Origin of the sequence: Vibrio sp. 10N.222.49.C12, assembly GCF_041475025.1 — a bacterium.
GTDB lineage: Bacteria > Pseudomonadota > Gammaproteobacteria > Enterobacterales > Vibrionaceae > Vibrio > Vibrio crassostreae_C.
In genome coordinates this window covers 1-81,097 of the sequence record NZ_JBFRVF010000042.1, presented here as the reverse complement: position 1 = coordinate 81,097, position 81,097 = coordinate 1, and the positions used below count along the sequence as shown (strand labels likewise).

76 protein-coding genes are annotated in these 81,097 nt (G+C 43.7%); 39 read left to right on the top strand and 37 right to left on the bottom strand.

The features are described from left to right. Positions 1–204: 204 nt before the first annotated feature. From AB4583_RS14060 to AB4583_RS14030, 7 genes are all read right to left on the bottom strand, one after another. Entirely contained in the window at positions 205–1,437 is a 1,233-nt protein-coding gene (locus AB4583_RS14060; RefSeq protein WP_372117847.1) for a glycine betaine/L-proline ABC transporter ATP-binding protein, read from the bottom strand. Further along, positions 1,430–2,329 (bottom strand): ABC transporter permease, encoded by a 900-nt coding sequence (locus tag AB4583_RS14055; RefSeq protein ID WP_372117845.1) that lies wholly within the window; start codon positions 2,327–2,329, stop codon positions 1,430–1,432. The genes AB4583_RS14060 and AB4583_RS14055 overlap by 8 nt, the downstream gene beginning before the upstream one ends. A 147-nt stretch (positions 2,330–2,476) precedes the next feature. Beyond that, on the bottom strand, positions 2,477–3,469 hold the full coding sequence (locus AB4583_RS14050; RefSeq protein ID WP_372051333.1) for an ABC transporter substrate-binding protein: 993 nt from the start codon (positions 3,467–3,469) through the stop codon (positions 2,477–2,479). A 544-nt stretch (positions 3,470–4,013) separates the two neighbouring features. Beyond that, positions 4,014–4,703 (bottom strand): chromosome partitioning protein ParA, encoded by a 690-nt coding sequence (locus AB4583_RS14045; RefSeq protein WP_372117842.1) that lies wholly within the window; start codon positions 4,701–4,703, stop codon positions 4,014–4,016. Continuing rightward, a complete protein-coding gene (locus AB4583_RS14040) occupies positions 4,703–6,802 on the bottom strand; it encodes an SLBB domain-containing protein (protein ID WP_017067079.1) in 2,100 nt (699 codons plus the stop codon). Before AB4583_RS14040 ends, AB4583_RS14045 begins: the two co-directional genes overlap by 1 nt. Beyond that, the gene (locus AB4583_RS14035) at positions 6,799–7,635 is read right to left on the bottom strand and encodes an OmpA family protein (protein ID WP_372117838.1); all 837 of its coding nucleotides are present in this window, start codon (positions 7,633–7,635) and stop codon (positions 6,799–6,801) included. The genes AB4583_RS14040 and AB4583_RS14035 overlap by 4 nt, the downstream gene beginning before the upstream one ends. A 62-nt stretch (positions 7,636–7,697) precedes the next feature. Further along, on the bottom strand, positions 7,698–8,027 hold the full coding sequence (locus AB4583_RS14030; protein ID WP_017059596.1) for an STAS domain-containing protein: 330 nt from the start codon (positions 8,025–8,027) through the stop codon (positions 7,698–7,700). A 311-nt stretch (positions 8,028–8,338) separates the two neighbouring features. Here AB4583_RS14030 and AB4583_RS14025 point away from each other — a divergent pair, with 311 nt between their 5' ends. After that, on the top strand, positions 8,339–9,181 hold the full coding sequence (locus tag AB4583_RS14025; RefSeq protein ID WP_372117850.1) for a DNA ligase: 843 nt from the start codon (positions 8,339–8,341) through the stop codon (positions 9,179–9,181). Positions 9,182–9,282: 101 nt separating this feature from the next. Here AB4583_RS14025 and AB4583_RS14020 read toward each other — a convergent pair whose 3' ends face one another. After that, the gene (locus AB4583_RS14020) at positions 9,283–10,653 is read right to left on the bottom strand and encodes an MATE family efflux transporter (protein ID WP_372117835.1); all 1,371 of its coding nucleotides are present in this window, start codon (positions 10,651–10,653) and stop codon (positions 9,283–9,285) included. Positions 10,654–10,814: 161 nt separating this feature from the next. Here AB4583_RS14020 and AB4583_RS14015 point away from each other — a divergent pair, with 161 nt between their 5' ends. Further along, positions 10,815–11,423 carry a riboflavin synthase subunit alpha gene (locus tag AB4583_RS14015; RefSeq protein WP_372117832.1) on the top strand — a complete coding sequence of 203 codons (609 nt, stop codon included), beginning with the start codon at positions 10,815–10,817 and terminating at the stop codon, positions 11,421–11,423. Positions 11,424–11,531: 108 nt separating this feature from the next. On the opposite strand, the gene AB4583_RS14010 is transcribed toward AB4583_RS14015, so the two are convergent. Next, positions 11,532–11,735, bottom strand: coding sequence for a CPXCG motif-containing cysteine-rich protein (locus tag AB4583_RS14010; RefSeq protein ID WP_004733789.1), 204 nt, complete (start codon positions 11,733–11,735; stop codon positions 11,532–11,534). Between the two features lie 63 nt (positions 11,736–11,798). Continuing rightward, a complete protein-coding gene (locus tag AB4583_RS14005) occupies positions 11,799–12,665 on the bottom strand; it encodes a fructosamine kinase family protein (protein ID WP_372117829.1) in 867 nt (288 codons plus the stop codon). Positions 12,666–13,250: 585 nt separating this feature from the next. Between AB4583_RS14005 and AB4583_RS14000 the strand changes: the two genes are divergently transcribed. Continuing rightward, positions 13,251–13,595, top strand: coding sequence for a DUF3802 family protein (locus AB4583_RS14000; protein ID WP_010440912.1), 345 nt, complete (start codon positions 13,251–13,253; stop codon positions 13,593–13,595). 107 nt (positions 13,596–13,702) lie between these two features. Here AB4583_RS14000 and AB4583_RS13995 read toward each other — a convergent pair whose 3' ends face one another. Next, the gene (locus AB4583_RS13995) at positions 13,703–14,188 is read right to left on the bottom strand and encodes a C40 family peptidase (protein ID WP_017083653.1); all 486 of its coding nucleotides are present in this window, start codon (positions 14,186–14,188) and stop codon (positions 13,703–13,705) included. Between the two features lie 104 nt (positions 14,189–14,292). Here AB4583_RS13995 and AB4583_RS13990 point away from each other — a divergent pair, with 104 nt between their 5' ends. Beyond that, positions 14,293–16,338: a methyl-accepting chemotaxis protein gene (locus AB4583_RS13990; protein WP_372117826.1), complete on the top strand. Its 2,046-nt coding sequence runs from the start codon at positions 14,293–14,295 to the stop codon at positions 16,336–16,338. A 115-nt stretch (positions 16,339–16,453) separates the two neighbouring features. On the opposite strand, the gene AB4583_RS13985 is transcribed toward AB4583_RS13990, so the two are convergent. Next, positions 16,454–17,263 (bottom strand): sterol desaturase family protein, encoded by an 810-nt coding sequence (locus AB4583_RS13985; protein ID WP_372051340.1) that lies wholly within the window; start codon positions 17,261–17,263, stop codon positions 16,454–16,456. Between the two features lie 68 nt (positions 17,264–17,331). On the opposite strand from AB4583_RS13985, the gene AB4583_RS13980 reads away from it, so the two are divergent. Together AB4583_RS13980 and nagK are read left to right on the top strand one after the other, a co-directional pair. Beyond that, positions 17,332–18,078 (top strand): tRNA-uridine aminocarboxypropyltransferase, encoded by a 747-nt coding sequence (locus tag AB4583_RS13980; RefSeq protein WP_372117823.1) that lies wholly within the window; start codon positions 17,332–17,334, stop codon positions 18,076–18,078. A 163-nt stretch (positions 18,079–18,241) separates the two neighbouring features. After that, a complete protein-coding gene (gene nagK / locus AB4583_RS13975; RefSeq protein WP_372117820.1) occupies positions 18,242–19,150 on the top strand; it encodes an N-acetylglucosamine kinase in 909 nt (302 codons plus the stop codon). 186 nt (positions 19,151–19,336) lie between these two features. Here nagK and AB4583_RS13970 read toward each other — a convergent pair whose 3' ends face one another. From AB4583_RS13970 to AB4583_RS13945, 6 genes are all read right to left on the bottom strand, one after another. Then, on the bottom strand, positions 19,337–19,603 hold the full coding sequence (locus AB4583_RS13970; protein ID WP_017063882.1) for a DUF2960 family protein: 267 nt from the start codon (positions 19,601–19,603) through the stop codon (positions 19,337–19,339). A gap of 299 nt (positions 19,604–19,902) precedes the next feature. Continuing rightward, positions 19,903–21,720 (bottom strand): bifunctional molybdopterin-guanine dinucleotide biosynthesis adaptor protein MobB/molybdopterin molybdotransferase MoeA, encoded by a 1,818-nt coding sequence (locus tag AB4583_RS13965; protein ID WP_372117816.1) that lies wholly within the window; start codon positions 21,718–21,720, stop codon positions 19,903–19,905. After that, complete coding sequence (mobA, locus tag AB4583_RS13960; RefSeq protein WP_004733776.1) at positions 21,720–22,304, bottom strand: molybdenum cofactor guanylyltransferase MobA; 585 nt, start codon at positions 22,302–22,304, stop codon at positions 21,720–21,722. Before mobA ends, AB4583_RS13965 begins: the two co-directional genes overlap by 1 nt. Then, the gene (locus AB4583_RS13955) at positions 22,282–23,001 is read right to left on the bottom strand and encodes an energy-coupling factor ABC transporter ATP-binding protein (RefSeq protein ID WP_017071479.1); all 720 of its coding nucleotides are present in this window, start codon (positions 22,999–23,001) and stop codon (positions 22,282–22,284) included. Before AB4583_RS13955 ends, mobA begins: the two co-directional genes overlap by 23 nt. A gap of 10 nt (positions 23,002–23,011) precedes the next feature. After that, complete coding sequence (locus AB4583_RS13950) at positions 23,012–23,710, bottom strand: ABC transporter permease (protein WP_017059610.1); 699 nt, start codon at positions 23,708–23,710, stop codon at positions 23,012–23,014. A 210-nt stretch (positions 23,711–23,920) separates the two neighbouring features. Continuing rightward, positions 23,921–24,727, bottom strand: coding sequence for a substrate-binding domain-containing protein (locus AB4583_RS13945; protein WP_017068185.1), 807 nt, complete (start codon positions 24,725–24,727; stop codon positions 23,921–23,923). Between the two features lie 302 nt (positions 24,728–25,029). Here AB4583_RS13945 and AB4583_RS13940 point away from each other — a divergent pair, with 302 nt between their 5' ends. Together AB4583_RS13940 and AB4583_RS13935 are read left to right on the top strand one after the other, a co-directional pair. Continuing rightward, positions 25,030–26,493: a sigma-54 dependent transcriptional regulator gene (locus AB4583_RS13940; protein WP_029235435.1), complete on the top strand. Its 1,464-nt coding sequence runs from the start codon at positions 25,030–25,032 to the stop codon at positions 26,491–26,493. Further along, on the top strand, positions 26,483–28,510 hold the full coding sequence (locus tag AB4583_RS13935) for a cache domain-containing protein (RefSeq protein WP_017059613.1): 2,028 nt from the start codon (positions 26,483–26,485) through the stop codon (positions 28,508–28,510). The genes AB4583_RS13940 and AB4583_RS13935 overlap by 11 nt, the downstream gene beginning before the upstream one ends. A 368-nt stretch (positions 28,511–28,878) precedes the next feature. On the opposite strand, the gene AB4583_RS13930 is transcribed toward AB4583_RS13935, so the two are convergent. Beyond that, positions 28,879–29,766, bottom strand: coding sequence for a mechanosensitive ion channel family protein (locus AB4583_RS13930; RefSeq protein WP_017059614.1), 888 nt, complete (start codon positions 29,764–29,766; stop codon positions 28,879–28,881). A gap of 1 nt (position 29,767) precedes the next feature. Next, positions 29,768–32,113 (bottom strand): ATP-binding protein, encoded by a 2,346-nt coding sequence (locus AB4583_RS13925; protein ID WP_017068188.1) that lies wholly within the window; start codon positions 32,111–32,113, stop codon positions 29,768–29,770. Between the two features lie 728 nt (positions 32,114–32,841). On the opposite strand from AB4583_RS13925, the gene AB4583_RS13920 reads away from it, so the two are divergent. Continuing rightward, positions 32,842–34,425, top strand: coding sequence for an ABC-F family ATPase (locus tag AB4583_RS13920; protein WP_009846736.1), 1,584 nt, complete (start codon positions 32,842–32,844; stop codon positions 34,423–34,425). Between the two features lie 222 nt (positions 34,426–34,647). Here AB4583_RS13920 and AB4583_RS13915 read toward each other — a convergent pair whose 3' ends face one another. After that, the gene (locus tag AB4583_RS13915) at positions 34,648–35,469 is read right to left on the bottom strand and encodes a formate dehydrogenase accessory sulfurtransferase FdhD (RefSeq protein WP_017068189.1); all 822 of its coding nucleotides are present in this window, start codon (positions 35,467–35,469) and stop codon (positions 34,648–34,650) included. 397 nt (positions 35,470–35,866) lie between these two features. Here AB4583_RS13915 and AB4583_RS13910 point away from each other — a divergent pair, with 397 nt between their 5' ends. The 11 genes from AB4583_RS13910 to cobB all read left to right on the top strand — a co-directional run bounded on the left by AB4583_RS13910 (position 35,867) and on the right by cobB (position 47,455). Next, entirely contained in the window at positions 35,867–36,328 is a 462-nt protein-coding gene (locus AB4583_RS13910) for a DUF3305 domain-containing protein (RefSeq protein ID WP_061034050.1), read from the top strand. Continuing rightward, the gene (locus AB4583_RS13905) at positions 36,318–37,001 is read left to right on the top strand and encodes a DUF3306 domain-containing protein (protein WP_372117810.1); all 684 of its coding nucleotides are present in this window, start codon (positions 36,318–36,320) and stop codon (positions 36,999–37,001) included. Before AB4583_RS13910 ends, AB4583_RS13905 begins: the two co-directional genes overlap by 11 nt. A gap of 299 nt (positions 37,002–37,300) precedes the next feature. Next, positions 37,301–38,968, top strand: coding sequence for a 4Fe-4S dicluster domain-containing protein (locus tag AB4583_RS13900; protein ID WP_372117808.1), 1,668 nt, complete (start codon positions 37,301–37,303; stop codon positions 38,966–38,968). A 9-nt stretch (positions 38,969–38,977) separates the two neighbouring features. After that, entirely contained in the window at positions 38,978–39,616 is a 639-nt protein-coding gene (locus tag AB4583_RS13895; protein WP_017059621.1) for a molecular chaperone, read from the top strand. Between the two features lie 78 nt (positions 39,617–39,694). Beyond that, complete coding sequence (locus AB4583_RS13890; protein ID WP_008217926.1) at positions 39,695–39,895, top strand: twin-arginine translocation signal domain-containing protein; 201 nt, start codon at positions 39,695–39,697, stop codon at positions 39,893–39,895. A 10-nt stretch (positions 39,896–39,905) separates the two neighbouring features. Next, a complete protein-coding gene (locus AB4583_RS13885) occupies positions 39,906–42,761 on the top strand; it encodes a formate dehydrogenase subunit alpha (protein ID WP_372117805.1) in 2,856 nt (951 codons plus the stop codon). Between the two features lie 11 nt (positions 42,762–42,772). Next, complete coding sequence (fdh3B, locus tag AB4583_RS13880; protein WP_004733723.1) at positions 42,773–43,381, top strand: formate dehydrogenase FDH3 subunit beta; 609 nt, start codon at positions 42,773–42,775, stop codon at positions 43,379–43,381. Positions 43,382–43,394: 13 nt separating this feature from the next. Further along, positions 43,395–44,468 carry a formate dehydrogenase subunit gamma gene (locus tag AB4583_RS13875; protein ID WP_017070544.1) on the top strand — a complete coding sequence of 358 codons (1,074 nt, stop codon included), beginning with the start codon at positions 43,395–43,397 and terminating at the stop codon, positions 44,466–44,468. Continuing rightward, on the top strand, positions 44,452–44,868 hold the full coding sequence (locus AB4583_RS13870; RefSeq protein WP_017059624.1) for a hypothetical protein: 417 nt from the start codon (positions 44,452–44,454) through the stop codon (positions 44,866–44,868). Before AB4583_RS13875 ends, AB4583_RS13870 begins: the two co-directional genes overlap by 17 nt. Positions 44,869–45,243: 375 nt before the next feature. Continuing rightward, positions 45,244–46,464, top strand: a complete 1,221-nt coding sequence (locus tag AB4583_RS13865; RefSeq protein ID WP_017059625.1) for an ammonium transporter — start codon at positions 45,244–45,246, stop codon at positions 46,462–46,464. Between the two features lie 256 nt (positions 46,465–46,720). Then, a complete protein-coding gene (gene cobB, locus AB4583_RS13860) occupies positions 46,721–47,455 on the top strand; it encodes a Sir2 family NAD+-dependent deacetylase (RefSeq protein ID WP_017063867.1) in 735 nt (244 codons plus the stop codon). A gap of 94 nt (positions 47,456–47,549) precedes the next feature. Here the strand turns inward: cobB and AB4583_RS13855 are convergent, their stop codons facing one another. The 5 genes from AB4583_RS13855 to potA all read right to left on the bottom strand — a co-directional run bounded on the left by AB4583_RS13855 (position 47,550) and on the right by potA (position 52,708). Next, positions 47,550–48,587, bottom strand: coding sequence for an extracellular solute-binding protein (locus AB4583_RS13855; protein ID WP_017059627.1), 1,038 nt, complete (start codon positions 48,585–48,587; stop codon positions 47,550–47,552). A gap of 210 nt (positions 48,588–48,797) precedes the next feature. After that, entirely contained in the window at positions 48,798–49,832 is a 1,035-nt protein-coding gene (locus tag AB4583_RS13850) for an extracellular solute-binding protein (RefSeq protein ID WP_017059628.1), read from the bottom strand. Positions 49,833–49,981: 149 nt separating this feature from the next. Continuing rightward, complete coding sequence (gene potC, locus AB4583_RS13845; protein WP_004733706.1) at positions 49,982–50,752, bottom strand: spermidine/putrescine ABC transporter permease PotC; 771 nt, start codon at positions 50,750–50,752, stop codon at positions 49,982–49,984. Next, positions 50,752–51,609, bottom strand: a complete 858-nt coding sequence (gene potB / locus AB4583_RS13840; RefSeq protein WP_372117800.1) for a spermidine/putrescine ABC transporter permease PotB — start codon at positions 51,607–51,609, stop codon at positions 50,752–50,754. The genes potC and potB overlap by 1 nt, the downstream gene beginning before the upstream one ends. Continuing rightward, positions 51,593–52,708, bottom strand: coding sequence for a spermidine/putrescine ABC transporter ATP-binding protein PotA (potA, locus tag AB4583_RS13835; protein WP_017070545.1), 1,116 nt, complete (start codon positions 52,706–52,708; stop codon positions 51,593–51,595). The genes potB and potA overlap by 17 nt, the downstream gene beginning before the upstream one ends. Positions 52,709–53,037: 329 nt before the next feature. Between potA and AB4583_RS13830 the strand changes: the two genes are divergently transcribed. The 4 genes from AB4583_RS13830 to ttcA all read left to right on the top strand — a co-directional run bounded on the left by AB4583_RS13830 (position 53,038) and on the right by ttcA (position 56,683). Continuing rightward, positions 53,038–53,853 (top strand): membrane protein, encoded by an 816-nt coding sequence (locus AB4583_RS13830; RefSeq protein WP_017068198.1) that lies wholly within the window; start codon positions 53,038–53,040, stop codon positions 53,851–53,853. Beyond that, positions 53,846–54,697, top strand: a complete 852-nt coding sequence (locus tag AB4583_RS13825; RefSeq protein ID WP_372117796.1) for a glucosaminidase domain-containing protein — start codon at positions 53,846–53,848, stop codon at positions 54,695–54,697. The genes AB4583_RS13830 and AB4583_RS13825 overlap by 8 nt, the downstream gene beginning before the upstream one ends. A 122-nt stretch (positions 54,698–54,819) precedes the next feature. Next, the gene (locus AB4583_RS13820) at positions 54,820–55,470 is read left to right on the top strand and encodes a DUF2987 domain-containing protein (protein ID WP_017063862.1); all 651 of its coding nucleotides are present in this window, start codon (positions 54,820–54,822) and stop codon (positions 55,468–55,470) included. A gap of 319 nt (positions 55,471–55,789) precedes the next feature. Next, a complete protein-coding gene (gene ttcA / locus AB4583_RS13815; RefSeq protein WP_017059635.1) occupies positions 55,790–56,683 on the top strand; it encodes a tRNA 2-thiocytidine(32) synthetase TtcA in 894 nt (297 codons plus the stop codon). Between the two features lie 122 nt (positions 56,684–56,805). Here ttcA and uspE read toward each other — a convergent pair whose 3' ends face one another. The 10 genes from uspE to ccoN all read right to left on the bottom strand — a co-directional run bounded on the left by uspE (position 56,806) and on the right by ccoN (position 65,810). Further along, a complete protein-coding gene (gene uspE, locus AB4583_RS13810) occupies positions 56,806–57,756 on the bottom strand; it encodes a universal stress protein UspE (protein WP_017070547.1) in 951 nt (316 codons plus the stop codon). 132 nt (positions 57,757–57,888) lie between these two features. Then, positions 57,889–58,635, bottom strand: coding sequence for an FNR family transcription factor (locus AB4583_RS13805; protein WP_017059637.1), 747 nt, complete (start codon positions 58,633–58,635; stop codon positions 57,889–57,891). An 86-nt stretch (positions 58,636–58,721) separates the two neighbouring features. Then, positions 58,722–59,396 (bottom strand): sulfite exporter TauE/SafE family protein, encoded by a 675-nt coding sequence (locus AB4583_RS13800; protein ID WP_017059638.1) that lies wholly within the window; start codon positions 59,394–59,396, stop codon positions 58,722–58,724. Further along, on the bottom strand, positions 59,386–59,622 hold the full coding sequence (ccoS, locus tag AB4583_RS13795; RefSeq protein WP_017059639.1) for a cbb3-type cytochrome oxidase assembly protein CcoS: 237 nt from the start codon (positions 59,620–59,622) through the stop codon (positions 59,386–59,388). Before ccoS ends, AB4583_RS13800 begins: the two co-directional genes overlap by 11 nt. Then, the gene (locus AB4583_RS13790) at positions 59,622–61,994 is read right to left on the bottom strand and encodes a heavy metal translocating P-type ATPase metal-binding domain-containing protein (RefSeq protein ID WP_029235846.1); all 2,373 of its coding nucleotides are present in this window, start codon (positions 61,992–61,994) and stop codon (positions 59,622–59,624) included. The genes ccoS and AB4583_RS13790 overlap by 1 nt, the downstream gene beginning before the upstream one ends. A 5-nt stretch (positions 61,995–61,999) precedes the next feature. After that, positions 62,000–62,479 (bottom strand): FixH family protein, encoded by a 480-nt coding sequence (locus AB4583_RS13785; RefSeq protein WP_017059641.1) that lies wholly within the window; start codon positions 62,477–62,479, stop codon positions 62,000–62,002. Positions 62,480–62,587: 108 nt separating this feature from the next. Further along, complete coding sequence (ccoP, locus tag AB4583_RS13780) at positions 62,588–63,562, bottom strand: cytochrome-c oxidase, cbb3-type subunit III (protein WP_017063857.1); 975 nt, start codon at positions 63,560–63,562, stop codon at positions 62,588–62,590. Continuing rightward, positions 63,562–63,735: a CcoQ/FixQ family Cbb3-type cytochrome c oxidase assembly chaperone gene (locus AB4583_RS13775; protein ID WP_004733679.1), complete on the bottom strand. Its 174-nt coding sequence runs from the start codon at positions 63,733–63,735 to the stop codon at positions 63,562–63,564. The genes ccoP and AB4583_RS13775 overlap by 1 nt, the downstream gene beginning before the upstream one ends. Positions 63,736–63,744: 9 nt before the next feature. After that, entirely contained in the window at positions 63,745–64,365 is a 621-nt protein-coding gene (gene ccoO, locus AB4583_RS13770; protein ID WP_017059643.1) for a cytochrome-c oxidase, cbb3-type subunit II, read from the bottom strand. An 11-nt stretch (positions 64,366–64,376) separates the two neighbouring features. Beyond that, a complete protein-coding gene (ccoN, locus tag AB4583_RS13765) occupies positions 64,377–65,810 on the bottom strand; it encodes a cytochrome-c oxidase, cbb3-type subunit I (RefSeq protein ID WP_009846707.1) in 1,434 nt (477 codons plus the stop codon). A gap of 252 nt (positions 65,811–66,062) precedes the next feature. Here ccoN and AB4583_RS13760 point away from each other — a divergent pair, with 252 nt between their 5' ends. The 3 genes from AB4583_RS13760 (at position 66,063) to AB4583_RS13750 (ending at position 69,448) form a co-directional block, all read left to right on the top strand. Next, positions 66,063–66,428, top strand: a complete 366-nt coding sequence (locus tag AB4583_RS13760) for a hypothetical protein (protein WP_017059645.1) — start codon at positions 66,063–66,065, stop codon at positions 66,426–66,428. Between the two features lie 114 nt (positions 66,429–66,542). Continuing rightward, on the top strand, positions 66,543–67,727 hold the full coding sequence (locus tag AB4583_RS13755; RefSeq protein WP_372117792.1) for an FIST signal transduction protein: 1,185 nt from the start codon (positions 66,543–66,545) through the stop codon (positions 67,725–67,727). Continuing rightward, positions 67,727–69,448 (top strand): ATP-binding protein, encoded by a 1,722-nt coding sequence (locus AB4583_RS13750; protein WP_372117789.1) that lies wholly within the window; start codon positions 67,727–67,729, stop codon positions 69,446–69,448. The genes AB4583_RS13755 and AB4583_RS13750 overlap by 1 nt, the downstream gene beginning before the upstream one ends. 150 nt (positions 69,449–69,598) lie before the next feature. Here AB4583_RS13750 and AB4583_RS13745 read toward each other — a convergent pair whose 3' ends face one another. Then, complete coding sequence (locus AB4583_RS13745) at positions 69,599–69,967, bottom strand: DUF3693 domain-containing protein (protein ID WP_123283303.1); 369 nt, start codon at positions 69,965–69,967, stop codon at positions 69,599–69,601. A gap of 212 nt (positions 69,968–70,179) precedes the next feature. Here AB4583_RS13745 and AB4583_RS13740 point away from each other — a divergent pair, with 212 nt between their 5' ends. The 12 genes from AB4583_RS13740 (at position 70,180) to AB4583_RS13685 (ending at position 80,994) form a co-directional block, all read left to right on the top strand. Beyond that, positions 70,180–70,476, top strand: a complete 297-nt coding sequence (locus AB4583_RS13740) for a hypothetical protein (protein ID WP_372117786.1) — start codon at positions 70,180–70,182, stop codon at positions 70,474–70,476. A 2-nt stretch (positions 70,477–70,478) separates the two neighbouring features. After that, the gene (locus AB4583_RS13735) at positions 70,479–72,497 is read left to right on the top strand and encodes a replication endonuclease (protein WP_372117783.1); all 2,019 of its coding nucleotides are present in this window, start codon (positions 70,479–70,481) and stop codon (positions 72,495–72,497) included. Between the two features lie 75 nt (positions 72,498–72,572). Then, positions 72,573–72,884 carry a chemotaxis protein gene (locus AB4583_RS13730; RefSeq protein ID WP_372117781.1) on the top strand — a complete coding sequence of 104 codons (312 nt, stop codon included), beginning with the start codon at positions 72,573–72,575 and terminating at the stop codon, positions 72,882–72,884. 271 nt (positions 72,885–73,155) lie between these two features. Next, the gene (locus AB4583_RS13725; RefSeq protein ID WP_146450209.1) at positions 73,156–73,392 is read left to right on the top strand and encodes a major coat protein; all 237 of its coding nucleotides are present in this window, start codon (positions 73,156–73,158) and stop codon (positions 73,390–73,392) included. Positions 73,393–73,461: 69 nt separating this feature from the next. Beyond that, entirely contained in the window at positions 73,462–74,979 is a 1,518-nt protein-coding gene (locus AB4583_RS13720; RefSeq protein ID WP_372117778.1) for a hypothetical protein, read from the top strand. Then, positions 74,980–75,345, top strand: a complete 366-nt coding sequence (locus AB4583_RS13715) for a DUF5455 family protein (protein WP_146450206.1) — start codon at positions 74,980–74,982, stop codon at positions 75,343–75,345. It begins immediately after the preceding gene. After that, entirely contained in the window at positions 75,345–76,418 is a 1,074-nt protein-coding gene (locus AB4583_RS13710) for a zonular occludens toxin domain-containing protein (protein ID WP_372117775.1), read from the top strand. Before AB4583_RS13715 ends, AB4583_RS13710 begins: the two co-directional genes overlap by 1 nt. Continuing rightward, positions 76,418–77,614: a secretin N-terminal domain-containing protein gene (locus AB4583_RS13705; RefSeq protein ID WP_372117773.1), complete on the top strand. Its 1,197-nt coding sequence runs from the start codon at positions 76,418–76,420 to the stop codon at positions 77,612–77,614. The genes AB4583_RS13710 and AB4583_RS13705 overlap by 1 nt, the downstream gene beginning before the upstream one ends. A 188-nt stretch (positions 77,615–77,802) precedes the next feature. Next, positions 77,803–78,444: a DUF2726 domain-containing protein gene (locus tag AB4583_RS13700; RefSeq protein WP_372117770.1), complete on the top strand. Its 642-nt coding sequence runs from the start codon at positions 77,803–77,805 to the stop codon at positions 78,442–78,444. Positions 78,445–78,584: 140 nt separating this feature from the next. Beyond that, complete coding sequence (locus tag AB4583_RS13695) at positions 78,585–79,298, top strand: site-specific DNA-methyltransferase (protein WP_102423184.1); 714 nt, start codon at positions 78,585–78,587, stop codon at positions 79,296–79,298. A gap of 81 nt (positions 79,299–79,379) precedes the next feature. Continuing rightward, a complete protein-coding gene (locus AB4583_RS13690; RefSeq protein WP_372117767.1) occupies positions 79,380–79,727 on the top strand; it encodes a hypothetical protein in 348 nt (115 codons plus the stop codon). 4 nt (positions 79,728–79,731) lie between these two features. After that, positions 79,732–80,994: a DUF6575 domain-containing protein gene (locus AB4583_RS13685; RefSeq protein ID WP_372117764.1), complete on the top strand. Its 1,263-nt coding sequence runs from the start codon at positions 79,732–79,734 to the stop codon at positions 80,992–80,994. Positions 80,995–81,097: the final 103 nt, after the last annotated feature.

Here is an 81,097-nt window from a genome sequence, read left to right as displayed (position 1 = left end):
GTGTTCATGGCACGCTTACCCTATAAAGCCTAAGGTGCGGGTAGATCTCAGAAGAAAACGAGCCCGATACAAATAAAAAAGACCACTGCAGTGAATTAACAACAGTGGTCTTAGAGCGGGGTAAGCAGTTTGGGCTAATCTAAATAGCGATAACGCAAATAGCGATAATTTAAACAGCCGAGCTTTAAATCACGAAAAGTAGGACTACGAAGCTTTATCAATCTTTGGCTTTGGGTCGGCTTCTACTTCTTCCTCGCTACTTTCTGAGAAGATATCAGCAACAGCGCTTCTCTCGAGTTCACCTATTAGATTACCGTCTTCATCAACAACTGGAAGAGAGTAGTCACAAGACATAGTGTCCGGTAGCACTTCTTCAATCACCGCATCTGGTAAGATGGCAGGGACTTCTTCGTATATCTCATCACTAAAATCATGCACCGATGAATCTTCAACGGCGTCTTGTAGGCTCTCTTGTGTGACTAGGCCTTGATAGCCGTCATCCGTTACGTGATAAGCGTAATCGTTTTTCAGCATCTTCATCTGTGCCAGAGCACCTTCAATCGTTTCTGATGTGATTCGATACAGAGGAGGCTGCATAACGGTTTCAACGATCAGTGCACGAGCACGGTTTACGTCTTTCACGAACGCTTCCACGTAATCATCGGCTGGATTTAGCAGAATCTCATGTGGTGTGCCTTGTTGTACTAACTCGCCGTCTTTCAAAATTGCGATTCTATCGCCTAGGCGGAGTGCTTCGTCCAGATCATGAGTGATGAAAACAATCGTCTTATGAAGCTTCTCTTGAAGTTCGATAAGCTGATCTTGCATTTCACTTCGAATCAAAGGGTCGAGTGCCGAAAAGGCTTCATCCATTAACAAGATTTCAGCGTTAGTACACAGAGCGCGCGAAAGCCCAACACGTTGTTGCTGACCACCTGAAAGTTGCGCTGGGTATTGCTTGCCGTAACCTTTTAAGCCCACCGTTTCTAACCATTCGTTGGCTTTCGCTAAACGGTCTTCTTTTTTGATGCCTTGTACTTCCAACCCGTACGCAACGTTTTCAACCACAGTGCGATGAGGCATTAAGCCAAAGCGTTGGAATACCATCGACATTTTATGACGACGGAACTCTTCTAGCTGTTTAGTGTTGAGGCTCATCACATCAATGCCTTCAACCATGATTTTACCTTGAGTCGGGTCAATCAAACGGTTGAAGTGGCGAATCAGCGTCGATTTACCCGAGCCAGAAAGCCCCATGATAACGAAGATTTCACCACGGTTAATCTCAAGGTTGATCTCTTTCAAACCAACGGTATGACCCGTATCCGCAAGAATCTGATCTTTGTGTTCGCCGTTTTGAACTCGGTTCATAACAGACATTGGTTTCGGTCCAAACACCTTGTACAGACCACTAATTTCAATCAATGGTTTAGTCATGCTTGAATCCTCCTAAATGCGCATTAGTTCTTCTTGCGTACGCTTGTGAAGCGCGGTCAAAAAGGATTGCGAGGGCAACGATGGCGAAACCATTCATCAAGCCTAATGTGAAGTACTGGTTAGTAATCGATTTGAGAACCGGTTGTCCTAGGCCTTTCACACCAATCATGGATGCGATAACAACCATAGACAGTGCCATCATGATGGTTTGGTTAATACCCGCCATGATCGTTGGCATTGCTAGAGGAAGTTGAACACCCCATAAGCGTTGCTTTTTGCTCGCACCGAAAGCGGTAGCGGCTTCAAGGACTTCTTTATCAACTAAGCGTATGCCTAGGTTAGTTAGACGAATTACAGGTGGAATCGCGTAGATAACCACGGCGATTAGCCCTGGAATCTTACCGATGCCCAGTAGCATTACCACTGGAATCAAATAAACGAACGCAGGCATGGTTTGCATGATATCGAGCATCGGCGTAACAATTGACTGAGCTCGATTTGAACGAGCCATCGCAATACCAATCGGAATGCCCAAGAATATTGAAACCAAGGTACATACAGTGATGATACTGAGCGTCCGCATGGTGTCTTCCCACATTCCAAAGTAACCAATGAGAAGTAGAGAAGCAACACAGCCTAGAGCCAGTTTCCAAGAACGGCTTGCTGCGTAGACAAGGCTGGTAAACACAGCTAGGACTATAATCCAAGGTGTTGAGATAAGGAGTTTTTCAAACCAAACGAGGAATGAAAGAAGAGGGTCAAAGAGAGATTCAATCATTTCGCCGTATTCACGGGAAAATTCACGGTATGCGCCATCTAGCGTCTTTTTTATGGTTCGTAAATCACCGCGTTCCATCTCTGGAAAGCTTGATAACCAATTGCTGTCAGCCATTTTATATCCTTATAGTTCGGAGCCACTTGTCCATGCGATAAGAAAATCGCTAATGAAAAGGGCTCCGAATCATGAATAACATCAAGTATAGCGACGTTATTTCTGTTTTATTGTTGAAGCGTAATTACTTGTTATTAAATCAAGCTCTTACAGCTCTGCTTCAACTTTCTTAGCCACTTCTTCAGAAACCCATGGGTGCCATACTTCTGGGAATTCACTTAAGAAATGCAGACTCGCTTCTTCGCCATCAGCTTGGTTGTCTTCCATCCAAGCAAGTAGCGAGTTCATTTTGTCGTTTGTGAAACCACGTTTAGTAAAGTAGTCGTACGCTTCAGGAGCACGTGACGCAAAACTTTCAGTGGTAATCGTGTGGACAGGTGAAGGCGGGTACATGGTTGCTTTTGGCGATTCACAATCTTCTTTGGTGGTACAGTTAAGGAACTCTTCCTCATTAACGCCACTGCCAAAGTCGACTTTAACCATGTCGTATTTACCTAGAACAGCGGTCGGTGCCCAGTAGTAACCAAACCAAGCTTCTTCACGTTCATAAGCTTTTGCGATAGAGCCAGATAAGCCGGCACTCGAGCCTGGATCAACAATCGTGAAACCGCTGTTTTCTAGCTCAAGAGCATTAAACAAGTTTCCGGCGCTGATCTGACAGTTCCAGCCTGCAGGGCAGCTGTAGAATGCAGATGTATCTGGGTCTTCAGGGTGTTTAAATAAGCTTGCGTTTTTGCGTACGCCTTCGATGGTTGCCATTTCAGGGTACTGTTTTACTAGGTAAGCTGGAACCCAAAAGCCTTCTTCGCCGCCGTTCACAAGTGCTTTACCTGCGTAGCGAAGACGTTTTTCTTCAACACCTTTATCTAATGCGTCTTTTAAACTGTTGCTCCAAAGTTCAGGTGCAACATCAGGCTGGCCTTTTTCGATCATAGACGTGCCTGTTGGCATAGTGTCGCCAGGGATAAGTTCAGCATCACACCCATAACCATGTTCAAGGATGAATTGGTCGATATTGGCGATCAGTGTTGCAGAGTTCCAGTTCATATCTGCGATTGTTACGCTGCCACATTCTCCAGCGTTAGCATTACCGCTGGCTGCTGCTGCTAACAAAAATACGGAGCTTAACTTGTATTTCATATTGAGTTTCCTTTCTCTTTAATAATACAACTAAGGTAACCAAGGTAAATTGATTATCTAAATTGCTCGATGGTGATCCTTTCCGTGTATTTGAACCATTTGAGCAGAAGGAGGGATGGGTGAAGTTTGAATAGATAAACGTGCAAAGTCAGTGAAGTGTGATTTGCCAATTCATCCACTGTGTTTCAACAGCCATCGGATAACTTTGTCAAACTATTACAAATTCGTCAAAAACCACCTCTATTTATAATCTTAGGGAATAATCGTACGAATTCCATCTTTGATGCAATTTACATGGCACTTTAACCGTCTGTGTCACATTAAGGTGTGGGGCTGTTTATTTTTGAAGGGATTTAAAGGTGGTAAGACCATGAATGACGTGTGTGAAATGCGTTGAATGGTTTTTAAAATCTTATTTTTAATAACAATTTCGCCAAAAACACCCAATTTGGTTTTGAATCATTCAGAGCAGTTGGAGCTTGAAGTCTAATACGATTGGCGGCTGTCATGGTTTTAATGACAGCCAGAAAGTAGCAAAAGAAAGTTACATAGGAAGGTTCAAAAACTCATTTTGATACAGCTTGTTTGCCAAGCTATCGCGAAGCTTAACGGGGATAAATTTCATTCGATTGATTTGTCTGACCAACTCTTGTGCAAAGCTAGGCTTTTGTTTCATGTTCATCACGCAGCCCATTAGATTGATACTTTGTGCATCAAGCAGCTTTTTCGCTTGTTCTAGGTGGTGACTCGACGTTTCTCCATAGGCGACAACAATTAGTGTAGTGCCACAAGCGCTCGCGACAGACTGCGCCGGAATATTGCCTTTGTTTATGTTGAGAAGCGGTGAGGTATCAATGATGACTCTGTCGTATTTCTCTAACCATTTGTTGACCACTTTTTGTAACGTTGTCGGATCTTTATAAGCCAATTGCGTTGAAGCAACTTGTGGAGCAGGGACACCGATAAACGTACGCTGAGATTCAACATGTTCTATCAGTTGACCTTGCTGATTATCTTCTAGCATATTCAAATCTTTGAAAGCAGGGTTGAATAAGTTGAGATCAACATAAAGCGTTGAATGACCCGCAAGAAGAAAACGCTCGGCTAATGCGGTTGCAATAGATGTTACGCCGTCACCTGAATGGCAGGCGGTGACGCATATTGATTTTTGGCCGTTAAGTTCAGAAGCTAAATACAGTTGCTCGACTTCGGCATGGGTCGCTGAAATAGTCATTATAAAGCTCCTATTAATACGATGGTCGTGGTGATACGCAGTATGTCATCAAGTCCGACTCGTGCTTTCTCAATAAAACTTTCGCGACGGTCTGGAATGTAAATCGTGTCACCGGCGCGCAGCACCGGCAGGTTGTAAATGTTCGCCGTTTTGCTGAATTCAACAAGGTCAAAAGTACGAGCCTGACCTTGGCAACAAGACATATTGACGATGGTAATTTTCTCTACGTAAGCATTGTCGGTAGGGCCTGCAGCTTCTGCCAGAATATCTAGAATGGTCATGTTGTCGTTGAACACATAACGCCCCGGATTGTTAATCGCACCAAGCACACGAACGGTTTCTTCTTTCGGTGTATCTAACCAGTTTTTGCCTTTCTCTGGGATGTAAATCGTGTCGCCAGTGGTTACGTTTGGCAGTAACGATTCGTCACCGGTTTCGAAGTACAGTGATAAGTTAAGTTTGCTTACTTGCGAATAGGTTTTGTCACGATGCGTTACTCGAACATTGTGGATGTCGGCATCCTTTGTTGGGCCATCAGCCGCAGACAAGATATCAAGGAAGTGCATGTCTTTGGTGAAGCGGTAACGACCAGGCGCATTCACTTGTCCAAAGATGTAGATCGAAGCATCAGAGCTTTGACGAACCCATTGTGATTTATTGTCTGAAGGATCTTGTGGCAAGTCGTGAACGCGCACGATAGAACCCGCTCGAATTTGTGGCATTTGATCACGTGGCGCACCATTTCGAATAAAATCATCAAGGTTAAACACGACTAGCTTTCTACCCGTAACAACCTCGATTTTCGATGTGTCAGCGCGTAGCGTAGGGCCGCCGACGTGTGCCAATAGCCCCATGAAGTTCATTTCATCTGACCATTCAATACGACCAGGTCGATTGACCTCACCAATCACGTTAACTGCTCGGTCTGGCGTGATTTTCAACCAAGACTTCTCGTTCATGTCGGTTTTCTCGGGAACGAAAATCGCGTCACCCGCTTTGATGCTAGGAGGGTTGGAGTTAGGCAAGCCTTCAGTGTAAGCCGCTAAATCGAATTTAAGCACTCTACCATCTGCTTTGATGACACGGATTTGTCGTGACTCTGCAAATCGAGTTGGGCCGCCCGCATTAGCCAAGATATCCATAAAGGTCGCGTCTCTTTTGCCTTCAAAAGCACCAGGGGCTGCGACTTCGCCCATTACGTAAACCATGTTGGCGCCGGATTTGATCTCTTCTTCTTGCTTGGGAACGAAAATGGTCGCACCCGGGCGTAAAATTGGAAGCAGACTTTCGTCACCAGAATCTAAGTAACGTTTTAGGTTGAATAGCGTTGGGGTGTTGTTCGAAATCACTCGGATTTGCTCAACACTGGCATAACGAGTTACGCCGCCCGAACGCATAAGTACGTCGACAAGGTCGGTGTTCTCTTTGTAAGTGAACGAACCCGGCGCGTTCACCTCACCAAACACTTTGATGGAGTTACGAGAATCAGCACTGTCACCTGAGTTAGCAAGCTTTGCTGCGTCAAACTCTTGCTCGATGTTACCGACTAATGGAGAAGCTGGAACGAATAGTGAATCCAGTGATTGAAGAGTAGGTAATGCTGACTCGTCTCCTGAATCAAGGAATCGTTTGTAGTTAAACTCTTTCTTATCTGCGCCTCGCTTAAGAATCAGCTTATCCAGTTGCGCGCCCGGGCGTAAACCACCCGCAGCGTAAAGTGCCATTTGGATGCTAGAACCTAATGAGAGCGTGTATTCGCCAGGCTGTTCTACATAACCTTGCACGTAGATGATGATTTGCTGCTCTTTTACATACACTGAAGCGTTCGAAAGATCTTTGTAAGCGGTTGCCAGCGACTCTAGAACGACTTTGTTAAGCTGTTCGCTGTCGTAACCCGCAACAAACACAGCGCCTACTTCTGGAAGAGTAATACGGCCACGCTTATCCACTTGGAACCCCGTGTTTAAGGTACTTTCACCGGGTACGTTAACTTGGATTAGATCACCGACTTGAACCGCGTCTGAAAACTCATCGTTAGCATTGACGACATTCGCAAAGCATAACGATAGGGTGATGATAAAAGCGATCAAGGATTTCATAATCCACCTCCCATTTTCTCGGCATTCTTAGGCGAGACAATTTCAATACTTACTCGGCGGTTCGTTAAACGCGTGCCGTCGGATTCACCTTCAAAAAGAGGGACGGTTTCGCCAACAGATACGGCTTTGATTCGTTGAGCGCCTAGTCCAAAAATAGTCAGGTAGCGTTCGACTTGTTTCGCTCGTCCAAGTGCTAACTTGTCGTTGTATTCTTCGGCACCCGTTGCATCAGCATGGCCGGTAACAACAAGGTCTAGGGATTTGTGTTCTTTAAGTAAAGTGGTCGCCTCGGCCAGTCTTCCCATATACTTAGGATTTACTTCAGTCGAGTTTTCCGCAAATTGGTTGTCAACATTAAGTAGGTCATACAACTGTTCAATAACCGACAGTTGCATTCTAAATTGATTTTCATTTTGTGGTGGCTCACAGCGGGCTTGTGAAGTTACGTAATCCAGTTGGACCTCAAGTTCATTTAGGCGTTTTCTTTGGATTACTAAGTCGTTGGCTGCATCCAGTAGTAGACCACCTTGAAGTTCGCGAGCAATACGATTTTGCTTTTCGATTGCTTGAACAACAGCAGCGGGGAAACACCAACGAGCACCTTCTTGAATCAAAGCATCAAGGTGCAATTTAGCGAGCTGCCAATCAAAGCGTAATCCATGTTCCGGACCAAGAGGCTCGTCTGGCATGACAGGAGAGAAGTCTGAGTTTTGATAGTTAATAGAATCGTAACTTTCAGCCAAACCCCCTGTGCCTTGTTCAGGATAGCTAGTGCAGCCACCCAGAACGAGAGCGGACAGAGAAAGGGCTATGTAGTTTTTCAGTATTTTCATGCCAACGTCCTATGTTTCTAATTTTTCTTATTATTTTTTGTTACTTCTAGCTTAGTGGGTCTTCATGAATTTGCAGGATTTTTTGAATTTACTGGGATAGCGTGGCCAATACGTAGTAGGTTCATAATTTCAAGAGGCTGACCAGTCACATTTTCAAGTCGCATGTTGCGTTCGCGCTCAGTCAGACGTTTGAACATATAAACAATCGCGCCAACACCAGATGAATCTAAAAACTCCACCTGGCTAAAATCAACTTCGATTTCAGGGTGACCATCGTTAGAAATCACATCATCGATGTCGGTTTGTGCATCACGACTGCCTGCTGCATCCAGATCACCGAAAATAGAAAGTGTCAGTGTCGTTGTGTTTAAATCAGTCTTACGTAGTTCCATAGCGATATCTCCTTTTAAGTATGTATGGACAACTGCACTGAATGTGCCAACTTTTATATTGTTATTTTTCAATAATTTATGTTTAGTACGAATTCCTATCTCAAATTGAGAAAAGACGTTTCTCAATATGAGAACTAAAAACGGCGGAATATATGAGAGTTATAGATCATTAATTTAATGAATAAATGAAAAGGTTAGATAAGGTTGATGAGTGGATCGCATCTTCTAGCAAAGGTTGTCTACCTACGTGTCAGAACGCTTAGGATTAAAGGCGTTTGTTGACTACTACAGATATCAATACGGAGCAGATGATGAGATTAACTAAATTGGCGATAGCAACTCTATGGGCGTGTTCGCTTTCTTCTCATTCATCCTATTTACCTCCCGACCATTTGGTACTGGCCAATACATACCAACAAGGCATTGATGTTTCTGAATACTGGAAGAGTGAAAAGCTTGATGGGATTCGGGCTCTTTGGGACGGACAACATCTTTATACACGCAATGGTAATCGCATTTACTCACCCAAGTGGTTTACTGAAAACTTGCCTAAGGTCCATCTCGAAGGAGAGTTGTGGGCAGGAAGGGGCAAGTTCCACCTTGTTCAATCTACCGTTCTCGATCATACGCCGAGTGACACAGCATGGCGCCAAATCGATTTCATGCTGTTTGATATGCCAGGCGCTGCGGGAGATTATCAAAAGCGCTATTACAACATTTTGCATTGGGTAAGCGTGATTGGAGAATCTCATGTCAGCTACATAGAACATGTACCAATTCACAGTGAAGAGGCTTTGTTTCATCAACTTGATAATGTCGATGAGCGTAATGGCGAAGGTTTGATGCTTAGAAAAATCACCAGTCGTTATCAAGCAGGCCGAAGTAATGATTTGTTAAAACTGAAAAGGCATCATGATGCCGAAGCCACAGTTATTGGCTACAAGGGTGGGACAGGGAAGTATAAAGGGATGATGGGTTCAATCTTGGTTCACACAGAAGAGGGTGTGGAATTTTATATAGGCAGCGGGTTCAGTGACCAAATGAGACTCGCACCGCCAGAGATCGGCAGCCGTATTACCTTTCGTTACAATGGTTTTACTGAAAACGGAAAACCCAAGTTTGCGCGCTTTGTTCGAGAGAAGAGTGAATATTAAGGCAGATACGATCTACCTGACCATTAAACGAAAAAGAGCCCTGAAAATCAGAGCTCTTTTTTTTATTCGAAATCAGATAGACCGACTTAGCGAGTACGAATCTAGCGAGAACTAAATTCTAACTGAACGTCATCGTCCTGCTTGTGCATCCAGTGTAGACGCATACCCAGCATAATCGCGGCTGACGTTAGACCGACGATGAAACCAATCCAGAAGCCGTGCGCACCCATAGGGTCAACAATCCAATCTTTCATACCCAAGATGTAACCGATAGGAAGACCAAGCAACCAGTAAGCCACAAAGGTGATGTTGAAGATTGAACGCATGTCTTTGTAGCCACGCAGAGCACCCGCAGCGATAACTTGGATGGCGTCAGTACATTGATAAACCGCCGCGAACAACAGCAACTGCATTGCAACCATAATTACTGCCGTGTTCTCTGTGTAAAGTAATGCAACCTGTTCTCTGAACAGGACAGTTAACGCCGCTGTCATAAGGGCTGTCACTAAACCAACAATGATACCCACGTGTGTCGCGATCTTCGCACCTTCGGTGTTGTTTTCGCCCAACTTATGGCCAACACGAATACTCACGGCTGCACCGATACTCATTGGAATCATGAAGACCAGCGAAGAGAAGTTGATCGCGACTTGGTGCGCGGCAACAATCAATGAACCCAATGGTGCAACTAACAGAGAAACCACCGCAAACAGAGTTACCTCGAAGAAGATAGCGGCCGCCACAGGGAAACCAAGTCTAAATAGACGAATTTGAGCTTTAAGTTGCGGTTTATGGAACGTACCGAAGATGTTGATTTTCGCCAAACGCTTTGATGTTAAAACGTAAGCGAACAGCAGTGCAAACATCGCCCAATATACGATAGCCGTTGCAACGCCACAGCCAACACCACCCAGAGCAGGAGCACCAAGTTTTCCGTATACGAACATCCAGTTCAGCGGGATGTTTAATAGCAAGCCAATAAAACCAATCACCATCGCAGGCTTGGTTAAAGACATACCATCGGTAAAGCTTCGCAATGTTTGGAACAACAAAAACGCAGGTACAGCAAACATCACCGCATTCATATAGCCGATGGTCTTTTCCGCCATGAGTTGTTCAATGTCCATCCACTCCAATATCAATTGTGTTTGAAAAAGCACACCAATGATTGGAAGGGAGATGACGAGCGCTAAAAATGCGCCTTGTTGAATTTCGAATGGAATTTTTACTTGTCGACCAGAACCATTCAGTTGTGCAACGACAGGAACCAACGCCATCAATAGACCAACACCAAATAGGATTGATGGTAGCCAGATACTTGCTGCAATCGAAACCGCCGCCATATCGATAGCACTTACGCCACCGGCCATTACGGTATCAACAAAACCCATTCCAGTTTGTGCAACGGATGCGATCAATACTGGGGTCGCAAGTTTGATTAGATTCGAGGATTCTTCTTTGTAACGATGCACAAACAACTCCAAATAAGAGGGAAAATTAGAATAATAGTGTAGGAAAGGACATTCTGAAGGAATCAGAGACAATGATCTTAAGCTTCCACTGGACGAATCATAAAGAAATGTCACAATAACTGCTATGAAAAACTGTTATTAGAATGCTAAATAGGAATCTTATGTTTACAGGTATCGTTCAAGGCATGGCAACACTGGTTGCTATCAACAAAAAAGAGTCGTTTCAAACTCATACCATTGAGCTAAGCGATGAAATGGTTGAAGGATTAGCCATTGGTGCTTCAGTAGCTCATAACGGTTGTTGCTTAACGGTAACGGAAATTTCAGGTAACCAGATTGCTTTTGATTTAATGCAAGCGACATTGCGATTGACGAACTTAGGCCAACTGAATGTTGGTGACAAAGTGAATGTTGAGCGTGCAGCAAAGTTTGGTGACGAAATTGGCGGGCATAGCATGTCTGGCCACATTACTCTGATGGCTAACCTAGTCGATGTGATTAAAACAGAAAACAACCGTACACTTTGGTTCGAACTACCAGAAGAATCGATGAAGTACGTATTGAGTAAGGGTTACATTGGTGTTGATGGTTGTTCATTGACGATTGGTGAAGTGGAAGAGAACCGTTTCTCTGTTCACCTGATCCCAGAAACTCTGAATCGTACTCTGTTTGGCGGCCGTGAAGTAGGCGACCAATTGAACATTGAGTTCGATCCACAAACGCAGGCAATTGTTGATACTGTCGAGCGTGTATTAGCGAACCAGAAATAGCCACTAAGCGCATTGAATCGGTGGCAATAAAATCACACCGATGACCAAATTAAAAAAGAGCACGTGAGGTGCTCTTTTTTGATCATGGTTTAAACGAGAAACTGATTGTCAGAATACTTGTTCATCATCGGCATCAATCGAAAGGTTGATTCTGTCTCTTACTTCGTCAACCTGCATATCCAAATGAATGGCATTGCAACATGCTGGGCAATCGTCATAAAAATCTTGGCTCCCATTAGAAGCATCAAGCGTTATGCTGATGGCATGCCCACAGTGGGGGCAGGAGACATGTTTCTCTGTGTATTTATGCATGGCAAATTCTCCTCACTGTAACTGATACCAATCGTATTCGGTTATAAACAGCTGTAATTGGTATTAAACGGCCTGTATCTTCTGAATGCATGCTTCAGTGTGTGCTAAATATTCGCCGCCAAATTGATTGCAGTGGTTAAGAAGATGGTACAAGTTGTAAATGTCTTTCCGATCAGTATAGCCAACGTCGAGTGGATTGACGCTCTGGTAACCTTCATAAAACTCTTTAGGGAAACCTTCAAACAATTCAGTTAACGCCAAATCACACTCATGGTCCCCCCAGTAACAAGCAGGGTCGTAGCAAATTGGGCCAAACGCAGAGTTAGCAACATTGCCATTCCAAAGATCCCCATGAAGCAAAGAAGGGCGAGGGTTGTGGCCAGCAAGACGCATATTCACCACATCAACGATGTCATCGATATCACCAAACTCGATGCCTTTCTCTTTGAGCAGTTGCAGTTGGAAACCAATGCGTTGCTCAGAGAAAAAGCGACCCCATTTCTTATGCCAAGGGTTGGGTTGAAGTGTGCTGCCGATAAAGTTGTCTTGGTCGCAACCAAACTCTTTTTGCTCGCCCCATTGATGAAGCCGCGCAAGCTGAACGCCGAAATCGAAGCTATTGTTGCCCGTCTCGAGCGGTTTGGTCGGCAAGTAATTCAGAATAATGAACGAGCACTCTTTGGTTTTGCCAATAAGCACCAACTCAGGAACGTAAACAGTGGAGGTTTCTCTTAACAAGCGTAAGTTCTCAGCTTCAATTTCAAACTTAGGTAAAAATTCTCGCTGATTCACTTTCACAAAGTAACGCTCATTACCATCGCTGATCATATAGCAATCGTTAATGTCGCCACCAGAAACCTTGGTACGTTCAGTAATCTGAAAGTTAAATAGAAGAGTATCTGAAAGTTGTTGAGAAATGGCCTGCCACATAGGAAATCCTCAAAGACTGAAAGTTAAAAAGATTGAAGGTTAGAAATACTGTTTGTTTAATAGCAATAGTTTAGGATAAATCTGAACAATTTATAGACGCACTCGTCAATGTTCTTAGCTCTTCTTCATCTTACGTAGAATCAATTGGCCGAATTGTGAACTCGAACTGATTCAAGCTCTTTGAAATACAAACATAAATTGAAAACCTGACGTGATGAAATAGTTTGGAACTGGTCTCACAATCGAAACGGTTTTGAACGCCACAAACTGGAAAAGAGGTTTGAGCTTGTTATTGTCTAGCGACTAAATCAAATGAGCTTTTAGAGTAAGTTGAAAGGGCTATTGTTAACTGGCGCAATACTTTGCTTCAAAGTTTGTCTTACACTTCTTTAGCGTGAATTTACTTATGTCTTAAGTAGGCAGGTATACCACATAAAGCTATATCGATTTAATTTTAAGCTGAAATACTAACTAGGATCATTTAAATGTGGTTTTGGGCAATAAAGTGATGACAAATAGCTTCATTTACATAGTATTAGGCAAGTACGTATTAATCTGCTCTAGAGCTTAAAACGGAGAATTATTGTGGTTGTAGAAACCGATGGCTATTTGGCTTTAATCGAGCACCTATCATTCAACCTTGATGTGTTTACCAATAGTAATGGTGATACTGGAAACGAAAGTGTCGAAGACATTGTTACCGACATGATTTCAACAAACATCATGGCTATTTTCGAGCAAAACCCAGAGTTGCATTCGAGCGTTCGTTTTCAACTTTTGAAAGAAGCAGATGCCGTAGTAGCGGATCTTGGTGAAGTATTAGCGGGTGTGTGGGCTAAGAAAGCGACTAACGAACAAATTGTATTCCTCGATGAGTACATCGCGTTAGTGAAGAACCTGTTTGATACTGCTGTTGCTAAATACGATTAACGGTTTGTTTGCTCATTTATCGTCGTAATTAATCAGCATAATAACAACGGGCGTTTAAGTCGTATCTTTCTAGAGTTACCTCGCTCAGCGGTTTATCTTACGAACCGCTATAAACGCCTAAAGTGCCAAAACTTAGAAGCCCAATAAGGGTTATCCAACCTCGATATGATGACACCTTTCGATGTCGAAGCATGTAGGAATTGATTATTTCCTAAATACACACCTACGTGTCTTACCGTCATCGATGTTTTGAAAAATACCAAATCACCGCTTGTTGCTTGCCCATACGCTATTTCTTTTCCCTTTTTGCTCTGATCTTTTGTGGTTCTCGGTAGGGCTTGTTGTGTCGCATTTTGCACGGCAATTTGAACAAAAGCGGAGCAATCTACGCCTCGAAATGATGTCCCACCGAAATGGTATGGCACACCTTTCCACTGTTCATACACACTCATATAAGCGTTTGTAGTCAATTGTTCTGACTTTGATAAGGGTTTCTGTGCGGTTTGACTAAGCTGAGAAGGCGATGGTGACGAGCTACAAGCAGCCAATGTTGCTAAAGTTATTGTAACTACAGCCATTTTTCTGAATTTCATATGTAACTCTTCTGACAAAAAACTGAAATAAAAACGTCATCAAGGACTTCTAGTATACGAACTAACTTAAGGATATCTCTTTTCGTAGTCAAACTGGATTTCACATGCCCGACACAAATTTATCAATAAAACCCTCACGTTATACATTCTCGCTCATTCAAACCGTCACTGCTGTATTTATTTCCATTCTTTTACTCGTTAGTTTTTTATCAATGGTTAGCATTCGGGGAGTTGAACGAGTCGGAGGACATTTTGACGCACTTTCAGAACAAGCTTTACCCCTTGCGTTACACAATGCCGAATTAACGCAAAGCGTATTAGAGCAAGTAAAACTTCTCACCTATAGCACCCAGTCAACCGACTTAGATGCGCTGAATTCGACAAGGGTTTCAATTGACCAACTCGCAACAGAGAGTAATACCACGCTTGAGGAACTCCTTTTTATCTCCCAATCTTTTCCTGATGCGATCTCTTTAGAGCAGCAACAAAACCTTATTGATGATATGGCGCAACTGCAAACCATGACTAATACGGTATTGCTGGCACAGATTGAGATTCAAAGTAAGCAAAACCTAATCGACAGTAAAATGGGCGAGTTTCGTTATGGTGTTGGCTCGATCGGACCTGAAATGAACCGAATCAGCTCATTCTTGGTTGAAGACAACCCAGAAGCGAGCGATGCAGCGAACCGATTTACATCCAGTGCGTCTGCTATGGCGAACACCTTCTTGATGTTGATGATGCAATCTGACATTGATAAAGCACAAGACGAATACCGTCAATTGAGAAACCGAATCGCAGGCCTTAACTTGGCTTACAGCGATTTTGCCGATTGGCATCCAGACATCGTTGAGTTCGCGAGCTTGACGGCGCCTTACGAGATGGTGAAAGAAGGCTTTACCGAAGAAGGCGTGATCAAACAGATCCTCTTGAAACTCGAACTGGTTCAGCAGCAAGAGCAAAACTTAACGCAAGTCATTAACTTAGCGAACACCGTCATTAGCACATTGAATCAGCTGTCTTCCACCGCTTCCCACCTGATTGATGAAAGTGAACTGGTTGTAAATCAAACCATTACCAATATTGATCGTGTGTTGTTTATCAGCGGGCTAGTGATTGCCGTAATCATTGTGATTTCATGGTTCGTGTTACGCCGTTGGATGAATAAAGGGCTTAAAAACATAACTCAACAGTTGAGTTCACTGGCAGATCATGACTTCTCTAAACAGAGTGAATTACTGGGGCCGCTAGAGCTGCAAGTTATTACTTCAAAACTCAATACGGTCGTTGATTCAACCGCAGATTCGGTTCGTTTAGTAACGCGCAACTGTGAGACGCTTTATCAAACGGCAGAAGTAAGCCACGACGCTGCAGAGCAAACCAATTCGAGCTTGAACGAGCAGAACGAATCACTTCAGAATATGATCACCACCATTACGGAGCTGGAAGCATCGATTGGTGAGATTGCTCGTATCTCTAACGCATCGAACGACGATGCTCAAATAGCAGAAGATGAGTCAGTGAATGGCAGCCAAGTTGTTGGCCTTAACCAACAACGATTACAAGCGCTTGAGCACTCTCTTAGCATGAGTGAAGAGTCGATGGCTGACTTGGATGGTCGAGTGAAACAGATTCGTGAAATGGTCGACATGATCAGTGGTATCGCTGAAAACACCAACTTATTGGCACTGAACGCTGCGATAGAAGCGGCGCGAGCAGGTGAACAAGGTCGAGGTTTTGCGGTAGTTGCAGACGAAGTGCGTAAATTGGCGAGCGGCACATCCCAGCAAACCACCAATATTCGTAGCATGATGAACGAACTAGTAGCGGCAGCAGATCGCTCACGTGCTTCTGTAACGGAATCGAGAAGCGAGATGGCCAATGCACTGCAAACCAGTGGTGATGTAAGACAAGCCTTCGAGAAAATAGAATTTGCAGTAAGCCAGATCAAAGGGCGTGTTGAGCAAATCATGGTGGCTACCGAACAACAAGCACGTGCGACTGTCGATGTAACGCATTCTATCACTCGCGTGTCTGAGCAGGGCGAAAATACTAAGCTGCAACTTGAATCTATGATCGAGAGTTCAGAGCAAGTCGGAGAGATAGCAGGGCACCAACAAGCCATGCTTCATAAGTACGTATTGAAGTAAGTGTGTCAACGTCGTCCGGAAGTGGGAATTGCCGCTGAAAGGTGAGAAGCTACGCATATAAAAATGGTGCAATCTCTTATGAGTTTGCGCCATTTTTTATTATTTTCTTGAGGCGTTAGGTCTTGTCTTTCGAATGAGGGAAGGAAGCGAATGGTTGGCGTAACATCAAGTCGAGCCTTTGTTCTTTTCCGTCTCGTATTTCTGGTACACCGATGCTTACCTTATCGTGACCAAGCTTGGGTTGAGCACGATACGTTTTAAACCAGATATCCCAAACTGATAAGAAGAACCCAAAGTTAGAGTGGGTCTCTTTGACGATCACTGAATGGTGCACTCGATGCATATCTGGCGTGACAATCACTTTACGAAGCTGCTTGTCGAACCATAAAGGTAAACGACCGTTGCTGTGATTGAACATAGCACTCACATTAAGCACAACCTCGAATATCACAACCGCTAGTGCGGGCACACCCAATACGAAAATCAACGCGACTTTAATTAACATAGATAAAATCATCTCGATGGGGTGGAAGCGGGTACCAGTTGTGACATCGATATCTAAATCGGCATGATGGACGCGATGAAGTTTCCACAGGACAGGGATACGGTGGAAGACTAAATGTTGAGTGTAAATGGCAAGATCTAATAACACGACACAAAGGAACACGGTGATTTCAAAGGGTAGGCGAATGTTATTGAACAGACCCCATTGATTTTGTTCCGCAATCAGTGCCGCTTGAAATGCCGCAACAGGTATTAATGTCGCCAATAAAACACTGTTAAGCGCCATTAATGAGAAGTTATTTCCCCAACGAAACCATTTATTTTGAGTCAACGTTTTTCTTGGCGTACGATATTCCCACAACGCACACAAAACAAAAGCGCTAATAAAGAAAACAAGGCGAAGCAGTGATGGGTCTTGCATGGGAATTCCTTCTATCATTCTAGGGACACTGTAAGTACAATCGTGCCACTTTTCTAGATTTATCGTTATTGTCCATGAGAATCCACGCTTTTCACCGTTTATATCAACACCGTTTGTCTCTTTCTACCAAGCCGTTTAACGCGCGCGGGTGTAAAGTGGTTCGATGTCAGTTCTGTAAAATCAAACAAGACAGCTGTATCTGTGAACATCAACCAGACGTAAATACGAACGTCGCGACCATGTTGATCTTATCGGACAACGAAATACTCAAACCAAGTAATACCGGCCGTTTAATCCTTGATACCGTTAAAGACAGCTATGCCTACCTTTGGCACCGCACTGAACCGAATCAAGAGATGCTTGATGTGCTGAAAGACGATAAATATCAGCCAGTCGTGGTCTTTCCTGAAGATTATACCGATGACAAATCGCGCGTGGTTGCTGACCTTGGTGAGATGCGAGATTCGAACAAGACGTTGTTGCTGATCTTTATTGATGGTAGTTGGCGTGAAGCACGACGTATTTTCCGTCGTTCAGAGTATCTGCAAGACTTACCGGTGTTGTCGATCGAACCAGAATCGGTTTCGCAATACATGATGCGTAAGTCAGACAACGAACAACATCTCTCGACTGCAGAAGTAGCGAGCTTGGTTTTGAAACAGGCTGGTGAAGAGCAGGGCGCAAAGACTTTACAGCTGTGGTTTGAGACATTTCGTGAAAGCTACATGCTAAGTAAGACGCGTTATAAGTCCGATCCAACCAAACCAAGCCTGAACGCTTTCATAGAGCACACTAAAAATGAGACGTCACTCTAACCTTTAACCGCTTTGTGCTGACTTGTTGTTCAAACAGATTCGAACACGAGATAAGTTTGTTATCCATCACGGTTTGTAGGGGGAGTGTTATGGATAATGCGTCCTAGATGTTTAATTTGAAAAATTTATTTGCCCGAATTTAGGGAAAAATTGGAGAGATTTCATGTATTACGGCTTCGATGTTGGCGGCACAAAAATTGAATTTGGTGCGTTCAATGAAAAACTTGAGCGAGTAGCAACAGAACGCGTACCAACGCCTACTGAAGATTATCAACTGCTACTTGATACGATTGCCGGTTTGGTGAAGAAGTACGACAGTGAATTTTCTTGCGAAGGTAAAATTGGTCTTGGTCTTCCTGGTATGGAAGATGCTGACGACGGCACAATGCTGGTTGTTAACGTGCCAGCTTCAACGGGGAAACCACTACGTAAAGACCTAGAAGCACTTATTGGTCGTAGTGTGAAAATTGAAAATGATGCGAATTGCTTTGCGCTTTCAGAAGCGTGGGATGACGAGCTTAAAGACGAACCATCAGTAGCAGGCCTAATTCTAGGTACTGGTTTTGGTGGCGGGTTAGTTTACGAAGGCAAAGTGTTCTCTGGTCGTAACCACGTTGCTGGTGAACTGGGCCATATGCGTCTTCCTATTGATGCTTGGTTCCACCTTGGCGACAACGCACCGTTACTCGGTTGTGGTTGTGGCAAGAAAGGTTGTCTAGACAGCTACCTATCAGGTCGTGGCTTTGAATTGATTTACGAGCACTACTTCGGCGAGAAGAAGAAAGCAATCGAGATCATTCAAGCGTACAACGAAGGTGAAGCAAAAGCGGCTGAGCACGTTGATCGTTTCATGGAGCTATTGGCTATCTGTTTCGCGAACCTGTTTACCGGTTTTGATCCACACGTAGTTGCATTGGGTGGCGGTCTTTCAAACTTCGAACTTATCTACGAAGAGATGCCAAAGCGTATCCCTAAATACCTACTGTCTGTAGCGAAATGTCCAAAGATCATCAAAGCGAAGCATGGTGATTCAGGCGGCGTTCGTGGTGCTGCATTCCTTAACATTAAGTAATCGTGACTTAAGTTAAGCTAGCTAAGGTTAGATAGTTAAAAAGTACAAATAAAAATGCCGCAATCTCGAAAGAGGTTGCGGCATTTTTTATTGTTCGGTGCTTTCGTTTCTTTAGCTGTTAGCTGTTAGCTGTTAACTACAAACGAAAAGCTAGAAACGACATATCAAGAAAAGAGCCAAGAGGGCTTACTTCTTCTTTTTACCAACACCAAGATTGTCTTTTTGCTTCAACGTAAGCTTAGTAAAGCCAAGCTTGCGGAAGTAGTTGTCTTGGTAGTTGCGAACCGCTTTAGTATCAGAAATCAACTCAAGCTGTTGCTCAGTTTTTAGATACTCAGAGATATCGATGCCTTCAGCTGCAGCAACAGCTTCTTGGATCGTGCGGTGTTCTTGTTTTGAAAACAGTAACTCTTTGTCTTCGTCTTTGTAAGTGTACAGAATGGTACGAGCCATGGTGCTCTCCAATAGAATTATTACTTTGCGCGCACTCTACATAAAAAGCGTACGTGGCTCAAGGTAATGGTAAGAAATCTTAAGATTATCGTTCTAAACGTTTAGCGTAATTTAAGCTATTTGTCTTTTAGGAAACGAACAGGTTGTTTTTCTCGAAACGAAAAGAACAAAAAGCCCCTTAACATCGAAAGCTCGATAGAAGGGGCTTCGTCTATGTCTTGGCGAAGATCTTCCAAATCACTTAAAAGCTTCTAAATCAATTAAAAAGCTGCCAAGTCAATTTAAGTGTTTGCTTTGAGTTAAACACGACCTTGCAGAGGAATGATCGTCACTGTCTCGCCAACTTTCACAGTATCAACTGCTGGAGAGATTTCGATTAAGCAGTTCGCTTCACTCATTGAACGCAGAATACCTGAACCTTGCTTGCCCGTTGTTTTCACTTCAAGCACGCCAGATTCATTCATCGAGAACACACCACGGCTAAATTCAGTACGGCCTTGGCGTGAGCGCAGTTGTTCAGTTGCTACAGCATTTGCTTTTACTGGTGTCCAGTTCGTTTGACCTTGAAGCTTGCGGATCGCAGGCTCAACAAAGTTAATGAACGACACCATCACAGCAACAGGGTTACCCGGTAAACCAAAGAACGGCTTGTTCTCAATCTTACCGTAAGCCAATGGGCGACCTGGACGCATGTTGATACGCCAGAAGTTGATTTCACCCAGTTTATCTAACGCAAGCTTGATGTAATCCGCATCACCAACAGACACACCACCAGAAGTCAAAACCATATCGGTTTCAAGCGACGCAGAATGCAGCACATCCATCATCTTCTGCTCATCATCTTCAATGATGCCGTAATCGACGATGTCACAGCCGAGCTTTTGAAGCATGCCGATAATAGTAAAACGATTTGAGTCATAGATAGAGTTTGGTTTTTGCTCGTGACCCGGCGCTTGAACTTCATCACCCGTAGAGAACACACCCACTTTCACTTTACGCAGAACAGGGCAGGTACCAAAACCTAACGACGCCATCATGCCCATTTCTGGCGCTTCAATGCGTGTGCCACGTGTAAAGACAGGTTGGCCGATTTCTAAATCTTCACCTGCCATACGGACATTTTGTCCAACCGAGATTTTAGCATCAGGGAAGCTAACTTTATCGCCATCTTGGACGGCTTGTTCACGCATCACGACAACATCAACGCCTTCTGGCATTGGTGCGCCGGTCATGATTTTAACGGCTTCACCTTGTTGCACGATTTGCTCGTAGCTGTGACCCGCCATGACTTCAGCAATGATGTTGTAACTGTCCAATTCTAGATCTTCACTACGAATTGCATAACCGTCCATTGCAGAGTTGGTATTCTGAGGAACGTTGATTGGCGAAATCACATCTTCAGCCAGCACGCGGCCGTAGCCTTGCAGTAATTCAACACTCTCTGTGAGATCGAGTGCGTCAATGCTATCAACAATCTTTTGTTGGCCTTGAGTAACGGTTAAACCTGCAGGAGAGAACGAATCACAACAAACAGCTGGCGCTGCGTCTTTTGAAGATGAGCATGACACGGCTCTGCCTGTTGTAGAGACAAGGTCAAAGGACTGCGCGTAATCGATGATGAAATCACGAATCGCTTCTAAGTCGCTGATCGCCATTTGTGGCAGCTCTGATTCAACTTGGCTGTCTGCCGCGATAGCAATAATGTTGTTATCGTTTGGATATAACCAAGGTTTGCCCACTTCATCTCGGTGCAGTTCAATTTTAGGGAAGGCGATGTTCTTACAGCCTTCAACCAAAATCAGATCAAGCGTGTTGGTATCAAATCGAGTCAGCAGGTAATAAAAATCTGCTTCGGCTTCTGGTGTTTCTGTCATCATCACGTGACGATTACGAGAAGCAATCAACATTTGGTTCGCGCCCGCTTTACGTAAGCGGTAACTGTCTTTACCCGGCTTATCGACATCAAAATCGTGGTGAGCATGTTTTAACACGCCAACTTTTAAACCCGCATCAGTCAACAGAGGAAGCAGCGCTTCAAGTACGGTCGTTTTGCCTGTACCGCTATAAGCAGCAAAGCCCAATAAAGGAAGGTTAGGGCGTTGTTTAGAATCTTTCATTATTGAAGCGTTCCGAATTGGGTGAGTTCTTCTGGCGTGTTGAGATTAACAAAGCAGTTAGGAGAATCGCTGAAATCAACGTATTCGGTAACACACTCTTTGTATAGCAAGATGATTTTACGATCACCACGTTCCAAAAACGCTTCTAACTTTGGTAGAACACGTTTGTGGAATAGGGTGAATACAGGTTGCTTAAATTCGCCATCATGCGCGACAAGAATGTCGCTGTCTTCTTTAACTGCAGAACAAAAACGCTCAACAAGGTCGTCACTGATTTGTGGGCTGTCGCAAGGGACAAAGCCTACCCAGTCTGTACTCGCGTTTTTAAGGCCAGCATGAATGCCGCCCAATGGACCTGGATAGTCAGGGAAGGAATCGGAAACAACCGGAGCAAATGCTTGGTAACTGTCTAAGTTACGGTTGGCATTGATAGTGATGCTGACATCTTGCTGTGACAGCTTGTTTATAACGTATTGAATAAGCGGAGAACCGTTGAGCTCAACAAGTCCTTTATCTTTTCCGCCCATGCGGCTGGCCTGTCCGCCAGCCAAAATAACCCAACTAGTTTGCGTTGGAAGCAGCATAAATATTCTCTTGTGCTTTATCTTTCTGAATAACTTGCAGAAGCGGCGATTCGGTCAAAGTATTGTCTTTGATCCACCATTGCTTCTTACATAAGTCGGTTAACGCGTTAGTTTGGTGACTAGTGATGACTAAACTCGCGCCTCTTTGAAGAAGATCTTCGGCCATTATCACCAATCTTTCAATAGATTCTTTGTCTAAAGAGGCACTTGGTTCATCCATAAGCAAGATTGACGGCTTAAGAATCCAGGCTCGTGCCATTGCAACGCGTTGACGCTCACCACCAGACAACACAGAAATGTGTTCATCTGCCAAGGTTTCTAAACCTACCATTCTCAATGCATTAATTATTTGAGCTCGCTTATCTTTTTGGCTCTCTTTGTTAAAGCGAATGCCATAAGCGACATTTTGGTACACCGAACCATCAAAAAGATAGGGGGTTTGATGCAGGTAGATAATGTCTTTGAACTTGAGCCTAGGGAATAAGATCTGCTGCCAGCTTTGTGTCGGAGGCTGAATGCGGCCAGAGCTGGGCTGAATCAATCCAGACAATATTTTAAGTAGGGTCGTTTTACCCACACCATTATCTCCTTTGAGATAAATGGCATCGTTGGGGCCGATCGACAATTCGGGAATATGGAACAAAACACGCTCTTTGTAGCGCATTGAAATTTGCTGCGTTGTTATTTTTATACTCATGACAGCGTTCCTAAGTTCTTAAATAGCCTTTTCCTCTCACACTGGAAAGGAAAAAGTTAAGGGCTAATGCCAATGCTAATAACACCATACCGAGGGCGACGCCTTGAGCGAATGCGCCTTTGTGGCTTTCCATAGCGATAGCTGTTGGGATGTTTCTTGTCATCCCCATAATGTTGCCACCGACCATCATTGAACAACCAACCTCAGTGACGATACGAGAGAAGGCAGCGATAGTTGCAGCTAAAAGAGGGAAGCGCGTTTCCCAAATTAACGTACACGCCACACGAGTCGTTGATACGCCAAGCGTGCGCGCCGTTTCAACCGCTCGGCGGTCACTGGCCTGCAGAGCGCCGTGCATCATCGCGACTAGGATTGGGAAACAGATCAGCATCTGACCGAGAATCATCGCCTTTTGGGTGAACAGTAATTCCCAATCACCTAACGGGCCAGAGCGAGAGAGCATCATGTACATCAACAAACCGATAACCACGGTTGGGATAGCTTGCAGGGTGTTGATCACCGATAATAATGCCCACTTCCCGGGGAACTCGGTATAAGCCAATAAGAAAGCCATGATAATTGCAGGAATAATCACTAATGAGATGGCGGACAAAGATACGCTGAAAGATACCGCGACGATTTTCCACAATTCGTGGTCAAAACTCACTAGTAGGTTCATTGCATCAATCGTTGTTTGCCATAGGGTCATGAAGTATCTCGTGTGAATCGATAATAGGTCTTTATCGGTAATGACTGATGTTAATCATAGCTGACACAATATTATTGAGCCTATATTGGCCAGCTATTGTTTCTTTAAATGCTTCAGTTAACTGGTTAGTTAAGCGTAGTGCTAATTGGAATTAGTACTTACAACAAACCATTCTCAGCTTGTTATAAACGAATCTACGCTGACGAAAAACTACTCTGCGCTCGCTACAAACAGCTGTTTGCCATGCAGTTTAAAGTCGTTAATCAGTTTCTGACCTTTAGGGTTCACCAACCAATCACTGAATACTTTCGCTGCTTGGTAGTTAATGCTTGGGTAGCGCTCTGGGTTAACAAGGATTACTTGGTAAGGGTTGAATAGGTTCTTGTCACCTTGGAAAAGGATTTTAAGATCCAGTTTGTTTTGGTAAGCCAACCATGTGCCACGGTCTGTCATGGTGTAGCCTTGCATTTCAGACGCCATGTTCAGAGTAGGGCCCATGCCTTGACCAACACTGCGGTAGCCACCAAAGTTTGGTTCCATTTTGGTCTGTGCCCAAATGCCCATCTCTTTCTTGTGCGTGCCTGAATCGTCACCACGAGACACAAACGTCGCGTTGTTGGTTGCGATTGCTTTGAATACATCAGCTACAGCTTTTTGAGATTCAATTTTTGCTGGGTCACTTTGAGGGCCCACAATCACAAAGTCGTTGTACATCAGCTTACGAGGTAAAACGCCGTAGCCTTTTTCTACGAAATTCGCTTCAGCTTTTGGTGCGTGAGTCATTACCAAATCAACATCACCATTTTCGCCCATGCGAAGTGATTTACCGGTACCCGCAGCTAGAACATCAACCTTGATACCAGAATCTTTTTCGAACTCAGGCAATAAGTAGTCCAGTAGACCAGAGTGATAAGTACTTGTGGTTGTCGCCAACTTAATATGAGTGGTGTCTTCCGCGCTGCTAGCCGTGTAACTGACGATAGATAGAGCTGCAATAGTTAGGGGAATTGCTTTCATTATTATTATGTCCATTCTGTTATAAATGAATGACATGCCTTCAATTTTAAAGGGCTCAAAGAGGGCATGTGCATAAGACGCTAATTGTTGTAATTAGAAATCTACACCTTATAAGCAATCTTAATGCCAACAAATACTGCATCAAATTTCATTAAATTGCTGTTATTTCGGACAAAACTGAGTCTTTTACCCCGTTAAAATGAATCAAAACATGAGCTAGGACAAAATGTCGCACATTGTCCCTGTTGGAGAAAAGGTTAATTGGTACACTCTGTCCCAACTTTTCTCACCGGCTAATCATTATGTCTTTACCTAGTTCATCTGCATCCAATCTCAACCCGAACACATTGACTCAGTATCAGGCCTTTTCCGTTTTGGTCGTCGATGATGAATTGGGTATGCAGGCTATCTTAAAGAAAGCACTAGGTAAGTTCTTTGGCAAGGTGTCGAGCGCAGGGTCGGTTGAAGAGGCTGAAACGCTGCGTTCAAGCGAACATTTTGATCTGATTGTCCTTGATATCAACCTACCAGGCCGCTCTGGCATTGAGTGGGAAGAGGCGTTTAACGACAACGACAAACGTGCCGATGTGATTTTCATGACGGGTTATGCCGATCTAGAGATGACCATATCCGCGCTTAAGCTTGGTGCTTCAGATTTTATTCTTAAGCCGTTCAACCTCGAACAGATGATACAAGCGGTTCTGCGTTGTATGGATAAGCGACTTGATCAAAGAATGCAGTACGCGTTGAAGCGTGATGTTAGCCGTCATATCAAGACCGAATTGATCGGCAATTCAGACAAAACTAAACAGCTTAAATTGCTGATCAGTCAATTTGCACCGTCAAGAGCATCCGTTCTTATAGAAGGTGAGTCAGGTACGGGCAAAGAGCTGGTTGCTCGTGGTGTACATGAAGCCAGTAAACGCACAGGTCCATTTGTGCCAATCAACTGTGGTGCGATTGCTCCAGAGCTTCTAGAAAGTGAACTGTTTGGACATACATCAGGCGCATTTACTGGTGCGAAGAAAAACCGTGAAGGTCTTTTCCGAGTCGCAAGTGGTGGCACCTTGTTCCTTGATGAAATTGGTGAAATGCCACTGCCAATGCAAGCTGCATTGTTACGCGTGTTAGAGCAAAGAACCATTCGTCCAGTCGGTAGCGAGAAGGAAATTTCCGTTGACGTACGAGTGGTGGCGGCGACCAACCGAAACCTTCAAGAAGAGGTCGATAAAGGGCACTTCCGCCGCGATCTGTTCTACCGACTCAATGTACTTAAGATTGATGTGGTGCCATTGAGAGAGCGCCCGTCAGACCTGATTGAACTTGTTCCATACTTTACTCGTCTTTTATCGAGCGAGCTTGGCATGCCAGTTCCAAATTGGGCACATGAAGATATCTTGGCGTTGAACGAATACGAATGGCCGGGAAATATTCGTGAACTTAAAAACTTAGTCGAACGATGCATTCTTTTAGACAAGCCACCAGCACACTATTGGCGCGAGATTAATGGTGATCCTGTTCCTGCTAGCATTTCAGTGACGGTGTCACATGGTGCGGAAATGCCAAACTTGAATAATGCAGACGCTGCCGAGGGTTATCCAAACACTTGGACACTCAAAGAAGTGGAAAAATCTCATATAGAACAGCTGGTTAGTTTTCATGATGGCAATAAATCGGCAGCTGCAAGAGATCTTGGCGTCGCACGTAAAACGCTAGAGCGTAAGTACAAAGATTGGAACACAGAAGGCTCTGAATATGCCGATTAGACGTCGTTGGTGGTCAAAGTGGGCGTTCCGATTCAAAACCATGGTTCGCTACCGATTATTATTCCTAACATCAGCTCCGATCATTCTGACCTTGTGCGCGCTTGTGGCTATCACACTGTATTGGTCAATACATTACACGTGGCAGGGCGCTCTGATTGATGTTGATGAACGCTTGGATGTTGCCGATAACAGTATTCACCTGATCCAAAATCAGCAAGCATACAACGTTCGTGCGTTTGCCGAGTCTTATAACTTTCGAACCAAACTTGCGAGTGATCTTTCACACGAAGAGCTAACGCGCTGGGTGTCTGAGAACAAATCTCGTTATGAGCTCGATTTTCTGCGCTGGCGCAGTGTCGAGAGCATGGAAAAGAAACTCGAATATCTAAACTTAACTCACAAGCCTTCATTTTTCAGTGTCTTAAGCCGTAATGAACTCAATTATCTCGATCGTGACCTCGCTAAAAAAGCGGAAGTTCCGATGCTCAACGGGCAAGAGGTCGAGACTCGCGGATTGGTAAGCCGAACCGTTGTATCCATCAAAGATGAACATGATCATGTGATTGGTTTTCTGGATGGTGGGATCTTACTGAATAACAGTACTCAACTTGTTGACCAAATCAGTAACCTTATCTATCCACAACGAGAAGGTTTTAATCGTCATATAGGAACGGTCACGGTTTTCCTTGATGATCTTCGTGTTAGCACCAACGTGCCTTTGAGCAGTGAAGACAGTGTAGGGCGCGCCATTGGTACACGTGTTTCTCACGAGGTTCACTCGAAAGTCTTGAATGAAGGTAAAGAGTGGCTAGATCGAGCGTATGTTTACGATGCTTGGTACATCACAGCTTACCAACCAATCCATGACCAGTTTAATAATGTGATTGGTATGCTTTACACCGGTTATTTGATTTGGCCGCTGATAGAAACGTACTTGACCAACCTTGGCGAAATTAGCATTACCATTGTGTTGCTTCTGTTGGCATCCGGTTTGATCGTTCACCGTGGCGCACGTGATCTTTTCAACCCAATCGAACGCATTCATAAGGTCGTCAAGCTAGTCCAGATGGGGCAAGACAAGCGAATTGGTACGCTAGGTTTGGATGATCAACACGAACTGACACTGCTCGCTAAACAATTCGACAAGATGTTGGATCTACTGCACGAGCGCAATCAAGAGATTCAACAAGCGGCGTCTGAACTTGAGTGCAAAGTGCATTCTCGTACCGCGAGTTTGAAAGAGAAAACTGAAGAACTCGAACTGCACATCAAGCTTCTCAATCAAGCCAGAGATAAGCTGGTGGTCAATGAAAAACTGGCCGCGTTAGGTGAATTAACGGCAGGTATTGCTCATGAGATCAATAACCCAACCGCCGTGATTCTTGGCAACGTTGAACTGATGAAGTTTGAACTGGGCGATGAAGTGAGCCGTGTAGATGAGGAAGTCCACGCGATCATGGAGCAGATTGACCGAATTCGAAATATCACACGAAGCCTGCTTCAATACAGCCGTCACGGCGGCGTACAAGACGAAATTACGTGGCAACATATCAACCCAATAGTGGATGAAAGTATTACGCTCGTAAAAACAGGCGCGAAGAAGAAAGGCATTGTGTACGTATCACAGCTGAACGCTAAAACTTCAGTCGAAGTGAACCGAAACCAATTACTGCAGATTCTGGTTAACCTACAAATGAACGCGATTCATGCAATGGACGGTCAGGGCACGTTAACCATTTCGAGTGAAGACTGGGTTGAAAATGGTGTGTCTCATGGCGCTATCGTTCATGTTCAAGATGAAGGCTGTGGTATTAAGGAAGAACAACTGAAACGTATCTTCTCGCCTTTCTATACCACCAAACGAGATGGCACGGGCTTAGGGTTGTCAGTATCTCAGAGTATCTTGAGCCAAACTGGCGGCGAGATCCGAGTTGAATCTGAGGTAGGTAAGGGAAGTTGCTTTAGTATCTATCTTCAACAGAAAGCGACACCTCAATTGCTTGTATCAAACCTATAAGTTCTAAGAACTCATTCACTGATATTATCATCTGATAATATTTCTAACGCGCTTGGGCTATTACACGAACGTTTTAGCCCAAGCACGAAAATTCTGCACTACTAATCTATCGCAAACCAAATCTCAACTCGCTGCAAATGAGGTACTCCAAGCCTCACAATCGCTCGCAGAAGACAGTCAGAAAATGGCGAACACTACAGAACACCTTACTGAGCAATTGAAATACTTTAAGGTTTAGCATCAATAGGACTATTAGCTTAAAGATAAAAAGCTCATAAAAAACACCTCCGCACTTGCGATAAGTTCGGAGGTGTTTTTATTTATGGCTAGTCATTTGCTATAAGCAACAAATGTCTAAAGCATCAAGCCTAATGCGCCGCTACTGAAATTTTCGGTGGGTTGATGTTGTGCTTCTTAAACTCTTTCATCACACGCAAAGTAATGTCGGTTTCAAACAGCTTCTCATACGCAGTATCCACAACGTAAGCCTTACAAGTTAGCTGTATTGCTAGGTAGTTATCGGTAATCGTCTGTTTAACCAAAACCGTTACAGGTTTCGGCAAGTGGATATAACGACTTGAAGACGCCGCTTCTTGAATCAGATCGCGGGCTAGGGTGATGTCTTCATCCATACCAACGTAAAACGGAATCACCACCTGCATGTCCAACGCACCGTAGTTACCACTGGTGGTCACTTCATTTAAGAACTTGTTGTTCGGAATGGTAATGATGTCGTCATTCAGGGTTCTCATTCGCACTGAACGCAAACCAATGGTAATAATATCGCCGTAGTTGCCTTCGAACGTGACGCGGTCACCAACTTGAAAGGGTCTATCAATCATTACCGTGATGCCCGCGATAAATGAAGCTGCCAAGTCTTTAAGCGCAAAGCCGACCGACACAGCGAGGGTACCACCAATCAAAGCCAGTATTTGGTCGTTGATTCTAAAGCTCATCATGAACACGATAAGACCGGTGCTCACGTAGATAAAGAACTGAGTAAACGACTGCAGTTTCTGTAGCAACATTCGGTATTGCACGAATTGGCTACCAAAACTGGTCACCATCGAGTTGATAAACTTAAGCAGTAACCACATCGCAGCAATAACGATCATGGAGAAGAACACGCCGCTCCATCGCACTAGACTCGCTATCTTTGAGATGTTTTCTACATTGGCTAACTCTTCCGTCGCAAAGATCGGGAAACTGACAGCACTTGCCAAGCCAACAAATAGTAGGATAAATAACTTCTTCATTTTACTTCACCAGTAGATGTTGACGGTCGAGAACGTTAGTAATGTGGCGGAACCAGTGCTCGGAAATTCGAGCCTTTTCTTCATGCCAACCAATATAACCACGGCTTTCAAAGTAACGCAGAATGCCGGTTATCTCAGCCGTGCTTAGCTGCGTACAATCAGACAAGACTTCCGGAGACGCGATTTCCAACTGCACGATAGAACGAAGCACAGCCAGCATAGGTTTTGGCATGTTTTCTAGTTCTTGTGCTTCTGGAACATGGAACAAGCGCACCACGGCTTGATCGGTATCTTTGTTTCGATTCAAAGAGAGTCGGAAGAAGCGCAGCGCAACGGTAGGGTTACCATCAGAGTAATGCCACAAGATGCGGTAGAAGCCTTGTCGTGCTCGATCTTCCTCACTCATGTCATCTTGGTCCCACTGTTTAGGCACCACTAAACCATCAAACGATAACGGCTTCTCAAGCTCCGTATTGATACGGCTATTTAGAAGCTCACCGACTTGTTTCTCTGTCCAACGCGGAAGGAAACACACCAAGTCAAACAGCAAACGTTCGCCACGCGCTCGATCGACAAACCGCCAGCTTGATTTGGCGATCGATATCACGACACGGTGGTTCTTTTTAGAACGACGCAGTAGATTGGTTAAACGTATCAGATCAGACAAGCCGCCAACCATTGGCTTAACTAGACGTTGTGCATTATCGATCGCAATCAAGTACGTGGTCTTGCTTTTACGAAGGTGAGCCAAGATCTGAATCTCAGTCGCTTTCTCTTCCAAGCCGATGCTCACCGCTAGATGCGCTAACAGCTCTTGATAACCAGCGTAAGGGCAACTTACGTAGACAGGTTCAGCGTTAGAGACTTTGTGCAGCAGGGTATAAAGCAGCGTTGTTGCGCCCACACCACGTTCACCTGAAACAATACAGATAGCAGGGCTGTCTGACATCAAGTAGCGAGACAGTTGCTTAACCTCATCACCGGCGTAATCAATCAGCGTGCTGTCGATATTACCCGGAAGAATGTATTCATAGGTTTGATCGCCTTTGATTCGAACCAAGTTTTGCTGATTCTTGTCAAGGTCAGACTGCTTAGCCACTTCAATTCTAAACAGGTACGCCAAAGCTTGGCTAAACAGTGTGTAATTAGACAGTAAGGCCATGATGCGGTGTTGGAAGTTGTAAACACTCAACCATACGATGCCAATGGCCGTCGCCAATATATTAAGTAAGAAGGTATCCTTGCGGTTTACTGCCCAGTTCACCCATACCGGACGATCAGAGATGTGTTGCAGCGTATCGAAGACTTTCGCACGCCATAATCTAAGCACTGAAATGGTAACCAGTACAAACCAGAAAAATAGGGCGCTGTAGATCCAGCTATAGATAGTGCCTTTGCCTAGCGTGATACTCGATATTTGCAAAGTCACACCCGCAACAATGAAGCTCCAAACATAACGGCGAATGGTCGATAGGCGCAGCGCAATCACTTCTTGATTAGATGTGCGGCCCAAACGATACGCAAATTCCAAAATAAAGCTGATAGCAATCGAACCACCTAGAATCCACCAAGTGAAGATCTCAAGGAAAATCAGGTGTTGCAGGCTAGGGATGCTGGAGAGCACTCTTAGAGAAAGCGTAATCGCAATTAACCAAGCAATCGCACGATCAGCGCGGCTGATGTACCAGATCACACGTACTAAAAATGGAGGGTTCGTTTTCGCTTCAAGAAAATTAATTCTGAACAACTCAATCAAACGAGTGCTATTGGCAAGCCACCACGCTAAACCAAAATAGATAAACAACACTTTTAACGATGCACCAATCACAGGCACTGGCGAAATAAAGATGTCTTTAACGAGCGCTTTAAAGCTACGAATTTGGAAGTAAACAAGATACTCAATGTTGAGCTTGGTTAATTCCCACTCTTGCTTAAATTGAGTTACACCGTAGGGGCCAAAACCCGTTAGGCGCTCTTTATTAGCGGAATTCGTCTGCTCTAACAGGTGTTGCTTGCTCACATTCAAGCTATTCAAAGTGACGTAACTGGTTTGAACGGCAAACCATTGATCGGCGTCGTTGTTCGCTCTGTAGGCTTTTATCTGTTGCTCGAAGGTTTTGATTTCCTGCTTTTGAACTTGTAGCACTTCAGCGAGCAATATATTGACTTGGCGTCTGTCCGACGGTTCCATAAAGAGGGGGTCGGGTAACGAATCAATTCGATCATCGAGATCAACAGCAGAATCGGATACCTGCGGCTGAGATTGTAAGTCATATTCCAAGTTGGCATGACTAGGCCAAGAGAGAATGGCCAAAGTGAGGATTAAGAAGCGCGATAGTGAACGCATAAAAGTCTCTTAGAATTATGAGGTTAGGATTACTATAGTTAGATAATCTGACTTTGTGAAATCCAACCCCGTGTCGGGGGCGAGTACTTTATTCCTGTTTCGAGCGATTTTGTCATGAAATTGTCAGGGATTAGGCAAGGGTCTGTTGACCTTTCGTGGTTAAATTTTGTTCGAGATAGAATCGTTTTAGGCGCGGCAAGGAGTATGTAGCCTAGTCATTCTAAGTTAATACTTCTTAACAAAGCATAAAACGATTCTAGCCGAACCCTTCGGGCAGTCTTTGTGGTTCATTTCTACTGCGTTATCAGCTTCTCATGTAGGCTAGCTATACTTCAAAGCCTCTGCCTTGTAGAAATTTCCCACAAAGTGCTGCAAAAATCAGCTCGAAAGATCAACAGACCCTAATATTTGAGCATCTTTGTTATGTCTTCTGTTGCGTTGATCGGGTTGGCTTTTACTGTGACCAATCAGCATACGATATATTCAATGGTTGGCATGATTTGGGACGTTATATACCGCCCATTATGGTGCGCTGTTCGATATTTTGTTTTTCCTTAAAATCGACGGTTTTACGGCGATAAATAGAAAACCAAAAATGTGAGTCAGTTCAAACTATGATTTGGCTAGGTTATCACTCACTTAATGGCCAGTAATTGCAATCAATACTTGCAGTTAAAGCCTTGAACAAGTAACGTTGCGGCGTTTTTCACATTAAAAAGGTAATGGCATTGATCTCCACAGCAAATATCACCCAACAATTCGGCGCTAAGCCACTTTTCGAAAATATTTCAGTTAAGTTCGGCGAAGGCAACCGCTACGGTTTAATCGGCGCGAATGGCTGTGGTAAATCGACGTTCATGAAGATCCTATCTGGTGAACTAGAGCCAAGTGCTGGTAACGTAAGCTACGATCCAAACGAGCGCGTTGCTAAGCTAAACCAAGACCAATTTGCTTACGAAGAATTCACGGTAATCGACACGGTTATCATGGGTCACAAAGAGCTTTGGGCTATTAAGCAAGAGCGTGACCGCATTTACTCTTTGCCAGAAATGAGCGAAGAAGACGGCATGAAAGTGGCTGACCTTGAAGTTCAGTTCGCTGAAATGGACGGTTACATGGCAGAAGCTAAAGCTGGTGAGCTTCTTCTAGCGGTAGGTATTGAAGAATCAATGCACTTCGGTCTGATGAGCGAAGTAGCACCGGGTTGGAAACTTCGTGTTCTATTGTCTCAAGTACTGTTTGCAGACCCGCATATCATGCTTCTTGACGAACCAACGAACAACCTGGACATGGACACCATCAAGTGGTTGGAAGACACGCTAAACCAACGTAACTGCACAATGATCATCATTTCGCACGACCGTCACTTCCTAAACTCTGTTTGTACACACATGGCTGACCTTGATTACGGCGAACTTCGTCTATTCCCAGGTAACTACGATGAGTACATGACGGCTGCGACTCAAGCTCGTGAGCGTCTACTGTCTGACAACGCTAAGAAGAAAGCACAAATTGCTGAACTTCAAACGTTCGTATCTCGTTTCTCTGCTAACGCATCTAAAGCGAAGCAAGCAACGTCTCGTGCTAAGCAGATCGATAAGATCCAACTAGACGAAGTTAAAGCGTCTAGCCGTCAAAACCCATTCATCCGTTTCGAACAGTCTAAAGAGCTATTCCGTAACGCACTTGTGGTTGAAAACCTATCTCAAGGTTTTGAAGAAGACCTATACAACAAGTTCGACGGTATTTTCGAAGTAGGTGAGCGTGTTGCTATCATCGGTGAGAACGGTGTGGGTAAAACAACACTACTTAACACACTAGCTGGCGCTCTTGAGCCTCGCACAGGTGAGTACAAGTGGTCTGAAAACTCAAACATCGGTTACTACGCTCAAGATCACGCACACGATTTCGAGACAGACATGAACTTGTTTGATTGGATGAGCCAATGGCGCCAAGAAGGCGAAGACGAGCAAGTTGTTCGTGGCTTCCTAGGTCGTATGCTATTTGGTCAAGACGACATTAAGAAATCTGTAAAGGTTATCTCTGGTGGTGAGCAAGGTCGTATGCTTCTTGGTAAGATCATGATGCATAAACCAAACATCCTGCTAATGGATGAGCCAACAAACCACATGGATATGGAATCTATCGAAGCGCTTAACTTGGCTCTTGAGAACTACAAAGGCACATTGTTCTTCGTATCTCATGACCGTGTATTCGTAGACTCGCTTGCAACTCGTATCCTTGAAATCAAAGATGGCAAGATCAACGATTTCCGCGGTACTTACGCTGAGTTCTTGAAAGCACGCGGCTAAGCTTTAAGTTAGCCTTAGTTTTCAACTCTATGCGTTGGAAATTAAGCTATAAATTGAAAATTAAAAACGCCGTCATACTAAAAAGCATGACGGCGTTTTTGTATCTAGCTAAGTTTCTATGTATTTATCCTTGATGGGTCACTAACTATTTACATCAGAACTTTACAATTAGAAGCGGTTAGTGAATCACCAATCAAACCTACGCTTTTTTCCGACTGCTGATTATTCACCTTTCACATCAAAGTCAATCTTGTCTGCACCCGTGAACACTTGGAAGCGTAAACCTTTAGCGCGAGCAATCGTAGTGATGCCGAACTTCTGCGCTAAATCTAAGCCCATTTGTGTAACGCCAGAGCGTGACAGTAGAACAGGGATTCCCATCTGCGCAACCTTAATCACCATCTCAGACGTTAAACGGCCTGTGGTGTAGAAGATCTTATCTTCACCTGTCTCTTTGTTAAGCCACATCTCACCAGCCAATGTATCAACGGCATTGTGTCGGCCAACATCTTCAACAAACGATAGAACCTTGTCGTCTTTGCAAACAGCACAGCCATGAACCGCACCCGCTTTCTTGTAGGTGTCGTTATAATGAGTCAGCGCTTCTAGAGCCGTATAGATTTCAGATTGCTTAATCTTGGTTTGAGGCACTTGGTAATCTTCCAATTGCTTCATCACGTTGCCATACATGGTACCTTGGCCACAGCCAGAGGTAACTGTCTTCTTCTTAAGCGCTTGCTCAAGTTGGCTCGTATCTTCTTTGGTGATAACCGCTGCTGAGCTGGTTTCCCAGTCGATGATGATTGATTCAACGGCTTCTGGATCAGAAAGGAAGCTTTGGTTTTTCAAATAACCCAAGACTAATGCTTCCGGGCGTGAACCCAATGTCATTAGAGTTACGATCTCTTTCCAGTTCAACATAACGGTAAGAGGGCGCTCGCACGCAATTTGTTTCGTTAGCTTTTCGCCATATTCATCAAACACTTCAACTTCGATGGTCTGAAGTGGGTTTTCACTGGTTTTTATTATGTTTGGTTTTACCACAGTCACGTCCTACTTAATGAGATAGCGATTATAAGGGATAAGAAGTTAGGCAAGAGTCATCATACGACTCTTTAGAATACATGCGTTCTCTGTCACTTAGTCAGTCTTAGCTTTAACTCAAGCATTTAGCAATTCTCATTCCAAAATAACGGGGATTGATGGAAACATGAAGCATTAGATTAAAATAGCGCAAAATATGAGAGTTCACCGAGACTAACTGTCTCAAACCAGCGCGATCGACTAACGTTATAGGGGTAACTTTACGACAAACGCACTAAAGACGGAGCAGGACTTAAAATGTATTGGCGTGTTTATTGCTTTATGGGGTGTATATGATTATGCGAAGTACAAAATGTCCTACGTACGATCAGAATAAAGAAAATCAATTGGGTGCAGTATGTCTGAGATAAAAGAATTCCAAGAACACTACGAAAAAACAGAATCAGCTTGGCCAATAGGTGTCCAAAGAATAGAGAAAGAGATCAAAACTGGCATTTGGGTAACAACTCAATGGGAACTCATCGGTTTTGAATTATCACCTGAACATGAAACCCCAGACGTATGTTTGCTTCAGTTACACAAAGACGAACGTACCGACTACCGCTTCAATCTAAGCTCTCAGCAACCTAAGCTATTCTTAGTTATGGATAATGTTGACTCCGGTAAACCTATTATTCAATTACTGACAGCATCACAAACAGTCGCAGGCCAATACATGGACGGAGATAACCAAGTATTGTCATACGACATGCCTTTACCTGTACAAGCGTGGATGGAAGCCTTTATCGGTCGTCATGGTGAATTATTAGAAGCAAGACGTAAGAAACGTAAAGGCGCGGGTCGATCAAATGGCAACTAACTTTTTTAGCCGTTGGTCTCAACGAAAGCTTGATGAATCAACCGACCAACCTTTAGAAGCGCAACAAACGCTTGAGGAAACTGAGCTTACTTCCACTGAGGCTTCGTCTGCTGCTTCATCTATAGACGCAGAAACATCGGAGTCACTAGAACGTGGAACTTTGGAAAAAGAGTCTCCAGAACACGCTGTCGATTCTCAAACTATTGACTCTCAGGAGATAGCATCAGAAACGACTGAAGACTTGTCTGTTGCTCAATTATTGGTGTCAGAAGCTTCAGAAAGCGTAAAAAAAGCGGCATTGCGTAAATTATTCCTCTCAGAAGAATTCAACGTTCGTGATGGTTTAGATGATTACGACGACGATTACAGTAATTTGAAGTCTCTTTCTGAAGGGGTTGCGGAAACCTTGCGTGATTGGGTTAAAGACAAAACGGAAGAAGAAACTGCGCCAGAAGAAGAGCAAATTATTGATAATAAAGACGAAGGTGAAGTTTTAGAAAATTCTGAAAGCGATCTTGAGGTATCTGATAATAAACTTGAAACGTCAGAAAGTGCCGAAATAACCGAACAAGAAAAAGGACTGTATAAAAACACAGTATCGGATAATAACGCTACAATGTCAGACGAAGCAGACCTGAAAGAGGTGGGACAAAATATACCACACAAAGAATAGGTACATTTTGACTAAACACTCAATGAACCGCTTGCGACAAAATGTCCCAAGCGGTTTTTTTATACGCACAATAAACGTTATATAGGATTAAATCACTGAAATATAAGGCATATTAAATTGGCATGGCATTTGCAAAATAACGTTCATTATCAACTTTTTTGTAGATAGACGAGTTCACGGTCTGACGAACGACACACTGGCTAAAGGGTTAGTTGTTAACGGATTACTCAGCAAGTTCTCTCTCGCTTACTACAATAAAGGTTGAACAGATTATCCATGTCCAAAGATGGAACTGAGCAATGCTTAAACAATTATTAGAACAAGCAACTTCAAATAACGCGAAAGCAAGGCTGTATGCATTTGAAAATACAGTTGAGTTAACAAACCTAATTCCACCGACAGTCAGTTATGAAAGCGGTGGTAATACGCTGATTATTGGTCCAACGGCGATCATCGAAAGTGCTGCGGCGCAATTGCCTCAGTTAACAAGCCTGACACTGCTTTCAACCGATGGTGTAAAAGCGACGAATACTGAGTCAGAGCTTTACTACGCGAACGCGGTTCAAGTTTCTGGTTTCCTTGGTACGTTTGAAGTTCTTATCGAGAGCAAAGGCCTAACCAATAACCTAGCGAAAGTGGCGATTAATCATGACTGCTTTGATGTGGTTTTGGATTTATGCCTAAGTAGCTGTATGACAGAAGAAGTGCCTGTACCGGGTTATTACCCAGTTGGCCGTGGCTATCCAAAACTGGCTGAAGCATTGGAAGAGATTCCAACGCTTATGGGCACATTTGATAAGCCTAAGTTCTTCCGTCTCGACACTGACCTTTGCGCGCACAGTTCTCGTGGTGTTAAAGGTTGTGAGCGTTGTGTTGATGCTTGTCCTGCTGGTGCACTCTCAAGTGAAGGCTCTGATAAGACGGGTCACAAGATTGAGATTAACCCTTACCTATGTCAAGGCGTTGGTACTTGTGCAACTAGTTGTCCTACAGAAGCGATTACCTATGCGCTGCCAAACCCTGATGACACTCAAAAGTTTATTGAACGTACGCTAGCTAATTATGAGCAAGCGGGCGGTCTGGATCCAATCGTACTTATCTGTAGCTCTCGTCATGAGACTTACAATGTAATGGCGCTAAAAGCACTGCCAGATAACGTGATTCCAATTGTCGTAGAAGAACTGCCATCTATTGGTATCGATACTTGGTTTGCAGCTTTAGTTAATGGCGCAACTCAGGTTCTGTTTGCCGCATCTCGCTTTATGCCAGAAACGATCATTCGTGTTCTAAATAACGAAGTAGGGATTGCTCAAGAACTACTAGATCAAATCGGTATTCCAAAAGAAACCATCGATATTCTGTACTTAGAATCTCTACGTGAATGTCCTCCAACACTTTGTGTGGATTCATTCGACCTTGCACTTGGCGATCTTCAAGGCAACAAGCGCCAACGTCTATTTACAGCACTTGATGCGATGTCTTCAGCTCGTATTCCTGTTGAAAATATTGTTGAGCTTCCGTCAAACGCACCTTACGGCGACGTTTCGTGTGATAGCAAAGATTGTACGTTATGTATGAGCTGTGTGGCTGTGTGTCCGACACGTGCGCTTCATACCGACGGGGCTTCTCCATCACTTAAATTTGTAGAACAAGACTGTATTCAATGTGGCTTGTGTGAAAAGGCATGTCCTGAAAATGTTCTGACTCTTACGCCTCGTATGAACTGGGTAAAAGAAGAACGTCAAAAAGCAGTTGTGATTCATGAAGAGAAAGCTGCGGAATGTGTACGTTGCCATAAACCATTCGCACCTCAGTCTATGATTGACATGTTACAGAACAAGTTACGCGGTCACTCTCACTTTTCAGATGAAGCAGCGATTAATCGTATTGCTATGTGTGAAGACTGCCGTGTGGTGGATATGTTCGATTCAATGGCTCAAGACCCATTGAAACAATTGAAATACTAGGAGTTAGCCTTGGAAACGAATTTGGATCAGGCACAAGAACAGACACTAAGAACTGAGATCTATTTGGTTCTATCCGCACTGTTTCGCAGCGCACCTTCTGAAGAGGTGATCGACTTTCTAAAAACACTCGATATTGAAGCGTCTGAAAGCGCAATGCAAAAGGCTTGGATTGCCATTCAACAAGCGGCAACAGAATCAAACCGTGAAGCTCTTGAAGACGAATATCAAGATTTGTTCATCGGTATTGGGCGTGGAGAAGTCGTTCCATTTGGTTCTTGGCATCGCACTGGCGCCATGATGGAAAAACCATTGGCAGAGATTCGTCATGACTTAGAGCTTTTAGGCATTGAGCGTGACGATCAAGTGAAAGAGCCGGAAGATCATATCGCAGCACTGTGTGAAGTGATGGCGATGCTAACGGCTGAAGAAGAAGCACTGCAACAGGCGGTATTCAATAAGCACCTTGGCCCTTGGTTTAACTCTTTCACGCGTCAGCTTGAAGGGGCAGAAAGCGCGAACTTCTACAAATCGGCCGCTCAACTGTGTGAAGCATTCTTAACGTTAGAACAAGTGCGTTTTAGCGTGAATACAAAAAGCAGTAAGCACAAATTAAAGATTGATGTGAAAAACGTCACTGATTACGAGTAATCGAGCAGTACGCGATTATATCGATAGAGGGGCATTAAGCCTCCAAAAAAAGATCTACCGTAAGGTAAGGAAGCAATGATGAAAGATAATAAAGATATAAATACAAGCCGTAGGGATCTACTCAAAGGCTTGACGACTGCAGCCGTTGCTGGTGCCGTTGTCGCTGGTACAACTAAAGTGGCAACCGCTTCAGAAACTGTTGAAATTTCGAAAGAAGACGTGAAGAAGACAGGGTATCGTGAGACGCAACACATTCGCGATTACTACGACACACTTTAGGAGATAACGGATGAAACTTGTCAAACGCTCCGATAGTGTGAGCAAAGAAACCAATCAGCTAGGTGTGTCTCGACGTGCCTTCATGAAAAACACTTCATTAGCTGCTGGTGGCGCAGTGGTAGGCGCAAGTCTATTTGCACCAGGTATGATGAAGAAAGCACAGGCTAAATCAGTCGATCCAGAAGCGAAAACAGAAGTGAAACGTACTATCTGTTCTCACTGTTCTGTGGGTTGTGGTATCTACGCTGAAGTTCAAAATGGCGTATGGACAGGTCAAGAGCCTGCATTCGATCACCCATTCAACGCTGGTGGACACTGTGCGAAAGGTGCAGCACTTCGTGAGCACGGCCACGGTGAACGTCGTCTTAAGTACCCAATGAAATTGGAAGGCGGTAAGTGGAAGAAGCTTTCTTGGGAACAAGCGATTGAAGAGATCGGTAACAAAGCGCTAGAACTTCGTAAAGAGTCTGGCCCTGATTCAGTTTACTTCCTAGGTAGTGCGAAACACAGTAACGAGCAAGCTTATGCATTCCGTAAGATGGCTTCGCTTTGGGGCACCAACAACGTTGACCACCAAGCACGTATTTGTCACTCAACCACAGTAGCCGGTGTTGCGAACACTTGGGGTTACGGTGCAATGACAAACTCGTTCAATGACATGCACAACTGTAAATCGATGCTGTTCATTGGTTCAAACCCAGCGGAAGCTCACCCAGTAGCGATGCAACACATTTTGATCGCGAAAGAGAAGAACAACTGTAAGATCGTTGTTGCGGATCCTCGTCGTACGCGTACTGCTGCGAAATCAGATCACTACGTTTCTCTTCGTCCAGGTTCTGACGTTGCGTTTATCTGGGGTGTGTTATGGCACGTCTTTGCAAACCAATGGGAAGACAAAGAGTTCATTAAACAACGTGTATTCGGCATGGACGAGATCCGTGAAGAAGTCGCGAAGTGGAACCCAGCAGAAGTTGAACGCGTAACTGGTGTTAGTGAAAAAGACGTATACCACACCGCGAAACTACTTTCTGAAAACCGTCCGGGTTGTATCGTTTGGTGTATGGGTGGTACTCAGCACACGACTGGTAACAACAACACACGCGCTTACTGTGTACTTGAGCTTGCGCTAGGTAACATCGGTAAATCAGGCGGCGGTGCAAACATCTTCCGTGGTCACGATAACGTACAGGGCGCAACTGACCTTGGTGTACTGTCAGACACACTTCCAGGCTACTACGGCTTGTCTGAAGGTTCTTGGCGTCACTGGTCAAAAGTTTGGGATATCGACTTTGACTGGGTGAAAGGCCGTTTCGACGACAACGCATACGGCGGTCAAAAACCAATGAACAGTGCAGGTATTCCTGTATCTCGTTGGGTTGATGGCGTACTTGAAGACAAAGACAAGATTCGCCAACGCGAAAACATCCGTGCCATGTTCTACTGGGGTCACGCGGTGAACTCTCAGACTCGTGGTCCAGAGATGAAAAAAGCGATGCAGAAGCTGGATATGATGGTTATTGTTGACCCATACCCAACGGTTGCAGCGGTAATGAATGATCGTACCGACGGCGTTTACCTGCTACCAGCAACGACTCAGTTTGAAACCTACGGCAGTGTAACGGCGTCAAACCGTTCTCTACAGTGGCGTGACAAGGTTGTTGATCCTCTATTCGAATCTAAACCTGACCACGAAATCATGTACCTGCTTTCTAAGAAGCTTGGTTTCTCTGATCAGCTGTTCAAAAACATCCGTGTTGAGAACAACCAACCACTGATTGAAGATATTACACGTGAATTCAACAAAGGTATGTGGACAATCGGCTACACAGGCCAAAGCCCTGAGCGTTTGAAAGAACACCAACAGAATTGGCACACATTCCACAAAACGTCTCTAGAAGCAGAAGGCGGTCCAGCAAATGGCGAGACTTACGGTCTACCTTGGCCATGTTGGGGCACACCAGAGATGAAACATCCGGGTACACACATCCTTTACGATACGTCTAAGACGGTTGCTGAAGGTGGTGGTAACTTCCGTACTCGTTTTGGTGTTGAGTTTGAAGGTCAAAGCCTACTGGCAGAAGACAGCTACTCGAAAGGCTGTGAGATCAAAGACGGCTACCCAGAGTTCAGTGACAAACTACTGAAACAACTGGGTTGGTGGGATGATCTAACTGCAGAAGAGAAAGCGGCTGCTGAAGGCAAAAACTGGAAGACTGACGTTTCAGGTGGTATCCAACGTGTGGCAATTAAACACGGCTGTATCCCATTTGGTAATGCGAAAGCACGTGCGATTGTTTGGACATTCCCAGACCGCGTACCTCTACACCGTGAGCCACTTTACACGCCACGTCGTGATCTTGTTGCTGATTACCCAACTTGGGATGACAAAGAAGCGATTTTCCGTGTTCCTACGTTGTACAAGTCAATTCAAGACCAAGACAAGTCTGATGAATACCCAATCATTCTGACTTCTGGTCGTCTGGTTGAGTACGAAGGTGGTGGTGAAGAGACACGTTCAAACCCATGGCTAGCAGAACTTCAACAAGAGATGTTTGTTGAAGTGAACCCGAAAGACGCAAACGACATTGGCTTCAAAGATGGCGATGATGTTTGGGTTGAAGGCGCTGAGAAAGGCCGTATCAAGGTGAAAGCGATGGTTACTCGTCGTGTTAAACCGGGTTTAGCGTTCTTGCCGTTCCACTTCGGTGGTAAGTTCGAAGGCGAAGATTTGCGTTCTAAGTACCCAGAAGGCACTGATCCTTACGTTATTGGCGAAGCAGCCAATACAGCAACCACATATGGTTACGACCCTGTCACCTTGATGCAGGAAACGAAAGTAACCCTTTGTAATATTCGTAAAGCGTAAGGAGTCTTAAAATGGCTAGAATGAAATTTCTTTGTGACACCAAGCGTTGTATCGAATGTAACGGTTGTGTCACTGCATGTAAGAATGAAAATGATGATGCTCTGGAATGGGGTATTCAACGTCGTCGCGTTGTGACACTGAACGATGGCGAACCGGGTGAAAACTCTATCTCAGTAGCGTGTATGCACTGTACTGATGCCCCTTGTATGGCAGTTTGCCCGGCAGACTGTTTTGAACATACGGAAGACGGCATCGTACTTCACAATAAAGATCTGTGTATCGGTTGTGGTTACTGCTTGTTTGCTTGTCCGTTTGGCGCACCTCAATTCCCTAAACAGGAAGCCTTTGGTGAGCGCGGTAAGATGGACAAATGTACCTTCTGTGCTGGCGGCCCTGAAACAGAGCCAGGTTCTGTGGAAGAACGTCAGAAGTACGGTGCGAACCGTATTGCTGAAGGTAAGCTACCAATGTGTGCTTCTTTATGTTCGACCAAAGCACTACTAGCGGGTGATGCAGAGAAAGTCTCTGATGTATTCCGTCAGCGTGTTGTTGAGCGTGGTGCGAAGGGTGCAGGCTGGACAGACGGCAATGACCTTTCTTACGATGCGATGAAGAGCTAGTTAGGAGAGACATATGCTTACAATGTTTAAGCGTCTCTTCCTTGTTGTGCTGCCAATGTTGGCAGCACTAACAATGCTGTCTCCTTTGAGTCATGCATCTGAGACGAACTCATCACAAACTCAATCGAGCTCTGCTGAAAGAGAAATCACACAACTTGCTGGCGCTGATTTTTGGCGACAAGTAAGAAACGGTGAAGAAGGTTACACCACATCTCAATCGGCTGAGCACGGTGTGTTGATCAGTACCCCAGGTCAAACGTGGTACATATTGAAAGAGAAGTGGATGTCACCAGCCGGTGCTGTCGCTATCTTTGGCAGTATTGCTTTCGTTACTCTAATGTACGTTGTGATTGGCCCATTAATGCTGAGTGCGCCAAGAACAGGCCGTAAGATCAAACGTTGGTCTCGACTAGACCGTGCCTTGCACTGGAGTATGGCGTTTACCTTCTTAACACTGGCGTTCAGTGGTTTGATGTTGGTTTACGGTAAACACTTCTTGAAGCCGTACATTCCAACAGACCTTTGGGGCTTCATCGTTCTATTGGCGAAGCAATACCACAACTACATCGGCCCAATTTTCTATGTGCTGTTGATGGCTGTTCTCATCAAGTGGTGGCGCAAGTCTATTTTCAAGATGGTCGATGTACAGTGGTTCATGAAACTGGGTGGTATGGTCGGGAAACATAAAGGTTCTCATCCATCTGCAGAGTTTTCGAACGCGGGTGAAAAAGCACTGTTCTGGCTATTGATTGTTATGGGTAGTGTGGCTGCGATCAGTGGCTTGGTTTTAGACTTCCCAATCTTCGGTCAAACCCGTCGAGATATGGAGCTCTCAAACCTAGTCCACATGTTGGCTGCTTTGATCCTTATCTGTGGTTTCGTGTTCCACATCTACATCGGCTTGTTCGGTATGGAAGGGGCACTAGAAGGCATGGTAACAGGCGAAGTTGATGAGACTTGGGCTAAAGAGCACCATGATCTTTGGTACAAAGAAGTGATGGAACAAGAGAAAAACGGCGTTGAACAAAGCGCTAACGCAGCAACAGAGAAAACGGAAGGGGTGAATAAGAATGAACAAACCTCATAAAGGTATTTGGGTCGCTTACATACTAAGCTGCTTTACGCCATTTACTTGTCTTCTCTCTGGTGTGGTTGCCATCATCTACGCGGGCTATCGTTTAGATAAAGGTGAAGACGGCGAAGTAGTAGATACCCATTACTACGGCTTGATTCGCTCGTTCTTCTTGAACCTGACGTTCTTTGTTGTTCTTATCGTGACGGTAGCGACCTCTAATGGGGTGTTGATTGGTGTGAACGATTACTGGTATCAAAACCACATTATCGATGACATCGCTTACTACATCCCGTATGTAGGCATGTTGTTTGGTGGTGTTGCGATTGTGGTTTGGTTTATTCGTATGTATCAAGGTATGCAGCGTTTAAGTCAAAACCTACCGCAAAACCCGACAACAGGTCCAAACTTGTAGTCGAGTATCGGCTCACTAGATAGCGAATTATCTAGCACAATAGTCCTTTTGAAAGCCCAATGATTTCGGTCATTGGGCTTTTTGTTTCTAATCAGCAACGAAACTTAATGAAGCATAGTATTGACCGCTTCAATATGGTGCAACTCCCTTAATTGGTGCGATTCTTGTTTCCATTTTCACGCTCATTAAGAACCAAGAAAGTGCACCGATAAATTTATTATCAATTAATCAGTAAGTTAAAAGCAAAAACTGTTGCACGAAATTACCCCTCACACTTGGAACGCATCTTGCGTTCACTGTTGAGTCTTTAATTAATTACAACATTGAATCGCACGATATCAGTGCAAATCAGATAAAGCGAAGGAGAATGCTTTAATGAGTGAAACGGTGACTCAAGTTCATAGTGCAGTACAAACCCTTACCCAAAGTTCAGATACTTTATTCCTATTACTCGGCGCCATCATGGTTTTCTTGATGCACGCTGGCTTTGCATTTCTAGAAGTCGGTACCGTTCGAAAGAAGAACCAAGTCAACGCGCTGGTTAAGATCCTTTCCGACTTTGGTGTCTCCGCCATTGCTTACTTCTTTATCGGTTACTGGGTTGCTTACGGTGCACACTTTTTTGCAGACGCAGAAACACTTTCGCAAGGCAACGGATATGAACTGGTTAAGTTCTTCTTCCTAATGACATTCGCAGCGGCAATTCCTGCGATTGTTTCTGGTGGTATCGCAGAGCGTGCTCGTTTCTATCCAATTTTGATTGCGACACTGTTTACGGTTGGTTTCATCTATCCATTTTTTGAAGGCATCATTTGGAACGGCAACTTTGGATTCCAAGATTGGCTAGAAGGTCAGTTTGGTTACGTGTTCCATGACTTCGCAGGCTCGGTAGTGGTTCACGGCGTAGGTGGTTGGATTGCTTTGGTCGCAGTTTACTTCTTAGGGATGCGTAAAGGTCGAATCCGTGCAGGCAAACACACCAACTTCGCACCATCGAATATCCCATTCTTAGCACTAGGCTCTTGGATCTTATGTGTGGGTTGGTTTGGCTTTAACGTGATGTCAGCTCAAGCGATCAATGGCATCAGCGGTCTCGTGGCAATGAACTCTCTCATGGCCATGGTTGGCGGTATTCTTGCGGCTCTAATTGCAGGTAAAAATGACCCGGGCTTCATCCACAATGGTCCTTTGGCTGGTCTCGTCGCTATCTGTGCGGGCTCAGATTTGATGCACCCACTTGGCGCTTTGGTGACGGGCGGTGTGGCAGGTGCGCTGTTTGTTTACCTATTTACTTATATGCAAAACAAAACACAGATCGATGATGTACTGGGTGTATGGCCTCTACACGGCGTATGTGGTGCCTGGGGTGGCGTTGCTGCTGGTATCTTCGGCCAACAAGCTTTCTGGGGTCTAGGCGGCGTGAGCTTTGCTTCTCAGTTGATTGGTACAGTCGCAGGTGTTGCTGTTGCTTTCGTCGGCGCGTTAATCGTATACGGTGTGTTGAGCAAACTAACAGGCCTACGCTTAAGTGAAGAAGATGAATTCAACGGTGCGGATCTTTCTATCCATAAGATCTCTTCTATCAACGAAGACTAACGTTGTTCACTTGGTGGGGTAAAGCACATCAAGTAGACAACTGTTGAACAGAACTAAGCGGCTTCGGTCGCTTTTTTGTTTCTATGGATAGCAAAACAGAGAATTTGAGTAACAACAACCACAACTATCAAGCGAGTTATGTCACAAATAGCCAATGAATTCAGTTGCCTAAGACTATGGTCTAATCCCCAAAACTATTGTTGGAATTTGAACAGTGCTAAGCTGTTACAAAGCGACATATCTAAAAGGACGTTATATGCATTTCCCATATCGAAATATCGTAATTCTTACTGGCGCTGGCATCTCTGCAGAGTCGGGGATACAAACATTCCGAGCACAAGACGGGCTATGGGAAAACCACAAAATCGAAGATGTAGCGACGCCTGAAGGGTTCGCAAAAGATCCTGACTTGGTACAAGCCTTCTATAACAAGCGTCGTCACGGCCTGCAAAGTGAGAGCATTCAGCCCAATTCAGCCCACAAGGCGCTAGGAGAGCTTGAAGACAAGCTTGATGGCAAAGTTACCATCATTACTCAAAACATCGACAATTTGCACGAGAGAGGCGGTAGCAACAACATTATTCACATGCATGGTGAACTTTTAAAAGCGCGTTGCAGTGAATCCAATCAAGTTGTAGAGCACAAAGGCGATATTGAAACGGGTGAACTTTGTCATTGCTGCCAAATCCCTGCACAAATGCGTCCACATATTGTTTGGTTTGGCGAAATGCCACTAAGAATGGGCGACATTTATTCCGCACTGGAAGAAGCGGATCTGTTTATCTCTATCGGAACTTCAGGTGTTGTTTATCCAGCGGCAGGCTTTGTTCACGATGCGAAAATGCATGGTGCACATACTATCGAGATAAACCTCGAACCAAGTGCGGTTGAAAGTGAATTTGAAGAGAAGCGCTACGGCAAGGCGAGTATCGAGGTGCCTAAACTGGTTGGCGAGTTATTATGTACAGAGAAAGGTTCTTTAACGGCCTAAGCCTTGTCTTTAATAACACACATCAGTTTCTGAATCTGAAAAAATAAAGCGGCTTACGCCGCTTTATTTACTTAACTTCTTAACTAACAATAACTTAGTTGTTTACTTTAAGTTTTTGGAAGTACTCGTCATAAATAACACTCGCTTCACCAACTTCATCTTGCCACACACCGTTATCCATCACTGATTGTGGTGGGAAAACGTTCTTGTCTTCAGCAAATTCTTTAGGAAGAAGAGGGTAAGCGGTTTTAACTGGTGTCGGGTAACCGATCTCTAGAGCAATTTTCGCAGCGTTCTCTGGGCGAAGAAGGAAGTCGATCATCTTATGAGCCGCTTCAGTGTTCTTAGCGCCTGCTGGAATTGCTAGGCTGTCCATCCAGAAGATAGCGCCTTTTTCTGGCCAGATAATGTCAATCGTTGCGCCTTCTTGGCGTGCCATGTAAGCAGAACCATTCCAAAGCATACCAAGAGACACTTCACCTGCTAGGTAAGGGTTCGCTGGGAAATCTGAGTTAAATACCAATACGTTTGGCATTAGCTTACGAAGTTCTTCGTAGGCTTCTTTGATTTCTTCAGGGTTAGTCGTGTTTGGAGAGTAGCCCAGTTTAGATAGAGCGATATGGAAAACCTCACGAGAGTCATCCATCATCATCAGTTGACCTTCCCACTGCGTATCCCACAGATCGCCCCAGTTTTTAACTGAAGACTTGTCTAGCATGTCTGAGTTGATACCAATACCCGTCGCACCCCAGATGTATGGGATTGAGTAGTTGTTATTTGGGTCAAATGGCTTATCTAAGTAATTTGGATCCAAATCTGCAAAGTGGCTTAGCTTGGTTTTATCAAGCTCTTGAAGCATGCCTTCTTTACGCATCTTAGAAACGAAGTAAGTAGAAGGAACCACTAAGTCGTAACCCGTACCTTGAGTTTTTAACTTAGCGTACATGCTTTCGTTAGACTCATAAGTTGAGTAGTAGACTTTAATGCCCGTCTCTTCTGTGAAGTCTTCTAGTACTTCATTTGGAATATATTCAGACCAGTTGTAAAAATACAGTTCTTGGTCAGCTGCGAAAGAGGGTGTAGAAAGTAAAGTAGCAGCACACAATGCGCCGGTATACAGTGTTTTTTTCATTACTGTTCCGTTCATTTGTTTGATTTGGAGCTGGGTAGTGAACCCAAGGTAAAGGATTTCGAAAAATCGAGCTATATTATAGCAGCGATATAATAAAATAGGCAGCCTAAGCTGCCTATTCATTGATATTCTTATTTTTAACTTATTGATTATCTACGTTGACCTGTTAAGTAAACTGGTTACTTAGCCACAGTTAGATAATAAGCTAAATTACTGACCTGCTTTAAGTTTCATGAAGTAATCTTCGTACTTCACTGTCTTATCGCCAACCGCAGCTTGCCATTCAACACGATCAAGGTCTTCTTGCGATGGGAATAGCGCAGGGCTATCTTTGAACTTCTCGTTAGACGCTTTAACGGCCGTTAGGTAGCCTGTGTCACGAGAAATTTGCTCAGCAATTTCAGGGCGAAGTAGGAAATCAATCATCTTATGAGCTGCTTCTACGTTTACCGCACCAGAGCTAATCGCAAAGTTATCAACCCAACCGATACCGCCTTCTTTAGGGAAAACCAGTTTGATTGGTAGACCTTCGTTTTGCGCTGCAGCAGCAGAACCGTTCCACAGCATACCAAGACCCACTTCACCAGACATGTAAGGCGCGCCTGGGTTGTCTGAGTTAAATACTAGAACGTTTGGCATAAGCTTTTGTAGCTCAGCGTACGCTTCGTCGATCTCTTTTTCGTTGGTTGTGTTACCAGAGTAACCTAACTTACGCAGTGCGATGTGGAACACTTCACGAGTGTCGTCCATCATCATCAGTTGACCTTCAAGCTCTGGCTTCCATAGATCAGCCCAGCTTTGGAAATCTTCTGGATCGTACATGTCAGTGTTAACAGCAAGACCTGTGATCGCAACTACGTGTGGAATAGAGTAGTCGTTGCTTGGGTCGTACGGCTTATCTAGATAGTTAGTATCTAGATTCTTGAAGTTGTTCAGCTTAGTTTTGTCGATCTTTTGTAGCATACCTTCGTCACGCATCTTAGATACGAAGTAAGTCGACGGCACAACTAGGTCATAGCCTTTGTTGTGTGTTTTTAGCTTTGCGTACAGGGTTTCGTTCGACTCGTAAGTCGAGTAGATCACCTTGATACCAGTTTCATCAGTGAACTGTTCTAGAATCTCACTGTTGATGTAAGGTCCCCAATTCATGAATACCAATTCTTTGTTATCTTTTGCAAATGATGGTGCAGATAACATTGAAAGCGCACATGCACTACCAGCTAATAGAGTAGCCCATTTTTTCATTGACGTTAGCTCCAAACTAAACGTTGCCCGAAGGCAGTAGATAGAAAAACAGAATGGCAATTTACCATTCTGTTTATGATTAACACTTTTTTTGAACTTGAAGTCTCTTAACTTCTTAATCAAGCCAGTCTCTATATAGAGTAGGAGACTTACTTGATTTTTTCTCTCGCTAATAACTGAGAAATGATCACCAGTATTAATGACACCACTAACATCACTGTTGCTAGGGCGTTTACCTCAGGAGAGATACCCACTTTAACCATTGAGTAAATCTTCAGTGGTAAGATTTCATACGTTGGACCGGTTACGAAAGAACTGATGATCACATCGTCCAGAGACAGAGTGAAGCTCAATAACCAACCCGCAGCAACCGCTGGCTTAGCAAGTGGTAAGATGATCTGTTTTAGGATCGTCCATTCGCTCGCACCTAAGTCTTTTGCTGCTTCTAACATCTTCACATCAAAGCCATTCAAGCGACTGTAAACCGTTACCACAACGAACGGTAGACAGAAGGTAATGTGAGCAGCAAGTAGGGTAAAGAACCCAAGTTGTACACCCATTACTAAGAACAGAGCCAGTAACGAAATTGCCATTACGATATCTGGTGACATCATTACGATGAACAACATGCCATTTACGATGCCTTTACCTTTAAATTGGTAACGGAATAGGGCTACTGCTGTAAGGCTACCGACAATCGTTGCGGCTGTTGCTGAGAACACCGCTACATTGATCGAGTGCCACGCAGCCTGCATTAGGCTGTCGTTGTTAATAAGCGCGTCATACCATTTAGTCGTGAAGCCACCCCATTTCATACCAAACTTATTGGCATTAAACGAGTTAGCAATCAATACGATAATAGGTAGGTATAGAAAGGCGTATACCAGCGCCATAAAGCTGAACTTAACTGTGCGCCCCATTAGTCTAGCTCCACTCTCTTATTCAATAGCTTACCTGCTCGGTAGTAGGCATACAGCATCACAGCCATTGCCATGGTCAGTGCGATACTCGTCGCTGCACCAAACGGCCAGTCTCGAGCGTTGAGCACTTGGCTCTTAATCACGTTACCAATCAATAGGTTCTTAGCTCCGCCTAATAAGTCAGAGATGTAGAACATACCTAACGCTGGCAGTAGTACTAATAAACAGCCGCCGATAATGCCCGGCATTGTTAGGGGCAGTACAACTTTCAATAGCGTTTGCAGTTTGTTCGCACCTAAATCTTTAGCCGCTTCTAAATACGTATCATCCAGTTTCTCAATCGCTGAATACAGCGGCAGAATCATAAACGGAAGTAGGATGTACACTAAACCGATCATTACTGCGGTTTCTGAGTACATGATACGTAGCGGTTTATCAATGATATCTAGCGCTAACAAACTTTTGTTCAAGACACCTTGCGTACCCAGTACAATCTTCAATCCATAAGTACGAATCAAAGAGTTAGTCCAAAATGGGACAATCACTAGGAACAACATGATTGGACGCCACTTCGCAGGCATTTTTGCCACGATGTAAGCGAACGGGTAACCAATAATTAAACAAAGTAGGGTTGCGACAATTGCCATATAGAAAGAGTGCATCAACACTTTAAAATACAGCGGGTCAGCCAAACGCACGTAGTTATCGAGGGTGAAGGTCATCTCGATCAAGTTCGCTTCATCACGAGTTAAGAAGCTAGTACCGATGATCATGATGTTTGGAATCATCACGAACAGCACTAACCAACCTGTGATTAAAGCAACAATTGCGTTTTGTAAATTAAACTTCTTGCTCATCTTCTAATACCACTTCCCAGCTCTCAACCCAAGTTACTGCAACTTTTTGGCCCAGTGAGTGATCAACATCAGGGTCATCTTCGTTGAAGAATTCGCTAACCATGACACGCATACCAGATTCAAGTTCTACGACTGAATCTAATGTCATGCCTTTATAGGTTCGCTCGACAATATGGCCAACAATACCGCGTTGCTCAGACTCTTTAATTTCTTCGATACGAAGATCTTCAGGGCGAAGCAATACTTGCAGTTTTTGACCCGGTGTGACGTCTTTATCGTGATAGATAATGGACTCTTCACCTTCGATTGTCGCAACAATGCGTTTTTCATCTTGACGAGATTTCGCTGTCGCTTCGAATACGTTAATTTCACCAATGAAACGCGCTACAAATAGGTTCTTAGGCTCTTCGTAGATCTCTCTTGGTGTTCCGTCTTGTTCAATCACGCCATCACGCATAACAATAATACGGTCAGACATAGACAGCGCTTCTTCTTGGTCATGCGTTACAAAAATGAACGTGATACCAAGTTGGCGTTGTAATTGTTTCAGCTCGATTTGCATCTGTTTACGCAGTTTGTAATCCAGAGCAGATAGAGATTCATCCAACAAAAGAACTTTAGGCTTATTAACGACAGCACGAGCGATTGCAATACGTTGCTGTTGACCACCAGATAGCTGGTGTGGCTTTCGTTGTGCCATTTGTTCTAGGCGCACCATTTTCAAAGCATCCATTACACGAGGTTCAACCTCGCTGTTTGGAACTTTCTGCATGCGTAAGCCAAATGCCACATTGTCGAAAACGGTCATATGTGGGAATAGGGCATAGCTTTGGAATACAGTGTTTACATGCCTTTGTTCAGCAGGAACTTGGGTTACGTTTTGTTCAGCTAATAGTATTTGACCACTATCTGCCGTTTCAAAACCCGCAATCATTCTTAGCACGGTTGTTTTACCACAACCTGATGGGCCTAAAATCGTGAGAAACTCACCATGATTTACGTTTAAATCCAGATTGCCGATGACTTCCTTACCATCGAAACTTTTACTGATGCCAGTTAGCTGTACTACTGGCTTTCCTACTGATTTTTTAGCGTTCAACGTCTGTTTTTCTCCACCTTGGTTCTATTTGAGACCTGTTGCTATACACCTTTAAGGCGCGCATCATAATCACCAAAAACGTGAATTCAAAGCATTTTTTACCTTTCGAAGATAAAAAATTTCGCAGGTAAAAGTAAACATCCTTTACCATACTGTTATTTACTGGGATTACACCCCAACAAGTGTCTAATTATTAACCATCAAGACGCAAAAGCAAGCCTTGTTACAGATTCATATTTTAGTTTGTATCCGACATATGAGTATAATGAAGGTAATTTTTTATCAATAAGTTAGGTGGCTTCGCTTAATCGGCACACCTAGGTATCAATATGAACAACGACATCGAAAAAGATTTTAATTTGGGCGGTAGTATCAACCGTGCACTTTCTGGCGATTATGAGCTCAAAGCAACGGCTGTATTCCAAGAAGCTTGGAAACATACGATAAGTCACTTTCTTTCGTTTTCCCCAGCGATTATTGCTTTGATGTTTGTGCAGCTCGCTATCTTTTATATCGCACTAAAACTACAGCTTGGTGATCCCGCGGTTATCTTAGATGCAGTTATCGACCCAGAGTCTTTTACGCCACAAATCGTTGAATCGATTTTTATCGCGAACTTTAGCTATGAAGTGATCAGTGCACCTATCTATGCTGGTATCTGTTTAATGGCCATGAGCCACGCTGCTGGTCTACAAACCAAAGTACGCCACATTGGTAAAGGTTTGCAGTTTACGGTTCCCGTTATCCTAGTGACTTTATTTAGCCTAATGCTTCAAGGCATCGCAGGTATGATTCTGCCGTTCTTATCTATCTACTTCTCACTTGCGTTCAGTCATTCGATTCTGCTGATTTGTGATAAGAAAGTGCCGCCAATGCAATCGCTTCTGCTTTCATTAAGAGCGGTAAACAAGAAGATCTTCGTGGTCGCGTCTATTTACCTAATGGTTATGTTGATGTTCATCGTGGCTGCGATGATGTACGGCATTGGCCTTATCTTCGTTTTACCTTTCTTCTTCCACGTGAAAGGGATTCTTTACCGCGAGATGTTTGGCATTAAACTCAAACTGATCGCGTCAGACAGACCAAAGAGCGACGACGACCACAACGGTAGCAACAATAAAGACCCACAGGTATTCGATGCATAACAACTCTAAATTAAGCGCAAGTAAATCACTTGCGCTAAAAGTGACAGCATTAGCCTTAGTTGGCTCGATCTCGTTAGTTGGCCCAATGCTTTACCAACAAGAAGAAGAGCGCAGGCGAGCGGGGCAAAAGGCTCCAGACTCAGAGCAAAACGTTGGTGACTTGACCGTCTCTTCTGATAAGCCAGATTTCGCAGCGATTGAAGATGTAAATAAAAAGAAAGCCACCTTCTTTTCTTATCTTCGCCCAAGTATCAACATCGAAAACAAGCGAATCACCAAAGAACGTGCGTTTCTAACCAAGCTTTCAGAGACGGGGTTGAACAATGTTGACTCTGAAGACGCGTCATACGCAAAGAGACTAGGGAAGCTGTATAGCCTGCCTGTACCTTCATCGGGCTTAGATGACGCTTGGCTGAAAGAAATGTTGAATCGTGTAAACGTGCTACCTGAAGCGCTTGTGTTAACTCAGGCGGCCAATGAATCAGCTTGGGGTACATCTCGTTTCGCCACTAAAGCAAATAACTATTTTGGACACTGGTGTTACACCAAAGGTTGTGGCCTTGTTCCGCTACAACGTAACGAAGGTAGCTCGCATGAAGTCGCAACATTCTCTTCAAGCCAAGAATCCGTACATCGGTATTTCATGAACCTTAATCGTAATCGTGCTTACGCCGATCTAAGAGTGATTCGTGCAAAACTTGATGCGCAAGGTGATGATCTTTTAACAACCGCAACGGCGACAGAGCTCACCAATGGCTTGTTAAAATATTCTGAGCGAGGTTCCGACTATGTGACTGATTTACAAGCTATGATCCGTCACAACGAGGTATACTGGAAAAAGTAACTCATTTTGATACCAACTTGGTTGCCTTCGATAGTCGGCTTATACCAGTAATATCACAAAAAGAGCAGCTCATTGACTGCTCTTTCTATTTATAAACGCTCAACTTCGACAAGATTATAATAATGAAAAAGACAGCACTCGCTTTATTAGCCTCATTAAGCCTTGGGGTTTCTCTTCCTGCTTCAGCGCAAGAATACATGTTCACGTATTCTAAGCTTTATACTCAGCTGAAAAACAACACCAAAGAAGGGCATGATGATGTCAAAGTTGCGGTCTTCTTTGTTGATCAACAAGCTCAGCAAACCTGTCACATCAGCAAAGCTTGGATGGAAAAAGAAGAGCACTACGAAGAGCTAAAAGTCTCTCCGGCCAATGAACTGCTTCTACCGGTAGATCAAAACCTACGCTCAGCAAACCCTCTTATCTTTGTACAAACTCAAGAACAGGAATGTGCGTATTCTTTTGTGGTGATGACTCAAGAGCCTTTAGCTGGCACAGTAGAAGTTGCACAGATAGAAAACCTATTGCCACAGATGCAGGCGATGCTTGAAGACGTCAGCGGTATGTTCTCTGGTTGGTTCACGCCAGATATCCAAGGGTTAACGCTAGAGTTCGCTAATAAGCTGGAAGGCAACATCGAGCTTTCAAATGGCAAGCAACTACCAATCAAAGAAGGACGTGCGAAATTCACCTTAGAAGAACTGAATGGAAGTGACAGCATCACGTTGCCAGAACCAACAGTTCGCGTATTGCCGTACATTCCCGCGCAATAATTTTTAACAGAATCATTGTTAGTGAAGTAAAAGCTTAGCGAAATCATCCCCCTAAGTTTTTGCGACATATCTTAAAGCAGCCTCATCGAATAAGATCAGGCTGCTTTTCTTTATCTATGATACCAACCGAGAGCTTGTGAAGCCGCGTTTCTCTGCCGTTTAGGCGCTTATCGAACAATAAAAGCAGAATCTTTCTATTACTCAGCTTGTTTATCCGGCCGTTACTATTTCAACATCAAATAAAAATCCGTATAATCCACGCCCTAAAACAGTCCCACTAGCAATCTACAGTCGGTAATACGACAGTGTGAGAGTCGCAATGAACCAAAACGATAATAGAAAAGAAACACTTGAATTCAACAAACTTCAGAAACGTCTGAGAAGAAATGTTGGAAATGCCATCATCGACTACAACATGATCGAAGAGAATGACGTAGTAATGGCATGTATTAGTGGCGGTAAAGATTCATTTGCGATGTTAGATATTTTGCTACGTTTACGTGAAGCAGCACCGATCAAATTTGATGTTGTGGCAGTAAACCTAGATCAAAAACAACCTGGGTTCCCTGAACACATTCTTCCTGAGTACTTTGAAACGCTGAACATTCCTTACTACATCGTAGATAAAGACACGTATTCAGTGGTTAAAGAGAAAGTGCCAGAAGGTAAAACAACGTGTGGCCTATGTTCTCGTCTTCGTCGTGGTACTTTGTACTCATTCGCAGAGAAGATTGGCGCAACTAAGATCGCACTGGGTCACCACCTAGACGACATCGTTGAAACCATGTTCCTAAACATGTTCCACGGTGCGCGCCTAAAGGCTATGCCACCAAAGCTTCGTTCAGATGATGGTCGTAACGTTGTTATTCGTCCACTGACTTACTGTCGTGAAACGGACCTAATCAAATACGCTGAACACAAAGAGTTCCCAATCATTCCTTGTAACCTATGTGGCTCTCAAGAGAATCTACAGCGTCAGAACATTAAAGCGATGCTAATTGATTGGGATAAGAAAACGCCCGGTCGTGTTGAGAAGATCTTCAAATCAATCCAGAACGTAAGTCCAAGCCAACTGGCTGACCGCGAGCTGTTTGACTTCGTGAACCTTCCACTGGACCGTAGTGAAGACCGCAAAGCATACGAATTCGAAGAAGCTGAAATCTCATCATCTAACATTGATGAGTCAATGTTCATCGACGTAACGAATGTTTAACCATTAGATTGGATAAAGATGATGTTTTCCATTCTGTGTTTGGAATGGCGTTGCTCTAGATAAACAAAAACGCCTCAAGCAATGCTTGAGGCGTTTTTTTATAAGTTAAACTTTTCTATGACTTAACCTTTCGAAAGGTTAGGGTCTAATGGGCTCACGTAACCAGACGGTTTAAGAGCCAACACATCACAGTTAATCTTGTCGATAACATGTTCCGCTGTATTACCAATAAATACGGCAGACAAGCCAGTACGACCCGTTGTACCCAGAATCACCATCGCAGCGTTATTTTCAGAAGCGACGCGAGGAATAACATCTTCAGGCAAGCCTTGCTCAACCACAGTTTGTTCTTCACACATACCATGCTTCTGGCGCAATGCTTTCATTGCCGTTAAGTGATGACCACGAACCGCGTCAGTATAAGACGTTGGGTCAAACTCTGGCAGTTCAATGGTGATATTCGCAGGTGTCACTGGGTAGGCATTCACCAAGAAAGGTTCAGCATCCAAACGACCGGTGATCTCTAGTAATCTGTCGACCATCGTATCGTTAAGCTCTAAATGAGCTTCTGTTTCAGAACCAACATGAACTGAAGCAAAAATCTTCGCGTGATCTGGCCAGAAATCGTTTTTAACCAATAGCACTGGGCTAGGGCACTTTCTCAATAAGTGCCAATCGGTTGGAGTGAAGATGACAGATTCCAAGGTATCGTGCTTACGCGTGCCTTTGATTAAGATGTCGTGCTCGCCGCTGTAAACCTCAGCAATGATCGCTTCGTACGGGCGGTTATGCCAAACCACTTGTACATTAAATTCAATAGAATCATCTAGGTAAGGTTCTGCGACTTTATTCATCCAAATTTCGCGTTGGTGAATTACGCCTTTGCGCATTGCGTCTCTTTCATCGATAGAGAGCATAGATGTCATTTCATACGAGAAGTCGTATATCGACAAAAAGAAAGTGATGTGGCTTGTTGAGGTGCTTTTCTTAGCAAGTTGGATAGCACGAACTAGAGCAGGTTGCTCATCGTGATTAATGTCTGCGACAACTAAAATTTTGTTATAGATACTCATAACTAAGCCTACTTTTCAGACCGAACATATAAATAATGTAGCGTAGTTATGGAGAGATTAAGAGAAATATAAGAGGTTTTAAGAGAGAAACATGATGTAGCTCATTATTGAACTACATCATTGATATCTAGACTATTCTTTTGAAACGCCAGCAAGTTCCATCAACGCATCGTGATCTTCGATAGTGATATATTTGCCTTTAACGCTCAAGATGTCTGCTTTTTGGAAACGACCTAGAAGACGGCTGATTGTTTCAACAGTCAAACCAAGGTAGTTACCAATATCACCACGAGTCATCGTTAGGCGGAACTCACGCGGGCTGAAGCCACGTTGAGAGAAGCGAGTAGAAAGGTTGTAAAGGAATGCAGCAAGGCGCTCTTCCGCGTTCTTCTTAGAAAGAAGCAGAATCATTTCTTGGTCACCTTTAATCTCGTTACTCATCAGGCGCATAATTTGCTGACGCAATTTAGGCATTTTTCCTGATAGGTCATCAAGAATCTCATATGGGATTTCACATACCATAGAAGTTTCTAGCGCTTGTGCGAAACTAGGGTGTTGGTCACCAGTAATCGCATCGAAGCCAACAAGATCGCCCGCTAGGTGGAATGCAGTAATCTGCTCATCACCTTGCTCGGTAATCGTGTAGCTCTTGATCGTTCCAGAGCGAATAGCATATAGAGATTTAAGCTCGTCACCGGCTTTAAATAACTCTTGGCCTTTTTGAATAGGCTTTTTTCTCTCAATGATCTGATCAAGTTGATCGAGTTCAGATTCATTCAAAGTAAACGGAATACAGAGCTGGCTAATACTACAATCCTGGCAATGGATCGCACAGCCACCAGACTGAACACGTTTCGTCACAGGCTTTTCAGAAATCATAACAATCTTTCACTATTTGATATACGTCAATATTTTAGCATTCCTTTATCCAGTTGGGTAGTAAAAAAACCGGATTTAAAGGTTACCTATACGGTATAAATAATGAGCTGCAATGCCATATATCCGGTATAGAAACCGTAAAGGAGGATTAAAATTGCGCCTAATTGGCGAAATAAGTCAGCTTGTTGCAGTTTTTTGAGGAAATTAGCGCCCATGCCTACTGTGAGCATTGCTGGAAGAGTACCTAAACCGAAAGCAAGCATGATACCGGCACCGTTGTACCAACTTCCTGATACGGCCGCCCACGTAAGCATTGAGTAAACTAAGCCACATGGTAGCCAACCCCAAATAAAGCCAAACGGCAAAGCATGGCTAGGGTGCTTCAAGGGTAGAAATGATTTACCTAAAGGAGAGATATAGCGCCATAGTTTCTGCCCGACTTTTTCAAAGAACAACAAGCCGAACCACCATTTACCGATATACAAACCTAAGACGATCATAAAGCCAGCTGCAAATAATCGCAGCCAACCTAGCAGAGCGTTAAAATCGCTTAGCTGACCTATCGAAGAGATTGCACCGCCAATCACACCACCAATCACGGCATAACTTAGCAAGCGCCCTAGGTTATAAAGTAGGGGAATAACAGGGGAAGGTTTACTGTTGCCAATCGAAAGAAGCGACGCAATACCACCACACATTCCCATGCAATGGCCTGCGCCGATCAATCCAACAACAAAGGCTCCGATCCAATCAGGCGTCATCGTTCTTTTTGTCTACGTTAGTTTGGCTTTCGCTGTTAGCTTTCTCATTCTTGACAGGTTTACTATCAGAATGGTTGTGAGCCTTTTCGTCTTCATCAAACAGTATATTGTGACCTTGACGTTCTAGGTCTTCAAACTGTTCGCTCTTCACCGCCCATAGAAAAATACCAACAGCGATGCACACCAGTACAATCGCAATGGGGATCAGGATGTATAAACTTTCCATTATTTACCTTGCTCTTTTAAAAGCCTTAACGAGTTAGACACAACAATAATAGAGCTGGCAGACATGCCCACAACGGCAATGTATGGAGCAACCAAACCCGCGACAGCCAATGGAAGGATAAGTAAGTTATATCCTAATGACCAAGCTAGGTTTTCACGAATTATCTTACGTGTTTTTAACGCCAAAGTACGCGACTTAAGTAATCTATCGAGCTTATCACCCAGTAACACCATATCCGCAGAAGCTTTCGCCACGTCTGTACCGCCGCCCATAGCGACAGAAAGGTGGGCACCTGCAAGAATAGGGGCATCGTTAATGCCATCGCCAACCATCATGGTAATGTCACTTGCATCTCGAGAGTTCAGGTAAGCAAGTTTATCTTCAGGTTTCGCGTTAGCAACAATATCAGTAATACCAATCTCTTCAGCAACAGGCTTCGCGTTAATCAAAGAATCGCCAGTAAGCAGAGTTGTTTTGATGCCCGCTTCTTTAAATTGCTTAATAAACTCGATGCTTTCTTTACGGATTGGATCTTCATAAGTAAATGTAGCGATATGACGACCCGCCATCGACAAGTAAATGCCGTTGCTTTCCGATGGTTGAGCTTCACCTAGAATGAATTCACTACTACCAATCGCAACTTCTTGGCCATTCCACTCACCAGTGATACCTGAACCAATCACGTTATTAACTGACTCTACTTCGATCTCATCAGAAAGATGAGTCTTGAACGCTTTAGCGATAGGGTGGTTAGCGTGTTGTTCCAGGCTCGCCGCTACTTTGAGACAAGTGTCTTTATCAAGTTCAGCGAAGGTTTCAACTTGGCTGATACGAATATCACCCTCAGTCAATGTACCTGTTTTATCGATGATCAAGTGATTCACTTTGCACAAGGTTTCGAATACGTGGCCTTTGCGCAGCAAAATACCGAAGTTACCCATGCGAGACGTTGAACAAGTAATCGCCGTCGGTGTTGCCAGTGACAGAGCACAAGGACACGTTGCTACCAATACCGAAAGCATGATCCAGAAAGCGTCTTCTGGTCGTGTTTGGTGCCAGTAAAACCAAGTACCGAATGAGATGATTAAGATCACCGCAACAAAGTATCGAGCCACAACATCAGCAATTTCTGCAATGCGGGGTTTAGACAATTGCGCTTCGTCTTGCAGGCGAACGATATTGGAAATAACCGAATCCGCTTTTGACGTCATTACTTCCAATTCAAATGATTCATCACCATTCAATGTACCAGCAAAGACGGTATCGCCTTCGTTTTTGACCACATGGATAGATTCGCCAGTCAGCATCGATTCATCGATATGAACTCTGCCAGACAATACTTTGCCATCGGCAGGAATGTGCTCACCCGGTAGAACGCGAATTTGGTCGCCAACTTTTAAGGTTTTGACTGGAACTTGTTCGCCATCTAACGTTGTTGCCATAGCAGGAACGAGCTTAAGCAGGTTACCACTAGCAGCGGCGGCTTTACGACGAGCGCGCATTTCAAGGAAACGACCAAGCAGTAGGAAGAAGGTAAACATCGAGATAGATTCGAAGAATACTTCACCTTTCTCTGTCACCGTTGCGACCAAACTTGCAACGTAGGCAAACAAAAGAGCGATCGACACAGGTACATCCATACCCAATGTTCGACCTTTGAGGCTACGCCACGCGTTGATATAGAAAGGCAATGCAGAGTAGAGCAGAACCGGTGTTGCAAAGATTAAGCTCACCCAACGGAAGTAGCTTTTGAATTCGGGCTCAAGGTTACCAAAGACTTCAAGATAAAGCGCAACAGCCAGCATCATGACCTGCATGGTTGCTAAACCAGCAATGCCAAGACGATAGAGATAATTCTTCATCGATCGATGATAGGCGGCTTCTTGTTGATCAGCCTCAAAAGGTGCAGCTTTGTAGCCTAAGGTATGGATTGCAGACAACAGCTCGCTCAGTTTCGTCTGAGTGTTGTCCCAACTGAGCAGGGCGCGGTTAGTCGTGGTATTAACACGAATACTAACAACCCCTAACTTTGAAGAGACTTGCTTTTCAATAAGCCAAGCACAAGCAGCACAAGAGACACCTTCTAGTGACAATGTCACTTCAGAGGTGTTTTCAGAGTTACGGACGAACTCCAATTGAACATCTTCGTTGTCGTAATGACTGAGTGCCAGAAGTTGCTCTGGCACGAGATCCGCTTTTTCAGCTGGAGCGGTACGATATTGGTAGTAAGAGACCAGACCGCTATCAACGATTGTCTGGGCTACGGTTTCGCAACCCGGACAACACATAGGTCGCACCGATCCTAAGATTTCTACTTTAAAATCCGTTTCCGCTGGTACATCTTCACCGCAGTGATAACAGGATTCACACATAAGATTTAGTTCGTTAGTTGAGTAGGAGTATCAATAGGGAAGTTCATGCGACCTTGCACTAACCATTCAGAATCATGCGGAGAAAGCTCGATAAACCATGGACCTTGCATTTCATGATCCAGAGTCAACGTGTAGTTGCCTCTCGCATCAGCGGTCAGTAGCTGAGTAAAATCACGGTCAGGCAGCGTTCGGTGCACGAACATTGCGCTAATAGCAGGGAAGTGGTCTAGTTTGCCTTTGTCGAGAGTAATGATAACTGAGTTACCTTTCTCGCTAACTGAAGCTGATAAGCCAAGCTCTTTAGCAACATTTACTTTCGAAATGTCGACATTAATACCTTTACCTTTTTTATAGTAATCTTCAGTGACAACGTTAACTGAATGGTTGGTAAGTATCGCGACTCGAACCAATGTTAGCATAGAAACGCCAACGGTTAGGAAGATCAAAAACCACGGCCAAAACTGCTTATACCAAGGTTGTTCCATATTATTATTCTCAATATATACAATGAAATAAAACTAATTTTTACAAACACTTAAGGTTATAACTGTAAAAGAAAGACAGCCCCTTAAGAAGGGGCTGTTATTATTATGTTACTCTTTATCTGAGTTGCTGAGGCTCCAGACGTAGGCAGAGACGAGCTGAACCTTATCCTCACCGAGGATGTCCTTCCAAGCCGGCATTACACCAGAACGTCCGTACATGACTGTTTCCGTCACATCAGCGCGAGAATCGCCGAATAGCCAGTCGCGGTCAGTCAGGTCAGGGGCGCCAACAGCAGGGTTACCCTTACCATCAGTACCGTGACACGCTGCACACACTACAAAGCGAGCTTTACCAGCCTCTGCTTCACGTGCGTTTACGCTACGACCAGAAAGGCTAAGCGTGTAGCTAACTACTTCTTTTACGCCTTCTTCGCCAAGAGCGTCTTTCCAACCTGGCATTTGACCGACACGACCATGCATGATGGTAGTAACGATAGCTTGTGGTTCACCACCATATAGCCATGCGTCATCAGTTAGGTTCGGGAAACCTTTCTGACCACGTGCATCAGAGCCGTGACACTGAGAACAGTTTTGTAGGAACAAACGTTGGCCCACTTTGATTGCATCGGCATCTGATGCAATGTCAGGGACAGAACGTAGACCGTTTTCGTCGTGAGCTAGCTTTCTGAAAGCTTCACCAAAGTAGGTGTCAGCATCATCAAGTTCTTTCGCGTATGCGTCTAACTGTTTGTTTGCTTGCGCAGCAGCGATTGCAGAGCGAGACTCTTCTACGCTACGAACTGTTTGGTTTGAACTCGTCCAACCTAGTAGACCTTTAAAGTTGCCAAGGCCTGGGTATAGAGCTAGATAAACAGCTGCAAACACAATTGTGCTAACGAAAAGGTATGTCCACCATTTAGGTAGCGGGTTATTAAGCTCACGAATACCATCGTATTCATGGCCCATATCCTGACCTTCTTCTACACCTGTTTTATCGTTGGAACACCAACGAAGTAAGGCTGCACAGCCAATCAATGTACCGATTGTGATTACTGTTACCCAAATACTCCAGAATGTACTCATTACTTCGTCACTCCTTGATTTTTATCTTTCGCAGGTGCTTCATCAGCGAACACTAGGTTTGCATCTTCGTCGAAGCGCGACTTACGATTTTTACCGAAAGCCCACCAAACGATGCCGATGAAACAAGCAAAAACAGTAACAGTCCAAACACTTTGAAATGTAATAATGTCCATAATTATTCCTTATTTCATTGCGTGGCCAAGCGATTGAAGGTAAGCGATGATTGCATCCATCTCTGTTTTTCCTTCAACATCTTGTTTAGCGTTAGCAATTTGTTCGTCTGTGTAAGGAACACCAAATTGATTACGGAAGATTTCAAGCTTCTGTTTAGTCAATTTGCCATCAAGTACATTCTCAGCAAGCCATGGGAAACCAGGCATGTTTGATTCAGGAACAAGTTCGCGAGGGTCGATAAGGTGAACGCGGTGCCACTCATCAGAGTAACGATCACCAACACGCGCTAAATCAGGACCAGTACGCTTAGAACCCCATAGGAATGGGTGTTCCCAAACGCTTTCGCCAGCTACAGAGTAGTGACCGTAACGTTCAGTTTCAGAGCGGAAAGGACGAATCATTTGGCTGTGACATACGTTACAACCTTCGCGAATGTAGATATCACGACCTTCCATTTCCAGAGCAGAGTAAACACGTAGATTTTCTACAGGTTCAGTAGTCTGCTTTTGGAAAATAAGTGGGGTAATTTCTACTAAAGCACCAAAACTGATAGCAATAACGATAAGAATCGCTAGTAGGCCAACATTCTTCTCTACCAACTCATGGCGATTATTTGAATTTGAGCTCATTCTAAATCTCCTTAAGCCGGTTGAGGGATAGCTTTAAGGCTATCTTTAGGTGCAGAAACAGTTTTGTACGTGTTGTATGCCATTAAGAACATACCAGATAGGAAGATGAAACCACCTAAGAAACGTACAAAGTAGAACGGGTAAGACGCTTCTACAGATTCAACGAAGCTGTAAGTTAATGTACCGTCAGAGTTAACTGCACGCCACATCAGACCTTGCATCACGCCAGAGATCCACATTGCTACAATGTAGAAAACCGTACCAATCGTTGCTAACCAGAAGTGAACATTGATTAGGGATACAGAGTACATACGCTCTTGACCAAATAGTTTAGGAACTAAGTGGTAAACCGAACCGATAGAAACCATTGCAACCCAACCTAACGCACCAGAGTGAACGTGACCGATAGTCCAGTCCGTGTAGTGAGATAGTGCGTTAACCGTTTTGATTGCCATCATTGGGCCTTCGAAAGTCGACATGCCGTAGAATGATAGAGAAACGATTAGGAAACGTAGGATTGGGTCGTAGCGAAGCTTATGCCACGCACCAGATAGAGTCATAATACCGTTGATCATGCCACCCCAAGATGGAGCAAACAGAACCAAAGACATAACCATACCTAGAGATTGAGTCCAGTCAGGAAGTGCAGTGTAGTGTAGGTGGTGAGGACCAGCCCAGATATACAGAGACACGAGAGCCCAGAAGTGAACAATCGACAAACGGTAAGAGTAAACAGGGCGACCAGCTTGTTTAGGAACGAAGTAGTACATCATGCCTAGGAAACCAGCTGTCAATAGGAAGCCTACCGCATTGTGTCCGTACCACCATTGCACCATTGCATCGATCGCTCCGGAATAAATCGAGTACGATTTAAACGCAGAGACAGGAACAGCTAGGCTGTTAACGATGTGCAACACGGCAACCGTGATAATGAAGGCTCCGAAGAACCAGTTTGCTACGTAAATGTGCGATGTCTTACGTTTAATCATGGTTCCGAAGAACACGACCGCATAAGCTACCCACACAAGAGTAATAGCAATATCGATTGGCCATTCAAGTTCTGCGTATTCTTTACCAGAGGTTAAACCTAACGGTAAAGTAATTGCAGCGGACAGGATAATCGCTTGCCAACCCCAAAAGGTAAAGGCTACGAGAGGGCCACCAAAGAGACGCGTCTGACAGGTACGTTGTACAACATAATATGATGTTGCAAACAGCGCACTTGTACCGAACGCAAAAATAACCGCATTAGTATGCAGGGGACGTAAACGACTGTACGTCAACCACGGCGTATCAAAGTTTAGCTGTGGCCAAACTAATTGAGCGGCAATCAAAACACCAACGCCCATACCGACAATACCCCACAAAATTGTAACTAGGGTAAATTGACGGACGACCGTATAGTTGTAGTTTTGTTCAAGCTGCTTTTCTTGGCTCATTTGCATGCTTCCAATTTCTTATTTACTACACTTTACTTCCAACACGACTCACGTCGTAATGCCACCCAAATTAGAAAAGGAAATTCAGCCTATTCAGGGCTTTATTTCCACTTGCTGATTTTAAAAAAAAGTGGCATTTTCAACGCGACACTATACTTGAATTAACAAATCAATGACAGAGTAGTAACCTTACGCTTGGTCTGGAATTGTATTTTTATTTAAAAACTTTGAACTTTGTAACAAGGAGTAAAGATTATAATGGCGGCACAAAAGCTAACAAAAGGCAGGCTTGTTCAAATTATCGTCATGTTGGTTATTTTAATAGCTGCATTTACTTGGAGAACAGTAACATACGATAATAACGAAACAGTAAACTGTATAGTTTCAAAACCTTGTAAATTTGGTATTGATAATCATAATGTTTCAGTTTCAAGCAATAACCTAGGGTATTCGATCGAAACATCTAAAACTGGCAAATTTATCATTAGCTATAATGAAAGCGGAATTCTGGAAGAAAAAGGACCATCAAATTGGCTGTTACAAACTAGTGATAAGACCTCCTCAATAACGGTTACATTTCCACAACAGGTGAGCACGTTTTCTGTAAACCTTTCTAAGGAGTAACAGAGAGAAACTGGGGCACACCTCGGTTCTTTTGATAGAAACATGTACCAAATCAGTGAAACACAATGCATTAAAGTGTTATAAAGAGAGCATTAATAAAGTTACCCAGAATCTATGAAATTTCTATCAAAAGTCTCTTACTCCCTAGACGATAAAATCGCAGTAGATGAGTTGCTCAGCGGGGTGGAAAACCCTGACGATATTGCTTGTCTTATTTGCTACTGCACAGAAGAGTATTCGACACTCGCTGTGCAGAGATATTTCGTAGATGCTCTCCCGAACACTCCCATACATGGCTGTACTACTTGTCACGGCATTATGACCGAAACTGGTTTTCATTCTGGTCCAGTCATTGGCGTCCTCATTATTTATGACTCGGGGATCAACGCCTATGGTACGGGAATCGAACATTTCAGCGACTCCATAAACCGCAGTACCTTCAGCGCGATAGACAAAGCACTCAAGAACGCCAACCGAGAAGGTGAAATTCCTGATCTTATCTTGCTGCATTCCACACCGGGTAACGAAGAAAAGGTGATGGCGGCTATCGATAAGAAATTTGGTACTGAAGTGCCAATTATTGGTGGCAGTGCTGCAGACAACCAGGTTTCCGGAAATTGGAGTATCTTCACCGAAGAGTCGCTGTCTATAAATGGTGTGTCTTTAACGGTAGTGTTTGCGTCTCAGTCCATCTATTCCTCTTTCAGCGCGGGTCATACGCCTACGCGGTATTCAGGCACCGTGACCAAAGTAAGAAACCGAATTTTGTTGGAGATAGACCACAGGCCAGCCGTCACCGTTTACAACGAATGGACTAATTTCCACTTAGATGGCAGTGATGATGGCTACATATTCGAAAAGTCGTCAGTCTACCCATTAGGCAGGAAAGTCGGCTCTTCTTACGATTACCCATATTTCAAATTGTCTCATTCGATCAGAGAGACGGAGTGTAATGGGATTGAGCTGTTCACAGACATCAGTGAAGGCGACACCATCTACCTGATGCAAGGGTCTAAGCAGCAGTTGATTAGCCGCGTCGCGAATATCATTCACTCCTCATACTACAACGACATGGATCTTGAAGAGAAACTAGGGGCGATCAATATCTTTTGTGCAGGCCCAATGTTGAACCTTAAACAAGATATGGATGAGGTTTGCGAACAAATAAATCAAGCACTTAATGGGCTTCCGTACATATGTCCATTCACGTTTGGTGAGCAAGGCAGGCTCTCTGGTGGTGAGAATGCACACGGGAATTTAATGGTATCGTCTGCAACGTTTTATAGGTTGAAAAAATAATGGGTTCTGAAGGTCAAGAAGCGCTGCAAGAAGCACGTATTGAACTGCAAAAACTAAAAGCCCGTGAGCGAAAACTGGCTGAAGAGAACAGGGTGATCTTATCAACCATCTCTGCGATCAGTAAGGCAAGTAACATATCTGAGATATTCTCCAGTCTTGAGTTCGTGCTCAAAAAATACATTAAGTTTGATGACTTTATCGTGGTATCAAGGGTAGGGAACGAAGGCAGTTTCAAAACCCTGCTAAGCAATAACAAAGTCTTCGAACAGATGAATTGGAGCGATTGTGGTAAGCTATCGCGAGTCATCAATGGTGAATGCGCCATCCTTTTCGAACCCAAGTCTCTTGGGGAATTTAACTCCCTGCACCCCATTGTTCTCGACCAAATCAACTCCGTTCTGATTACTGGTATAGACAGCGGGCTAACACAATCTGTCATCATCTTTATCCACTCAAATACCAAGCACTTTAGTATTGAAACCAAGGCCACACTAAACCGTTTCCGACCGTTGATAGAGCGTGCTGTTTTCGATATTGAGAACAAAGAAAAGCTTGAAGCAACCGTTCGAGAGCGCACAGCAGAGCTTGTCACAGCAAGAAAAGACGCGGAAAGAGCCAACAAGGCCAAGTCTGAATTCCTCGCGATGATGAGTCATGAATTAAGAACACCGCTAAATGCCATAATTGGCCTAATAGACGCCCTAAAATCCACATCATTGAACGAAGAACAACAGTCTATACTGCTTAATATGAGCACATCATCTGAGCTATTGTTGGCAATTATCAGTGACGTATTGGATTTTTCTAAGATTGAATCTGGGTGTTTCTCGTTGGCTCCTCAATGGAGCAACGTAAGAGACACTGTAACTTTTGTATTATCTGAACAAAAGAAGACAGCAGACGATAAAGGTTTGCCGCTAACAGTAACTAGCGATATCCCTGAAGGTGAACTTCATTACATCGACCCAAGTCGCTTGGCACAGATCCTATTTAATTTGATCGGTAACGCGATTAAGTTCACTGAGCGTGGGCATGTCCATGTTTCTATAAAGTACCAGCAGAGCTCTTTCTATATAACGGTGGAAGACACAGGGATTGGCATTAGCTCGCAACAACTTTCGTCGCTGTTCAGTCCATTTGTGCAAGCTGATAGCACAATCACACGTAGATTTGGTGGCACAGGTTTAGGCTTGGCCATCACTAAAAGACTGGTTGAACTGATGCGCGGGCGCATATCGGTAAAGAGTGAGCCTGGAAAAGGCTCCAAATTCGAAGTACAGTTGCCAGTGCTTACTAGAGTTACGAATAATCTGGCTAACAAAGAAGACGAATCTTCACGAGAGTTAAGAAGCCGTTATTCAGTGTTAGTTGTCGAAGACAATCCAACGAATCAAATGGTGATAAAGTTAATCCTTACAAGACAAGGCCACGAGGTTTTCATCGCAAGTAATGGTGAAGAAGCGATTGGCTTTATTGAAAGAGGCAACGAATCAATAGACATTATCTTAATGGATGTGTCGATGCCGGTCATGGATGGATTAACCACAACCAAATACATGAGAGACGCAAACATCAAAACACCAATCGTTGCGCTAACAGCACACACATCAGTAGAAGACAAATGTTCGTGCTTAGATGTCGGCATGAATGATTTCGTGACCAAGCCAGTAAGAACTAAAGAGATCACAGAAGCAATTGATCGATTAATGCTTGAAGTCTAATAAACGTATTCTTAATCGAAGATTAGGAAATATGTTTATTAGGTATTTTATGGTAAATAGCCTTACTGTTAAATAGAACGTCGATTTGGTAGATAAACAAGAGGCAGGGCATCGCACAAAGATACCTGCCTTATAAATACCAAACACCATTTAACATAATATACATAATACGCAGTTGGCTAGTGCTTTATTTGGGGTGGCTGCCATCAACGCTAATCCCGCGCAAGTCATTGAAATCGCTTTTAATCCTAGCCCGTTGCACTTTTTTGCTATGTGTTCCCATAGCTGTTTAATTTCTGGATTTTCGTTGCGGTCAACGTGACAACCAAGCAATGCCATCTCTGGATCAATTCCTGCGCTTTCCGCAAGAAAAACTGCTTCTGAATCAGATATATAGCGAGTTCCTTTTCGCATTTCACCAATCCTTTGTCTAGGCAGATTCAAATCATGTGCAATCTGCTTATCTTGTACATAGTTTTGAGCCTTTTTGTAGGCATCTAACAGTTCATTTTGATACATAAGACATTCTCCCTTTAGCTACATTCTAGCTGATTAGGCATGATTTTCCGTGCTTAACAGGCACAACTTTTCGTGCCTATAATCCTCATCAACGAACCAAATTTACTTATTTAAGTATTTTGACTGTCTAGGTCTGGGCTGTTCGCCCTTGACGCTTACGGCTCGGCTTAGACAGTCAATCCCAATTCTCAATAATCAGTCAGGTGGTTGTTATGTTTACAGTTGAATCCATTCAATACGGCTCTGTGCTCAAATCTGAACACGTTAGCTTCTCTAACTACCCAGATTTCACACACGCGTCTGTGTCTCTTCATAACTCACCACTTGAAATCTGCTTTGAGTTCCTTGTTGGCGAACTTGAGTTTGGTCAACGCACTATCGGTGAAGAACGTTTCCACACTGTGACTTATAAGAATCCGCTTTATAACTCTGAAGACTCTTTCACTTTTAAGTTTGATAACGACCAAGAGCTTGAACAGTTCTGCACGTTCTACGGTTTGGAACTTTAATCATGGCTTACGAGCGCGTTTTCGACCTCAAAACAAAAAGCTTTGAAATGATTGATTTCGTTCAAGCTCAATCATGGGCAACGGCTGACCGTATCCATGATAACCAGTTCGATTACTTGTCTTCATACAAAGACCATACGCGCCCTGCTTATCCCCTAGCTGCTTCGGTTCTTCCTGCGCTTAATCATCAAATTTACTCGCATGATGTTACTGGCCTAGACGCGCCAGTTCGCACTGTTTGCAACTCTTTACCGTCTGGCCTAAAGCGCAATGGTGATTTTACTCGCCATATGCTTCGCGCTTATACGGACGTTTGCAAGCTTCGCGGTGAGATTGAATCATCACGTATGTTACATCGAGCGCATGACCGACTAACTAAGAACGGTTACAGCGCGGCAATGTCAGACGATGATATTCGCCAGTTAGCTGAGAACAAATCTAAGCAGTTCGGGCGTATCGTTTCGAGTCTTCCTGATGTTGAAACACAATTCGAAACTTGCGTTGAACTTCTAGATTCCCTTGGCCTTGGCTTTCGTGAGGATGCGATTAAAAAAGCTCAATCTAATAACGAGTTACATTCTCTTGTTGCTCGTGCGATTGATAACAACTGGCTTGTTCGCCAGTTACGTAGAAAGTGTGCTTATGAAGTTGAACAGGTGGCGAGAGACTTGGCACTTGTTGAACGTCATAAGCAAATTTACTGCTCTGATTTTTCAGTTCGCAGACACCGTGACCGTATGAAATCAAATGAGATTGCACTGGATAAAACGGTGGCCTTTGATGAGAACGACCCTCAAACCTTTTTTACTCTTTCTGAGCTATCGGCTAAATCAGTGTCTAATCCAGAATTAAGACGCAATGAGATGTTTGCCCGTCTTAATGGCTTCGAAAATATCGCTAAAAAATCAGGCCATGACGCGGTGTTTTATACCGTGACTACTCCGTCAAGATTTCACGCTGTTTCTGGTGGTGTGACTAATCCCAATTGGGAGAAAGCAGGACGGCCGGACGCGAAACAATCACATGATCACTTGATTGGTGTTTGGTCTTCGCTTCGTAAGATTCTTGATAAGAACGATATCAAAATCTATGGCATGCGCATTGTTGAGCCTCATCAAGACGGCACAGCTCATCACCATATGCTGCTGTTTATGGAAAAAGAACACCGCGCTTTTGTTACATCAGAATTTAACCGTCTAGCCCTTGCTGATACGCCTAATGAATCAGGCGCTAAAAAGTACCGTTTCAAATCTGAGCTAATTGATTTTAGTAAAGGTTCGGCTGTTGGTTACGTGGCTAAGTACGTGAGTAAAAACGTTGACGGTAAGCATATCGACAAAGACCGCAGTTCTAATCTAGATGGCATTGCAGCTGCTGAGCGCGTGGTCACTTGGGCGCGTGTGAATCGTATTAGACAATTTCAATTTATAGGCGGTGCTTCTGTCACTGTTTGGCGTGAGCTTAGACGCTTACGCGAAGAACTTAACGAGGAAGACGCCATGTTTTCAGACTTAAACAACGAAGAACATCTAACACTTGAAAACGTTCGCAGGGCTGCGGATGCCGGTGATTGGGAAGCGTTCTGTTATGCAATGGGCGGTGTGTTCGTCAAGCGCAAAGACCAAACCATCAAGGCCGCTTATGAAGTGACTAACACTATCGAGAAGCTAATCGAATCCGGTGGAGAGTACTCTACCACTCGCTATGGTGACGCGGCTCAAGCTCGTATCTCTGGCTTGATGTTCCGTGACGTTCTTGTCGTTACTCGCTTCAAGTCTTGGAAAGTTGAAAACAAAGACAAATTCATCGCTTCACAACAGAAAATTATGTCTGGCACTGTGGACTGGTTTGATGCTTTGGAGCGCGAGAAAGAATACGAATACATGCTCGATAGTCAGTATGAAGAATACGAGAAGCATATGGCTCGTATGGAAGAAATTGAGGCGCTTGTTCTCTCTGGCTCTTTAGAACCTCATGGGGCGTGTTCGGTGGGCGCAGCCCCGCCGGACATGCTCCATTAGGTTCCTTGGACTTGTGTCAATAACTGTCTTTTTCTCTTTTAACTCAAAATTTTACGTCAAGAAAGGAAACACAATATGAAACTCGAAGGCTTAATTTTAGACGATACCGATATCATTCAAGAAACCAAACCTGCCCGTGGTACGGGTGAGGCTTTGACTGTCGGTAAGTTGAAACTAATCACCACTAATCCAACTAACACTATCGAAGTTAAGATCTCTTCTGAACTTTGGAACGGTGGGAAAGCAGGTGAGATTTTGAAATCTTGCGTTGGTCAACGTATGCAGTTCAACGTTGAATACAAAGAATTTAGCTTTGGTAATGATGAAGGCAAGCACGTTGCGTTAAACGGCTTCCACCTGTTCGACTTACCGAAAACTAAAGGTTAACCACTATGACTGCTGACCAGTTTGACGCGCTTTATGCACTTCATGAAACAACCTACATCATGCAATTTTGTGTTGGTCTTATGGTCTGCTTTCTTCTTGGTTGCATGTACGGAGGGCAACGCTAATGCCAACAATCGAATTTGTTATTGGTGCCCTCCTGACTTCTTCCGTCTTTGGGTACGTGTGCGGAGCCACTTTTTTAACTTTCAAAAAAGCGGCTGAAGTATCTAGTTAATTTTATTTAATCACTCTAAAAAAAAGGAATATTCCTATGAAATACATGAACGTCGTTAAGCGTCACGCTTCAAAAATCGCTGTTGTTGCTGGCTCTTCTCTAATGGTTGGCTCTGCTAACGCGGCACTTTCTTCTGAAGCGCAAGCTGCCGCTGATGCTATGACCACTGCTGCTACTGATTACCTTGCAATGGCTTGGACAATTGTACCAATCATTGTTGTCGGTTTTGTTGGTATCAAGCTATTCAAGAAAGCGGCAAACAAAGCAACTTAATAGTTGTATTGGTCGGGCGGTCAAGGCGCCCTACTTCCCTTTAAACTCCCTCTTATTTGGTAACGACTCATGAGCATTAAAGCAAGTATCTCTCTTTTTCTTTTGATGATGGGTGTTTCTTTTAATGCGTTCGCGGGGCTAGTAACGATAAACACTAGCACTACTGGTATTAATTCTGGCCTTACAATTGAAGAGTCCAAATTGGGTTCTTATCTTTCAAGTCAGGGCTGTTTACTTGGCACTGATGGTATTAGTGGAATTAGTTATACTGGTCAAACTGGTCGCTCAGGTTCTTATATTAATGTTAGGTATAGATTTTATAAGTATGATAGGTCATGTACTAATTTAAAATCATCCTCATATAAATCTTTATCTTTTACTGCTGTAGAACATTGCCCTTCAGGTACTCTTTTAAACGCTTCAACAGGCGTTTGTGAAGAGGTTCCTACTTGTGAGCCTCCTTCAGAATTAGACCCTGATACAAAGGAATGCGTTACTCTTCCTTTCTGCGAGCGTGATTCAACTAACGAGACTTTGTTTTCTGCTGAGCAATCCTGTGCGGCTGAGGGTGGTATTTTTTCTTACGAGTGCTCTGATTTTCTTGAGTCTTTAGAGACTCGCTGCACCCAATCAGACCAGTGTGCTATTGGCTTTCCCAATTGGCCTGCATGCATGGATGATTTAGACCCTACCGATGATATTACACCACCTAGTGGTGGATTTAATCCGGGTTCGGGTCCAACGGCTAACCCTGACGGCCCTACTTTTGATAAGCCTGAGCCTGATGATGTAACCCCAACCGACACTACTGACGAGGCTGTTTTAAAGGCTGTCCAGAACGCAAATAGAGATTCTAATGAGGGTTTCAAGGCGCTTAGCACTGACCTAAACAACGGCTTCACTGACACCAATAATGCCCTATCAAAGCTCAATGCAACTAACACCGCTATAGGTGAGTCTGTTGTTGAACAAATGAACCAAGATTACGAGATATACCAAGCTAATAAGGATTTAGCCTTACAACAAACAGGGGCGATTACTGCGGGTGCTTCCAATATTACTAATGCATTAGGCTCTCAAACGGGCGCCTTAACGGGTGCGCTAGGTGACCAAACGGACGCATTAACGGGTGCTTTAGGTGAGTTATCAGAGAAACTCACAGATGATTGTGAGCCTTCAGAGAGTAATAAATGGTGTCAAAATCCCCATGGTCTTGGTGAAGGCTACATTCGCGAAACTTTCGGCCAAATGGACAATCAAGTAGACGGTATTGTTTCCGGTGGTCATAGCCTCATTGAGTCGACCTTGCAGTCAGTTATTGATAACCCGTTGAACTATGAAAATGAGTCAATTATGAATAATTCAACTGACGTTCTTTTGAATGCGCTTGGTTTCAATGAGGCATGTTCACCGTTGACGCTTGAGGCCAACGGAAAAAGCTATTCTATTGGCTGTGAGGTCAGTGAAAAAATTAAGCTCATCCTTTCGTTTCTATTTGGCATGTATACGCTCATGACGCTTACAGATATTTTATTTGACGGTATTACACCACGTGGCCCTTATTCATCTTCTAAAAGGTACGGTTAAATGGCTATTGCTTTACTTCCTATTTTATCTGGCATCAGTGGCGCTATGTCATTACCTGCCCTTGCTGCTTTTCTTGGTGGTCTTGCGACTAAAGTGTTTGAGTTTTTCTTTCTCAAATTTACTAAGCAAATGGCTATTAACCTGACCATTGTCACAATGATTATAGGTATGGCTACGGCGACCAGTTATGCTATTTATGCCATGTTAACGGGTTTACATTTTCTGGTGCCTCCGTTTTTATCCCAAGCTTGGGGTTTCTTTGTTCCTGACGTGGCCGTTCCTTGTGTCAGTACCATTTTAAGCGCTCGTGTTATGCGTTGGGCGTGGGAGTGGCAAGTGTACGCGGTTACAAGGATTGCACCATAATGGCTAGCGTTTATTTTGTTACGGGTAAGCTCGGTTCCGGTAAAACTCTAACGGCTGTCGGTAAGATTCGAGAGGCGTTCATGCGCGGTGTTCCAGTGGCAACCAACCTAGATATTAACCTAAAAGAAATGCTAGGTGCCAAGAAGAAAAACACGCGCTTGTATCGTATCCCTGATAAGCCAGTCGTTGAGGACTTGACCGCGCTTGGCTCTGCGAATAAAAGTTACGATGTCACAAGGGACGGGCTAATTGTTCTTGATGAATGCGGCACCTGGTTTAACTCCAGAACGTGGAACGATAAGAACCGACAAAAGTTAATTGATCACCTTTTGCATATTCGAAAGCTTGGTTGGGATGTGATTTTCATCGTTCAAGATATCTCTATCGTTGATAAACAAGCGCGTCTTGCTTTAGCTGAGCACACCGTTTTTTGTCGTCGTTTAGACAGAATGCAGGTTCCAATTTTATCTACGCTCATATGGTTCTTAACGCTTGGTCAAGGTCGCTTACCTTTTCCAAAGCTCCATATTGGTATCGTTAAGTATGGCGATAATCAAAACTCACTCACGGTCGACAAGTGGGTATTTTTTGGTAAAGACCTATACACGGCTTATGACACCAAACAAATGTTTCGCTCTAACTATGAGGACGGTGTTTATAGCGTTCTGCCTCCCTACTACACTCACGGCCGTTATGCTGTCCCTTACAATTTAAGGAATATTATGAGACTTACTAAAATTCACGCTCGTAAATATTCACGCTTTCTCTGCTTTACTCTTGGTGCCTTGCTGACGCTTGGCATTTCTATGTTACTGATGCCAGAAACGCCAGAAACAACCGTATCAGTCGTTGAAACAAAAGCAGACGCTGACCAATTAAAAGACCTATTAAACGGATATCGAATTGTCAGCGCTTGGAATCCACCTAATCAATTGCCGTCTTTCGAGTTAGATAAGTCGGGTAATCGTATAACGAGTGTTGAACTCCGTTCCATGGGGTTTGATGTAACTGTTTTCTCTAGCTGCCGCGTGTCTGTATCCAGTGGTACAACTTCTTATGAGGTACATTGCTAATGCTTCGTGTAATCCTTTTAATCACCTTTTGCTTATCACTTCCGGTTCGCGCATCTGCTCCTGCTGTTTTTGAGTCTCGTGATACTCCAATCGCTGAGTTTGTATCATGGTTTGCTACCTATACGGGGCAAACTGTGGTTCTTGGTCAAGGTGTCACGGGGAAAGTGAGTTTTACCGCCCCTGAGCTTAAACAATCTGAATACGCGTCTTTTTTTGATTCCGTTCTGCGCTCTCATGGCTACGAACTCGGTTATTCAAACGGTGTGTATACCGTCTCTGTTGATGCTGATAACTTCCTCCCTACAGAACCGCCAATCGTTAAGCTCTACCGTTTCGAAAATGTCAGAAATACAAAGGTTACTGAGCTTGTTAATTCGATGCTGAGAGCAACACAAACGCAAACAACACAGAAGCAATCTAACTCTAATTACGATGTTCAAATTCTCCCTACAACTAACTCTATTATCGTTACGGGTACGCCTGACCAAATCACTAAAATCAACACCTTGATAGCAGGAATAGACCGACCACAAAAGCAAGTTTTCATTGAGGCTATCATTACCGAAACTGAGTTAGGAGATAGCAAAGAGCTTGGTGTTAACCTTGAAGTAGCGCTAGATAAAGCAGGGTTTATCACTCAACCAACAACCATTGATAAGACAGTCGATAACTTATTTTTCTATGATAGCGGTGATTTCTCCGCTCTGGTAAAAGCGGTTCAATCCAGTGAAGACACGGAACTATTATCACGACCTAACATGCTGATTATGGATAGAGAGAAAGGCTATATCACTGTAGGTCAAAACGTCCCTTTCCTTACGTCTAGTGAAGTTACGGACGGTGGTAACAGTATTCAGCGTATTGAACGCAAGGATGTTGGCGTATCACTTGAGGTGACGCCTCATGTGGTTGGTGATGATGTCGTACTCATCATCAATCAAGAATCTAGCTCTGTGAGTAAGTCTGCCATTGCATCCGATATCATCACTAACAAACGAACACTGCAAACCGTTGTAAAGGTTCAAGATAGGCAAACAATTGCTTTAGGTGGTTTGATATCGAGTGAGGAAAGAAAGTCCGTTTCTGGCGTTCCTGTCCTTATGGACCTTCCCCTATTCGGTGCTTTGTTCCGTTCTGAGGGCACAAACCAAATAAAGAAAGAACTCAAAGTCGTTATTAAAACTACGATTCTTTAATCCAGCTCGTTTTTTGGTGCTATAAGCTTGCTTGTAGACCAAAAAAGAGCAAATAAGCGTAGCGCGTTAGCTATTTCCAATAACGTATATCGAATAATTGGCTTTCGGTAACACTATGATACAAAACCTTTATACCCTTGGAAGTGAAACCAGTATCCTACTTGTTGATCACCTTAAGGAGAGGAATTGTGTTTACATTATTGATTGGACTACTAGCAATCGGCTATGTCGTCTATAAGCTTACAGAAGATACTCCTAAACAAGATCCATGGACCAACAAGACCAACACCACACCTAGGTTAGAACCTAAGATTGAACCAATTCGACGACCTCAGCCACCGCGTTCAGAAAACACTTCGACACCTTGCACAAGTGAAAAAAAGCTGTCGATTGTAAAAAATAAAGCCGATACGCTTTCGAACAAAGTTGAGCATAAGCGTTCGGAGTATCTGACTTCAAAAAATGAACGTAATTTTTATATTGCCCTTCGAGAAGCCTTACCTGATGACTACATGATTCATTGCCAAACTTCATTAATGGCATTAATTCAACCAGTAGAACGGAAAAACAACTCAAGAACTTGGGCAAAGCGCATGGACTTCGTTGTAACTGATAGCAGTACAAAAGTTATATGTGTAATTGAGCTAGATGATCGCTCTCATCAACGAGCTGACCGACAAAAGCGTGACAAATACGTTAATGAAGCTCTTGATGGACAGCACAAACTAATCCGCTTTAAAGCTTCTTGGAATTATGACTCTGAGAATATTTATCAACAGTTAAAAAATGAAATTGATTGCCCTCACCCCCGTTTTGTATCACGGGGGTAAATTCGACCGTCTATCAGCTTCGGTAGACTTCTTTAAGTCAACACAGACTTGACTGTTAGCCACTACTAAAATATAAACCTGATTTTGCAATCAATTTCGTATAGAATGCATCGTTTTTTGAATCATATGACATTATCAATATGGGTAAATTTAAGTTGTTGAATAATAGTACTAAAAAATTGCAGTGTAGTTTGTATGAACTAGATGCCGTTGAGTGGCTGAAAACTATTGACGACTCATCGGTTGATTTACTTATTACTGACCCACCGTATGAGTCATTAGAGAAGCATCGAAAAGTCGGTACGACAACAAGGCTTAAAAATAGTAAAGCTTCAAGTAATCAGTGGTTCGAGATCTTTCCAAATGACAGGTTTGAAGAACTATTTACTGAGGTATACAGAGTTCTAAAGAAAAACTCTCACTTCTATCTTTTTTGTGACCAAGAGACTGCATTTATTGTTAAACCAATAGCTGAGTCTGTCGGTTTTAAGTTTTGGAAGCCGATTGTATGGGACAAGATGAAAATTGGTATGGGTTACCATTATCGTGCTCGCTATGAGTTCATTTTGTTCTTTGAAAAAGGCAAAAGAAAGTTAAACGACTTAAGTACACCAGATGTATTACAAGTACCTCGTATACATCGTGGATATCCGACGGAAAAGCCTGTTGAATTGATGGATATTTTAATTAAACAAAGTAGCTCCGAAGGTGAATTAGTTTGCGATCCATTTATGGGTTCTGGGGCTGTTGGCGTATCAGCATTAACCAACCAACGTTGTTTTTGGGGAAGCGATATTTCTAGCGAATCGATGTCTATCACACATTCGAGAGTCAGCCCATTGATAAATAAGTAAATGATCTTTACTATGCAACAATGTTTTATGTGACAAGTTCAATTTAATATGTGCGATTATCCTGACTTTTACCCAGAAGATATGCCTCCAGAAGATGCTAGTGAGGCTAATGGTGAAGCTTATCGGTTAGTAGACAATAATCCCCCTCAAAAAGTGGATTTTAGATCTACAATTGAAGAGAACCCTAAGAGAGCTGCTAGAAAGCCTAGTGATAGAGAAATGCTTTATGGGGCTTCACTTTTCACTGAACCAGAAGAAGCGTTAAAGAAAAAGAAGCTATTTAGACCATTGAGAAACAAAACGTTATCCTCCGGTCATTTATGTAATGATGATGGCGTAATGAAAAAGACTGGTGGCCCTTGCCATGTAACAGTTTGGTTTAAAAAAGACGCTCTTCCACACGAACGCTTTGAGTGTATAGAAGAATAATGAAATGTACCCACTAGTACAAGACAGCAGATTAGGAACATTAGAGTTCCATAAAATCTACGAAGAGTATGATGGTCCAAAACTATTTAGTGCAGTAAATGCACTAGGGGTCTATTACCTAGTTTATTGGATTGATGAGCTCGAAGACGGCGATACTTGGTTATATGTACCAATGTCATATAGTCGCCTTGAAAAGCTAGAGAGTGCCTCTCGCTCACTTCGTGATGCATTCATATACCCAGAAGAAAATTCTATTTTCAGAATTTTCACCTCATTTGACGGTGAAGAAGAAACGTTAACGCATTTAACTGCAGAAGAGTTAACAGAAGAAGAACTACCACCAATAGATTATAGAATCGAGTGTGAATTAGTCCCAGAACAACAAGTTGTATCATCGATCACTAATCATGAAATTCACATTTCAAAGCCTAGCCGACGCGGCATAGTGAAATTAGATTCAATATCTAAAATTCTTGAGGGCTGGTCTTCTTTATATGATGAATTCGTAAGGACGATAAATATATCTGACAGGCTAGTACCTGTTGATGCACGACCTGGCTCATTCATCGTTCGATTAGAATCAAACCATTATGAAAAAGTATCGCCTGTTATCGACGATTTCTTTGGTGTTTTAACTAGTTCTGAAGATATTCACACTACACTATTAAGCATGAAAATTGATGTTGATGTGGTTAAAGAGTTTTTATCTTTGGTAGTTGATTCTTCGTATGACTTTAAACTAACACCACTTATAGACGGAAGCTTTCCACATCAGTTATCCAAATCTTCTGCAGAGCGGATATTGACAGAGCTAAAGACAAGTGAATTAACATACTTATCTAGTCTGAGAGTACCTCAAGCTGATGATCTTAAGCGTGTGTTTGATGTAGTGATCGCTAAGTCTAATTTTCAAGAAGTAAATGAGTTCACGCTAGGAATTACACCTAGACAAGTTGCTTATTATCTCCATGCAGCTCGCACTCTGGGGTATTTAGACAGGTCAAATCAACCTACTTCAGCAGGTATGCAATTTGGCAAGTTAGATGAAAATCAAAGGTTAAAATCTGCAGCCATGAGATTCCAAAGCAGTGATTGTGGATGGACATGGATTAACTGGGCATCTGGAAAAACGCTAAAAGACATTCCTGATGATAGTGCGTTTGAATTCCTGCAAGACTGTGTACCGACGTTAAATGCAAGTACAGCACGTCGCAGGTCGAAGACTTTAAACTCTTGGCTCAAACTATTTAAACCAATAACAGAATAACAATAAGGCCCTTTGAGGGCCTTTTTTATACCTTTTTTATACCTTTTTGAGTGCTGAAATTGAGCGAGCCATTCTTAAAAGGTGGTAAGCGTGCCATGAACAC

Coding starts and splice junctions, on each gene's coding strand:
- AB4583_RS13710 (WP_372117775.1), top strand. CDS start 75,345: ATGGCTAGCGTTTATTTTGTTACGGGTAAGCTCGGTTCCGGTAAAACT.
- AB4583_RS14025 (WP_372117850.1), top strand. CDS start 8,339: ATGAGATTAACTAAATTGGCGATAGCAACTCTATGGGCGTGTTCGCTT.
- AB4583_RS14045 (WP_372117842.1), bottom strand. CDS start 4,703: ATGACTATTTCAGCGACCCATGCCGAAGTCGAGCAACTGTATTTAGCT.
- AB4583_RS13965 (WP_372117816.1), bottom strand. CDS start 21,720: ATGAAAGATTCTAAACAACGCCCTAACCTTCCTTTATTGGGCTTTGCT.
- AB4583_RS13910 (WP_061034050.1), top strand. CDS start 35,867: ATGTCTGAGATAAAAGAATTCCAAGAACACTACGAAAAAACAGAATCA.
- AB4583_RS14010 (WP_004733789.1), bottom strand. CDS start 11,735: ATGCATAAATACACAGAGAAACATGTCTCCTGCCCCCACTGTGGGCAT.
- AB4583_RS14040 (WP_017067079.1), bottom strand. CDS start 6,802: ATGAAATCCTTGATCGCTTTTATCATCACCCTATCGTTATGCTTTGCG.
- AB4583_RS13885 (WP_372117805.1), top strand. CDS start 39,906: ATGAAACTTGTCAAACGCTCCGATAGTGTGAGCAAAGAAACCAATCAG.
- AB4583_RS13855 (WP_017059627.1), bottom strand. CDS start 48,587: ATGAAAAAAACACTGTATACCGGCGCATTGTGTGCTGCTACTTTACTT.
- AB4583_RS13935 (WP_017059613.1), top strand. CDS start 26,483: ATGCCGATTAGACGTCGTTGGTGGTCAAAGTGGGCGTTCCGATTCAAA.
- AB4583_RS14035 (WP_372117838.1), bottom strand. CDS start 7,635: ATGAAAATACTGAAAAACTACATAGCCCTTTCTCTGTCCGCTCTCGTT.
- ccoN (WP_009846707.1), bottom strand. CDS start 65,810: ATGCAAATGAGCCAAGAAAAGCAGCTTGAACAAAACTACAACTATACG.
- AB4583_RS13760 (WP_017059645.1), top strand. CDS start 66,063: ATGGCGGCACAAAAGCTAACAAAAGGCAGGCTTGTTCAAATTATCGTC.
- AB4583_RS14050 (WP_372051333.1), bottom strand. CDS start 3,469: ATGAAATACAAGTTAAGCTCCGTATTTTTGTTAGCAGCAGCAGCCAGC.
- AB4583_RS13730 (WP_372117781.1), top strand. CDS start 72,573: ATGAAACTCGAAGGCTTAATTTTAGACGATACCGATATCATTCAAGAA.
- potB (WP_372117800.1), bottom strand. CDS start 51,609: ATGAGCAAGAAGTTTAATTTACAAAACGCAATTGTTGCTTTAATCACA.
- potC (WP_004733706.1), bottom strand. CDS start 50,752: ATGGGGCGCACAGTTAAGTTCAGCTTTATGGCGCTGGTATACGCCTTT.
- AB4583_RS13785 (WP_017059641.1), bottom strand. CDS start 62,479: ATGGAACAACCTTGGTATAAGCAGTTTTGGCCGTGGTTTTTGATCTTC.
- AB4583_RS13725 (WP_146450209.1), top strand. CDS start 73,156: ATGAAATACATGAACGTCGTTAAGCGTCACGCTTCAAAAATCGCTGTT.
- AB4583_RS13745 (WP_123283303.1), bottom strand. CDS start 69,967: ATGTATCAAAATGAACTGTTAGATGCCTACAAAAAGGCTCAAAACTAT.
- AB4583_RS13755 (WP_372117792.1), top strand. CDS start 66,543: ATGAAATTTCTATCAAAAGTCTCTTACTCCCTAGACGATAAAATCGCA.
- mobA (WP_004733776.1), bottom strand. CDS start 22,304: ATGCTGCTTCCAACGCAAACTAGTTGGGTTATTTTGGCTGGCGGACAG.
- AB4583_RS13850 (WP_017059628.1), bottom strand. CDS start 49,832: ATGAAAAAATGGGCTACTCTATTAGCTGGTAGTGCATGTGCGCTTTCA.
- uspE (WP_017070547.1), bottom strand. CDS start 57,756: ATGAGTATCTATAACAAAATTTTAGTTGTCGCAGACATTAATCACGAT.
- AB4583_RS13970 (WP_017063882.1), bottom strand. CDS start 19,603: ATGGCTCGTACCATTCTGTACACTTACAAAGACGAAGACAAAGAGTTA.
- AB4583_RS13890 (WP_008217926.1), top strand. CDS start 39,695: ATGAAAGATAATAAAGATATAAATACAAGCCGTAGGGATCTACTCAAA.
- AB4583_RS13940 (WP_029235435.1), top strand. CDS start 25,030: ATGTCTTTACCTAGTTCATCTGCATCCAATCTCAACCCGAACACATTG.
- AB4583_RS13930 (WP_017059614.1), bottom strand. CDS start 29,766: ATGAAGAAGTTATTTATCCTACTATTTGTTGGCTTGGCAAGTGCTGTC.
- AB4583_RS13690 (WP_372117767.1), top strand. CDS start 79,380: ATGCCTCCAGAAGATGCTAGTGAGGCTAATGGTGAAGCTTATCGGTTA.
- ccoO (WP_017059643.1), bottom strand. CDS start 64,365: ATGAGCTCAAATTCAAATAATCGCCATGAGTTGGTAGAGAAGAATGTT.
- cobB (WP_017063867.1), top strand. CDS start 46,721: ATGCATTTCCCATATCGAAATATCGTAATTCTTACTGGCGCTGGCATC.
- AB4583_RS14055 (WP_372117845.1), bottom strand. CDS start 2,329: ATGGCTGACAGCAATTGGTTATCAAGCTTTCCAGAGATGGAACGCGGT.
- AB4583_RS13990 (WP_372117826.1), top strand. CDS start 14,293: ATGCCCGACACAAATTTATCAATAAAACCCTCACGTTATACATTCTCG.
- nagK (WP_372117820.1), top strand. CDS start 18,242: ATGTATTACGGCTTCGATGTTGGCGGCACAAAAATTGAATTTGGTGCG.
- AB4583_RS14005 (WP_372117829.1), bottom strand. CDS start 12,665: ATGTGGCAGGCCATTTCTCAACAACTTTCAGATACTCTTCTATTTAAC.
- AB4583_RS13685 (WP_372117764.1), top strand. CDS start 79,732: ATGTACCCACTAGTACAAGACAGCAGATTAGGAACATTAGAGTTCCAT.
- AB4583_RS13825 (WP_372117796.1), top strand. CDS start 53,846: ATGCATAACAACTCTAAATTAAGCGCAAGTAAATCACTTGCGCTAAAA.
- AB4583_RS13805 (WP_017059637.1), bottom strand. CDS start 58,635: ATGATTTCTGAAAAGCCTGTGACGAAACGTGTTCAGTCTGGTGGCTGT.
- AB4583_RS13695 (WP_102423184.1), top strand. CDS start 78,585: ATGGGTAAATTTAAGTTGTTGAATAATAGTACTAAAAAATTGCAGTGT.
- ttcA (WP_017059635.1), top strand. CDS start 55,790: ATGAACCAAAACGATAATAGAAAAGAAACACTTGAATTCAACAAACTT.
- AB4583_RS13945 (WP_017068185.1), bottom strand. CDS start 24,727: ATGAAAGCAATTCCCCTAACTATTGCAGCTCTATCTATCGTCAGTTAC.
- AB4583_RS13820 (WP_017063862.1), top strand. CDS start 54,820: ATGAAAAAGACAGCACTCGCTTTATTAGCCTCATTAAGCCTTGGGGTT.
- fdh3B (WP_004733723.1), top strand. CDS start 42,773: ATGGCTAGAATGAAATTTCTTTGTGACACCAAGCGTTGTATCGAATGT.
- AB4583_RS13715 (WP_146450206.1), top strand. CDS start 74,980: ATGGCTATTGCTTTACTTCCTATTTTATCTGGCATCAGTGGCGCTATG.
- AB4583_RS13870 (WP_017059624.1), top strand. CDS start 44,452: ATGAACAAACCTCATAAAGGTATTTGGGTCGCTTACATACTAAGCTGC.
- ccoS (WP_017059639.1), bottom strand. CDS start 59,622: ATGGAAAGTTTATACATCCTGATCCCCATTGCGATTGTACTGGTGTGC.
- AB4583_RS13925 (WP_017068188.1), bottom strand. CDS start 32,113: ATGCGTTCACTATCGCGCTTCTTAATCCTCACTTTGGCCATTCTCTCT.
- AB4583_RS13790 (WP_029235846.1), bottom strand. CDS start 61,994: ATGTGTGAATCCTGTTATCACTGCGGTGAAGATGTACCAGCGGAAACG.
- AB4583_RS13905 (WP_372117810.1), top strand. CDS start 36,318: ATGGCAACTAACTTTTTTAGCCGTTGGTCTCAACGAAAGCTTGATGAA.
- AB4583_RS13775 (WP_004733679.1), bottom strand. CDS start 63,735: ATGGACATTATTACATTTCAAAGTGTTTGGACTGTTACTGTTTTTGCT.
- AB4583_RS13995 (WP_017083653.1), bottom strand. CDS start 14,188: ATGAAATTCAGAAAAATGGCTGTAGTTACAATAACTTTAGCAACATTG.
- AB4583_RS13735 (WP_372117783.1), top strand. CDS start 70,479: ATGGCTTACGAGCGCGTTTTCGACCTCAAAACAAAAAGCTTTGAAATG.
- AB4583_RS13720 (WP_372117778.1), top strand. CDS start 73,462: ATGAGCATTAAAGCAAGTATCTCTCTTTTTCTTTTGATGATGGGTGTT.
- AB4583_RS13830 (WP_017068198.1), top strand. CDS start 53,038: ATGAACAACGACATCGAAAAAGATTTTAATTTGGGCGGTAGTATCAAC.
- AB4583_RS13875 (WP_017070544.1), top strand. CDS start 43,395: ATGCTTACAATGTTTAAGCGTCTCTTCCTTGTTGTGCTGCCAATGTTG.
- ccoP (WP_017063857.1), bottom strand. CDS start 63,562: ATGAGTACATTCTGGAGTATTTGGGTAACAGTAATCACAATCGGTACA.
- AB4583_RS13985 (WP_372051340.1), bottom strand. CDS start 17,263: ATGCAAGACCCATCACTGCTTCGCCTTGTTTTCTTTATTAGCGCTTTT.
- AB4583_RS13865 (WP_017059625.1), top strand. CDS start 45,244: ATGAGTGAAACGGTGACTCAAGTTCATAGTGCAGTACAAACCCTTACC.
- AB4583_RS14060 (WP_372117847.1), bottom strand. CDS start 1,437: ATGACTAAACCATTGATTGAAATTAGTGGTCTGTACAAGGTGTTTGGA.
- AB4583_RS13950 (WP_017059610.1), bottom strand. CDS start 23,710: ATGACCCTATGGCAAACAACGATTGATGCAATGAACCTACTAGTGAGT.
- AB4583_RS13800 (WP_017059638.1), bottom strand. CDS start 59,396: ATGACGCCTGATTGGATCGGAGCCTTTGTTGTTGGATTGATCGGCGCA.
- AB4583_RS13750 (WP_372117789.1), top strand. CDS start 67,727: ATGGGTTCTGAAGGTCAAGAAGCGCTGCAAGAAGCACGTATTGAACTG.
- AB4583_RS13740 (WP_372117786.1), top strand. CDS start 70,180: ATGTTTACAGTTGAATCCATTCAATACGGCTCTGTGCTCAAATCTGAA.
- AB4583_RS14015 (WP_372117832.1), top strand. CDS start 10,815: ATGTTTACAGGTATCGTTCAAGGCATGGCAACACTGGTTGCTATCAAC.
- AB4583_RS13900 (WP_372117808.1), top strand. CDS start 37,301: ATGCTTAAACAATTATTAGAACAAGCAACTTCAAATAACGCGAAAGCA.
- AB4583_RS13955 (WP_017071479.1), bottom strand. CDS start 23,001: ATGAGTATAAAAATAACAACGCAGCAAATTTCAATGCGCTACAAAGAG.
- AB4583_RS14030 (WP_017059596.1), bottom strand. CDS start 8,027: ATGGAACTACGTAAGACTGATTTAAACACAACGACACTGACACTTTCT.
- AB4583_RS13705 (WP_372117773.1), top strand. CDS start 76,418: ATGCTTCGTGTAATCCTTTTAATCACCTTTTGCTTATCACTTCCGGTT.